General features: G+C 60.5%; 97 protein-coding genes and 3 tRNA genes (1 of these 100 running past the window's edge). 66 read left to right on the top strand and 34 right to left on the bottom strand.

Features of this window, described 5'->3' with window-relative positions; genetic code table 11:
- The 5 genes in view from ACJ8MK_RS16240 to agaF are tightly spaced (at most 14 nt apart) and all read left to right on the top strand, a layout consistent with a single transcriptional unit that may run on beyond the window.
- Positions 1-208, top strand: the 3' end of a protein-coding gene (locus tag ACJ8MK_RS16240) for a D-tagatose-bisphosphate aldolase, class II, non-catalytic subunit (RefSeq protein WP_049212611.1). The gene continues 1,076 nt to the left of window position 1, outside the view; 208 of the gene's 1,284 nt are visible here — the last part of the coding sequence; its start codon lies off the left edge, out of view; the stop codon is at positions 206-208.
- A 1-nt stretch (position 209) separates the two neighbouring features.
- On the top strand, positions 210-686 hold the full coding sequence (gene agaV / locus ACJ8MK_RS16235) for a PTS N-acetylgalactosamine transporter subunit IIB (RefSeq protein WP_019455696.1): 477 nt from the start codon (positions 210-212) through the stop codon (positions 684-686).
- Between the two features lie 14 nt (positions 687-700).
- A complete protein-coding gene (gene agaW, locus ACJ8MK_RS16230; protein ID WP_033635784.1) occupies positions 701-1,480 on the top strand; it encodes a PTS N-acetylgalactosamine transporter subunit IIC in 780 nt (259 codons plus the stop codon).
- Positions 1,470-2,363 (top strand): PTS system mannose/fructose/sorbose family transporter subunit IID, encoded by an 894-nt coding sequence (locus tag ACJ8MK_RS16225; protein ID WP_033649490.1) that lies wholly within the window; start codon positions 1,470-1,472, stop codon positions 2,361-2,363. Before agaW ends, ACJ8MK_RS16225 begins: the two co-directional genes overlap by 11 nt.
- Before the next feature lie 10 nt (positions 2,364-2,373).
- Positions 2,374-2,808: a PTS galactosamine/N-acetylgalactosamine transporter subunit IIA gene (gene agaF, locus ACJ8MK_RS16220; protein WP_033649491.1), complete on the top strand. Its 435-nt coding sequence runs from the start codon at positions 2,374-2,376 to the stop codon at positions 2,806-2,808.
- A gap of 36 nt (positions 2,809-2,844) precedes the next feature.
- On the opposite strand, the gene ACJ8MK_RS16215 is transcribed toward agaF, so the two are convergent.
- Entirely contained in the window at positions 2,845-4,572 is a 1,728-nt protein-coding gene (locus tag ACJ8MK_RS16215) for an ABC transporter ATP-binding protein/permease (protein WP_103774441.1), read from the bottom strand.
- 205 nt (positions 4,573-4,777) lie between these two features.
- Between ACJ8MK_RS16215 and ACJ8MK_RS16210 the strand changes: the two genes are divergently transcribed.
- The gene (locus tag ACJ8MK_RS16210) at positions 4,778-5,485 is read left to right on the top strand and encodes a tetratricopeptide repeat protein (protein WP_442517893.1); all 708 of its coding nucleotides are present in this window, start codon (positions 4,778-4,780) and stop codon (positions 5,483-5,485) included.
- Between the two features lie 32 nt (positions 5,486-5,517).
- On the opposite strand, the gene ACJ8MK_RS16205 is transcribed toward ACJ8MK_RS16210, so the two are convergent.
- Complete coding sequence (locus tag ACJ8MK_RS16205; RefSeq protein ID WP_039567349.1) at positions 5,518-6,165, bottom strand: DsbA family protein; 648 nt, start codon at positions 6,163-6,165, stop codon at positions 5,518-5,520.
- 68 nt (positions 6,166-6,233) lie between these two features.
- Positions 6,234-7,118, bottom strand: a complete 885-nt coding sequence (locus tag ACJ8MK_RS16200) for an MBL fold metallo-hydrolase (RefSeq protein ID WP_033635778.1) — start codon at positions 7,116-7,118, stop codon at positions 6,234-6,236.
- Between the two features lie 108 nt (positions 7,119-7,226).
- Here ACJ8MK_RS16200 and ACJ8MK_RS16195 point away from each other — a divergent pair, with 108 nt between their 5' ends.
- Positions 7,227-8,135: a LysR family transcriptional regulator gene (locus ACJ8MK_RS16195; protein ID WP_015378928.1), complete on the top strand. Its 909-nt coding sequence runs from the start codon at positions 7,227-7,229 to the stop codon at positions 8,133-8,135.
- A 27-nt stretch (positions 8,136-8,162) separates the two neighbouring features.
- Here ACJ8MK_RS16195 and ACJ8MK_RS16190 read toward each other — a convergent pair whose 3' ends face one another.
- On the bottom strand, positions 8,163-9,086 hold the full coding sequence (locus tag ACJ8MK_RS16190) for a LysR family transcriptional regulator (RefSeq protein ID WP_308414300.1): 924 nt from the start codon (positions 9,084-9,086) through the stop codon (positions 8,163-8,165).
- A 133-nt stretch (positions 9,087-9,219) separates the two neighbouring features.
- Between ACJ8MK_RS16190 and lysA the strand changes: the two genes are divergently transcribed.
- On the top strand, positions 9,220-10,482 hold the full coding sequence (lysA, locus tag ACJ8MK_RS16185) for a diaminopimelate decarboxylase (protein WP_033649495.1): 1,263 nt from the start codon (positions 9,220-9,222) through the stop codon (positions 10,480-10,482).
- Between the two features lie 27 nt (positions 10,483-10,509).
- Here lysA and ACJ8MK_RS16180 read toward each other — a convergent pair whose 3' ends face one another.
- The 3 genes from ACJ8MK_RS16180 to galR all read right to left on the bottom strand — a co-directional run bounded on the left by ACJ8MK_RS16180 (position 10,510) and on the right by galR (position 12,342).
- On the bottom strand, positions 10,510-10,812 hold the full coding sequence (locus tag ACJ8MK_RS16180; protein WP_004931828.1) for a helix-turn-helix domain-containing protein: 303 nt from the start codon (positions 10,810-10,812) through the stop codon (positions 10,510-10,512).
- Between the two features lie 5 nt (positions 10,813-10,817).
- Positions 10,818-11,162 carry a type II toxin-antitoxin system RelE/ParE family toxin gene (locus ACJ8MK_RS16175; protein WP_442517892.1) on the bottom strand — a complete coding sequence of 115 codons (345 nt, stop codon included), beginning with the start codon at positions 11,160-11,162 and terminating at the stop codon, positions 10,818-10,820.
- A gap of 160 nt (positions 11,163-11,322) precedes the next feature.
- Positions 11,323-12,342, bottom strand: coding sequence for an HTH-type transcriptional regulator GalR (gene galR, locus ACJ8MK_RS16170; RefSeq protein ID WP_074027299.1), 1,020 nt, complete (start codon positions 12,340-12,342; stop codon positions 11,323-11,325).
- A gap of 220 nt (positions 12,343-12,562) precedes the next feature.
- On the opposite strand from galR, the gene ACJ8MK_RS16165 reads away from it, so the two are divergent.
- The 3 genes from ACJ8MK_RS16165 to lplT all read left to right on the top strand — a co-directional run bounded on the left by ACJ8MK_RS16165 (position 12,563) and on the right by lplT (position 18,507).
- The gene (locus ACJ8MK_RS16165) at positions 12,563-14,821 is read left to right on the top strand and encodes a molybdopterin guanine dinucleotide-containing S/N-oxide reductase (protein WP_060706806.1); all 2,259 of its coding nucleotides are present in this window, start codon (positions 12,563-12,565) and stop codon (positions 14,819-14,821) included.
- A 348-nt stretch (positions 14,822-15,169) separates the two neighbouring features.
- Positions 15,170-17,326 carry a bifunctional acyl-ACP--phospholipid O-acyltransferase/long-chain-fatty-acid--ACP ligase gene (gene aas / locus ACJ8MK_RS16160; protein ID WP_442517891.1) on the top strand — a complete coding sequence of 719 codons (2,157 nt, stop codon included), beginning with the start codon at positions 15,170-15,172 and terminating at the stop codon, positions 17,324-17,326.
- On the top strand, positions 17,323-18,507 hold the full coding sequence (gene lplT / locus ACJ8MK_RS16155; RefSeq protein WP_126191633.1) for a lysophospholipid transporter LplT: 1,185 nt from the start codon (positions 17,323-17,325) through the stop codon (positions 18,505-18,507). The genes aas and lplT overlap by 4 nt, the downstream gene beginning before the upstream one ends.
- A 33-nt stretch (positions 18,508-18,540) precedes the next feature.
- On the opposite strand, the gene ACJ8MK_RS16150 is transcribed toward lplT, so the two are convergent.
- From ACJ8MK_RS16150 to mutH, 4 genes are all read right to left on the bottom strand, one after another.
- Positions 18,541-19,581: an NADP(H)-dependent aldo-keto reductase gene (locus ACJ8MK_RS16150; protein WP_033635767.1), complete on the bottom strand. Its 1,041-nt coding sequence runs from the start codon at positions 19,579-19,581 to the stop codon at positions 18,541-18,543.
- 206 nt (positions 19,582-19,787) lie between these two features.
- Positions 19,788-20,006 (bottom strand): YgdI/YgdR family lipoprotein, encoded by a 219-nt coding sequence (locus ACJ8MK_RS16145; RefSeq protein WP_033635766.1) that lies wholly within the window; start codon positions 20,004-20,006, stop codon positions 19,788-19,790.
- 159 nt (positions 20,007-20,165) lie between these two features.
- Positions 20,166-20,882 (bottom strand): TerC family protein, encoded by a 717-nt coding sequence (locus tag ACJ8MK_RS16140; protein WP_033635765.1) that lies wholly within the window; start codon positions 20,880-20,882, stop codon positions 20,166-20,168.
- A gap of 103 nt (positions 20,883-20,985) precedes the next feature.
- A complete protein-coding gene (gene mutH / locus ACJ8MK_RS16135; protein WP_103830285.1) occupies positions 20,986-21,672 on the bottom strand; it encodes a DNA mismatch repair endonuclease MutH in 687 nt (228 codons plus the stop codon).
- A gap of 696 nt (positions 21,673-22,368) precedes the next feature.
- On the opposite strand from mutH, the gene rppH reads away from it, so the two are divergent.
- From rppH to recD, 12 genes are all read left to right on the top strand, one after another.
- A complete protein-coding gene (gene rppH / locus ACJ8MK_RS16130) occupies positions 22,369-22,896 on the top strand; it encodes an RNA pyrophosphohydrolase (RefSeq protein WP_004931849.1) in 528 nt (175 codons plus the stop codon).
- Positions 22,897-22,908: 12 nt separating this feature from the next.
- A complete protein-coding gene (gene ptsP / locus ACJ8MK_RS16125) occupies positions 22,909-25,155 on the top strand; it encodes a phosphoenolpyruvate--protein phosphotransferase (RefSeq protein ID WP_033654107.1) in 2,247 nt (748 codons plus the stop codon).
- A 222-nt stretch (positions 25,156-25,377) separates the two neighbouring features.
- The gene (lgt, locus tag ACJ8MK_RS16120; RefSeq protein ID WP_033649501.1) at positions 25,378-26,250 is read left to right on the top strand and encodes a prolipoprotein diacylglyceryl transferase; all 873 of its coding nucleotides are present in this window, start codon (positions 25,378-25,380) and stop codon (positions 26,248-26,250) included.
- A 7-nt stretch (positions 26,251-26,257) separates the two neighbouring features.
- On the top strand, positions 26,258-27,052 hold the full coding sequence (thyA, locus tag ACJ8MK_RS16115) for a thymidylate synthase (RefSeq protein WP_016929918.1): 795 nt from the start codon (positions 26,258-26,260) through the stop codon (positions 27,050-27,052).
- 174 nt (positions 27,053-27,226) lie between these two features.
- Positions 27,227-27,730 carry a prepilin peptidase-dependent protein gene (locus ACJ8MK_RS16110; RefSeq protein WP_442517890.1) on the top strand — a complete coding sequence of 168 codons (504 nt, stop codon included), beginning with the start codon at positions 27,227-27,229 and terminating at the stop codon, positions 27,728-27,730.
- Complete coding sequence (locus tag ACJ8MK_RS16105) at positions 27,724-28,302, top strand: prepilin peptidase-dependent protein (protein ID WP_041036506.1); 579 nt, start codon at positions 27,724-27,726, stop codon at positions 28,300-28,302. The genes ACJ8MK_RS16110 and ACJ8MK_RS16105 overlap by 7 nt, the downstream gene beginning before the upstream one ends.
- Entirely contained in the window at positions 28,299-28,745 is a 447-nt protein-coding gene (locus ACJ8MK_RS16100) for a YgdB family protein (protein WP_442517889.1), read from the top strand. The genes ACJ8MK_RS16105 and ACJ8MK_RS16100 overlap by 4 nt, the downstream gene beginning before the upstream one ends.
- Positions 28,735-29,091, top strand: coding sequence for a prepilin-type N-terminal cleavage/methylation domain-containing protein (locus ACJ8MK_RS16095; protein WP_086580382.1), 357 nt, complete (start codon positions 28,735-28,737; stop codon positions 29,089-29,091). Before ACJ8MK_RS16100 ends, ACJ8MK_RS16095 begins: the two co-directional genes overlap by 11 nt.
- A gap of 32 nt (positions 29,092-29,123) precedes the next feature.
- The gene (gene recC / locus ACJ8MK_RS16090; protein WP_442517888.1) at positions 29,124-32,495 is read left to right on the top strand and encodes an exodeoxyribonuclease V subunit gamma; all 3,372 of its coding nucleotides are present in this window, start codon (positions 29,124-29,126) and stop codon (positions 32,493-32,495) included.
- 231 nt (positions 32,496-32,726) lie between these two features.
- Positions 32,727-35,615 (top strand): pitrilysin, encoded by a 2,889-nt coding sequence (ptrA, locus tag ACJ8MK_RS16085; RefSeq protein WP_442517887.1) that lies wholly within the window; start codon positions 32,727-32,729, stop codon positions 35,613-35,615.
- Positions 35,612-39,163: an exodeoxyribonuclease V subunit beta gene (gene recB, locus ACJ8MK_RS16080; RefSeq protein ID WP_442517886.1), complete on the top strand. Its 3,552-nt coding sequence runs from the start codon at positions 35,612-35,614 to the stop codon at positions 39,161-39,163. The genes ptrA and recB overlap by 4 nt, the downstream gene beginning before the upstream one ends.
- A complete protein-coding gene (recD, locus tag ACJ8MK_RS16075; protein WP_103799344.1) occupies positions 39,160-41,010 on the top strand; it encodes an exodeoxyribonuclease V subunit alpha in 1,851 nt (616 codons plus the stop codon). The genes recB and recD overlap by 4 nt, the downstream gene beginning before the upstream one ends.
- A 37-nt stretch (positions 41,011-41,047) precedes the next feature.
- Here the strand turns inward: recD and argA are convergent, their stop codons facing one another.
- Positions 41,048-42,391, bottom strand: a complete 1,344-nt coding sequence (argA, locus tag ACJ8MK_RS16070; protein WP_193169637.1) for an amino-acid N-acetyltransferase — start codon at positions 42,389-42,391, stop codon at positions 41,048-41,050.
- Between the two features lie 221 nt (positions 42,392-42,612).
- On the opposite strand from argA, the gene amiC reads away from it, so the two are divergent.
- Positions 42,613-43,866: an N-acetylmuramoyl-L-alanine amidase AmiC gene (gene amiC, locus ACJ8MK_RS16065; RefSeq protein ID WP_033635752.1), complete on the top strand. Its 1,254-nt coding sequence runs from the start codon at positions 42,613-42,615 to the stop codon at positions 43,864-43,866.
- Positions 43,867-44,130: 264 nt separating this feature from the next.
- Entirely contained in the window at positions 44,131-45,471 is a 1,341-nt protein-coding gene (locus tag ACJ8MK_RS16060; protein WP_165790358.1) for an MFS transporter, read from the top strand.
- 48 nt (positions 45,472-45,519) lie between these two features.
- Here the strand turns inward: ACJ8MK_RS16060 and ACJ8MK_RS16055 are convergent.
- The 3 genes from ACJ8MK_RS16055 to ACJ8MK_RS16045 form a co-directional block, all read right to left on the bottom strand.
- A tRNA-Met gene (locus ACJ8MK_RS16055) sits at positions 45,520-45,596 on the bottom strand.
- A 64-nt stretch (positions 45,597-45,660) separates the two neighbouring features.
- Positions 45,661-45,737, bottom strand: a tRNA-Met gene (locus tag ACJ8MK_RS16050).
- 58 nt (positions 45,738-45,795) lie between these two features.
- Positions 45,796-45,872: transfer RNA gene (locus ACJ8MK_RS16045), tRNA-Met, on the bottom strand.
- Positions 45,873-46,088: 216 nt separating this feature from the next.
- On the opposite strand from ACJ8MK_RS16045, the gene mltA reads away from it, so the two are divergent.
- Together mltA and tcdA are read left to right on the top strand one after the other, a co-directional pair.
- Positions 46,089-47,225 carry a murein transglycosylase A gene (gene mltA, locus ACJ8MK_RS16040; RefSeq protein WP_033635751.1) on the top strand — a complete coding sequence of 379 codons (1,137 nt, stop codon included), beginning with the start codon at positions 46,089-46,091 and terminating at the stop codon, positions 47,223-47,225.
- A gap of 84 nt (positions 47,226-47,309) precedes the next feature.
- A complete protein-coding gene (gene tcdA, locus ACJ8MK_RS16035) occupies positions 47,310-48,116 on the top strand; it encodes a tRNA cyclic N6-threonylcarbamoyladenosine(37) synthase TcdA (protein WP_004931886.1) in 807 nt (268 codons plus the stop codon).
- Here the strand turns inward: tcdA and csdE are convergent.
- Positions 48,107-48,541 (bottom strand): cysteine desulfurase sulfur acceptor subunit CsdE, encoded by a 435-nt coding sequence (csdE, locus tag ACJ8MK_RS16030; protein WP_033649797.1) that lies wholly within the window; start codon positions 48,539-48,541, stop codon positions 48,107-48,109. The genes tcdA and csdE overlap by 10 nt on opposite strands.
- A gap of 19 nt (positions 48,542-48,560) precedes the next feature.
- A complete protein-coding gene (gene csdA / locus ACJ8MK_RS16025) occupies positions 48,561-49,766 on the bottom strand; it encodes a cysteine desulfurase CsdA (protein WP_432504026.1) in 1,206 nt (401 codons plus the stop codon).
- A 196-nt stretch (positions 49,767-49,962) separates the two neighbouring features.
- On the opposite strand from csdA, the gene ACJ8MK_RS16020 reads away from it, so the two are divergent.
- The 4 genes from ACJ8MK_RS16020 (at position 49,963) to rlmM (ending at position 53,034) form a co-directional block, all read left to right on the top strand.
- Positions 49,963-50,187 (top strand): YgdI/YgdR family lipoprotein, encoded by a 225-nt coding sequence (locus tag ACJ8MK_RS16020; protein WP_025304050.1) that lies wholly within the window; start codon positions 49,963-49,965, stop codon positions 50,185-50,187.
- A gap of 386 nt (positions 50,188-50,573) precedes the next feature.
- Positions 50,574-51,491 (top strand): transcriptional regulator GcvA, encoded by a 918-nt coding sequence (locus ACJ8MK_RS16015; RefSeq protein ID WP_025304049.1) that lies wholly within the window; start codon positions 50,574-50,576, stop codon positions 51,489-51,491.
- A 51-nt stretch (positions 51,492-51,542) separates the two neighbouring features.
- Entirely contained in the window at positions 51,543-51,938 is a 396-nt protein-coding gene (locus ACJ8MK_RS16010; protein WP_004931896.1) for a DUF423 domain-containing protein, read from the top strand.
- Positions 51,931-53,034: a 23S rRNA (cytidine(2498)-2'-O)-methyltransferase RlmM gene (rlmM, locus tag ACJ8MK_RS16005; protein ID WP_033635748.1), complete on the top strand. Its 1,104-nt coding sequence runs from the start codon at positions 51,931-51,933 to the stop codon at positions 53,032-53,034. The genes ACJ8MK_RS16010 and rlmM overlap by 8 nt, the downstream gene beginning before the upstream one ends.
- Positions 53,035-53,073: 39 nt before the next feature.
- Here the strand turns inward: rlmM and xni are convergent, their stop codons facing one another.
- From xni to queF, 3 genes are all read right to left on the bottom strand, one after another.
- Positions 53,074-53,832, bottom strand: a complete 759-nt coding sequence (xni, locus tag ACJ8MK_RS16000; RefSeq protein WP_197846804.1) for a flap endonuclease Xni — start codon at positions 53,830-53,832, stop codon at positions 53,074-53,076.
- A 52-nt stretch (positions 53,833-53,884) separates the two neighbouring features.
- Positions 53,885-55,249 carry a nucleotide 5'-monophosphate nucleosidase PpnN gene (gene ppnN, locus ACJ8MK_RS15995; RefSeq protein ID WP_019455737.1) on the bottom strand — a complete coding sequence of 455 codons (1,365 nt, stop codon included), beginning with the start codon at positions 55,247-55,249 and terminating at the stop codon, positions 53,885-53,887.
- Positions 55,250-55,441: 192 nt separating this feature from the next.
- A complete protein-coding gene (gene queF / locus ACJ8MK_RS15990; RefSeq protein WP_033649800.1) occupies positions 55,442-56,287 on the bottom strand; it encodes an NADPH-dependent 7-cyano-7-deazaguanine reductase QueF in 846 nt (281 codons plus the stop codon).
- Between the two features lie 63 nt (positions 56,288-56,350).
- On the opposite strand from queF, the gene syd reads away from it, so the two are divergent.
- A complete protein-coding gene (syd, locus tag ACJ8MK_RS15985) occupies positions 56,351-56,899 on the top strand; it encodes a SecY-interacting protein (RefSeq protein WP_033649801.1) in 549 nt (182 codons plus the stop codon).
- Positions 56,900-57,509: 610 nt separating this feature from the next.
- Here the strand turns inward: syd and ACJ8MK_RS15980 are convergent.
- Complete coding sequence (locus tag ACJ8MK_RS15980; protein WP_041036491.1) at positions 57,510-58,748, bottom strand: MFS transporter; 1,239 nt, start codon at positions 58,746-58,748, stop codon at positions 57,510-57,512.
- 178 nt (positions 58,749-58,926) lie between these two features.
- On the opposite strand from ACJ8MK_RS15980, the gene ACJ8MK_RS15975 reads away from it, so the two are divergent.
- The 5 genes from ACJ8MK_RS15975 (at position 58,927) to ACJ8MK_RS15955 (ending at position 69,090) form a co-directional block, all read left to right on the top strand.
- On the top strand, positions 58,927-59,253 hold the full coding sequence (locus ACJ8MK_RS15975; protein ID WP_033654135.1) for a YqcC family protein: 327 nt from the start codon (positions 58,927-58,929) through the stop codon (positions 59,251-59,253).
- Between the two features lie 146 nt (positions 59,254-59,399).
- Positions 59,400-65,375 carry an alpha-2-macroglobulin family protein gene (locus ACJ8MK_RS15970; RefSeq protein WP_442517885.1) on the top strand — a complete coding sequence of 1,992 codons (5,976 nt, stop codon included), beginning with the start codon at positions 59,400-59,402 and terminating at the stop codon, positions 65,373-65,375.
- 49 nt (positions 65,376-65,424) lie between these two features.
- The gene (gene pbpC / locus ACJ8MK_RS15965) at positions 65,425-67,773 is read left to right on the top strand and encodes a penicillin-binding protein 1C (protein WP_442517884.1); all 2,349 of its coding nucleotides are present in this window, start codon (positions 65,425-65,427) and stop codon (positions 67,771-67,773) included.
- A 60-nt stretch (positions 67,774-67,833) separates the two neighbouring features.
- Positions 67,834-68,604 (top strand): tRNA pseudouridine(65) synthase TruC, encoded by a 771-nt coding sequence (gene truC, locus ACJ8MK_RS15960; RefSeq protein WP_442517883.1) that lies wholly within the window; start codon positions 67,834-67,836, stop codon positions 68,602-68,604.
- A 33-nt stretch (positions 68,605-68,637) separates the two neighbouring features.
- Positions 68,638-69,090 (top strand): flavodoxin, encoded by a 453-nt coding sequence (locus ACJ8MK_RS15955; protein WP_016929894.1) that lies wholly within the window; start codon positions 68,638-68,640, stop codon positions 69,088-69,090.
- Positions 69,091-69,147: 57 nt separating this feature from the next.
- Here the strand turns inward: ACJ8MK_RS15955 and ACJ8MK_RS15950 are convergent, their stop codons facing one another.
- The 4 genes from ACJ8MK_RS15950 to map form a co-directional block, all read right to left on the bottom strand.
- Positions 69,148-69,537, bottom strand: a complete 390-nt coding sequence (locus tag ACJ8MK_RS15950; RefSeq protein WP_004931929.1) for a DUF3461 family protein — start codon at positions 69,535-69,537, stop codon at positions 69,148-69,150.
- 129 nt (positions 69,538-69,666) lie between these two features.
- Positions 69,667-70,491: a 2,3,4,5-tetrahydropyridine-2,6-dicarboxylate N-succinyltransferase gene (dapD, locus tag ACJ8MK_RS15945; RefSeq protein ID WP_004931932.1), complete on the bottom strand. Its 825-nt coding sequence runs from the start codon at positions 70,489-70,491 to the stop codon at positions 69,667-69,669.
- Between the two features lie 42 nt (positions 70,492-70,533).
- Complete coding sequence (glnD, locus tag ACJ8MK_RS15940; protein ID WP_033649826.1) at positions 70,534-73,197, bottom strand: bifunctional uridylyltransferase/uridylyl-removing protein GlnD; 2,664 nt, start codon at positions 73,195-73,197, stop codon at positions 70,534-70,536.
- Between the two features lie 73 nt (positions 73,198-73,270).
- Positions 73,271-74,065: a type I methionyl aminopeptidase gene (map, locus tag ACJ8MK_RS15935; protein ID WP_004931936.1), complete on the bottom strand. Its 795-nt coding sequence runs from the start codon at positions 74,063-74,065 to the stop codon at positions 73,271-73,273.
- Between the two features lie 345 nt (positions 74,066-74,410).
- Here map and rpsB point away from each other — a divergent pair, with 345 nt between their 5' ends.
- The 18 genes from rpsB to ACJ8MK_RS15845 all read left to right on the top strand — a co-directional run bounded on the left by rpsB (position 74,411) and on the right by ACJ8MK_RS15845 (position 96,378).
- Entirely contained in the window at positions 74,411-75,136 is a 726-nt protein-coding gene (gene rpsB, locus ACJ8MK_RS15930) for a 30S ribosomal protein S2 (protein WP_016929891.1), read from the top strand.
- 129 nt (positions 75,137-75,265) lie between these two features.
- Positions 75,266-76,117, top strand: coding sequence for a translation elongation factor Ts (tsf, locus tag ACJ8MK_RS15925; protein WP_033635739.1), 852 nt, complete (start codon positions 75,266-75,268; stop codon positions 76,115-76,117).
- Between the two features lie 148 nt (positions 76,118-76,265).
- Positions 76,266-76,991: a UMP kinase gene (pyrH, locus tag ACJ8MK_RS15920; protein WP_004931940.1), complete on the top strand. Its 726-nt coding sequence runs from the start codon at positions 76,266-76,268 to the stop codon at positions 76,989-76,991.
- Positions 76,992-77,110: 119 nt separating this feature from the next.
- Positions 77,111-77,668 carry a ribosome recycling factor gene (gene frr, locus ACJ8MK_RS15915; RefSeq protein ID WP_004931943.1) on the top strand — a complete coding sequence of 186 codons (558 nt, stop codon included), beginning with the start codon at positions 77,111-77,113 and terminating at the stop codon, positions 77,666-77,668.
- Between the two features lie 157 nt (positions 77,669-77,825).
- On the top strand, positions 77,826-79,022 hold the full coding sequence (gene ispC, locus ACJ8MK_RS15910) for a 1-deoxy-D-xylulose-5-phosphate reductoisomerase (protein ID WP_442517882.1): 1,197 nt from the start codon (positions 77,826-77,828) through the stop codon (positions 79,020-79,022).
- A gap of 277 nt (positions 79,023-79,299) precedes the next feature.
- A complete protein-coding gene (ispU, locus tag ACJ8MK_RS15905; RefSeq protein WP_033635737.1) occupies positions 79,300-80,058 on the top strand; it encodes a (2E,6E)-farnesyl-diphosphate-specific ditrans,polycis-undecaprenyl-diphosphate synthase in 759 nt (252 codons plus the stop codon).
- Between the two features lie 9 nt (positions 80,059-80,067).
- A complete protein-coding gene (gene cdsA / locus ACJ8MK_RS15900) occupies positions 80,068-80,910 on the top strand; it encodes a phosphatidate cytidylyltransferase (protein ID WP_033644875.1) in 843 nt (280 codons plus the stop codon).
- Positions 80,911-80,937: 27 nt separating this feature from the next.
- Positions 80,938-82,293, top strand: coding sequence for a sigma E protease regulator RseP (rseP, locus tag ACJ8MK_RS15895; RefSeq protein ID WP_004931952.1), 1,356 nt, complete (start codon positions 80,938-80,940; stop codon positions 82,291-82,293).
- Positions 82,294-82,328: 35 nt separating this feature from the next.
- Entirely contained in the window at positions 82,329-84,755 is a 2,427-nt protein-coding gene (bamA, locus tag ACJ8MK_RS15890) for an outer membrane protein assembly factor BamA (protein WP_033649807.1), read from the top strand.
- Between the two features lie 156 nt (positions 84,756-84,911).
- Entirely contained in the window at positions 84,912-85,409 is a 498-nt protein-coding gene (gene skp, locus ACJ8MK_RS15885; RefSeq protein ID WP_004931958.1) for a molecular chaperone Skp, read from the top strand.
- A 3-nt stretch (positions 85,410-85,412) separates the two neighbouring features.
- Positions 85,413-86,435 carry a UDP-3-O-(3-hydroxymyristoyl)glucosamine N-acyltransferase gene (lpxD, locus tag ACJ8MK_RS15880; protein WP_033635735.1) on the top strand — a complete coding sequence of 341 codons (1,023 nt, stop codon included), beginning with the start codon at positions 85,413-85,415 and terminating at the stop codon, positions 86,433-86,435.
- 160 nt (positions 86,436-86,595) lie between these two features.
- Complete coding sequence (gene fabZ, locus ACJ8MK_RS15875; protein WP_004931962.1) at positions 86,596-87,051, top strand: 3-hydroxyacyl-ACP dehydratase FabZ; 456 nt, start codon at positions 86,596-86,598, stop codon at positions 87,049-87,051.
- A gap of 3 nt (positions 87,052-87,054) precedes the next feature.
- Positions 87,055-87,843, top strand: a complete 789-nt coding sequence (gene lpxA, locus ACJ8MK_RS15870) for an acyl-ACP--UDP-N-acetylglucosamine O-acyltransferase (protein ID WP_004931964.1) — start codon at positions 87,055-87,057, stop codon at positions 87,841-87,843.
- 3 nt (positions 87,844-87,846) lie between these two features.
- A complete protein-coding gene (lpxB, locus tag ACJ8MK_RS15865; RefSeq protein ID WP_043147951.1) occupies positions 87,847-88,995 on the top strand; it encodes a lipid-A-disaccharide synthase in 1,149 nt (382 codons plus the stop codon).
- Complete coding sequence (gene rnhB, locus ACJ8MK_RS15860; RefSeq protein ID WP_033635733.1) at positions 88,992-89,585, top strand: ribonuclease HII; 594 nt, start codon at positions 88,992-88,994, stop codon at positions 89,583-89,585. The genes lpxB and rnhB overlap by 4 nt, the downstream gene beginning before the upstream one ends.
- 82 nt (positions 89,586-89,667) lie before the next feature.
- On the top strand, positions 89,668-93,156 hold the full coding sequence (gene dnaE / locus ACJ8MK_RS15855; RefSeq protein WP_048321892.1) for a DNA polymerase III subunit alpha: 3,489 nt from the start codon (positions 89,668-89,670) through the stop codon (positions 93,154-93,156).
- A gap of 12 nt (positions 93,157-93,168) precedes the next feature.
- Positions 93,169-94,128, top strand: coding sequence for an acetyl-CoA carboxylase carboxyl transferase subunit alpha (accA, locus tag ACJ8MK_RS15850; RefSeq protein ID WP_004931972.1), 960 nt, complete (start codon positions 93,169-93,171; stop codon positions 94,126-94,128).
- A 111-nt stretch (positions 94,129-94,239) separates the two neighbouring features.
- Positions 94,240-96,378, top strand: coding sequence for a lysine decarboxylase LdcC (locus ACJ8MK_RS15845; RefSeq protein ID WP_039567427.1), 2,139 nt, complete (start codon positions 94,240-94,242; stop codon positions 96,376-96,378).
- A 27-nt stretch (positions 96,379-96,405) separates the two neighbouring features.
- On the opposite strand, the gene ACJ8MK_RS15840 is transcribed toward ACJ8MK_RS15845, so the two are convergent.
- Positions 96,406-96,858 (bottom strand): SgcJ/EcaC family oxidoreductase, encoded by a 453-nt coding sequence (locus ACJ8MK_RS15840; protein ID WP_197774310.1) that lies wholly within the window; start codon positions 96,856-96,858, stop codon positions 96,406-96,408.
- A gap of 227 nt (positions 96,859-97,085) precedes the next feature.
- On the opposite strand from ACJ8MK_RS15840, the gene ACJ8MK_RS15835 reads away from it, so the two are divergent.
- The 7 genes from ACJ8MK_RS15835 (at position 97,086) to ACJ8MK_RS15805 (ending at position 106,287) form a co-directional block, all read left to right on the top strand.
- Positions 97,086-97,475, top strand: a complete 390-nt coding sequence (locus ACJ8MK_RS15835) for a VOC family protein (RefSeq protein WP_033655316.1) — start codon at positions 97,086-97,088, stop codon at positions 97,473-97,475.
- Positions 97,476-97,564: 89 nt separating this feature from the next.
- Positions 97,565-99,118, top strand: coding sequence for a lysine decarboxylation/transport transcriptional activator CadC (gene cadC / locus ACJ8MK_RS15830; RefSeq protein ID WP_060431011.1), 1,554 nt, complete (start codon positions 97,565-97,567; stop codon positions 99,116-99,118).
- Positions 99,119-99,487: 369 nt separating this feature from the next.
- The gene (gene cadB / locus ACJ8MK_RS15825; protein ID WP_033635727.1) at positions 99,488-100,831 is read left to right on the top strand and encodes a cadaverine/lysine antiporter; all 1,344 of its coding nucleotides are present in this window, start codon (positions 99,488-99,490) and stop codon (positions 100,829-100,831) included.
- Between the two features lie 95 nt (positions 100,832-100,926).
- Complete coding sequence (gene cadA / locus ACJ8MK_RS15820; protein WP_043139919.1) at positions 100,927-103,065, top strand: lysine decarboxylase CadA; 2,139 nt, start codon at positions 100,927-100,929, stop codon at positions 103,063-103,065.
- Between the two features lie 68 nt (positions 103,066-103,133).
- Positions 103,134-104,585 carry a dipeptide permease DtpD gene (gene dtpD / locus ACJ8MK_RS15815; RefSeq protein WP_060431468.1) on the top strand — a complete coding sequence of 484 codons (1,452 nt, stop codon included), beginning with the start codon at positions 103,134-103,136 and terminating at the stop codon, positions 104,583-104,585.
- A gap of 56 nt (positions 104,586-104,641) precedes the next feature.
- Positions 104,642-105,973 (top strand): tRNA lysidine(34) synthetase TilS, encoded by a 1,332-nt coding sequence (gene tilS, locus ACJ8MK_RS15810; protein ID WP_442517881.1) that lies wholly within the window; start codon positions 104,642-104,644, stop codon positions 105,971-105,973.
- Positions 105,973-106,287, top strand: a complete 315-nt coding sequence (locus ACJ8MK_RS15805) for a c-type cytochrome (RefSeq protein ID WP_033635721.1) — start codon at positions 105,973-105,975, stop codon at positions 106,285-106,287. The genes tilS and ACJ8MK_RS15805 overlap by 1 nt, the downstream gene beginning before the upstream one ends.
- A 50-nt stretch (positions 106,288-106,337) precedes the next feature.
- Here ACJ8MK_RS15805 and rof read toward each other — a convergent pair whose 3' ends face one another.
- Together rof and ACJ8MK_RS15795 are read right to left on the bottom strand one after the other, a co-directional pair.
- A complete protein-coding gene (gene rof, locus ACJ8MK_RS15800) occupies positions 106,338-106,601 on the bottom strand; it encodes a Rho-binding antiterminator (protein ID WP_004931991.1) in 264 nt (87 codons plus the stop codon).
- Positions 106,588-106,788, bottom strand: coding sequence for a YaeP family protein (locus tag ACJ8MK_RS15795; RefSeq protein ID WP_004931993.1), 201 nt, complete (start codon positions 106,786-106,788; stop codon positions 106,588-106,590). Before ACJ8MK_RS15795 ends, rof begins: the two co-directional genes overlap by 14 nt.
- A 213-nt stretch (positions 106,789-107,001) precedes the next feature.
- Between ACJ8MK_RS15795 and ACJ8MK_RS15790 the strand changes: the two genes are divergently transcribed.
- Genes ACJ8MK_RS15790 through nlpE form a run of 3 tightly spaced genes read left to right on the top strand, consistent with a single transcriptional unit; the run spans position 107,002 to position 108,680 of the window.
- A complete protein-coding gene (locus ACJ8MK_RS15790; protein WP_033655311.1) occupies positions 107,002-107,550 on the top strand; it encodes a YaeQ family protein in 549 nt (182 codons plus the stop codon).
- A gap of 3 nt (positions 107,551-107,553) precedes the next feature.
- Entirely contained in the window at positions 107,554-107,967 is a 414-nt protein-coding gene (gene arfB, locus ACJ8MK_RS15785) for an alternative ribosome rescue aminoacyl-tRNA hydrolase ArfB (protein WP_028127523.1), read from the top strand.
- Between the two features lie 29 nt (positions 107,968-107,996).
- A complete protein-coding gene (gene nlpE / locus ACJ8MK_RS15780; RefSeq protein ID WP_033655310.1) occupies positions 107,997-108,680 on the top strand; it encodes an envelope stress response activation lipoprotein NlpE in 684 nt (227 codons plus the stop codon).
- Between the two features lie 60 nt (positions 108,681-108,740).
- Here the strand turns inward: nlpE and proS are convergent, their stop codons facing one another.
- The 6 genes from proS to metN form a co-directional block, all read right to left on the bottom strand.
- Complete coding sequence (gene proS, locus ACJ8MK_RS15775; RefSeq protein WP_033655309.1) at positions 108,741-110,459, bottom strand: proline--tRNA ligase; 1,719 nt, start codon at positions 110,457-110,459, stop codon at positions 108,741-108,743.
- A 120-nt stretch (positions 110,460-110,579) separates the two neighbouring features.
- Complete coding sequence (gene tsaA, locus ACJ8MK_RS15770; protein ID WP_039569840.1) at positions 110,580-111,287, bottom strand: tRNA (N6-threonylcarbamoyladenosine(37)-N6)-methyltransferase TrmO; 708 nt, start codon at positions 111,285-111,287, stop codon at positions 110,580-110,582.
- Positions 111,284-111,688 (bottom strand): Rcs stress response system protein RcsF, encoded by a 405-nt coding sequence (rcsF, locus tag ACJ8MK_RS15765; RefSeq protein ID WP_025304011.1) that lies wholly within the window; start codon positions 111,686-111,688, stop codon positions 111,284-111,286. Before rcsF ends, tsaA begins: the two co-directional genes overlap by 4 nt.
- A 114-nt stretch (positions 111,689-111,802) precedes the next feature.
- On the bottom strand, positions 111,803-112,618 hold the full coding sequence (locus tag ACJ8MK_RS15760) for a MetQ/NlpA family lipoprotein (RefSeq protein ID WP_004932008.1): 816 nt from the start codon (positions 112,616-112,618) through the stop codon (positions 111,803-111,805).
- Between the two features lie 39 nt (positions 112,619-112,657).
- Positions 112,658-113,311 carry a methionine ABC transporter permease MetI gene (locus ACJ8MK_RS15755; protein WP_004932010.1) on the bottom strand — a complete coding sequence of 218 codons (654 nt, stop codon included), beginning with the start codon at positions 113,309-113,311 and terminating at the stop codon, positions 112,658-112,660.
- Positions 113,304-114,335, bottom strand: a complete 1,032-nt coding sequence (metN, locus tag ACJ8MK_RS15750; RefSeq protein ID WP_004932012.1) for a methionine ABC transporter ATP-binding protein MetN — start codon at positions 114,333-114,335, stop codon at positions 113,304-113,306. The genes ACJ8MK_RS15755 and metN overlap by 8 nt, the downstream gene beginning before the upstream one ends.
- Before the next feature lie 188 nt (positions 114,336-114,523).
- On the opposite strand from metN, the gene gmhB reads away from it, so the two are divergent.
- Positions 114,524-115,087: a D-glycero-beta-D-manno-heptose 1,7-bisphosphate 7-phosphatase gene (gmhB, locus tag ACJ8MK_RS15745; RefSeq protein WP_033635715.1), complete on the top strand. Its 564-nt coding sequence runs from the start codon at positions 114,524-114,526 to the stop codon at positions 115,085-115,087.
- Positions 115,088-115,343 lie beyond the last annotated feature (256 nt).

Here is a 115,343-nt window from a genome sequence, read left to right as displayed (position 1 = left end):
GCCGCAGGTGCAGCAGGCGGTCGACGGGCTGCTGGACAACCTGCGCCGCAGCCCGGCGCCGCTGGCGCTGCTCAGCCAGTACCTGCCGGATCAGGCGCGGGCGCTGAACGCCGGCGAATTGAGCGCCGATCCGCAAGAGTGGGTGCTGCATAAAGTGACGCAGGTGCTCGACGATTACCACGCCGCCTGCTACCCGGAGGGCCGCTGACATGCCGAACATTTTAATGACCCGCATCGACAATCGCCTGGTGCACGGCCAGGTGGGCGTGACCTGGACCAACACCCTCGGCGCCAACCTGGTGGTGGTGGCCAACGACGAGGCCGCCGCCGATCCGGTGCAGCAGAACCTGATGGACATGGTGGTGGCGGAAGGGGTGCAGACCCGCTACTTCACGCTGCAGAAAACCATCGACGTGATCCACAAGGCGGCGGATCGGCAGAAGATTTTTCTGGTGTGCAAAACGCCGCAGGATGTGTTGACGCTGGTGCGCGGTGGGGTGCCGATCCGTTTCGTCAACGTCGGCAACATGCACTTCGCCGAGGGGAAGCGGCAGGTGCACAAAACGGTGTCGCTGGACGACGGCGACGTGGCCGCGTTTCGCGCGTTAGCGGCGCTGGGCGTGGAGTGCGAAGTGCGCCGGGTGCCGGATGAGGCGGGCGAGGCGATCGGCAAATTGCTCTTTTGAGCCAGGGGGAAAGCATGTTGACGGATGCGTTATTGATTGCGTTGTTGGCCGGGCTGGCGGGGGTGGACCTGTTCGACGGCCTGACCCACTTCCATCGGCCGGTGGTGATGGGGCCGCTGGTGGGGCTGATTTTGGGCGATGTCTACACCGGCTTGCTGGTGGGCGGCACGCTGGAGCTGGTGTGGATGGGGATGGTGCCGCTGGCGGGCGCCCAACCGCCGAACGTGGTGATCGGCGGGGTGATCGGCACCGCGTTCGCCATTCTGACCAAGGCCGACCCTAAAGTGGCGATCGGCGTGGCGGTGCCATTCTCGATTGCGGTGCAGGGCTGCATCACGCTGCTGTTTACGCTGTTCTCGCCGATGATGCACCGCTGCGATCGCATGGTGAAAGAGCTGAACTGGCGCGGCGTCGAACGGGTGAACTATCTCGGCATCGGCATCCTGTTCATCTTCTATTTCGTGGTGGCGTTCCTGCCGATTTACTTCGGCGCCGATGCGGCCAGCGCCATGGTGCAGAAGGCGCCGGGTTGGCTGCTGGACGGGCTGGCGGTGGCGGGCGGCATGATGCCGGCGATCGGCTTCTCGCTGCTGATGAAGGTGATGATGAAAAAAACCTACGTGGCCTATTTTATCCTCGGCTTTATCTCGGTCACGTTCCTCAAGCTGCCGATCCTGGCGGTGGCGCTGGGCGCCCTGGCGATCGCCCTGATCGATTTCTTCAACACGCAACGCGGCGCGGCAGAGGCGACGGCCCGGCCCGCTCCGCAGGAGGACGCCGAAGATGGCATTTAACGATTCCGACGATCTGCTGGCGCAAAAGGCCGAGCAACGCATGGCGCAGGCGCTGGCCACCAGCCAGGTGGAGCAGGACGACTATCTGGACAGCCAGCCCGCCGAAGCGCTGACGCGCGGCGACATCAACCGTATGGCCTGGCGTTCGCTGCTGCTGCAGGCGTCGTTCAACTATGAACGTATGCAGGCCGGCGGCTGGCTGTACCAGCTGATCCCCGGACTGCGCAAGATCCACCGCAACCCGCAGGATCTGGCCAACTCGATGAAGATGCACATGGAATTTATCAACGTGCACCCGTTCGACGTCACCTTCCTGTCCGGCCTGGTGCTGGCGATGGAGCAGAACAAGGAGAAGATCTCCACCATTCGCGCGGTGAAAGTGGCGCTGATGGGGCCGCTCGGCGGCATCGGCGACGCGCTGTTTTGGCTGACGCTGCTGCCGATCTGCGCCGGGATAGGCGCTTCGCTGGCATTGGAGGGCAGCCTGTTCGGGCCGATCGTCTTCCTGCTGCTGTTCAACCTGTTCCACTTCGGCCTGCGCTTCGGGCTGGCGCACTACGGCTATCAGGCCGGCACCAGCGCGCTGGCGCTGTTGAAGACCCACACCCGGCGCATTTCTCACGCCGCGTCGATCGTCGGCATGACGGTGATCGGCGCACTGGTGGCCTCGTATGTGCATCTGTCCACGCCGTTGGTGATGCATGCCGGCAAGGCCAGGGTGGCGCTGCAGACAGACGTGCTGGACAAGTTGATGCCCAACTTGTTGCCGCTGTGCTTCACGCTGCTCATTTTCTTCCTGATGAAGCGCGGTTTCTCGCCGGTGAAGCTGATTGGCGTCACCGTAGCGATCGGCGTGGCGGGCAAATTTATCGGCATTTTGTGAGGAGTGGGCTATGCCAGGCATTGTGATTACCGGCCACGGCGGCTTCGCCACCGGGCTGTTGCAGGCGGTGGAGCAGGTGGTGGGGCCGCAGCCGCACTGCGCGGCGGTCGATTTCCCTGAACAGATGAGCACCGCGCAGCTCAACGACGCCTTGCGCTCGGCGCTGGCGGCGGTGGCGCAGCCGGACGGCGTGGTGTTTCTCACCGACATGCTCGGCGGCTCGCCGTTTCGCAGCGCCTGCGAACTGGCGGATGCGCAGGGCGATTGCGAAGTGCTGACCGGCGTCAACATGCAGCTGGCGGCGGAAATGATGCTGGAGCGCGACGGGTTGAGCCTGGATGAGTTTCGCGAGGTGGCGCTGGCGTGCGGCAAACGCGGCCTGACCAGCCTGTGGCATGAGCGCCGCCGGGTGAAATGTGAAGACGTGCCGGCCGACGGCATCTGAACGAACGCCGGGCGCCGCCGCGCCCGGCTCTGCGGGTTATGCCGGCAGCGGGCTTAGCATCAGGCGCGCCGGTTGATCTTCGCTGCGGCTGAAGCGCCAGCAGGTCTGGTGGTACTTCGCCACGCTGTTGCGGTGCGCCACGCTGATCAGCGTCACGTCCGGCAGTTCATCCACCAGCAGGCAGTACATCAACTGTTCGGTTTCGTCGTCCAGCGCGCTGGTGGCTTCGTCGAGGAACAGGATGTTCGGGCGAATCAACAGGGCGCGGGCGAACGCCAGCCGCTGTTGCTCGCCCGGCGACAGGCGGTGGCTCCAGTTGGCGGAGGTATTCAGCCAGCGCTGCAGGTGTTTCAGGCGGCAGTTTTCCAGCACCCGCATCAGCTGCGGATCGCTGTATTCCGACGCCAGGCTCGGGTAGCTCAACGCTTCGCGCAGCGTGCCGATCGGAATGTAGCTGCGCTGCGGCAGGAACAACGTGTTGGCATTGGCCGCTACCCCGATGGCGCCCGCGCCGTAAGGCCAGATACCGGCGATGGCCCGCAGCAGCGTCGACTTGCCGCAGCCGGAAGGGCCGACGATCAGCAGGCGATCGCCGCGTTGCAGCGTCATCTCGGCGCCGGCCAGCAGCGGCTGGCCGTCGGGCAAGTGCAGGCTGAGGTTGCTCAGCGTCAACGGATGGGCGGTCTCTTCCCGCAGCTGAATGCCGCGCGGCTGATGATGAACCTGATCGACGGCGGCGTTGAAGCCGGCCAGACGGTTGACGCAGGCTTTCCAGGTCGCCAAATCGTTAAATGCGTCGATGAACCACGACAGCGCACCCTGTACCTGGCCGAAGGCCGAGGCGATCTGCATCAGGCCGCCCATCTGAATGGCGCCGGAGAAGTAGCGCGGCGCCGCCACCAGCAGGGGAAATACAATGGCGAATTGGCCGTAGAAGTTGGTGGCGATGTTCAGCCGCCGGGTGATGCGCATAATCGCCCACCAGTTGCTGCGAATGGTGTCAAAACGGTCGCCCAGCTGCTGCGCCTCGCGCGGTTCGCCGTGGTACAGCGCGATGGCGTCGTTGTTTTCGCGGATGCGGATCAGGCCGAAACGGAAGTTTGCCTCATACCGTTCCTGGTTGAAGCCCAGCATGACCAGAGGTTTGCCGACCCACCAGATCAGCAGCGATCCCAGCACCGCATACAGCAGCGCGAACCACACCATATAACCGGGCAAGGTGATGGCATGCTGGCCGAGCGCGAAGGTCATTGGCCCGCTGACGTGCCATAGGATGTCGATAAAGGAAAACAGCGTCACCAGGCTGGAGAGCAGCCCGAGCGACAGCGACAGGGTATATTGGGTCAATACGTTGAGATCTTCGGCAATACGCTGATCGGGGTTATCGACGATCTGCTGCTGCTCGGTGTGGTAATACGCCTGGTGCGCCAGCCATTTTTCCATGAACTTTTCCGTCATCCAGCGCCGCCAGCGCATCTGCAGCCCCTGAGTCAGGTAGATCTTGTAGACCGCCAGCACGATGAAGATCAGCGCCAGATAGGTAAAACGCCACAGCTGCGCCTTGAATACCGGGTAGTTCTTGTTCTGCAGCGCATCGTAGAACACCTGATTCCACTGGTTGATCTGCACGCTGATATAGACCAGACCGAGCGACAGGACGACGATGGCGATCAGCATCATCCAGGCGCGCCATCGCTCCTCCGACACCCAAAAGGGTTTGATCAGCTGCCAAACGGCGTGTTTCTGCAAGGGGGTTGCGTTCATAACGGCTCGATAATTGCGGTATTTCGTTCAGCATGGGCTGCGGGCCGGTAACAAACAAACCGCGACTGTAAGCAGTTTTGACCTCGCTAACCGTTTGAAATAAGGCGGCTGAATCGACAGCGGCACGCCGACGGGCGCAATTGCGGCATACACTCCACCGCCGGGCGGTTATACTGGCGCCGAATTTTTGCAGAAAGGATAAACGATGAAGGCTTGGTTTCCCCTGTTGCTGACCTGCGGCGTCTTCGCCGGTGCCCGGGCCTGGGCGCACATTGACGAGCCGGACATCGCCGCCGACTGCCAAAAGGTGGCGAGCTACGCCGAACTGGGAAAAAAGGCCTATCAGCGGCAGGATTACGCCAAAGCTGCCGACATCTTTCGCGATCAGGCGGCCTGGAGCGAGTTTTGCGGCCTGAGCGAGCAGGCCGTCGCCACGGCCTACAACAACGTGGCGCTGTCGCTGATGCGCGCCGGGGAATTGCTCAAGGCACAGGCCTACCTGGCGCTGGCGCCGCACGATGACAAATCGCAGCACAACATGAGCCTGTTGCGCCAACGCCTGGCGCAGCGGCCGCAGCCGCAGGGGCCGGGCGGCGTGTATTGGCAATATGCCGGGCGCGGCGTGTGGAGCGAAGTGGCGGTGAAGCCGCAGGGCGAGCGTTGGCTGATCGATTTTTCCGGCTACGCCATGCCGCAGATGGGGCTGTATTACGGGCCGAACATGGGTGACTTCACCGCCGAGCTGCCAATCGAGCACGGCAAAGCGGTCTACCATCAGCATGACTCGGAAAGCGCGCAGGTCTGCGACGTCACGCTGGAATTTGGCGAGCAAGCGTTGGAGATGCACACACGGGGGGATTGCGGGTTCGGTCACAACGTGCGCGCGGAAGGGCGGTTCGTGCGGGTCGAATGACCCGCCCCGGCAGCCGGGGCGGGAAAGGTAGGTTACGCCAGCGCGGCGGCGCCCAGCAGGTTTTTCCAGGCTTCCACGTTACCCAGATAGTTGCCGGCCGGCAGCAGATGCAGACGGCCTTCGCTGTCCTGCAGCGCAAAGGTCGGGAAGCCCTGGCCTTGCACTTTGGCCAGCAGCGCCCGGCTTTCCGCGATGTGCTGCGCGGTTGGTGCGCCGGTGTTGAAACGCATTTCGGCGATAAACGCCGCCGAAGGCAACCCCAGCTCTTTCGCCAACGCTTCCAGCACCGGCGTATCGGCGATGCGCCGGCCTTCTTGATAGTGCGCCTGCTGAATGCGGTGCAGCATGTCCAGCCCGCGGCCCGCCAGCTTTTCCGCCGCCAGGATGGCGGTGATCGGCGGCTCGGAATCCATCACTGCCGTGGTGTCGCGCAGCAGGCCGTTGAAATAGGCTTCGCCAAAAGGCTGGCCCGTCATCTCGGCGATGCGTTTGTCGTGCGGAATGACGTAGTTGCGCCATTCGTCGGTAATCTGACGGCGGTTGTTGCCGGTCATCATGCCGCCGGCATGCGGCACGATCTTCAGCCCAGGGAGGCTCTGAGCCGCTTTCACCAGCGGCGCGGCGCCGTAGCACCAGCCGCACAGCGGATCGAAAATGTAATGCAGAGTGGTTTCGGTCATCTTTACTCCTCGCCTGGCGCGCGGCAGCTCACCGCGGTGCCAGGGCTGGTTCAATCACGCACGGGCGCTTATTGCGGCCACTTCATCTCGCCTTTCAGCACTTTCGCGCTCAGTTCCAGGCTCGACTCGTCTTTCAGCGTCGGGTAGTGCTTTTTCATCGCCTCAATCAGCGCGGCGGAATCCTTGGCCTTCGGCAGCTCGGCTTCCAGCGTGGTCAGGTATTTCTGGGTAAAGTGCACCGATGCCAGCGTTTGCGCTGCGCCCGGCAGGAAGTGGCCCGGCACCACGACCTGCGGCTTCAGCGCTTCGATGTTTTTCAGCGTCTGCTGCCAGTGCTGGCGCGATTCCACGCTCTGGTTGTCGGCGATCCACGGGTGGATGTTGTCACCGGCGACCGCGACACCGCCCACTACCGCTTTCAGCGCCGGGATCCACACGAAGGTGCGATCGGGGGTCGGGCCGTTCAGGCCTTTCACTTCCACTTTCTGGCCGTCGATGGTGAAGCTGTCGCCCTGCAGCGGCTGCGGCACGATCACGGTTTTCGGCGCGTTGTCTTTCAGGATCGGGCCCCAATAGGCGACTTTACCGTCTTTGGTGGCGTTGATGTCCTTGATAGTGCCTGGCGAAGCGATGATTTTCGCCTCCGGGAAGGCCGCTTTAATCACGTCCAGACCGAAATAGAAATCCGGGTCTGAGTGGCTGATATAAACGGTGGTCAGTTTCTTGCCGGTCGCCTTGATCTTTTTAACCAGCGCTTCGGCGTCGTTACGCTGGAACTGAGCGTCGATCAGCGCCACTTCGTGTTTGCCGCTGATGATTTCGGAAGACACCGGGAACACGCTTTTCTCGCCCGGGTTATACACTTCCATGGTCAGGGTATCGGCCGCGGTGGCGTAGGTGCTGAGGGTGGCGACGCCGGTGAAGGCCAGAGTTAACAGTGATTTCTTAAACATGGGCAGAGGTCCTTAGGTATCGGTTAATGTTGTAATGATGTTAGGTTGCATAAAGCGATAGAAAAACCGGATAATAAGCAATTATTCGTTGCATAAATCGGACTAATCATGGATCGCATTACCGCCGCAGAGGTTTTTGTCACCATCGTCGATCGCGGCAGCATGATCGCCGCTGCGGAAACGCTGGAGATGTCGCGCGCGATGGTGACGCGCTACCTGGCGCAGATGGAGCAATGGGCCGGGGCGCGTTTACTGCACCGCACTACCCGTAAGCTTAGTCTGACCGACGCCGGTGAGCGTACTCTGGAGCGCTGCCGGCAAATGCTGGCGCTGGCGGGGGAGATCGACCTGGTGGAGGAAGGGCAGAGCGACGAGTTGCGCGGCCTGCTGCGCATCACCTGTTCGCAGTCGCTGGGGCAAACGGCGCTGGTGGGGGCGGTCGCTCAGTATCTGAAGCGTCACCCGCAAGTGGCGGTCGATCTGCAGATGAACAACCGGGCGGTGAACCTGGTGGAAGAGCGCATCGATCTGGCGCTGCGCATCACCAACGAGCTGGATCCCAACCTGATCGCCCGCCCGCTGTCCACCTGCGCATCGGTGGTGTGCGCCGCGCCCGCTTATCTGGCGGCGCACGGCACCCCGCGCCAGCCGCAGGATTTGGCGTTGCACAACTGCCTGACTTATTCCTATTTCGGCAAAAGCCTGTGGCATTTTGACGCGCAGGGGGTGAAATCGGCGGTGGCGGTCAGCGGCAACCTGAGCGCCAACGAGTCGGTGGTGCTGATGGCCGGCACGGTGCAGGGCGCGGGCATTTCCATGCAGCCCTATTATTCGGCGGCGCCGCTGCTGGCCAGCGGCGAACTGGTCGAACTGTTGCCGGATTACCGGCCGCAGTCGATGGGCATCTACGGCATCTATACCTCACGCCGCCAGATGCCCGCCACCTTGCGCACCATGCTGGACTTTCTGGTGGAGTGGTTCGCCACCGATCCGCAGTGGCAGGCGACGCTGCGCTGATGCTTCGGCAATATTCCCACGCCGCTTTTAGCGCCTGACGGCGGCGGCCAGCCGGGCGACAAAGGTGGCGGCCTGCTGATGAAGGTGGTCGATAAAGGCCGTCACCAGCGCCGACGAGGGGCGGTGTAGCGGCCGAATAAGGCTGACGGTGAACGGCACGTCGATGCTGAACGGCCGCACGTGCACGCCGTTGCCGGCATAGTCGAGCGCCGTCAGCGGGTTGACGATCGACACCCCCACGCCGGCCCTCACCATGGCGCATACCGATGCCGCGCTGTGCGTTTCCATCACCATGCGGCGCTCGACGCCCTGTTCGCCGAACAACGCATCCAGCAGGTGGCGATAGCTGTCGGTGCTCGACAGGCTGATAAAGTTCTGCCCGGCGAAGTCCTGCGGCGTCAGCCGATCTTTCACCAGCAGCGGGTGGCCCGTCGGCAGCACGCACACTTCGTTCAACGTCATCAGCGTCACCCGCTCGGTGCCCGCCGGCGTCAGGGTGGTTTCCGTCAGCCCGAGATCGTGGCGCTGGGCCGACAGCCACTCTTCCAGCAGCGGCGACTCTTGCGGGATAACGCTGAAGCTGACTTCCGGGTAACGTTCGATAAAGGGCCGGCACACCGCCGGCAGCAGCGATTGGGAAAAAACCGGCAGGCACACGATCGACAGCTGCGCCTGCTGAAACTGGCGGATGCCGGCGGCGGCGTTGACGATGCGATCGAGGCCGTAATAGGAGCGCTGCACCTCTTCGAACAACCGTAGGCCCTGCACGGTAGGGGACAAGCGACCGCGCACCCGGTCGAACAGCTGCAGCCGGATCAGCTTTTCAAAACGCGCCAGCTCGCGGCTGACGGTCGGTTGCGAGGTCTGCAGCAGGGCCGCCGCCTCGGTCAGGTTGCCGGTGGTCATCACCGCCCGAAAGATTTCGATCTGCCGCAAAGAGATGCTGTGCATAGCGAGGGCGCTCGGTTAAGGGGAAAGCCATATCATAAATGAATAGACTACGGCTAAATAGATATTTTCCACCCGATTCAGCGTGCGGCACTATGGCGTTATCTGCCGTCATTTTTGAATTGGGAATATCGCCATGCCACGCCCGTTGCACGACACCTCCACTGCGTTGAACGCCGCTAACCTGTTGGCCTTGCCGCAGCGTTTCGGCTGCCCGGTTTGGGCCTATGATGCGGACATCATCAGCCAGCGCATCGCTCAGCTGCGCCATTTCGACACTATCCGTTTCGCACAGAAGGCCTGTTCGAACATTCATATTTTGCGCTTGATGCGCGAGCAGGGCGTGAAGGTGGATTCGGTGTCGCTGGGCGAGATCGAGCGGGCGCTGCAGGCCGGTTTTCAGCCGGGCGGCGAACCGAGCGAAATCGTGTTTACCGCGGACGTGTTGGATCATGCCACGCTGGCGCGCGTCAGCGAATTGAAGATCCCGGTCAACGCCGGTTCCATCGACATGCTGGATCAGCTCGGCCAGGTTTCCGCAGGGCACCCGGTGTGGCTGCGCATTAACCCGGGTTTTGGCCACGGCCACAGCCAGAAAACCAACACCGGCGGCGAGAACAGCAAGCACGGTATCTGGTATGCCGACCTGCCGCAGGCGGTGGAGAAAATTCGCCGCTACGGCCTGAAGCTGGTCGGCGTGCACATGCACATCGGTTCCGGCGTCGATTACCAGCATCTGGAGCGCGTCTGCGATGCGATGGTGCAGCAGGTGATCGATCTCGGTCATGATATCAGCGCCATTTCCGCCGGAGGTGGCCTGTCTATCCCGTACCAGTACGGCGAAGAGGCGATCGATACCGAACACTATTTCGGGTTGTGGAACCGGGCGCGTGAACGCATCGCCGCGCATCTGGGGCATCCGGTGCAGCTGGAGATCGAACCGGGGCGTTTCCTGATGGCGGAAGCGGGCGTCTTGGTGGCCGAGGTGCGGGCGGTAAAAGACATGGGCAGCCGCCACTTCGTGCTGGTGGACGCCGGTTTTAACGATCTGATGCGCCCGGCAATGTACGGCAGCTATCACCATATTTCGCTGTTGCCGGCCGATGGGCGCGACACCTCGCGGCAAGCGCTGCGCGAGACGGTAATTGCCGGGCCGCTGTGCGAATCCGGCGACGTGTTCACCCAGCAGGCGGGCGGCGGCGTGGAAACCCGCGAACTGCCGCCGGTGCAGATCGGCGATTATCTGGTGTTCCACGACACCGGCGCCTACGGCGCATCGATGTCCTCCAACTACAACAGCCGCCCGCTGTTGCCCGAAGTGCTGTTCGAAAACGGCGAACCGCGGCTGATCCGCCGCCGCCAGACCATCGAAGAGCTGATCGCGCTGGAGCTTATCTGATAAGCGGGCGGGCGCCTTGCGCTCGCTTCACAGCGTCATGCGGCGGTGTTGGCCATTGGGCAATTGCACATCCAGCGACAGCGTGCCGCCCATGGCCTCGATATAGCGTTTGAGCGACGACAGCTTTATTTCGCTGCCGCGCTTTTCCAAATTGGCGACGGAGGGTTGGCTGATGCCGAGCCGCTTCGCCAATTCAACCTGAGAGACCGCCAGCTCTTCCCTCAGCATCGCCAGCCGCAGCTCGAAAATTTCCTGGTCCGCTTTTTGCCTGGCGGCGGCAACGACGGCGGGATCGAGTTTATCGATCAGTTGGGATAAAGGTTTGGCCATCTGCACTACCTCCGGGTTGCCAGATAATGTGAAAACTCCATGGCGGCGATGGGCAACATGCGCTGGTAAAAGCGTTTGTCGCCGGTTTTATCGCCACCGCACAGCAATACCGCTTGCCGCTGTGGGTCAAAGGCGAAAAACACCCTGAAAGGGCGCCCGCGATGTTGAACGCGCAGCTCCTTCAACTGCCGGACCGCGTCGGAAAAATACAGCGTATCGGCATGCGGCCGCGTCAACTGCGGGCCGAACGTCTGCAATTTGAAGATCGCCGCCAGGATGCTTGTTTGCTGGGCGTTGTTCAGCGCTAAAAACCAGTCGTCGAACCGTTCGACGGTCACCATTTGCCACATGACGCGCTCCGAATATAGCGTTTATGCTATATAGTGTAAAGGTTATTGTGCCAACAATATGCACGAACGCTGGGAGCGGAAAAAATCCAAAAGCGGGAAATGCGGCGGGCTGCGCAATCTGAACGCACGGGTGATGGCTCCACCCATGCGGCGGCGCGAATTACGGCTGTTCGTGCGCGTTGTTGAGGGTGGCGACCGAGTGGCGGCGCACCAGCGTCGGGCTGAACATGTTGGTGATTTCCGGCAGCGGTTGACGATTGGCCAAGGCCAGGGCCAGTTCCGCCGCCTGGGTCGCCATCGCCACGATCGGGTAGCGAACGGTGGTCAGGCGCGGCCGCAGGTAGCGCGAAATCAGTACGTCGTCGAAACCGATCAGCGAAATTTGCCCAGGTACGTCGACGCTGTTGTCGCTCAGCACCGAAAGCGCGCCGGCGGCCATCGGATCGTTGTAGCAGGTAACGGCGGAGAAAGAGCGGCCGCGGCCGAGCAATTCGGTCATCGCCTGTTCGCCGCCGATCTCGTCCGGTTCGCCGTAGGCGATCAGCTTTTCATCCACCGTAATGCCGTGCTCCTGCAGCGCGTCGAGATAGCCTTGCAGGCGATCGGTGGCGTCGGAAATCTGGTGGGTGGAGCAGATGATGGCGATGCGCTGATGCCCTTGCTGGATCAGATGACGGGTCGCCAGCCAGGCGCCGTAGCGATCGTCGAGCGCCACGCAGCGCGTTTCAAAACCCGGCAGCGTGCGGTTGATCAGCACCATGCCCGGGATCTGCTGCATCCAGCCGCCAAGTTCCCGATCGCTCAGACTTTTGGCGTGCACCACCAGCGCCTCGCAGCGATGTCGCACCAGCTGTTCAATCGCCTGACGCTCTTTTTCGGCGTCGTGGTAACCGTTGCCAATCAGCAGAAAATTGTGGGTGGCGTAGGCCACCTGCTCGACCGCTTTGACCATCGCCCCGAAGAAGGGGTCGGAAACGTCGGAGACGATCAGGCCCAGCGTTTCGGTGGACTGCTGCGCCAGCGCCCGTGCGTTGGCGTTAGGGTGGTACTGCAGTTGTTCCATGGCGGCCAGCACCGCAGTGCGCGACCCTTCGCTGGCCTTGGGGGAATTGTTTATCACGCGGGATACCGTGGCCACGGAAACACCCGCCAGCCTGGCAACATCCTTTATCGTAGCCATATCAGTCAACACATCCTGGGTAATCGCTTACATCCCCCAGTTTTGCGGAAAAAAACCGGGGCTGCAAGCGGTGTTGTGCGCAACTTGTGGCGGCCGTTGCAGAATCTTTTCGCGGCTGCGCGCATAACCGTCGGCCGCCGAACGATAGCGCAATTTGTACGTTGGCACTGGCGACGGGCTGAGGTAACGTCTGTGCATTCCGATTTGCGCCGAGAACGCCATGTCCATTAAACGCTATCCGCAGCTCGCCCATTGGGGCGCCTATACCGCCGTGGTTGAAGACGGCCGGCTTATCCGCTGTGAACCCTTCGCCGACGATCCCGACCCTTCGCCGTTGCTCGATTCCATCGTACCGATGGTTTACTCCGACAAACGTATCCGCAAGCCGGCGGTGCGCCGCTCGTGGCTGCAAAAGCGCGAGGGCAGCGACCGCACGCTGCGCGGCAGGGAAGATTTCGTCGAAGTGGACTGGGAACTGGCGCTCGATTTGGTGGCGCAGGAGAATCGCCGGGTGCGCGATCGCTACGGCGCCTCCGGGCTGTTTACCGGCTCTTATGGCTGGTCGTCGGCCGGGCGCTTGCATCATGCGCGCTCGCTGGTGCGACGGTTCTATTTCAGCGGCGGCGGCGGGGTCGATCAGCAGGGCAACTACAGCTGGGGCGCGGCGCAGTTTTTCCTGCCGTATGTGATTGGCACTTTCTCGCCGTTGACCGGGCGCGTCACCAGTTGGCCAAGCGTGGTGGAGCATTGCGAGCTGTTTGTGGCGTTTGGCGGGCTGGCGCTGAAAAATGCCCAGGTCTCTTCCGGCGGCGCGGCGGAGCATGCGCTCAAACCCTGGCTGCAAAAGCTGGCGCACAAGGGCACGCCGGTTGTCAACATCAGCCCGATGCGCGACGACTGCCCCGGGTTCGTCAACGCGGAGTGGATCCCGATCCGGCCGAATACCGACGTGGCGCTGATGCTGGCGCTGGCTTACGAAATTCAGCGGCTGGGCGCGCAGGACGAAGCCTTCCTGCACAGCCACTGCGTGGGCTATCAACAGTTGGCGGATTACCTGAACGGCGTGAGCGACGGCGTGGCGAAAACGCCTGCCTGGGCCAGCGCCATTACCGGCATTCCGGCGGCGCGCATCGCTCTGCTGGCGCGGCAGCTGATCGGCGTGCGCAGTTTTATCACCTGTTCCTACTCCGTACAGCGCGCGCACCGCGGCGAGCAACCCTATTGGATGATGATCGCGCTGTCGTCGATGTTGGGCCAGGTGGGCCTGCCGGGCGGCGGCTTCTCGTTCGGCCACGGCTCGATGAACGGCGTCGGCAACCCGCGCGTGGACACCCCCGCGCCGACCATGCCGGTAGGGGAAAACCCGGCCGGGCTGGCGATCCCGGTGGCGCGCATCTGCGACATGCTGCTGCACCCCGGCGAAACCTATCAATTTTGCGGCGAGACGCGGGAGTACCCGGATATCCACTTGGTGCACTGGGCCGGCGGCAACCCGTTCCATCACCATCAGCAGTTGAATCGGCTGGTGGAGGGCTGGCAGAAGCCGGATACGGTGATCGTACAAGATATCTGGTGGACGGCGGCGGCCAAAATGGCGGATATCGTGTTGCCGGTCACCAGTTCGCTGGAGCGCAACGACATCGGCGGCTCCTCGCGCGATCGCTACGTGCTGGCGATGCATCAGGCGATTGCGCCGCAGCATCAGGCGCGCAACGATTTCGATATCTTCGCCGATCTGGCGGAGCGCCTGGGCTATCGCGAGCGCTTTACCGAAAACCGCGGCGAGCGGGCCTGGATCGAAGATATCTATCGGCAATGCGGCGCGGCGCAGCGGCGCGCCGGCGTCGCCTGGCCCGAGTTTGAGGATTTTTGGCGCCGGGGCTATGTCGAACTGCCCGCGCCGGCCAAGGAGTTCGTATTTTTTGACGCGTTCCGCGCCGATCCGCAGGCTAACCCGCTTCAGACGCCCAGCGGCAAGATCGAACTGTTCAGCGAGCGGATCGCCGGTTATCGCTACGAGGATTTCGCTCCGCATCCGCAGTGGCGGCCGCCGGTCGAGTGGCTGGGGGCGCCGCAGGCCAAAACCTGGCCGCTGCATCTGATCTCCATTCAACCGAGCGATCGTCTGCACAGCCAGATGGATCCGGCGCCGCTGGCGCAGGGCAATAAGACCGCCGGGCGCGAAACCCTGTATATGCATCCGGAGGACGCGGCGCAGCGCGGCGTGGCGGACGGCGCCGAAGTGCTGGTCAGCAATGCGCGCGGCAGCTGTTTGGCGGGGGCCTCCCTCACCGACGGCGTGACGCGCGGCGTGGTGCTGATGGCGACCGGCGCCTGGTTCGAGCCGGGTTACGACGCGCAGCGCCGGCCGGTCGAGCAGGCGGGCAACCCGAACGTGCTGACGCTGGATATCGGCACCTCGCCGCTGACGCAGGGGCCGAACGCCATGAGTTGCCTGGTGGAGGTCAGCGCGCGATGAGTGAAGGTTTCACGTCGGGATAACCGGCTCGCCGTCGCGGCTGTATTTATTTTTTCGCCGCTGCGGGAAGGTTTAAGTTTCATTGAGTTATTACAGCAGATCGCGGGAAATTTACAGCTGGTTGCATTTGGAGCAGAACTCTTGCGATTCGCCGGTAGTTTCCTGCACGCCATCTCTCTAGAGTAGGTGATCCCAGAGGTATTGATTGGTGAGAAATCAGCATACTCTGTATGTTGAAGCCATTTTCAATTGCACCAACCTACGCGGATGCGTAGGTTTTTTTTTGCCTGCCATATAGTATTCTTTTCCCTACAACGATTTACGCTTCCATGGCCAAGGGAGAAGGGCATGATCTTTTCACTGCTGCGCGCGCTGTTTCGCCTGCTGTTTCGGGTACGGGTCGAAGGGGACGTTCAGCACTTCGAGCGGCAAAAACTGCTGATTACGCCGAACCACGTCTCTTTCCTCGACGGCGTGTTGCTGGCGCTGTTCCTGCCGATTAAACCGGTGTTTGCGGTTTACGCCAGCATCGGCGAAAGTTGGTTTATGCGCTGGCTGCGGCCCTACATTGATTTCGTCTCGCTCGATCCCACCAAGCCGATGGCCATCAAGCAACTGGTGCGCATGGTCGAGCAGGGGCGGCCGATCGTGGTGTTCCCTGAAGGGCGCATCACCGTGACCGGCGCACTGATGAAAATCTACGACGGCGCGGCGTTTATCGCTGCTAAATCAGGCGCTACCGTGGTGCCGGTGCGGATCGACGGCCCCGAGTTCAGCCCGTTCGGCCGCATGGCCGGGGTGTTCAAGATTCGCTGGTTCCCGCAAATCAGCATCCGCATCTTGCCACCGACCACGCTGCCGATGCCGGAAGCGCCGCGCGCGCGCGAACGCCGGGCGCTGGCGGGCGATCGGCTGATGCAGATCATGATGCGGGCGCGAATGGATACGCGCGAACCGCTGACGCTGTTCCATGCCTTGCTGGCGGCGCAGCACCGCTACGGGCGCCGCAAGCCCTGTATCGAAGACATCGCTTTCAAAGAAGACAGTTACCAGACGCTGATCAAGAAATCGCTGGGTGTCAGCCGCATTCTGCAGCGCTTTACCGCCGAAGGGGAACACGTCGGGCTGCTGTTGCCGAACGCCACCATCACCGCGGCGGCGATCTTCGGCGCTTCGCTGCGTAACCGCATTCCGGCGATGCTCAACTACACCGCCGGCGCTAACGGCCTGAACAGCGCGATGCTCGCCGCCGGCATCAAGACCATCGTCACCTCGCGCCAGTTTCTGGAGAAGGGCAAGCTGACCCACCTGCCGGAGCAGGTGACGCAGGCCAACTGGGTGTATCTGGAAGATCTGAAAGACACCGTTACGCTGGCGGACAAGCTGTGGATTTTGCGGCACTTGCTGCAGCCGCAGCGCGCGGCGTTGCCGCAACGCCCGGAGGACGCGGCGCTGATCCTGTTCACTTCCGGTTCCGAAGGCCACCCCAAGGGCGTGGTGCATTCGCATGCCAGCCTGCTGGCTAACGTAGAACAAATTCGCACCATCGCCGACTTCACGCCGCGCGACCGTTTCATGTCGTCGCTGCCGCTGTTCCACTCGTTCGGCCTGACGGTGGGGCTGCTTACGCCGCTGATCACCGGCAGCCGCATTTTCCTCTACCCCAGCCCGCTGCACTATCGCGTGGTGCCGGAGCTGGTGTATGACCGCAACTGCACGGTGCTGTTTGGCACGGCGACCTTCCTCAACAACTATGCGCGCTTCGCGCATCCGTATGATTTCGCCCGCCTGCGCTACGTGGTGGCCGGCGCGGAGAAACTGGCGGACAGCACCAAACAGATCTACCAGGACAAATACGGCATCCGCATTCTGGAAGGCTATGGCGTGACCGAATGTGCGCCGGTGGTGTCCATTAACGTGCCGTTGGCGACCAAGGTGGGCACCGTCGGCCGCATCATGCCGCAGATGGAGGCGCGCCTGATTGCGGTGCCGGGCATCGATAACGGCGGCCGCCTGCAGCTGAAGGGGCCGAACATCATGAAAGGCTATCTGCGGGTTGAGCGCCCCGGCGAGCTGGAACCGCCGGCGGCGGAAGATGCGAACGGCGTGCTGCAGCCGGGCTGGTACGACACCGGCGATATCGTCAGCCTGGATGAGCAGGGCTATTGCACCATTCGCGGCCGCGTGAAACGCTTCGCCAAGCTGGCGGGCGAGATGGTGTCGCTGGAGAGCGTCGAATTGCTGGCGCAACGGCTGTCGCCGGAAAAAATGCATGCCGCCACGGCCAAAGGCGACAGCAGCAAAGGCGAGGCGCTGGTGCTGTTCACCACCGATTCCGCCATCACTCGTGAAGCATTGCTGCGGGTGGCGCGTGAGCTGGGCAGCCCGGAGCTGGCGGTGCCGCGCGATATTCGCCTGTTGAAAACGCTGCCGGTGCTCGGCAGCGGCAAACCCGATTTCGTCACCCTGCGTCATATGGCCGAACAGCCGGAGAGTGCCCGATGAATCCTTCGACCGAGTCCCCTTTGCTGTCACGCGGCATGATCGCCGTCATCAGCGCGCAGTTCCTCTCGGCGTTCGGCGACAATGCGTTGCTGTTCGCCACGCTGGCGTTGATCAAGCAGCAGCTGTATCCGGACTGGAGCCAGCCGATCCTGCAGATGGCCTTCGTCGCCACCTACATCATCCTGGCGCCGTTTGTCGGCCAGGTGGCCGACAGCTTTGCCAAAGGGCGGGTGATGATGTTCGCCAACGCCTTAAAATTGGCGGGGGCGTTGGTGATCTGTTTTGGGGGAAACCCGTTCCTCGGCTACAGCCTGGTCGGGGTGGGAGCCGCCGCGTATTCGCCGGCCAAATACGGCATTCTGGGCGAGATCACCAGCGGCGAGAAGCTGGTCAAGGCTAACGGCCTGATGGAGGCCTCGACTATCGCCGCCATTCTGACCGGTTCGGTGGCCGGTGGCATTCTGGCGGACTGGCATGTGGTGGCGGCGCTGGCGGTCTGCGCTTTGGTTTACGCGGGGGCGGTGGTCGCCAACCTGTATATTCCGCGCCTCGCGGCGGCGCGCCCGGGGGCTTCCTGGCGCCCGTGGGCCATGACGAACAGCTTCTTTACCGCTTGCGTCACGTTATGGCGCGATGGGCAGACGCGTTTTTCCTTGATCGGCACCAGCCTGTTCTGGGGGGCCGGCGTGACGCTGCGTTTTCTGCTGGTGCTGTGGGTGCCGGTAGCGCTCGGCATCGCCGATAACGCCACGCCGACGCTGCTGAACGCCATGGTAGCCGTCGGTATCGTGGTGGGGGCCGGCGCCGCCGCACGCTTTGTCACGCTGAAGACGGTGAAGCGCTGCATGCCGGCCGGGATCCTGATCGGCGTTGCGGTCGCGGTATTCGCGCTGCAAACCACCATGCTCAATGCCTATGTCTTGTTGGCGATCATCGGCATGCTGGGGGGCTTTTTCGTGGTGCCGCTCAATGCGTTGCTGCAGGAGCGGGGCAAGCATTCGGTCGGCGCCGGCAATGCGATCGCGGTGCAAAACCTGGGTGAAAACGCCGCCATGTTGCTGATGCTGGCGCTGTATTCGCTGGTGGTGAAGCTGGGCGTGCCGGTGGTGGGCGTCGGCGTAGGGTTTGGCGTGGTGTTTGCGCTGGCGATTAGCGCGCTATGGTGGTCGCAGCGGCGGTGAAACGGGGCGCAGCCAGGCTGCGCCCTTGCTGTATTAAGGCGCCGGAATGGTAAACCGGGTATGGATTTCTTCGAGCGCCTGCAGCACGTCTTCATCCAATACCACATCGAGGCTGTCGATGTTGATTTTCAACTGATCCACCGTGGTGGCGCCCAGCAGGGTGCTGGCGACAAACGGCTGTTGACGCACGAAGGCCAACGCCATCTGCGAAGGATCCAGCCCGTGTTTTTTGGCCAGCGCCACGTACTCGGCGATCGCCAGCTGGGTTTGCTGCCCTGAATAACGGTTGAAGCGGGTGAACAGCGTATTGCGCGCACCGGCCGGTTTTGCGCCATTGAGGTATTTACCGCTCAGGGTACCGAACGCCAGGCTGGAATAGGCCAGCAGTTCCACCCCTTCGTGCTGGCTGATCTCGGCCAGGCCAATCTCAAAGCTGCGGTTCAGCAGGCTGTACGGGTTTTGAATCGACACGATGCGCGGCAGCTCGTGTTTCTCCGCCAGCTGCAGGTAGCGCATCACGCCCCAGGGCGTTTCATTGGAAACCCCGATATAGCGGATCTTGCCGGCGCGCACCTGCTCGGTCAGCGCCTCCAGCGTTTCCAGCAGCGTGACCGTGGCTTTGTCGTCGGTGTATTGATAGTTGAGTTTGCCAAAACAGTTGGTGGCGCGCTGCGGCCAGTGCAATTGGTAGAGATCGAGATAATCGGTATTCAGCCGCTTGAGGCTGGCGTCCAGCGCGGCGCGGATGTTTTTGCGATCGAGCGCCTGCTGCGGGCGAATGCTGCTGTCGGTGCCGCGCACCGGGCCCGAGACTTTGCTGGCCAGGACGATTTTTTCGCGATTGCCGCGCGCCTTGAGCCAGCTGCCGATATAGCTTTCGGTCAGGCCCTGGGTTTCCGGACGGGGCGGCACCGGGTACAATTCGGCGGTGTCTATCAGGTTCACGCCTGCGGCCAATGCATAGTCCAGTTGCGCATGGGCGTCGGCTTCGCTGTTCTGTTCGCCAAAGGTCATGGTGCCCAGTCCCAGCACGCTCACTTCTAAAGAACTGTGGGGAATACGGTGGTATTGCATTAACGGCCTTCCTTTCTTGTTAGTGCTTACGGGCCGCGCGGCCCGGTGAAACAGGAGCCCAATGTCAGAAGACGGCGCAGAGTCCGTCGGGCGGCGATGTCGCCTTTCCTGACTATAACCAAGCGGTGAAGATGGGGGAAGCGGATTCCGTGCGGACGCGAATGGGGGCTACCGCGCTTGAACGGGCGATAGCCGGCGGGCGGTGATTAGCGTTCGATAACCTGAGAAACTTGATCGCCGTTGATCTGGCGCTGGTTGCCTTTCTCGTCTTTATAGCTGATGAGGCCGGTATCTTCATCGATCTCCGGTTTGCCTTGCGTCAGGATCATGTTGCCGTCTTTGGTCGCCATCACGTAGTCGCTGGAACACCCCGCCAGGCCAGCCACCATCACCAGCGCAGACACTGCCATTACCCACTTTTTCATCCTGCGGATCCTCGATTATGCAGAAAATAATGTTCTTTCAAGATTAGCAAACTCTCGGCGAAGCGCGTCTCAGATAAGTCTTTATCTGATAAGAAAAAGTGAAATGAGAGGTCAACGAAGTGATGAAAGCCGCCAATGGCGGCTTTCATATAGATAGCGTTATTCCGGCGCGCGATTTTTTTTGCTGCGCATCAGATTGAGCGCTTCTACCGACATCGAGAAGAACATGGCGAAGTAGATGTAGCCTTTTGGCACGTGCACCTGGAAGCTTTCCAGCATCAGCGTGAAGCCCACCAGGATCAGGAACGCCAGCGCCAGCATTTTCACCGACGGATGGCGGTTGACGAATTCGCCGATCGGTCGGGCAGCGAACATCATCACGCCGACGGCGATCACCACTGCCGCCATCATGATGAACAGATGGTCGGAAAGGCCCACGGCGGTAATCACCGAATCCAGGCTGAAGATAATATCCAACAGCATGATCTGCACGATCGCGCCGAAGAAGCTGTGCACCTTGGTGTGGTGCTCTTCTTCCGACCCTTCGATGGTTTCGTGGATCTCTTTACTGGCTTTCCAGATCAGGAACAGCCCGCCCAGAAGCAGGATCAGATCGCGAGCGGATACGCTGTGCTCCATCACGGTAAACAGCGGATGGGTCAGGCGGATCACCCAGGCGATGGAAGCCAGCAGCGCCAGGCGCATAAGCATAGCGGCGGCCAGCCCGATCCGGCGAGCTTTGTTCTGTTGCGCTTTGGGCAGCTTGGCCACCACCAGCGACAGAAAAATGATGTTATCAATACCCAGTACGATCTCAAGAATGGTTAGCGTGCCTAACGCTAACCAGGCATTGGGATCCATAATCCATTCGAACATTGCTCGACACACCTTATTAATACTTAATAAATGCAAAGCGTGAATTATACGCGTTTATCATGGCGCTGATAGGGGCAGCTAAACCAGAGTTAAACGAAATCGCTTAGATTGAGAAATGTCTTGCCAGCAGCGCGCCGGTAAAACTCTTTTTCAGATAGAAGCCGCGCGGCAGCGTCATGATCGGTTGCCCTTGTTCGCCGATGGCTTCGGTGAGCGCCTTGCTGTTAGCCGCTTTGGGGCGCAGCTGCAGCACTTCGCCGTGGCGTGCCGTGATGCGCTCTACGTGGCCGAGCACGATCAGATCCATCAATTCTTCCCAGTCGCGGCGCAGCATGTCGTCTTCTGCCGCGCTTGGGCTCCACAGCAGCGGCGAACCGACGCGGCGTTCGGCCAGCGGGATCTGGCGTTCGCCTTCTACCGGTATCCACAACACGCGCGCCAGCTTGTAGCGAACGTGGCTGTTGGCCCAGGTGACGCCGCTGTTGCCGGTGAGCGGAGCGACGCAGACAAAAGTGGTTTCCAGCGGTTTGCCGGCGGCGTCGACAGGAATGGTTTTCAGCTCGATGCCCAGCTCGGGAAAGTCCTGCTCCGGTTTGCTGCCGGCCATGGCGCCGAGATACAGCTCCAGCAGCATGCCTACCCAACCTTTATCGCGTTTCAGATCCTTGGGGATCGGCAACTGCGCGCGAGCGGCCAGTTCGCCAAAGCTGGCGCCGGCCAGCGCCTGAGCGCGCTCGAACAGCTGCCGTTCATTTTCCGGCGGGGGCGGCAAAGGGGATAAAAACGCCATAAATCAAGCCTGTCTAATTTGGTTGAAAAACGTACTGCAATTATGCACGGTGAGCGATAACCGCCATCGCTTGGGGAAAAGAATAATAGTAGCATGATTTTACATGACTTTTTTCCTTTCTTGGCGTGGTGGACAATGCACTGGCGGGGCTTGTTCACCTGAAGCCACCGACAATAAACAGGATCTTACACCTATTTATCCACAGATTTTTGGGATAACCCAAATTTTTGCCGATCACTGGTTCAATTTACAGCCTTGACTCGGGCGGTTTTTTACGAATTTGTCCGTTTTGTGCGTAACTTGCCCGGATAATCTGTGGATAAAAACGACGTTGGTGGATCTTTCGCCAGGGTAAGATCCTTACCGTGCACAGATCACATTTTTGCCCTGTATATAACGATGCGTTAATACATAATTGTATGTTTTTAAAATAAATATGCGTTTTTAGTGTTGAGGGGGGATTTTGGGGGTTAAGAGTTTTACCGGCTTATTCCTCGAGTTCTGCACACACCTATCCACAGAAAAAGTGAATAAAACCGGTCTGAAAGGCTAGGGTATGTTTATAACTTTGCCTATATCTGTGAGTTATCCCAATGTTATTCGGCCCGCAGCGCCGTAAAGCAGTGGTTTACCGCCTGTAGCTTGTGTGAAACAATCAGGACATCTATGCGAATTTAAGCTTATCGAGGTAGTCCGGTGATCGATGATGATGGCTACCGCCCGAATGTTGGTATCGTAATCTGTAATCGTCAGGGGCAGGTCTTATGGGCCCGCCGTTACGGTCAGCACTCCTGGCAGTTTCCCCAAGGTGGGATTAACCCTGGCGAAACTGCGGAGCAGGCGATGTACCGTGAGCTGTTCGAAGAAGTGGGGCTGAGTAAAAAGGATGTGCGCATCCTGGCTTCGACCCGCAACTGGTTGCGCTATAAATTGCCGAAACGTTTGGTGCGTTGGGACACAAAGCCGGTTTGTATCGGCCAAAAGCAAAAATGGTTTTTGTTGCAGCTACTGTGCAATGACGCTGATATCAATATGCAGCGCAGCAGCACGCCGGAGTTCGACGGTTGGCGCTGGGTGAGCTTCTGGTATCCGGTACGCCAGGTGGTGTCGTTCAAACGCGACGTCTACCGCCGGGTGATGAAAGAATTCGCCGTGACCGTGATGCCGATGCAAGAGCAGGCGGCGCCGCGGCAGGCTCCTGCTTATCGCCGAAAGAGAGGTTAAGTTAAGCCGACTATGCTCACGCGCTTGCGAGAAATTGTAGAGAAGGTGGCTGCGGCGGCCAGTCTGACGGATGCGTTGGATCTGCTGGTCAATGAAACCTGTCTGGCGATGGACACCGAAGTGTGTTCCATCTATCTGGCGGACAACGATCGCCGCTGCTACTACCTGATGGCCACGCGCGGGCTGAAAAAGCCGCGCGGGCGCACTATCGCATTGGCGTTTGACGAGGGCGTCGTCGGGTTGGTCGGCCGCAGAGCCGAGCCTATCAACCTGGCCGATGCCCAAAGCCACCCCAGCTTCAAATACGTTCCGCAGGTGAAAGAGGATCGTTTCCGATCCTTCCTCGGGGTGCCGATCATTCATCGGCGCCAGCTGCTGGGCGTGCTGGTGGTGCAGCAGCGAGAGCTGCGCCAGTTCGACGAAAGCGAAGAGTCTTTCATGGTCACCCTGGCCACGCAGATGGCCGGGATCCTGTCACAGTCGCAGCTCAACGCCATTTTCGGCCAGTATCGCCAAACGCGCGTGCGCGCGCTGGCGGCCTCACCCGGCGTGGCGGTGGCGGAAGGGTGGCAGGACAGCAGCCAGCCTTCACTCGATCAGGTTTACCGCGCGTCGACGCTGGACACCGCCAGCGAGCGCGAGCGCCTGACGCTGGCGCTGGAAGAGGCCGGCGCGGAATTTCGCCGCTTCAGCAAGCGTTTTGCCGCCAGTTCGCAAAAAGAGAGCGCGGCGATCTTCGATCTTTATTCTCACCTGTTAAACGACGCCCGCCTCAAGCGCGAACTGTTCGCCGAAATCGACAACGGTTCGGTGGCGGAGTGGGCGGTGAAACAGGTGATAGAAACCTTTGCCGAGCAGTTTGCCAAACTGCAGGACACCTACATGCGCGAGCGCGGCAGCGACCTGCGCGCGCTGGGCCAGCGCCTGCTGTTCCACCTCGACGACACCACTCAGGGCGCCACCCAGTGGCCGGCGCGTTTTGTGCTGGTGGCGGATGAGCTGACCGCGACATTGCTGGCCGAAGTGCCGCAGGATCGCCTGGTCGGCGTGGTGGTGCGCGACGGTGCCGCCAACTCGCATGCGGCGATTCTGGTGCGGGCGATGGGGGTGCCGACGGTGATGGGCGCCGACATCCAGCCTTCTCTGCTCAGCCAGCGGCTGCTGATCGTCGACGGTTATCGCGGTGAACTGCTGGTCGATCCTGAACCGGTGCTGGTGCAGGAATATCAACGGCTGATCAGCGAAGAGCTGGAACTGAGCAAGCTGGCGGAAGACGACGTCGAGCAGCCGGCGCAGTTGAAAAGCGGCGAGCGCATTCAGGTGATGCTGAATGCCGGCCTCAGCCCGGAACATGAACAGCTGTTGGGCGGCCGGGTAGATGGCGTGGGGTTATACCGCACCGAAATCCCGTTCATGTTGCAAAGCGGCTTCCCCTCCGAAGAGGAACAGGTCGCGCAGTACCAGGGCATGCTGCAGCTTTACCCGAGCAAGCCGGTCACGCTGCGCACTCTGGATATCGGCGCCGACAAGCAGCTGCCTTATATGCCGATCAGCGAAGAGAACCCCTGTCTGGGCTGGCGCGGCATCCGCATCACCCTGGATCAGCCGGAGATCTTTTTGATTCAGGTGCGCGCCATGCTGCGTGCCAACGCCGGTACCGGCAATCTGGGCATTTTGTTGCCGATGGTCACCAGCCTGGAAGAGGTCGATGAGGCCAAACGCCTGATTGACCGCGCCGGGCGCGAGGTGGAAGAGGTGCTTGGCTATGCGATCCCGAAACCGAAAATCGGCGTGATGCTGGAAGTGCCGTCGATGATTTTCCTGATCCCGCATCTGGCCGGGCGCGTTGATTTCATCTCGGTCGGCACCAACGATTTGACCCAGTACCTGTTGGCGGTGGATCGCAACAATACCCGAGTCGCCTCGCTGTATGACAGTTTGCACCCCGCGATGCTGCAGGTGCTGAAACTGATCGCCGAGCAGGGGAACGCGGCCGGGTTGCAGCTTAGTCTCTGCGGTGAGCTGGCCGGCGATCCCATGGGCGCGCTGTTGCTGGTGGGCATGGGCTATCGCAATCTGAGCATGAACGGCCGCAGCGTGGCGCGCATCAAATACCTGCTGCGGCATATCGACCTTGCCGACGCCGAAATGTTGGCGCAGCGGGTGTTGAACACCCAGATGACCACCGAAGTGCGCCATTTGGTGGCGGCGTTTATGGAGCGGCGCGGCATGGGCGGATTGATCCGCGGGGGCCGGTAGCCGCCGCGCGTTGTGATTTTTTTACAGAACTTTTCCCGGCCTGCCGGACCGGACCGCGCTAAGCCTATGTTATGATGCGCAACCTCAGTGCGGCGCAGGCTCGTCGCCTTGCACACCGCAGCGGCCAATGCTGCTGCTTGCAAGACGCGGGACAATCTCCGCCGCCGCTTGGCACCTGCCGCCCCCGCATGGGGAAAAATAACAGACATGTTGTGGTGATAGATGAGCAATAGCTATCTGGCGTTTCCTAAATTTGATCCGGTCATTTTCTCCATTGGCCCGGTTTCTCTGCATTGGTACGGCCTGATGTACCTGGTCGGCTTCGTTTTTGCCATGTGGCTGGCGGTGCGCCGTGCCAACAAGCCGGGCAGCGGCTGGACCAAAGACGAAGTTGAAAACCTGCTCTACGCCGGTTTCCTGGGCGTATTCGTCGGCGGCCGCGTAGGCTATGTGCTGTTCTATAACCTGCCGCTGTTCCTGGATAACCCGCTCTATCTGTTCAAGGTCTGGGATGGCGGCATGTCGTTCCACGGCGGCTTGATGGGGGTGATTCTGGTGATGTTCTGGTTCGCTCGCCGCACCAAACGCACCTTCTTCCAGGTTTCCGATTTTATCGCGCCATTGATCCCATTCGGCCTGGGCGCCGGCCGCCTCGGCAACTTCATCAACGGTGAACTGTGGGGCCGCGTGACCACCGATACCCCTTGGGCGATGCTGTTCCCAAGTTCGCGCAGCGAAGACGTGGCCCTCGCCGCCGCCGATCCTTCCTTGCTGCCGTTATTGAATCAGTACGGCGTACTGCCGCGCCACCCATCGCAGCTGTATGAACTGCTGCTGGAAGGCGTGGTGCTGTTTATCATTCTGAACCTGTTTATTCGCAAGCCGCGGCCGATGGGCGCCGTCTCGGGCCTGTTCCTGATCGGTTATGGCGCATTCCGCATCATCGTTGAAGCATTCCGCCAGCCGGATGCCCAGCTCGGCCTGTTCGACGGCGTGATCAGCATGGGGCAGATCCTGTCCATCCCGATGGTGGTGGCCGGTATTATTATGATGATTTGGGCGTACCGTCGTCGCCCGCAGCAACAAATGTCGTGAGGGACAAATGAAACAGTATCTGGATTTGATGAACAAGGTGCTCGCCGAGGGCACCCCTAAAGCCGACCGTACCGGCACTGGCACGCTGTCGATTTTCGGCCATCAGATGCGTTTCAACTTGCAGGAAGGTTTCCCGTTGGTGACCACCAAGAAATGTCATCTTCGTTCGATCATTCATGAGCTGTTGTGGTTCCTGAACGGCGATACCAACATCGCCTACCTGCGTGACAACAAGGTCACCATTTGGGACGAGTGGGCTGATGAAAACGGCGATCTCGGCCCGGTGTACGGCAAACAGTGGCGCGCCTGGGGCGCGGCGGACGGCCGTCAGATCGATCAGCTGAGCAACGTGCTCCAACAGCTGAAGCAGGATCCGGATTCGCGCCGCATCATCGTTTCCGCCTGGAACGTCGGCGAGCTGGATCAGATGGCGTTGGCGCCGTGCCACGCGTTCTTCCAGTTCTACGTCGCGGACGGCAAGCTCTCTTGCCAGCTGTACCAGCGTTCCTGCGACGTGTTCCTCGGCCTGCCGTTCAACATCGCCAGCTACGCGCTGCTGGTGCATATGATGGCGCAGCAGTGCGATCTGGAAGTGGGCGATTTCGTCTGGACCGGCGGCGATACCCACCTGTACAGCAACCACATGGAACAGACTCAGCTGCAGCTAACGCGTGAACCGCGTCCGTTGCCGAAACTGGTGATCAAACGCAAGCCGGCTTCGCTGTTCGATTACCGTTTCGAAGACTTCGAGATCGAAGGTTACGATCCGCACCCGGCCATCAAGGCGCCGGTCGCGATCTAACCTTAACCGCATCACACCAGGGGGGCAGAGATTGCACCCCTTTTTTTATCCGCATTGCGCACCGCGCCGCATTTTTTTGTCGTCCTCTGCCGTCGTAAATAAAACATTGCGCAGCTTGCCGCAGCGATTACGCATGCGGCTTTACCGCATTGTGGCGATCCTTACACTGGCGGCATGAAAGACAATGCTCTCTCGAACATCGATGATCGCCAGCGTGGCATGACGCTGATTGAGCTGTTGGCGGCGATATTGATCGCCGGCATGCTCACCGGCTGGGGCGTCGGGCAATGGCGTTATCATCAGCAAGCGCTGCGGCTGGAACACACGGCTCAGCAGCTGCTGGCGTTTTTGCTGCGATTGCAGGCGGACGCCAACTGGCGTAACCGCGCGACGCTGCTGTGGTTCAAGAACGGCACGCCCTGGTGTCTGGGCGGTGGCGTGCCGCCGACGGATTGCGCTTCCGCCGAAGGCGCCGTTTTCTCGCCGTTTTATCGTGACGTCGCTTTGAGCGGCTACACCGGCAAAGAGATTGGGTTTTACGGTTTGCGCAATACTGCGCAGGCGGGGCACATCCTTCTCAGCAACGACGCAGGCAGCCTGCGGCTGGTGCTGTCCGCCCGTGGGCGGCTGCGTTTGTGCAGCGAAGGGCAGCGGGTCAGAGGCATTGCGCTATGTTGACTTTAGAACGCGGTTTTACCTTGCCGGAGGTGATGTTGGCGTTGGTCTTCGGCAGCGTGATCGCGCTCGGCGCGGCGAAAACCTATCCGTTGTTGCGCCAGCAAAGCGTGGTCGTCAGCCAGCACTTTCGGCTGGAGTCAACGCTGCGGCAACTGGCGTTCGGCATTGAGAAAGATCTGCGCCGCGCCGGTTTTTGCGCCGGGCAGTGCGCCGGCCGTCCGTTGCTGATCGGTCAGGCATCGGGAGAAGCGGCGGGCAGTTGCGTTATCGTTGCCTACGACATCGCTCGCAGCGGGCAATGGCTCGCTTCGGGCGAGGATGCGGGCTATTTCGGTTACCGGCTGCGCAATGGCGGCTTGGAAGGGCAGCGCGGCGTGAGCCAATGCGATGGCGGTGGCTGGGAGCGGTTGCTCGATTATGACGAAGTGCGCATTGAGCGGTTTCATGTGGCGATCGAGCGGGGCGATCACGGCGCGACCTTGGCTCGCCTGACGCTGGCGGGGCGCTCCGCCAGCGATACGCGTATCAGGCGCAGCCTGAGTGCGAGCGTCGAAATGGCGGCGCTGCCATGAATTGGCGAACCCAGCGGGGCAGTAGCACTCTGGCGGCGGTGATGTTGCTGTTGGCGCTGGGGCTGATGTTGCTTAACGCTCAGCATCGGCAGTTGGATAACGCGCTGTTACTGGCCGCCGATCAGCAGCGTTACCTTCAGGCTTATAATCAGGCCGCTTCGGCGCTGAGTTGGGGCATGAGCCAGCGCTGGCCACGCGCCGAGCTGAGTGCGGCGGCCTGGTTATGCAGGCAGCGCGCGGAACTGACGGCCTGCGCCCGGCTGTCTGCCAGAGCGGGCGTTGTGACGATACGCGGCCTTGGTGAGATGCGCGGCGGTGAACCGCTTTGGCTGTATCAGTGGGGCACCTTTAACGGCGCAGAGACCGCTGGCAAGGTGCAAGCTCAGCCGGGCGGTCGGCTGGATTTTTGCCCAGAGAAAAGGCTGACCGACTGTGACGGCTAACGCTCGGCCAGGGCGGCTATCCCGCAACGGCTTCAGCCTGCCGGAAGTGTTGGTGGCGGCCTTGCTGTTCTCGGTGTCGCTGCTTGGCTTGTTACAGTATCATCAGGTGCTGTTGCAGTCGTTTCAGCGCCAGTGGCACTACCGGCAAGCCTGGGCGCTGGCGCATCAGCAGCTAGAAGCGTTCGCCGTCACCGGGCGGCTCGAGGCCGAATCGCCGCCGGAAGGTTGGCGACGCGAGACGGCGCTTGACGATGCGGAGAATGATTGCCGCCGATTGACGGTTAGAGTCCAAACGCCGCAGCGGCAGTGGGCGACGCTGAGCCGCTGGTATTGCACCCGCTTTTAAGCCGGTATGTCTTTTGTTTTAAAGGAGCCTTGATGTTCACGGTTTATCATTCCAATCAGCTGGATTTGTTGAAAACGCTGACCAGCGCGCTGATAGCCAGAGATCCGTTGGCCGATCCTTTTCAACCGGAAGTGGTGCTGGTGCAGAGCCCCGGTATGGCGCAATGGCTGCAGATGCAGTTGGCGGAACAGTTCGGCATCGCCGCCAATATTGCGTTTCCGCTGCCGGCGACCTTTATTTGGGACATGTTCACCCGGGTGTTGCCGGATATCCCGAAAGAGAGCGCCTTCAGCAAGGACGCCATGACCTGGAAGCTGATGTGGTTGCTGCCGGAGATGCTGACTCAGCCGGCGTTTGCGCCACTGCAGCACTATCTGACCGATGACGGTGACAAGCGCAAGATTCACCAGTTGGCCGGCCGGGTCGCCGACCTGTTCGACCAATATTTGGTTTATCGCCCGCAGTGGCTGGAGAGCTGGCAGCGCGGTGAGCGCATCGACGGCCTGGCGGAGGCTCAGCAATGGCAGGCGCCGCTCTGGGCGCGGCTGGTGGAGTACACGCGCGAGCTGGGGCAGCCGGAATGGCACCGCGCCAATCTGTACAGCCGATTTATCCACGCGCTGGAGCAGGCAAAAACCTGCCCGCCCGGTTTGCCGCCGCGGGTGTTTATCTGCGGTATCTCGGCGTTGCCGCCGGTCTATCTGGAGGCGCTGCAGGCGCTGGGGCGGCATATCGATATCCACCTGATGTTCACCAACCCCTGTCGCTACTATTGGGGCGATATTCAGGATTACGCTTTCCTGGCCCGCTTGCAGAGCCGCAAGCGCCGTCACTACCATCAGGCACGCGAGCACGGGCTGTTCCGCCAGCCGGATGACGCGGCGCGCCTGTTTGACGCCGAAGGCCAGCAGCAGCTCAGCAACCCGCTGCTGGCCTCTTGGGGCAAGCTGGGGCGCGATCACCTCTATCTGCTGTCGCAGATGGAAGGGGCGCAAGAGGTTGACGCCTTTGTCGATATCCCGGCCGATACCATGCTGCACGCCGTTCAGCGCGACATGCTGGAGCTGGAAGACCATGCGGTGATCGGTATTACCGCGGAAACGCTGGAAAGCAGCTTCAGCAAACGTCCGCTAGATGAGAACGACCGATCCCTCAGCCTGCATGCCTGCCACAGCCCGCAGCGGGAAGTGGAGGTGCTGCACGATCAACTGCTGACCATGCTGGCGCAGGATCCGTCGTTGACGCCGCGCGACATCATCGTGATGGTCGCGGATATCGACAGCTACACGCCTTATATTCAGGCAGTGTTCGGCAATGCCCCTGCCGAGCGCTACCTGCCGTTCGCCATTTCCGACCGTAAAGCGCGCCAGGCGCATCCTGCGCTGCAGGCGTTCATTTCACTGCTCGATCTGCCGCAAAGCCGTTTTACCTCGGAACAGGTGCTGGCGCTGCTTGAGGTGCCGGCCCTGGCCGCCCGTTTCGCCATTGGCGAAGAGGGGCTGAGCCTGCTGCGCCATTGGGTCGGTGAATCCGGCGTGCGCTGGGGCCTGGACGACGATAACGTGCGCGAACTGGATCTGCCCGCTACCGGCCAACATACCTGGCGCTTTGGCATCACGCGCATGTTGCTTGGCTACGCGATGGACAGCAATGCCGGCGATTGGCAGGGCATTTTGCCTTACGACGAATCGAGCGGATTGGTCGCCGAACTGGCGGGGCAGCTGGCAGACCTGCTGGCGCAGCTCAGCCACTGGCGGCAAATCTTGAGCGAAGCGCGCCCGCTCGAGGCGTGGCTGCCGCTCTGCCGGCAACTGCTGGATGCTTTCTTCGCTGCGGACAGCGACACCGAGGTGGTGCTGGCGCTGATCGAACAGCAGTGGCAGCAGGCCATTAATTTTGGCCTGGCGGCGCGCTATCCCGATGAGGTGCCGTTGACCATTCTGCGGGACGATCTGGCGGCGCGTCTCGATCAGGAGCGCATCAGCCAGCGCTTCCTCGCCGGGCAAATCAACTTCTGTACGCTGATGCCTATGCGTTCCATTCCGTTCAAGGTGGTGTGCCTGCTGGGCATGAACGACGGCGTGTATCCGCGCACGCTGCCGCCGCTGGGTTTCGATCTGATGGCGCAGCAGGTCAAACGCGGCGACCGCAGCCGACGCGATGACGACCGTTATCTGTTCCTGGAAGCGATTTTGTCCGCGCAACAGCGGCTGTATATCAGTTTCATCGGCCGTTCCATTCAGGACAACAGCCCGCGCTACCCTTCGGTACTGGTCACCGAGCTGCTGGAGTACCTGGAACAAAGCTATTGCCTGCCGGGAGATGAAGAGCTTAGCGCAGACGACAGCGCCCGGCGGGTTGGTGAGCACTTGCTGAAGTGGCACGCGCGCATGCCGTTCGCCGCCGAGAACTTCTTGCCGGGCTCGGAGGAGCAAAGCTATGCCGCCGAGTGGCTGCCCGCCGCCGATGGGCGCGGTGCGGCGCATCCGGCGTTCAACCAGCCGCTGCCCGCCGAAGCGCTGCAGCAAATATCGCTGGATGAACTGCTGCGGTTTTACCGCCATCCGATTCGCGCGTTTTTCCAACTGCGGCTGGGCGTCAGTTTTATCCTGGAAGAGACCGAGCTGCCCGACGAAGAACCCTTCACGCTGGATAACCTCAGCCGCTACCAGTTCAACAGCCAACTGCTGAATACGCTGATCGACGGTGACGATCCCGAACGGCTGTTCCAGCGGGTGCGCGCCGCCGGCGGCTTGCCCTATGGCGCCTTCGGCGAAATTTATTGGCAAAAGCAGCAGGAAGAGATGAGCGAACTGGCCGAGCAGGTGCGTGCGGAACGCGCAGAGAGCCATAGCCTGGAGCTGGATATCGATATCGCCGGCGTGCGCCTCAGCGGCTGGCTGCATCAGGTGCAGGGTGACGGCCTGTTGCGCTGGCGGCCCGCGACGCTGTCGGCGGTGGATGGCATATTGCTGTGGCTGGAGCACCTGGTGTACTGCTGCGCCGGCGGCACCGGCGAGAGCCGCATGTATGGCCGCAAGAACTCCGCCTGGCGCTTTGCCGCGCTGGCGCCTGAAGAGGCACAGGCGCAGCTGGCGGAACTGCTGACTGGCTATCAGCGCGGTCTGAGTCAGCCGCTGCTGTTGCTGAACAAGAGCGGCTGGGCGTGGCTGAGTCAGTGCTATCTGCCGGAAACGCAGCAAATCGACTGGGAGGAAGAAGCGCAAATCAAGGCGCGCGCCAAATTGCTGCAAGCCTGGCAGGGCGATCAGCGCATTCCCGGAGAAGGGGAAGATCCCTACGTGCAGCGAGTGTTTCGCCAATTGGATAATGAATACTTAGCGCAAATACTGGCCGAAACAGAGCGTTATCTGCTGCCGGTGGCGCGGCATAACCTGGGGTAACAATCCCCCGGTGGTGCTGTGCGGCGGTAGGTGGTAAAAATAACGAAGGTTATATTCAACCATTGGGGTCATTCCCGGTCTTACATAACGTACAGGCATATACCCGCCGAGTTCGGGTCGCCATATTGGCGAAGAACCCGGTGAGTACAGATTTGGTTATGTGGTTTTGATGAACGTCGCCACCGTCAGGGAGTGGGCGCAGCGACGTCAGAATAGGGGTTTATTTTGGATATGCGCAGACAGTTGGCCCGTATCACCGGGCTGGTATTATTGGCTATGTGTTGGGCGCCGTTGAGTTGGGCCGCGCAAGGATGGCAACCGCTGGCGGAGAAGATCAACAAAAGCGAACACGATCCGCGTCAGTATGAGGCGATCAAATTGACTAACGGCATGACGGTGTTGCTGGTGTCAGATGCCCAGGCGCCGAAATCGCTGGCGGCGCTGGCATTGCCGGTCGGCTCGCTCGAAGATCCGAACAGCCAACTGGGTTTGGCGCACTATCTGGAACATATGGTGCTGATGGGCTCCAAGCGCTATCCAGAGCCGGAAAACCTGTCCGAGTTCCTGAAAAAGCATGGCGGCAGCCACAACGCCAGCACGGCTTCTTATCGCACCGCCTTCTATCTGGAAGTGGAAAATGACGCGCTGGAGCCGGCGGTCGATCGCATGGCCGACGCCATTGCCGAGCCGCTGCTGGATCCGGGCAATGCCGACCGTGAGCGCAACGCGGTTAACGCCGAGTTGACGATGGCGCGTTCGCGCGACGGTATGCGTATGGCGCAGGTGGGCGCGGAAACCCTTAACCCGGCGCACCCGAGCGCGCGCTTCTCCGGCGGCAATCTCGATACGCTGAAAGACAAGCCGGACAGCAAGCTGCACGATGAGCTGACCGGCTTCTATAAGCGCTACTATTCCGCCAATTTGATGATGGGCGTTTTGTACGGCAATCAGCCGCTGCCGCAGCTGGCTGATATTGCGGCGAAAACCTTTGGCCGCGTGCCGAATCACGACGCCACCGTGCCGCCGATCACCGTGCCGGCCGTGACGCCGGAACAGCAGGGCATCATCATTCACTATGTGCCGGCACAGCCGCGCAAGCAGCTGAAGGTCGAGTTTCGCATCGATAACAACAGCGCCGCGTTTCGCAGCAAAACCGATACCTACATCAGCTACCTGATCGGCAACCGCAGTAAAAACACCCTGTCTGACTGGCTGCAGAAGCAGGGGCTGGCGGACGCCATCAATGCCGGCGCCGATCCGATGGTGGATCGCAACGGCGGCGTCTTCGCCATCAGTGTCTCCCTGACCGATAAAGGCCTGGCCAAGCGCGACGAGGTCGTCGCCGCCATTTTCAACTACCTGAAAATGCTGCGCAGCGAAGGCATCAAGCAGAGCTACTTCGACGAAATCTCGCATGTTCTGAATCTGGATTTCCGTTATCCGTCGATCACGCGCGACATGGACTACATCGAATGGCTGGTGGACACCATGCTGCGCGTGCCGGTTGAACATGCGCTGGACGCGCCTTACCTAGCCGATCGCTATGATCCTAAGGCGATCGCCGAACGCCTGGACGCCATGACGCCGCAAAACGCCCGCATCTGGTTCGTCAGTCCGGATGAGCCGCACAACAAGACAGCCTATTTCGTCAATGCGCCTTACCAGGTCGACAAAATCACGCCGCAGCGCTTTACGCAGTGGCAGCAGTTGGGGAGTGGGATTTCCTTGTCGTTACCGACGCTCAATCCGTACATCCCGGATGACTTTACCCTGACCAAGCCGTCGCACGAGTTCAAAAAGCCGGAAATGGTGGTGGATAACCCCGGTTTGCGCGTGCTGTACATGCCGAGCCGTTACTTCGCCGATGAGCCGAAGGCCGACGTCACCGTCGCTTTCCGCAACGCCAAGACCATGGATTCCGCGCGCAACCAGGTGCTGTTCTCGCTGACGGATTATCTGGCCGGCCTCGCGCTGGATCAGCTGAGCTATCAGGCATCGGTTGGCGGGTTGAGCTTCTCGACCTCGCCGAACAACGGCCTGATGTTTAACGCCAACGGCTTTACCCAGCGCCTGCCGCAGTTGCTGACGGCGCTGATCGAGGGCTATTCCAACTTCACGCCGACGGAAGATCAACTGGCGCAGGCCAAGTCCTGGTATCTGGAGCAGTTGGACGCCGCCGAGAAGGGCAAGGCGTTTGAATTGGCCATTCAGCCGGTGCAGATGGTTTCCCGCGTGCCGTATTCCGAACGCAGCGAACGCCGCGAAGTGCTGAAGACGCTGACGCTGAAAGACGTGCTGGCCTATCGCGACAGCCTGCTGGCCGAGGCTACGCCGGAGCTGCTGGTGGTGGGCAACATGAGCAAGCAGCAGGTCGACACGCTGGCGTCGACGCTGAAACATCGCCTGGGCTGTACCGGCATCGAATGGTGGCACGGCGAAGACGTGGTGGTGGACAAAAATCATCTGGCCAACCTGCAACAGGTGGGCAGCAGCACCGATTCGGCGCTGGCGGCGGTCTATGTGCCGACCGGCTACGACGAAGTGACCGGCATGGCCTACAGCTCGCTGCTGGGGCAGATCATTCAGCCGTGGTTCTACAGCCAGCTGCGCACTCAGGAGCAATTGGGGTATGCGGTCTTCGCCTTCCCGATGTCGGTGGGGCGCCAGTGGGGCGTAGGCTTCCTGCTGCAGAGCAACAGCAAACAACCGGCCTACCTGTACCAGCGCTATCAGGATTTCTATCCGAAAACCGAGAAACGCTTGCGCGACATGAGCGAAGCGGACTTTGAGCAGTACAAACAGGCGCTGATCAATGAACTGAAGCAGCGGCCGCAAACGTTGAGTGAGGAAGCCAGCCGGTTCGCCAACGATTTCGATCGCGGCAATTTCGCCTTCGATACTCGTCAGAAGCTGATCGCGCAGGTGCAACAGCTGACGCCGGCCAAACTGGCGGATTATTTCCACCAGGCGGTGATCCAGCCACAGGGGCTGGCTGTGCTGTCGCAGGTGAGCGGCAGCGGGCAAGACAAGGCGGATTACGCGGCGCCTAAGGGCTGGGTCACCTATCCGAACGCGTCTGCATTGCAGCAGATCCTGCCGCGCAAAGTGGCGACGCCATGACGGAAACTGTCCCGCAGAGGCTGGAGCCGCTGACGCTGCCGCTGTTCGGCGAACGCCTGATCGAGGCGTCGGCGGGCACCGGCAAAACCTTTACCATCGGCGCGCTGTATCTGCGTTTGCTGCTGGGGCTGGGCGGTGAAGCGGCGTTTCCTCGCCCGCTGACGGTTGAAGAAATCCTGGTGGTGACCTTTACCGAGGCCGCCACCGAGGAGCTGCGCGGGCGTATCCGCGACAATATCCACGGGCTGCGCATCGCCTGCGTGCGGGGCGTCAGCGCCAACCCGCTGTTTTCGACGCTGATGGCTGAAATTGACGACTTGACCGACGCCGCCTCGCAGCTGCTGGCGGCGGAGCGGCAGATGGATGAAGCGGCGATCTACACCATTCACGGCTTTTGCCAACGAATGCTGACGCACAACGCCTTCGAATCCGGCATGCTGTTTGAACAAACGCTGGTGCAGGACGAGTTGCCGCTGCGGCGGCAGGCCTGTGCTGATTTCTGGCGTCGCCACTGCTATCCGTTGCCGCTGGGCGTGGCGCGTGCGGTCAGCCAGGAGTGGAGCGGCCCGGAAGCGTTGCTGGCCGACCTTTCCGGTTACCTGCACGGTGAGGCGCCGGCGCTGCGCCGGCCGCCGAAGGACGAAGAAACCGTCCTGATGCGCCACGAGCAGATCGTCGCGCGCATCGATGCCATCAAGGCGCAATGGCGTGCGGCGGCGGGCGATCTGGAGGCGTTGATCGCCCAGTCCGGCGTCGATAAACGCAGTTACAGCAGTAAACACCTGCCGAACTGGCTGAACAAGGTCGGCGAATGGAGCGGGCAGGAGACTCAGGACTACCAGTTGCCGAAGGAACTGGATAAATTTCGCCAGTCGGTGCTGCTGGAGAAGACCAAGAAAGGCGAGCCGCCGAGGCATGCGCTGTTCACGGCGATCGACGAGCTGTTCGATGAACCCTTGACGCTGCGCGACCTGATCATGGCGCGCGCGCTCAGCGAGATCCGCACTTCCATTCAACAGGAAAAGCGCCAGCGCGCCGAGCTGGGGTTTGACGACCTGCTTAGCCGTTTGGACGGCGCCTTGCAAAGCGGCGGCGGCGAACAGCTGGCGCAGGCGATCCGCCAGCGTTACCCGGTGGCGATGATCGATGAATTCCAGGACACCGATCCGCAGCAATACCGCATTTTCCAAAAACTTTACGTCGGCCGGCCCGATTGCGGCCTGCTGTTGATCGGCGATCCCAAGCAGGCGATTTACGCCTTCCGCGGCGCCGACATCTTTACCTACATGCGTGCGCGTTCAGAGGTGAGCGCCCACTATACGCTGGAGACCAACTGGCGCTCGTCGCCGTCGATGGTCGCCAGCGTTAATCACCTGTTTTCTCAGGTAGAAAAACCTTTCCTGTTCGGCCAAATCCCCTTTATCGAGGTCAGCGCGGCGGAAAAGAACCAAGGGCTGGCGTTTGACCTGCACGGCAAGCCGCAACCGGCGATGCAGTTCTGGCTGCAGCAGGGGGAAGGCGCCGGTGTAAGTGATTACCAACAGCTGATGGCGCGCCTGTGCGCCACGCAAATTCGCGACTGGCTCAGCGCCGGGCAGCAGGGCCAGGCGTGGCTGCAGGGCGGCAAGGAGCCAAGGCCGGTGCAAGCCTCCGATATCACGGTGCTGGTGCGCAGCCGCAATGAGGCGGCGTTGGTGCGCGATGCGCTGAGCGCGCTGTCCATTCCGTCGGTCTACCTGTCCAACCGCGACAGCGTGTTCGACACCCCGGAGGCCAAAGACCTGCTGTGGTTGCTGCAGGCGGTGTTGGCGCCGGAGCAGGAGCGCACGCTGCGCAGCGCCATGGCCACCGGGCTGATGGGGCTGGACGCGCCGACGCTGGACGGCCTGAGCCGTGATGAGCGTGCCTGGGACGAGCTGGTTAACGAATTCGATGATTACCGCACGCTCTGGCTGCGCCGCGGCGTGTTGCCGATGCTGAGCGAGGTGATGAAAGCGCGCCAGCTGGCGGAGAACCTGCTGGCCAGCGCCGGTGGCGAGCGTCGTTTGACCGACGTGCTGCATCTGGGGGAGTTGTTGCAAGAGGCGGCGGCGCAGCTCGACAGCGAACATGCGCTGGTGCGCTGGCTGGCGCAGCAGATCGCCCAGCCTAATCGCCAGTCCGATAATCAGCAACTGCGGCTGGAGAGCGACCGGCATCTGGTGCAGGTGATCACGATTCATAAATCCAAGGGGCTGGAGTTCGATCTGGTGTGGCTGCCGTTCGTCGGCAATTTCCGCCAGCAGCAGCAGGCGCTGTATCACGATCGCCATAGCTTCCAGGCGTTGCTGGATCTCGACGCCAATGAAGAGAGCCAGGCCTGGGCGGAGGAAGAGCGGTTGGCAGAAGACCTGCGCCTGTTGTACGTGGCGCTGACCCGCTCGGTGTACCACTGCAGCATCGGCATCGCGCCGCTGTTCCAGGGCACGCGCAAGAAACAGGGCGATACCGATCTGCACCGCAGCGCATTGGGTTATCTGGTGCAGGGCGGGCAGGCCGGCGACGCCGCGTATCTGCAGGAGCGACTGCAGCAATTGGCGGGCGGCGGCATCGCGCTGTCGCTGGTGGAACCGCCGGACGAGGCGCCCTGGCAGCCCCAGGCATCGCTGGCCGCTACGCTGGCGGCGAAAAGCTTTACCCGACGGATCCAGGATTTTTGGCGGGTGACCAGCTATACCGGTTTGCAACAGCACGGTTCGAGCCTGATGCAGGATCTGCTGCCGCGTCTGGATGTCGACGCCGCGGGCGAGCGGGGTGAGGAGAGTGAGCCAGCGCTCACACCGCATACCTTCCCGCGCGGCGCAACGCCCGGCACCTTCCTGCACAGCCTGTTTGAAACGCTGGACTTCACCCAGCCGCTGGACGAACAGTGGCTGCTGGAACAGCTGCAACAGCAAGGCTTCGCTGAGCACTGGCAGCCGATTCTGCTGGCGTGGATGCAGGTGTTGCTCAATACGCCGCTCGCCGCCAGCGGCGTGACGCTGGCGGCGCTGACGCCGCAGCACAAGCAGGCCGAGCTGCAGTTCTATTTGCCGATTAACCGGTTGTTGCAGGCGAAGGCGCTCGATGCCCTGGTGAAGCGTTACGATCCGCTTTCCGCCCGCTGCCCGGCGCTGGATTTTCATCAGGTGCAGGGCATGCTGAAAGGCTTTATCGACCTGGTGTTCTGCTGGCAGGGCAAATACTACCTGCTGGACTACAAGTCCAACTGGCTGGGGGAAGACAGTAGCGCCTATACCCGGCCGGCGATGGAGCAGGCGATGGCGGAGCATCGTTACGATCTGCAATACCAGCTGTATACGCTGGCGCTGCATCGTTATCTGCGTCATCGGTTGCCGGATTACGATTATCGGCGCCATTTTGGCGGGGTGATTTATCTGTTCCTGCGCGGCGTGGATGCGGCGCACCCGGGCAACGGCATTTTCACCTGTCTCCCCGAGCTTGAGCTGGTGGAGGGGATGGATCGCTTGTTCAGCGGCGAAGCTGCGGCGACGGAGGAAGGATCATGATCGCACTGCTGGAGCAGGCGGTGGCGCTTGGCGTGCTGCGCCCGCTGGACGTGCAGTTCGCCCGCGTGGTGGCGAGCGAAGACGAGCCCGATATTTTGCTGGCAGCCGCCTGCCTGAGCGCAGAGGCGGGGGCCGGTCACGTCTGCCTGATGCTGGAGCAGCTGCAGGCGGACACGCTGTTTGAAGGGCGCCAGCCGGCGTTGGCGCTGGCGGTGTGGGAGGCGGCCGGGCGACCGGATAGCGCGCGTTGGCAGCAGCGTTTGGCGGCCAGCGCGGCGGTTGGGGACGGCAGCGGCGCTACGCCGCTGGTGCTGCGCGGGCCGCGCCTGTATCTGCAGCGCATGTGGCAAAACGAAGGCGAAGTGGCGGCGTTTATCGGCGGCGAAGGCGAGTCGCTGGCGGTGCCGGAGGCTGAGCTGCGCACCATTCTCGACCGCTTATTCGGCGCCGCGAGCGACGAGCCCGACTGGCAGAAAATTGCCGCCGCGGTGGCCGCCACGCGGCGCATTGCGGTCATTTCCGGCGGGCCGGGCACCGGTAAAACCACCACCGTCGCCAAACTGTTGGCGGCGCTGGTGCAGCTGGATGAAAGCGCGCGCTTGCGCATTCAGCTGGCGGCGCCGACCGGCAAGGCGGCGGCGCGCCTGACGGAGTCGCTTGGCAGCGCCAGCCGCCAGCTGGCGTTGACCCCGGCGCAGCAGGCGCTGTTCCCGACGGAGGCGGCGACGTTGCACCGTCTGTTGGGGGCGCAACCGAACAGTCAGCGCATGCGTTATCACCGTGGCAACCGGCTGCATTTGGATGTGCTGGTGGTGGATGAGGCCTCGATGGTCGATCTGCCGATGATGGCGCGCCTGATTGCCGCGTTGCCCGATCGGGCGCGGGTGATTTTCCTCGGCGATCGCGATCAGCTGGCTTCGGTGGAGGCCGGCGCGGTGCTGGGCGATATTTGCCGTTTTGCCGAGCAGGGATACAGCGATGCGCGCGCCGCTGAGCTGAGCCGCCTGACCGGTTGTTCGCTCACGGGGCAGCAGGCCGACGCGGAAGCGGCGGTGCGCGACAGCCTGTGCCTGCTACGCAAGAGCTATCGCTTCGACGCCCGTTCCGGCATCGGTCAGCTGGCGTTGGCGGTTAACGCCGGAGCGGGGGATCGCGCGCTGGCGGCATTAAAGGGCAGTTTCGGTGATGTTGCGGGCTATGCGCTGGCGACGAGCGAAGAGTATCAGGCGCTGTTGGATGCCTGCGTGGCGGGCTACCGCGACTATTTGCGGCTGACCGCAGAAGGGGCGGACGCGGCGACGGTGCTGGCGGCCTTTGGCCGTTTCCAGGTGCTGTGCGCGCTGCGTGAAGGGCCGTTCGGCGTCGCCGGCCTGAACGAGCGCATTGAGCTCGGGCTGCAGCGCGCCGGTTTAATTGACCGCAAGCCGGGCGTGCTTGGCCGCTGGTACCGGGGGCGGCCGGTGATGATCGGCCGCAACGACAGCGCGCTGGGGCTGTTCAATGGGGATATCGGCATTACGCTGCCGGATGAGCACGGCGATCTGCGCGTGCATTTCCAACTGCCCGACGGCAGCATCAAGTCGGTACAGCCAAGCCGTTTGCCGGCGCATGAAACCGCTTATGCGATGACGGTGCACAAATCTCAGGGATCGGAGTTTGACCATACGGTGCTGGTGTTGCCGAATCACTTTCTGCCGGTGCTGACGCGTGAGCTGGTCTATACCGCGATCACTCGCGCGCGTAAGCTGCTTTCGCTGTACGCTACGGAGGCGGTGCTGCTGCGGGCCATTCGCACGCCGACCCAGCGCCGCAGCGGATTGGCTGAACGGCTGCAGGCGACGGAATAAGCGCTGAGGGGCGCGGCAACGGCCGCGCCCGCAGGGATTACAGATCCGCCAGCAGAATTTTGGAGCGGCGCTGGTAGTTGTACAACGCCTGTTTCTGCATCGGCAGCACGTCGACCTCCGCCGGGGTAAAGCCACGCTCCTGGAACCAGTGGATGCTGCGGGTGGTCAGCACGAACAGCTTCTTCAGCCCCATCTGCCGCGCCTGATTTTCTACCCGCTGCAGCAGCATCTCGCCGCGCGATGAGCTGCGGTAATCGGGGTGTACCGCCACACAGGCCATCTCACCGATTTTTTCCTCCAAGAACGGGTACAGCGCCGCGCAGGCGATGGTCAGGTTGTCGCGTTCGATAATGGTGAACTTGTCGATTTCCATCTCCAGCTGTTCACGCGAACGGCGCACCAGAATACCCTGCTGCTCGAGTGGCCGAATCAGCTCCAGGATGCCGCCGATGTCGTTGATCGTCGCCCGACGCACCTGTTCGGCACTCTCCATCACGATTTGGGTGCCGATGCCGTCGCGCGAGAACAGCTCCTGCACCAGCGCGCCGTCCTCTTGATAGCTGATCAGGTGGCTGCGGCGCACGCCGCTGCGGCAGCCTTTCACCGCGCCGCGCAGGAAGCGCACGGTGCCGGAATGGTAATCGCCGCCTTCTTCCAGCTCTTCAAGGCGCTTTTGCGCGTCGTTGGGGAACAGCTCGGAAAGGATGTTGCCTTCCGCATCGGTTACGCCCTGCGAGGAGCAGAAGCCGATCATTTTTTCCGCTTTCAGCTTGATTGCCAGCTGGGTGGCCACTTCTTCCGAGGTCAGGTTGAAGCTCTCGCCGGTAACGGAAACCGCGACCGGGCCGATCAGCACGATGGCGTTGCTGCCGAGCTGGCGGTGGATCGCGTCTTCATCGATGCGGCGAATGCGGCCGCTGTGACAGTAGTCGATACCGTCATCGATGCCCAGCGGTTGCGCGATGATGAAGTTGCCGCTGACCACGTTGATATGCGCGCCCTGCAGCGGCGTATTGTTGAGGCTCATCGACAGCCGGGCGGTGATGTCGAGCTGCAACAAACCGGCGGCTTGCTTGACCAGTTCGAGCGTATGGGCGTCGGTCACGCGCGTGTGCTTGTGGTAGATCGGCTCAAAGTTATGCTGCGCCAGGTTAGCGTCGATCTGCGGCCGCGCGCCGTAAACCACCACCAGGCGAATGCCCAGACTATGCAGCAGCCCGATATCGTTGACGATGTTGGAGAAATTCTCGTGTTCGATGGCTTCCCCGCCGAGCATGATGACAAACGTTTTGCCGCGGTGGGCGTTGATATAGGGGACTGAGTGACGGAATCCTTGCACCAGCTCTGTACTACGTTCCTTCACGACAAACCTCTTTTGCATATTTATACGGTATTTTTGTATTTTTATTCTTTTATGGCGCCGATGGCAAGCGAGAAATCATCATGAAGAGTGCGCTAAGGGCGCTAAATCGTTAATAAATTGAAAAACCATAAAAAGATTTTCTGATGACAGGGCTGGAATGATTGGTTAAAGTTTTCGGCATCCCCATTTTATTGATGTTTTTTTCATCTGTTGTAAACAGCTATTACTGCCGGAGCCGCATGCCAAACTCTAATCACAATCTGGGCCGCCGTCGTTTATTACAGGGCGTTGCCGCCAGCTGGTTGCTGAGTGTGAGTCGCACGGGCTTCGCCGCGTCATCGCACGTGATCGCCGTGCGCGTCTGGCCATCCTCCACCTATACCCGCGTCACGCTGGAATCCAACGTCGAGCTGAAATACAAGCAGTTTGCCCTGACCAATCCCGATCGCGTGGTGGTGGATATCGAAGGCGTCCACCTCAACAGCGTGCTGAAAGGCATCGCCGGGCAGGTGCGCGCCGACGATCCGTATCTCAAGCAGGCGCGCGTCGGCCAGTTCGATCAGAATACCGTGCGGCTGGTGCTGGAGCTCAAGCAGAGCGTTAGCCCGCATATTTTCACGCTGGCGCCGGTGCCGGAGTATCGCAATCGCCTGGTGATGGATCTCTATCCGACCAAGGGCAGCAGCGGCGGCGAGGAGTATGATCCGCTGCTGGCGTTACTGGAAGATTACAACAAGGGCGATCTGGAGCGCACGCTGCCGCCGGAAGCGCCGCAGGCCGGCAAGGCGGGGCGCGATCGGCCGATCGTCATCATGCTGGATCCCGGCCACGGCGGCGAAGATCCCGGCGCTATCGGCAAGTACAAGACGCGCGAGAAAGACATTGTGTTGCAGATTGCCCGCAAGCTGAGCGCCATGATCAAGCGCGAGCCGAACATGAAAGTATTCATGACGCGCAACGAAGACGTGTTTATCCCGCTCAAGGTGCGCGTCGCCAAGGCGCGCAAGCAGCGCGCGGATTTGTTCGTTTCGATTCACGCCGACGCCTTCACCAGCCGCGCCGCGCGCGGTTCGTCGGTGTTCGCGCTGTCCACCAAGGGCGCCACCAGCTCGGCGGCCAAGTTCCTGGCGCAGACGCAGAACGCCTCGGACCAAATCGGCGGCGTCAGCAAGAGCGGCGACCGTTATCTCGACCACACCATGTTCGATCTGATCCAGACCGCGACCATCAACGACAGCCTGAAGTTCGGCAAGGAAGTGTTGAATCGGATGGGGAAAATCAACCGGCTGCACAAGAATCGCGTCGATCAGGCCGGTTTTGCGGTGTTAAAGGCGCCGGATATCCCGTCGATCCTGGTGGAGACGGCGTTTATCAGCAATATCGAAGAGGAGCGCAAGCTGCGCACCAGCCATTTCCAGCAGCAGGTGGCGGAGTCGATTCTGGCGGGCATCAAGGCTTATTTCGCCAACGGCGGCGCGCTGGCGAGCCGATAAACGCCCTCATCATTTTCTCACATGGCAACCTCCCGCTCGGGGGGAGGGATGTTGCCGCTTGAAATCCACCGCTGCGTATTTGCCCCCTCAACCCCCAGACTCTCACCCTGAGACTGCTCCTGCAAGAGAAAATCGGACCGACAACAAGATTGCGTGAACGGCAGATTGACAGTTAATAAAATTTATATTTTTATAAAAAATAAATTTTATGGCGATATGTCGTAAACGCCCCGACTCGTTTTTGCTGAACTGATGGGAGGCTCCGTGCCGCTAGAGACCCTGGAAGGAAAAAACGGTATTCAAACGATGATCGACCACGTGGGCACGCGCGGCCGCCAGATTCGTTTGCTGGTTTTGTGCGCGCTTTGCCTGATGTGCGACGGCTTTGATATTCAGGCCATGGGGTATGCCGGGCCGGCGATTCGGGAAGAGTGGGGGCTGGAAACCGCACGGCTCGGCCCGGTGTTCAGCGCCGGTCTGGCAGGCATCGCCATCGGCGCCTTCATGTTGGGCTGGCTTGCCGATCGGATCGGCCGCAGGCCCGCCATTTTATTGGCGACGTTGGTTTTTGGCGCGTTTACGCTCTGTTCGGCTTTTGCGCAGAATGTCGATCAACTGTTAGCGCTGCGCTTTGTGGCGGGCATCGCGTTGGGGGGCGTGATGCCGAACTGTATTGCGCTGGTTGTTGAATACAGCCCGAGCCGTCAGCGCGCGACCTATATCACCGCAATCACCTGCTTTTTTGCGATCGGCGGCGGGCTTGGCGGCATTGCAGCCGCCACGCTGATCCCGCCCTTTGGCTGGCGTGCCGTCTTTCTGCTCGGCGGCCTGTTGCCGATGTTGTTGGCGCTGGCTATGTGGTTCTATTTGCCCGAGTCCGCACAATGGTTGTTGAAATGCGGAGGGAAGGAGAGGGCGGTTCGCGCGCTGTTGCAGCAGATGTTCCCGTCACAGCGAGTGCGGGAGGTCGATCTCTCGGTCAGCCAGGCAGAAGCAACACCGGACAAGGCGAGCGTGCTGGATCTGTTTCGGGAGCGGCGGACGACGTTTACGCTGCTGTTGTGGCTGGTGAATTTTATGAACCTTATCGATCTGTACTTTCTGGCCAACTGGCTGCCCACCTTAATGCGGGACGCCGGCCTGACGTTGGAGACGGCGAATCTGGCTACCGGAACGTTACAGTTTGGTGGGGTGCTGGGTACGCTGGCCTTGGGGCGTCTGATCGACAAGTTTGGCGCCTACAGCGTGCTTATCACCGGTTTTTCCGTTGCCACGGTGTCGATAGCGGCGATCGGTGTTGATCCGAGCAATCTACTGCTGCTTTTCAGCGCCATTTTTATTACAGGTATTTTTGTTGTCGGCGGTATGCCGGGGGTGAACACGTTGGCGGCGGGCGGTTACCCGACCTTCTTGCGTTCAACCGGGCTGGGGTGGGGGTTGGGCATTGGTCGGGGGGCGTCGATGCTTGGCCCGCTCCTGGGAGCGGCATTGATCGCCCGACATTGGCTGGCGTCAGACCTGTTGTTGCTGGCGGCGGTGCCGGCGATGATATCGGCTATGGCGATAGCACTAATGTGGTGGAAAAACGTAAAAAATGATGACTGAGGTAAAACAGAGAGTGAAATACGAGAATTGATCGAGGATGACCGAAATTGGTTGCGGGGGCCGGATTTGAACCGACGACCTTCGGGTTATGAGCCCGACGAGCTACCAGGCTGCTCCACCCCGCGTCCGTCTTGGTGCTGTATTACTACGAACCACCGTGCATGTTATGCCGCTGGTACGACATTCGGTTGGTTGCGGGGGCCGGATTTGAACCGACGACCTTCGGGTTATGAGCCCGACGAGCTACCAGGCTGCTCCACCCCGCGTCCGTGTAATACTTTGTTATCGAAGCCAAACGCAAAATACCGCCGCTGCGGCATCGGTTGGTTGCGGGGGCCGGATTTGAACCGACGACCTTCGGGTTATGAGCCCGACGAGCTACCAGGCTGCTCCACCCCGCGTCCGATGGATGCGCACTATACTCTCCATGCGTTTTGTTGCAAACCCTTTTTGCATTTTATTGGCCTAAACCCGTTTTTCTGCTGAATTTGCCCGCAATTTGCCTTCTTTTTCATCACCATCCTCCGTGCGGCTTTTTTTATTTGCAGCGATTCCTTTATCAATGAGCGTTTGTTATCGTTCAGCCGGTAGATCATATCAGTTTGAGAGTGTGCGCGATGAAAGGACGTTGGGGCAAATACCTGCTGGGCGGGTTGATGGTGGCGGTGTTGGCGGGCTGTTCGTCCAAGCCGACCGATCGGGGTCAGCAATATAAAGACGGCCGTCTGGATCAGTCGCTGGAGCTGGTCAATCAGCCCAACGCCAAAGGTTCGCCGGTCAACGCCAAGGATTATTCGGATCAGCTGATGGAGATCAAGTACGCGTCGCCTTCGCTGTTCAACCGCAACAACGGCACCTATCAGGCGGTACAAAATTGGATGGCGTCCGGCGCTGACACGCGCATGCTGAGCCAGTACGGCCTCAGCGCTTACCAGATGGAAGGCGTCGACAATTACGGCAACGTGCAGTTTACCGGCTACTACACGCCGGTGGTGCAGGCGCGCTATACCCAACAGGGCGAGTTCCGCTATCCGCTGTACCGCATGCCGCCGAAGGGCAGGGGCCGCTTGCCGGATCGCGCGGGCATCTATTCCGGCGCGCTCGACGATCGCTATATCATCGCTTACACCAACTCGCTGATGGACAACTTCATGATGGAAGTCCAGGGCAGCGGCTATGTCGACTACGGCAACGGCCAGCCGCTGGTGTTCTTCGGCTACGGCGGCAAGAACGGCCACGCCTATCGCAGCATCGGCAAGGTGCTGATCGATCGCGGTGAAGTGGCCAAGGCGGACATGTCGATGCAGGCGATCCGTCAGTGGGCGGATACCCACAGCGCCGCAGAGGTGCGTGAGCTGCTGGAGCAAAACCCATCGTTCGTGTTCTTCCGCCCGGAAGCTTTTGCGCCGGTGAGAGGTGCCAGCGCGGTGCCGCTGATCGCCAAAGCCTCGGTGGCTTCCGACCGTTCGCTGATCCCGGCGGGCACCACGCTGCTGGCCGAAGTGCCGCTGCTGGACAACAAGGGTAAATTCACGGGAAAATACGAGATGCGTCTGATGGTCGCGCTCGACGTGGGCGGCGCCATCAAGGGCCAGCATTTTGACATGTATCAGGGTATCGGGCCGGAAGCCGGCCACTCGGCGGGGTACTACAACCACTACGGCCGCGTCTGGGTGCTGAAGAACAACGGCGGCGGTCAGCTGTTCAGCGCCAATCAGTCAAACGGCGGCGGTTCGTTGCTGGCCACCCGCTAAACGCATACGGCGTGAAAAGAGTGACCCGCAAGGGCCGGATTTTCCGGCCCTTATCATTTGCATTACGAAGGTAATTAAAGCGTTATGAGCACAGCTTATTCGGAAGCCTATCTGCAGCGTTTCGGCGGCACGGCGCGGTTGTACGGCCAGCAGGCGCTGGCGGTGTTCGCGCAGGCGCACGTCTGCGTGATCGGCATCGGCGGCGTGGGTTCCTGGGCGGCTGAGGCGCTGGCGCGCACCGGCATCGGCGCCATCACCCTGATCGACATGGATGATGTTTGCGTCACCAATACCAACCGCCAGATCCACGCGTTGCGCCAACACGTCGGGCAATCGAAAACCGAGGTGATGGCGGAGCGTATCCTGGCGATTAACCCGGAATGCCGGGTGACCTGCATCGACGATTTCATCACCCCGGACAACGTCGCCGAGCTGCTGGACCATAACTTCAGCTACGTCATCGACGCGATCGACAGCGTGCGGCCGAAGGCGGCGTTGCTGTCATACTGCCGCCGCTTCAAGATCCCGGTGGTGACCACCGGCGGCGCCGGCGGGCAGATTGACCCGACCAAGATCGAAGTGGCCGATCTGGCGAAAACCATCCAGGATCCGCTGGCCGCCAAGCTGCGCGAGCGGCTGAAGCACGATTTCAACGTGGTGAAAAACGGTAAGGGCAAGCTGGGCATCGACTGCGTCTTCTCCAGCGAGCCGCTGGTTTATCCGCAGCCGGACGGTTCGGTGTGCGCTTCACGCAGCACGGCGGAAGGGCCGAAAAGAATGGACTGCAGCGCGGGATTCGGCGCGGCGACCATGGTCACCGCTACTTTCGGCTTCGTCGCCGTGTCGCACGCGCTGAAAAAGATGGTGGCGAAGGCGGCGCGTCAGGCGTAACGGGCGGCGATCGCCTTGACGGCGGCGGCCAACGCTGCCAGGCCGCCGGCGCGGGTGGCGCTCAGCTGGGCGCGCAGCGCTAACCGGTCGAACAGTGCCAGCGGATCCAATGCGGCGATCTGCTGCGGCGTTTTCCCTTCCACTTCGGTCAGCAGCACCGCCAGCAGGCCGCGCACGATGCGGCCTTCGCTGTCGCCATAGAAGTGCAGCGTGCCGTCTTCCAGCAACTGGTGCCCCAACCAGACGCGGTTTTCACAGCCGCTCAACGCCATTTCTTCACTGCGCAGGGCCTCCGGCAGCGGCGGCAGCCGTTTCGCGAGCATAATCAGCTGGCGGTAGCGATCTTCCCACTGTTTCAGCGTGCTGAAGGTGGCGATCAACGCCTCGGCGGTGACCTCTCGGCCAAAAGGATGGGGGGCGAGCATAGCGTCTCCGGGAATCAAGTCAGTCGGCCAGCAGATCGAGGGCGTGAGTCAACGCGCTGACCAGCGTATCGACGTCCTGTTGCGTATTGTAGGGGGCGAACGACGCGCGCAGCGTGCCGCTGACGCCCAACGCCGCCATCAGCGGCTGCGCGCAGTGTTGGCCGGCGCGCAGCGCAATGCCTTGCTCCGCCAGCAGGGTGACGATGTCGCTGTGGTGTACGCCGGCGATGTCGAACGCCAGCAGGCTGGAGCCGGAGCTGCGGAAGCTGCGAAAGCCCGGCAACTGTGCCAGCCGCTGTTCCGCCTGGTCCGCCAGCTCGCGGCTGTAGCGCTCCGCCGCCGCCATGTCCTGCTCGCTGAGCCAGGTGAGCGCCGCGGCCAACCCCAGCACGCCGGCGATATTTGGCGTGCCGGCTTCGAAGCGATGCGGCGGCTTTTGCGGGGCAAAGCCGTCGAACGATGCCTGGGTCAGCATCTTGCCGCCGCCTTGCCAGGGTGCCATCTGCGCCAGCAGCTCGGCTTTGCCGTACAGCGCGCCGATGCCAGTCGGGCCATACAGCTTGTGGCCGGAAAAGGCGTAGAAGTCGATGTCGAGCAGCCGTACGTCGGCCGGGCCGTGAACCACGCCCTGTGCGCCGTCGATCATCACGCGTGCGCCGGCGGCATGCGCCATCGCGATCGCCGGCGCCAGATCCGGGCAGCCGCCGGTGACGTTGGACATTTGCCCCAGCGCCAACAGGTGGGTTTTGTCGTTGAGCAGGGTGGGCAGCTGCGTCAAATCCGGCAACCGATCGGCGCCGATCGGCAGTTTCACCACCCGCGCGCCGGTTTGTTCCGCCACCATCAGCCAGGGGATCAGGTTGGCGTGGTGTTCCGCTTCGCTCACCAGGATTTCATCGCCCGGCTGCAGACGCGGACGCAGGTAGCTCTGCGCCACCAGGTTGATCGCTTCGGTGGTGCCGCGCGTCCAGACGATGTCGTCGGCCGACGGCGCATTGATCAGCTGCGCCACCTGGCCGCGCGCCTGCTCGAAGCGGGCGGTCAGATCCTGCGCCGCCCGATGCTGGCTGCGGTGCACGGTGGCGGCGTCATCGCGATAAAATTGCTGCGTGGCGTCGATCACCGCCTGCGGTTTTAACGCGGTGGCGGCGCTGTCCAGATAGATGCCGTCCTGCGCGAGCGCGGGAAACTGTTGGCGAAAAAGGCTGGGGTTAAAAGGCGTCATACCCTGATTGTCACTGGCTTGAGTCGATGGGTGATCCTGTCCTATTTTGCCGCCGGAGACAAGCGATCCTGCCTATTAGGACTTATCGCCTGGCAAAATTGGGAAAGTTTGTTATGCTATTAAATGTGCGCTTATTAATCGCATCTATACACATAAAAGGTATTTATCAGCATTTAAAACTAAAAAGGAGTCCTCAATGAAGAAAACAGCCGCAGTTCTCTCTGCCCTGATGCTTACGTTCACCCTGGCCGCCTGTTCCAGCAACTACGTGATGCATACCAATGACGGACGCACCATTGTCGCTGACGGCAAGCCTAAAGTGGACAACGATACCGGCATGATCAGCTATAAAGACGCCAACGGCGTCGAGCAGCAGATCAACCGCGCCGATGTGAAAGAGATGGTTGAAAGCAACCAGTAACCGTCAGGCAAAAAAAAAGCACCGCAAGTTTTGCGGTGCTGTATAAAATCACTATGGACAGACAGGGTAAATGTACAGGAAGTGAAAAAACAGTAGCCTAGCTACCATGTCCGGAATCGCCGGACAATTTGCAAACACAACATCACAACCACAAGCCAAAAGTTCATCGGCGTCCTCGACACCCACTCCCTTTTCGTTCCGGCCCGGGAAGTGCCGCCACTATAGGTATTTGCTGGCGCATCCTCAACGGACAAATTATAATGGCTCGGATTAAAAAAACTAATGGCAATACGCCGTTAGCGTTTACCGATGGCTTGCCACACAAAGCCGCCCGATTTTCGGCGCCGAATCATTCGGATTAATGTTACACAAAAGTAGCTAATTTAATGTCTAAACGCTTACCTCCCCTCAATGCGCTGCGCGTGTTCGATGCGGCCGCTCGCCACCTGAGTTTCACCAAGGCGGCGGAAGAGTTGTTCGTGACCCAGGCCGCGGTGAGCCACCAGATCAAGTCGCTGGAGGACTTCCTCGGGCTGAAGCTGTTTCGCCGGCGTAACCGCTCGCTGCTGCTGACCGAAGAGGGGCAAAGTTACTACCTCGATATCAAGGAGATCTTCTCTTCGATCAACGAGGCGACGCGCAAGCTGCAGGCGCGCAGCGCCAAGGGGGCATTGACCGTCAGTTTGCCGCCGAGCTTCGCCATTCAGTGGCTGGTGCCGCGCCTGTCCGGCTTTAACTCAGCTTATCCGGGGATCGACGTGCGCATCCAGGCGGTGGATCGCGAAGAAGACAAGCTGGCGGACGACGTCGACGTGGCGATTTTCTACGGCCGCGGCAACTGGCCGGGGCTGCGCGCCGAGCGCCTGTATGCGGAATATCTGCTGCCGGTGTGTTCGCCGAGCCTGCTGACCGGCGATCATCCGCTGAAAACCGCAGAGGATCTGGCTTATCATACGCTGCTGCATGACGTTTCACGCCGCGACTGGCTGGCCTATACGCGCCAGCTGGGGTTGCAGCACATCAATGTGCAGCAGGGGCCGATCTTCAGCCATAGCGCGATGGTGGTGCAGGCGGCGGTGCACGGCCAGGGCGTGGCGCTGGTGAACAATGTGATGGCGCAAACCGAGATCGAAGCCGGTCGCCTGGTGTGCCCGTTCAACGATGTGCTGGTCAGTAAAAACGCTTTTTATCTGGTATGTCATGACAGCCAGGCAGAACTGGGTAAAATAGCCGCCTTCCGGCAGTGGATCCTGGCGCGCGCCGCCAGCGAACAAGAGAAGTTCCGCTTCCGCTACGAACAATAAGACCGGCCGCCGCCTTGCCGCGGCCGGTGATTTTAAATGGGATAAATCACGATGAGCAGCCGTTCCATGCTGGTTTTCGCCGCTATCAGCGGCTTTGTGTTTGTCGCGTTGGGCGCATTCGGCGCGCATGTATTAAGCGGCACGCTCGGCGCCAACGAAATGGCCTGGATCCGCACCGGGCTGGAGTATCAGGGGTTCCACACCCTGGCCATCCTGGCGCTGGCGGTCGCGATGCAGCGCCGCGTGAGCCTGTGGTTTTACTGGAGCGGAGCGCTGTTGGCGTTCGGCACCGTGTTGTTCAGCGGCAGCCTCTATTGCCTGGCGCTGTCGCACCTGAAGGTCTGGGTATACATCACGCCGGTTGGCGGCGTGTGCTTCCTGATCGGCTGGATATTGATGTTGATTGGCGCTTTGCGTCTGAGGAAAAAGGCCGAGCGCCATGAATAAGATTGCGTTGTACTGCCGCCCTGGCTTTGAAAAAGAGTGTGCGGCGGAGATCACCGACAAAGCCGCCCAGCGGGAGATTTTCGGTTTTGCGCGGGTAAAAGAGCACAGCGGTTACGTGCTGTTCGAATGCTATCAGCCGGACGATGCCGATCGCCTGGCGCGGGAAATTCCGTTCCGCGAACTGATTTTCGCCCGCCAGATGATCGTGGTGGGTGAGCTGCTGCGCGATCTGCCGCCGGAAGATCGGGTATCGCCGATCGTCGGCATGCTGATCGGCGTGGTTGACCGCGGCGGCGAGCTGCGGGTGGAAGTGCCGGACACCAACGAAAGCAAAGAGCTGATGAAGTTCTGCCGCAAGCTGACGGTGCCGCTGCGCGCCGCGATGCGCGAGCAGAAGGTGCTGATGGCGCGCGAGAACCCCACTCGCCCGGTGGTGCACGTGTTCTTCATCGCGCCGGGCTGCTGCTACGTCGGTTACTCCTACAGCAACAACAACTCGCCGTTCTACATGGGCATTCCGCGTCTGCGCTTCCCGGCCGATGCGCCGAGCCGTTCGACGCTGAAGCTGGAAGAAGCGTTCCACGTGTTCATCCCCGCCGACGAGTGGGACGAACGCCTGGCCAGCGGCATGCACGCGGTCGATCTGGGGGCCTGCCCGGGCGGCTGGACCTATCAGTTGGTGAAACGCAGCATGATGGTGCATTCGGTGGATAACGGCCCGATGGCGCCGAGCCTGATGGAAACCGGCCAGGTGACGCACCACCGCGCCGACGGCTTCAAGTTCGAGCCGAACAGCAGCAAGATCTACTGGCTGGTGTGCGACATGGTGGAGAAGCCGGCGAAGGTAACCAGCCTGATGATCCAGTGGTTGGTGAAAGGCTGGTGCCGCGAAGCGATTTTTAACCTCAAGCTGCCGATGAAAAAGCGCTACGAGGAAGTGTCGCAGAACCTGATGAGCATCCGCGAAGCGCTGGGTGCTGCCGGCGTCAGCGTCGAAGTGCATGCCAAGCAGCTGTATCACGACCGCGAAGAGATCACCGTACACGTGCGCCGCATGTGGTCGGCGGTGCCAGGGCGTCGCGACGAGCGCGATTAATCGCGTTAAGCCTGATGAAGGGCGCTGCTTGCAGCGCCCTTATGGTATCGGCAGGCGCAGCTGCTGCAGGTTGCCGTCCAGCGACAGATCGGTGCGCAGCGTGGCGACTTGTTTGCTGACGTAGGCCAGCTCGCGGTGTTGCTCCAGCTTGCCGCGCCATTTCTCCGGCACCTGTTCCAGCTGCTGATAGAGCCCGTCCAGGCTGCCCGACTGCTGCAACAGCAGCACGGCGGTTTTCGGCCCGATACCGGCCACGCCGGGGATCTTGCTGCTGCCGATCCCCGCCAGCCCCCAATAGTCCGGCAGCTGCTGCGGCTGCACGCCGAATTCCTGTTGCACGAAAGGCATATCCAGCCAGCGTTTCTGGAAGTAATCGCGGATCTGCACGTTCGGCGCCAAAAGCTGGCAGTAGCCTTTGTCGGTGGAGACGATGGTCACCTGGTGGCCGCCGCCGGCGACCTTCGCCGCCAGCGTGGCCGCCAGATCGTCCGCCTCGTTGCCGGGAGAATGCCAGCTGGCGACGCCCAGTTCGGCGAAGGCCTCGCGCAGCTGCGGCATCTCCTGCTGCAGGTTTTCCGGCATCGGCGAACGCCCGGCCTTGTAGTCCGGCAGAATTTGGTGACGCCAGCTGTCGCGGCGATCGTCCTCGTCGAAGACCGCCACCGCGTGGGTCGGGCGGCTGTGCTGGATCAACTGCTGCAGCGCGTGGCGGCAGGCGTTGACACAAGGGGAACCCTGCACGGCGTGAATGCGGCGGATGAGGTTCAGGGCGTCGACAATCAGTAGGTGTATCATCATGGGCGGCAAGGTCAAAAAACGGGGCGGCCGTTACGCCGCCCGGGATTGAGGGTCAGGCGACGATTTCGTAGCAGGGCACATAGGCGCTGCCCGGCAGCTTCATGCGGTGCTGGGCGACAAAGCCCTGCAGCAGGCTGTCCATCTGTTTCATCATCTGCGGCTCGCCGTGCAGCTTGTACGGGCCGAACTGCTCGATGGCGTGGATGCCGTTTTCCTTCACGTTGCCGGCCACGATGCCGGAGAACGCGCGGCGTAGCGCGGCGGCCAATTGCTCCGGCGGCTGGTTCGGATACAGGTTGAGGTTCGCCATGTTCTCGTGGGTCGGCTCGAACGGCAGCTGCAGATCCGGCGCGATGCGGATCGACCAGTTGAAGCTGTAGGCGTCGCCGGTGTTGCGGCGGTTTTCCTTCACCAGCGGCATGGCTTTCTTCATCTGCCGCGCCACTTCCGCCGGATCGTCGATGATGATGGTGTAGTGACGGCGCGCGGCATCGCCCAGCGTGTTCATGATGAACTCGTCCAGCACGCGGAAGTAATCGGCGCTCTCTTTCGGCCCGGTCAGGATCAGCGGCAGCACCTGTTCGCTGTTCTCCGGGTTCATCAGAATACCCAGCAGGTACAGCAGCTCTTCGGCGGTGCCGACGCCGCCCGGGAAGATGATGATGCCGTGCGCGATGCGCACGAAGGCTTCCAGGCGCTTTTCGATGTCCGGCATGATCACCAGCTCGTTCACCAGCGGGTTTGGCGGCTCGGCGGCGATGATCGACGGCTCGGTCATGCCGATGAAGCGGCTGTTGCGGTAACGCTGCTGCGCGTGACCGACCGCCGCGCCTTTCATCGGCGCTTCCATCGCGCCCGGCCCGCAGCCGGTGCAGATGTTCAGCTCGCGCAGGCCCAGCTGGCTGCCGACCTTGCGCGCGTACAGGTATTCGTTCTCGTTGATCGAGTGGCCGCCCCAGCACACCACCATATTGGGATCTTCATCCAGATGCAGCGTGCGTGCATTGCGCAGGATCGAGAATACCAGGTTGGTGATATGGGCCGAGTTTTCCAGGTTCAGGTGCTGGAAACGGCCGGCGCTGGCGATTTGGCCGTGTACGAACAGGATGTCGCGCAGTACGGCGAACAGGTTGGCCTGCAGCGAGCGGATGATGCGGCCGTCGACGAACGCCTCCTCCGGCGGATTGACCAGCTCCAGCTTCACCCCGCGTTCGCGGCGCAGCACGTTGATGTCGAAGGTTTCATAGCGTGACAGCAGCTGCTTGCTGTTGTCGGTTTGGCTGCCGGAGTTCAACACGGCCAGCGAACAGTTGCGGAACAGGCGGTACAGGTCGCTGCTGGCGGTACGCTTCAGCATGTCTACTTCCAGCTGCGACAATAAATCCATAGAGCCAAGCGGGCTGATGTGTGTAATCAAGGTAACTCCTTTGCACCCGGTGCGGGGCGGTAGTAATCCATACGCAGCAAAACAGCATCTCGTTATGGTTGGCGTGCTGCGGCGCAGCGGGCGCTCCGACCGGCCGCAGCCTCGTTTTAACCTTACCGCCGTCCCTGCGCTTTTACCAACATAAACCGCTCGTTAGCTCAGTTGTTGAGCAATGTTTCGCACTTATTGGCGCGCCAGGCGGCCGCGTTCGGGAGCGAATTCGACGTTGCTGCGCCACGGGTTGATATCCAGCCCGCCGCGGCGGGTGTAGCGGGCGTAAACCGTCAGGCTTTGCGGCCGGCAGTAGCGCATCAAATCGTTAAAGATGCGCTCGACGCACTGCTCGTGGAATTCGTTGTGGTGGCGGAAGGAGACCAGATAGCGCAGTAGCGCTTCGCGATCGATCTTGCCGCCGCGGTAGCTTATCTGCACCGAGCCCCAGTCTGGTTGATGGGTGATCAGGCAGTTGGACTTCAGCAGGTGGCTGACCAATTGCTCTTCCACCACCTCTTCACCGGCGGCGTTCAGCAGGTAGTCGGCGTTGAACTCATAATTGTCGATGCGGATATCCTGCTGATCGATGCAGTCGCCGGCCAGGCGGGCGATCGGCGTGCCTTCCAACTGCTCGACGCTGAACAGGGTGACGCTCACCTCGCCCTGGGCGCAGGCGGACAGATCGCGCTGCAGCGTGCTGCGCACCGTTTCCCAATCGGCGAACGGGGTTTGGTTGAAGCTGTTGAGATACAGCTTGAAGCTTTTCGATTCGATCAGGTTCAGGCTGTCGGCGTTGAGGCTGATTTCACCGACCGCCACCTGCGGCAGCCCGTTGGCGTTCAGCCAGGAGAGCTCGTACAGCGTCCAGATGTCCGCACCGTGGAAGGGGAGGTTATCGGGGTACAGCCCCAGCGGCTCGCGGTTCATGCTGCGCGGCACCGCCTGCAGCAGCGAGGCGTCGTAGCGATCGCGGTAGGCGGTGGGTTTGCCCAGCGTCAGCCCCGACAGGGCCTGGTGGTCTTGATATGAGGACATCTGCTGTCACCTTGGTCAGAGATAGGTACAATGGCCGTCAGTTTAACGTATGCGGGAAAGAATATGGACCATGATGTATCGCACGCTCTGCGTGAATTCACTCAACGCTATGTCGAGTTGTGGCAGCAAGAGCGCGGCCACGCGCCGGCCAGCCAGGCGCTGTACGGCGTGCCGTCGCCCTGCATCGTGGAGAACCGCGAGGACGAAGTGTTGTGGTTGCCACAGCCTTTCGAACCGGCGGCGACGTTGGAAAAGGTAGAAGCCGCGCTGGAGCTGCGTTTGCAGCCGGACGCGCACCGTTTCTACACGCAGCAATACGCCGGCGACATGAGCGCGCAGTTCGGCGAGCATCGTCTGAGCCTGCTGCAGGTCTGGAGCGAAGAGGATTTTATCCGCCTGCAGGAGAACCTGATCGGCCATCTGGTGACGCAAAAGCGCCTCAAGCTGCCGCCAACGCTGTTCCTGGCGACCACCGAATCCGAGATGACGATGGTGTCGTTGTGCAACGTCAGCGGCAACGTGGTGCTGGAACAGTTCGGCAGCGATAAGCGTACCCTGCTGGCGGCGACGCTGGGGAATTTCCTCGATGCGCTGCGCCCGGTGCTGGACTGAATGGCGACGGATTCGCCGTCACCCGTGTGCGAGATCTCTCACACGGGCTGTGAGAGATCGCTCTTAATTTTTCCCGCCTTTCTCCAGGCGATGAGATTATTGTTATCCAGATCAATTGGTTAGAATTTCTTTAGGATAACTCTTAGGCTTAATTTAGTGTGAGACACCTCCCAAACCCTTGTGATTCCGGGGAATTTAAGCGATCTTATCGTTACCGGAACGGAACCGGCGGAGCAGGAAAGCATCAGGATGATGCAGCTTCAGGAAGAAGAAAGGGATGCGCTCAGGCAAGAGCGAAGGATGGCGTCAGGAGATGCCCAGGATGTTTCAGGATAGAAACCAGGGACACCTCCAGGACGGAGATTGAGAGCCGGCACAGGACTGTCGGCGGGTCAGGAAGGCTGAGGAACCGCGTCAGGACGATGCTGCAGGATGATGCAAGGACCACTTGGTCAGGATGGCCGCAGGAAAAGTTTTCAAGGATTGAGCAGGGAGCACGCTGTGTAGCGGGATGGCTATAAAACGAACCGGGGGCACTGTTAACGCAGTGCCCCCAACTTTTTGTTCCATTCCGCCGCGCGTGCGGCTCTGCCTTAATCCCTCTTCAGCGTTAACCAATCGCGCCCAGCGTATCGCCTGCGCCCTGTTTTTTCGGCAGCAGGAACAGCGTGGCGTAGATATCTAGCAGGTAAATCGCCGCCAGCAGGCTGATGGCCGCGGTAAACGACACCTGCGTCACCAGCGCACCGATTACCAATGGCCCCAGGCCGCCGACGCCGCGCCCGAGATTGAACAGGATGTTCTGCGCGGTGGCGCGCGCCTGCACCGGGTAGGTATCGGAAATTAACGCGCCGTAGCCGCCTATCATGCCGTTGACGAACATGCCCATCACGGCGCCGGCGAACAGCATCAGCGTCGGGTCGCTCAACTGGGCGTAACCGATCACCATCACCACGGCGCCGACCTGATACAGCACGAAGATCTTCCAGCGGGGAAAGCGGTCGGCCAGCACGCCAAACAGCCAGATGCCGAACGTCATGCCGACCACCGTCACCGCCGTCCACAGGCCTGACTTGGTGAGCGAGAAGCCGAAGTTTTTCGCCAGGTAAGTCGGCATCCAGATCATCAGGCCGTAGTAGCCGAAGTTCTGTACCGAACAGAGAATGAAGATGCCGATGCTGGCCTTGCTGGTGGTGCGATCCTTAAACAGCAGGCGCAAACGCTGCAGGAAGGAGAGCGATTGCCCAGCGTCTTTCTGCCGTACGAATTCCTCCGGTTCGCCCAGAGTGCGGCGGATCAGGAATGACGCCAGCGCCGGCAGCAGGCCGACCAAAAACATGCCGCGCCAGCCGATGTGTTCCAGCAGCAGCGGCGTCAGGAAGGCGGCCGCCAGCACGCCCAACTGCCAGCCCATGCCGACGTAAGCCGAAGCGCGGTTGCGCTTCTCCGCCGGCCAGGCTTCGGCGATCAGCGCCATGCCGATGCCGAATTCGCCGCCCAGCCCGATGCCCGCCAGGGTGCGATAGGCCAGCAGATCCCAATATCCTTGCGCCACGGCGCACAGGCCGGTGAACAGGGAAAACATCAGGATGGTGATCGTGAGCACCCGGATTCGGCCGAAGCGATCGCTGAGGTGGCCGAAGATCACGCCGCCCAGCACCGCGCCGATCAGCGTCCAGGTGACCAGCGAACCGGCGGCCGATGAGGTTAATCCTAATTCGCTGCTGATGGCCGGCAGCATAAAGCCGAGGATCAGCAGGTCAAACCCGTCCATGGCGTAACCGGTGACCGAAGCCAGCATGGCCTTACCGGGCGTCGCGTGGTTTTTTTTCTCTGTTATTACGGACATGAATCTTTATCTGTGTGGTGAATTCGGTGGGCCTATTGTGCCGCGCGGCGGCGGACGCCACCAGATAAAAACGGCGGGCTGTCTCAGACGCGCCGAATTTGGGCTATAAAAATGCTATGCTTTGCCGCCTTTCAGCCAGCGCGCTGAATACCATGATGAAAAGAGATCGGGAATGCAGATGAGTATACATAACCAGGTGCGCCGCAGTTTGCAGGCGATTGAACAATCCATGCGCGATCTGGCGCTGTGGCAGGCCGCGCCGCCTGATCATGAGGCCTTCTCCAGCACCGAGCCGTTCTGCATCGACAGCATGTCGGCCGAAGCCTGGCTGCAGTGGGTGTTCTTGCCGCGCATGTATGCGTTGCTGGACGCCGAAGCGCCGCTGCCGACGCGCTTCGCCATTACGCCTTATTTCGAAGAGGCGTTGAAAGATCGTGAACCGAGCAGCCTGCCGCTGCTGGTGCTGCTGCAACAGCTGGATTTGATGTTGAATAAAGCGCCGTAATTCGCCGGCGGTGCGCAGATTTTTGCCGCCCGGCAGTGTAGAGTACTCGCGCGGATGCCGGGCAGGAGAGCCGAAGGCGTCTTTCGGCTCGGTTGAACCGCGGCGGTTGACCGGGGGCTGCATTAGGATGATGAGGTGCTGCAATAATGGATTTATTAAGGTTTATCCTGCGTTTGCCTTTTACCCTGGTTAAGGGCGTTTGCCGCCTGCTGGGCGGGATTTTGTCGCTGTTGGGGCGGTTGCTGAGACCGCTGGTCGGCAACCTCAGCTGGCGTGTGCCGGCCTGGTGGGCTGCGCTGCCGCGCGGTTTTTTGCGGCTCGAAAGCGGCGTGGATAAACACCCGAAAGCGATTGGTCTAGGCCTGCTGCTGTTGGCTGGCGCCGCAGGCGGCGCGTTTTACGGCTGGCACTGGTGGCAAAACCGGCCCCAGCCCATCGAACCGGCGCCGATGGCGGTTCAGGAGATCAGCGCCGAGTTGGCCAACCCCGAGCCGATAGACTACGCCGCCGCCCGGCAGGCGCCGCAAACGGTGAGCCTGACCTTCAGCGGCTCGGCCGCGGCAATAAGCGCGGTGGGTAAAACCGTGAGCGCCGGCATCATCCTCAAACCGGCTGCGGAAGGGCAGTGGGCGTGGCGCAATGAGTCGACGCTGGTGTTCACGCCGAAAAAACCGCTGCCGATGGGCGCGAAATATGACGTAACCCTCGAGCCCGCCACCTTGCTGGCGCCGCAGGTCAAGCTCGCCAAAACCCGCTATGCCTTCACCGTGCCCGCGTTCGATTACCGCCTGGGGCAGGCCGAGTATTACCGCGATCCGCAAGATGCGCAGAAACGCAGCGCGATTTTCAATTTGCAGTTCAATGCGCCGGTCGACGTCGCCAGCTTTGAAAAACAGATTTCGCTGGGATTGAAGGAGGGCAGCGCTTCCTCCGAGAAAAAGCTGAACTTCTCCCTGGTCTATGACGAGAAAAAACTGAACGCCTGGGTGCATTCCGAGCCGCTGCAGGCGCTGGATCAGGGCGGCGCAGTGCATCTGACCGTCGGCAAGGGCGTTAAATCGACGGCGGCCGGCAATGCGGTCGAAGAGGCGAAAAGCAACTGGGTCAAAGTACCGACGCTGTACAGCCTGGCGCTGAGCGACGCCAGCGCCCAGGTGGTGGATACCGACGGCGGCCAAGGGCAGCGTGCGCTGGTGGTCGGCTTCAGCGATGCGGTGAAGGATAAAGAGCTGGCGCGGGCCACCAAAGCCTGGCTGCTGCCGCAGCACGATCCGAGCGATGCCGAGACCGCCAACGATGCTGAAGATTTCTATCAATGGACGGTCGACAGCGTCGGCAAAAACGTGCTGGCGCAGGCGACGCCACTGCCATTGACGCTTAACGAGGCGGAAGAGGCCTACCAGCCGCAGTTCAGCTTCCGTTTCGAAGCCCCGGCGCACCGCTTCGTGCTGATCGAGATAGACAACCAGCTGGTCTCCGTCGGCGGTTACAAAATGCCGAAGAAGGTTTACCGGGTGGTCGAAGTGCCGGAGTTCCCGAAATCGCTGCAGTTCATGTCCGCAGGCTCGCTGCTGTCGGTCAACGGCGACAAACAGATCAGCGTGGCGGCGCGCAACGTGGCGGGCCTGCGGCTGGACATCAAGCGGGTGATCCCGAGCCAGCTGCAGCACATCGTCTCCTTCAAAAGCCGGGAATACTCGTCCACGGAATTCAACCGGCTCAACGACGAGTATTTCACCGAGCATTTCAAATACCAGACGGCGCTCAACAACGAGCGGCCGGGGGAAGTGAACTATCAGGGCATCGATCTTTCCCGCTATCTCTCCACCAACGCCAGTTCCCATCGCGGAGTATTCCTGCTGACGCTGTCCGAATGGCAGCCGAACCGGAAACCGGCGGCGGAAGAGGCGGGCGCCGAGCCAGAACAGGAACCGGACGAGAATACCGGGGAAGATCAGCCCGACGTCGGCGATTCGCGCTTTGTGGTGGTGACCGATCTGGGCATCGTCGCCAAGAGCTCGCAGGATAAGACGCGCGACGTCTTTGTGCAGTCGATTCAAAGCGGCGCGCCGGTCAGCGGCGCCAACGTGTCGGTGGTGGCCAAAAATGGCGTGACGCTGCTCAGCCAAATCACCGGAGCCGACGGCCACGTGCGTTTCCCGGCGCTCGACGTGTACACCAACGAGCGCCAGCCGGTGATGTTCCTGGTGGAAAAGGAGGGGGATGTCTCCTTCCTGCCGACCGGCAGCTATAACGATCGCGGGCTGGACTTCTCGCGCTTCGACGTCGCCGGTGAACAAACGCCGACCGATCCGCGCACGCTCAGCAGTTACCTGTTCTCCGATCGCGGCGTTTATCGGCCGGGGGATACCTTTAACATCGGCCTGATCACCCGCGCCGCCGACTGGGGCGTTGGCCTGGCCGGCGTGCCGGTGCGCGCCGAAATCCGCGATCCGCGCGACAAGCTGATGACCACCGTGCCGCTGACGCTGGGCGCCAGCGGTTTCAATGAGCTGAGCTATACCACCGATGAAAACTCGCCTACCGGCGAGTGGAACGTCTATCTGTATCTGATCGGCAAAAACAACGATACCTCCACGCTGCTCGGCCATACCGCGGTCAATGTGAAGGAGTTCGAACCGGATCAGCTGAAAGTGAAGCTGGCGCTGACGCCGAACCGCCAGCAAGGCTGGGTCAAACCGTCCGAGCTGAAGGCCAGCATCGATGTGCAGAACCTGTTCGGCACCCCGGCGCAGGATCGCCGCGTGAGCACCAGGCTGACGCTGCGGCCGATGTATCCGAGCTTCGATCGCTTCCCGGATTATGCGTTCTATGAAAATCGGCAAAACAGCGACGGGTTCGAAACCGAGCTGGAAGATCGCACCACCGATGAGCACGGCGCGGCCGATATCCCGCTCGATCTGAAATCCTACGCCGACGCCACTTATCAGCTGCAGCTGCTGTCGGAGGCGTTCGTCGCCGGCGGCGGGCGCTCGGTGGCGGCGACCGCCCGCACGCTGGTTTCGCCTTACGATTACCTGATCGGGGTGAAGGCGGACGGCGATCTGGGCTACATCAACCGCGACGCGGAGCGGCATCTGAACGTGATCGCCATCGATCCGGACCTGAAACAGATCGCCCTGCCGAACCTGAAGCAGGTATTGATCGAGCAGAAATACATTTCGGTGCTGACCAAACAGGATTCGGGCGTTTACAAATACCAGTCGAAGATGAAGGAAGTGCAGCTGTCGGAACAGCCGCTGGCGCTGAGCGGGCAGGGCGCGGATCTGCGGCTGGCGACCGATAAGCCGGGCGACTTCGTGCTGGTGATTGAAGATGCGCAGGGCAAGACGCTCAACCGCGTCGCCTACAGCGTGGCCGGCAACGCCAACCTGAGCCGTTCGCTGGATCGCAACGCCGAACTGAAGCTGAAACTGAACCAGGCGGAATACCAGCCGGGCGAAGAGATCGAGGTGGCGATCAACGCGCCTTATACCGGCAGCGGCTTGATCACCATCGAGAAGGACAGGGTTTACGCCTGGCAGTGGTTCCACACCGACACCACCAGCTCGGTGCAGAAGATCCGCGTGCCGGCCGGCATGGAGGGCAACGGCTACATCAACGTGCAGTTCGTGCGCGACATCAACTCCAGCGAAATCTTCATGAGCCCGCTGAGCTATGGCGTGATGCCGTTCAAGATCAGCACCAAGGCGCGGCAAAACAGCCTCGAGGTGACGGCGCCGGAGGTCATCAAGCCGGGTGAAAACCTGACGATGACGGTCAAGACCGACGCGCCGCAGCAGGTGGCGCTGTTCGCCGTCGATGAGGGCATTCTGCAGGTGGCGCGCTACCGCCTGAAGGATCCGCTGGAGTTCTTCTTCAGCAAGCGCGAACTGAACGTGAGCAGCTCGCAGATCCTCGATCTGATCCTGCCGGAGTTCAGCAAGCTGATGGCGCTGACCGCGGCGCCGGGCGGCGATGCGGGCGAGGGGCTGGATCTCAACCTCAACCCGTTCAAGCGCAAGCGCGACAAGCCGGTGGCCTATTGGTCCGGCATTACCGAGGTCAGCGGCGAGAAGCAGTTCGTCTACCCGGTGCCGGACTACTTCAACGGCAAGATCCGCGTGATGGCGATTTCGGTGACCCCGGAGAAAATCGGCAAGGCGCAAACCGCCGCCACGGTGCGCGACAATTTCATCATGACGCCGAACGTGCCGGCGATGGTGGCGCCGGGTGACGAGTTCGACGTCAGCGTGGGCGTCAGCAACAACCTCGAAGGGCTGAACGGCCAGTCGGTGGCCATCAACGTTCTGTTGACGCCGCCGCCGCAGTTGGAGGTGGTGGGCAGCGCGACGCAAAGCCTGACGCTGGCGGAAAAACGCGAAGGCGTGATCGCTTTCCGCCTGCGCGCCAAATCCGCGTTGGGCGATGCGCCGCTGGTGTTCGACGCCCGTTACGGCGATCAGGCCAGCCGCCGCACCGTCAGCACCTCGGTGCGGCCGGCGGCGCCGTACCGCACCCAGTCGGTGATGGGGCGTATGAGCGGCAGCAGCCAGAACGTCGATGGCCTGCGCCAGATGTTCGACGCTTTCGCGCAGCGCCGGGCGGCGGTGTCGAATTCGCCGCTGGTGCTGACCAGCGGGCTGGCACAATACCTGGCGGATTACCCGTATTACTGTTCCGAGCAGATCGTCAGCCGCTCCATTCCGCTGATGCTGCAGAGCCGCCACCCAGAGATGAAAAGCAGCCTGAGCCAGGCGGAAGTCAGCAAGCAGCTGCGCAACCTGCTTGGCGTGCTGCGCGCGCGCCAGAACGACAGCGGGGCGATCGGCGCCTGGCGTTCGTCGCCGGATGCCGATCCTTTCGTCACGCCTTACGTAGTGCAATATCTGCTCAAAGCCAAAGCGGCGGGCTACGCCCTGCCGGAAGGCATGCTGGACGAGGCCAACGGCGCGTTGCGCGAGCTGGCGGCCAGCGGATTCGACGATCTGTATCTGCTGCGCCTGCGCAGCTGGGCGGTTTACCTGCTGACGCTGCAGGGCGAAGTGACCACCAACTCGCTGGCGGCGGTGCAGGATACGCTGCAAAAACGCTATGGCGAAGGGTGGAAAACCGATCTGAGCGCGCTGTATCTGGCTTCTTCCTACCGCCTGTTGAAGATGGACGACGAAGCCGCCGCGTTGCTGCAACCGAGCTGGCAGCAACTGAGCAAGGCGTATGACAGCGCCTGGTGGACGCAGAATTATTTCGATCCGCTGGTGCAGGATGCGACGCGGCTGTATCTGATTACCCGTCACTTCCCGGAGAAGGTGGCGTCGATCCCGCCGCAGGTGCTGGAGAATATGGTCAAGGCGCTGAAAGAAGAGCGTTACACCACCTACTCTTCCGCGATGAGCATTCTGGCACTGGAAAGCTATTCGGCCCAGGTGGCGGCGCAATCCGCCAACGCGGATGCCTTGGGCATTGTGCAGGTAGGCAAAAGCGGCGGTGAGCCGCAGCGTATCAGTGAGCTGCAGGGGTTGTTCGTGCAGGGGCAGTTCAACGCCGATGCTACCGCGGTGCGCTTCACCAACGGCGGCAATGCGCCGGCCTGGTATGTGGTGACGCAGGCCGGTTACGATCTGAATGCGCCGCAAAAAGCGCTGTCGCGTGGGATTGAGATCGTTCGCGATTACACCGACGAACAGGGCAAACCGGTGACGCAGGTGACGTTGGGGCAGAAGATCAACGTCCATCTGAAGGTGCGCGCCAACTCGAAAGAGGGGCAAAGCAACCTGGCGATCGTCGATCTGCTCCCGGGCGGGTTCGAAGTGGTGCAGCAGACGCCGCCGGAACCGGCCGACGCCGGTGAGGAGAGCGAAGACCGCGGCGGTTGGCAGTCGCCGCTGGCCGCTACCGGCTCCACCTGGGCGCCGGATTACAGCGATATCCGTGAAGATCGGGTGATTATCTACGGCAGCGCCGGCACCGAGGTGCAGGAGTTCGTCTATCAGATCAAGGCCACCAATACCGGCAGCTTTATTGTTCCACCGGCCTACGGCGAAGCCATGTATGACCGAGAAGTACAGGCCATGTCGGCCGGCGGCGGCAAGCTGGTGGTGGTGCCGGCGGGCAACGACTAGGCCGGATCCGTCGCCAGGCCAGCGTCTGGCGCCGGGGCGGTGATAACGTATGAAGATCCTGACCGGGCGCGTGCTGCAAAACGGCTTGATGGCGGCGTTTTTACTGGCGCTGCTGCTCACCGCGATTCGGCTGTGGCCGCATCCGCCCCTGTGGCAGGGGCTGCCGCAGTCTTCCGTCTATTACGACAGGCAGGGCGCGCTGCTGCGCATCACCCTGGCCAACGACGACCGCTACCGGCTGTGGACGCCGCTGGAGCAGGTGTCGCCGTTGGCGGTGCGCGGGCTGCTGCTGCACGAAGACCGCTGGTTCTACTACAACCCCGGTTTTAACCCCGTCAGCCTGATGCGCGGCTTCTGGCGCAGCTATGTCGCCGGCGGCAAAATGCAGGGCGGATCGACCATCAGCATGCAACTGGCGCGCATGCGCTGGCATCTCAACACCCGCACGCCGGGCGGCAAGCTGCTACAGGTGCTGCGTGCGGTGCAGCTGGAACTGAGCTACTCCAAGCGCGATATCCTGGAAGCCTACCTGAATTACGCCCCTTACGGCCGCAACATCGAAAGCATCGGCGCCGCCAGCCTGATCTATTTCGCCAAGTCGCCGAAGGATTTGACCCTGCCGGAGGCGCTGACGCTGGCGGTGCTGCCGCAGTCGCCCAGCTACCGTCTGGAGCCGAAAACCGGCGTGCTCGGCGCCGCGTTGACCCAGGCGCGCAACCGTCTGTTCCAGCGCTGGCAGCGGGTTTACCCCACCGACGCCAGCCAGCAAACGCTGTTCCGCCTGCCGCTGGCGCTGCGCCAGCCCGAACAAGTGCCCTATATCGCGCCGCACTTTATCGAACAGCTGCGCCAGCAGACGCAGCAACTGGTGCAGCGCGATACCCGCGTCGACACCACGCTGGACGCCGGGTTGCAGCGGCTGGTTGAGCGGCAGGTCAATGCCTTTATCGCCCGCAACCGCAGCCGCGGCATCCAAAACGCCGCGGTGCTGCTGGTGGACAGCCGCGATATGGGGGTGCGCGCGCTGGTGGGATCGGCGGATTATTACAATCGGCCGATCCAGGGGCAGGTGAACGGCACCAACGCCAAGCGCTCGCCGGGTTCGACGCTCAAACCGTTCATCTACGCGCTGGGCATGGAGCAGGGCGTGCTGCATCCGATGACCATCCTGAAGGACGTGCCTTCGTCGTTCGGCGCCTATGCGCCGGAAAATTTCGACCGGCGCTTTCTCGGCCCGGTGACCGCCACCGACGCGCTGAATTTCAGCCGCAACATCCCGGCGGTGTATGTTGCCTCGCAGCTGCGCCAGCCGACCTTTTATCAGTTTTTGCGCCTGACCGGCGTCGCCAATATGGCCAACGAAAGCCACTACGGGCTGTCGCTGGTGCTGGGCGGCGGCGAGGTGACGGCGCAGGAATTGGCGAAGCTGTATGCGCTGCTGGCGAACCGCGGCGAGCTGCGGCCGCTTCGTATGCAGCTGAAAGAGGCCGAATCGACGCCGGTGCGGCTGCTGAGCGAGGAGGCCAGTTTCATCACGCTGGATATGCTGCGTCAGCACCGGCGGCCGGGCGATACGCTGGCGCAGCGTTCTTCTTCGCTGCCGGTGTACTGGAAGACCGGCACTTCCTGGGGCTTTCGCGACGCCTGGAGCGTCGGGATTTTCGGCCCTTACGTGCTGGTGGTGTGGGAAGGCAACTTCGACGGGCGCGGCAACAATGCGTTGGTCGGCGCCGAGGCGGCCGCGCCGCTGTTCTTCAACATCATCGACAGCGTCAATGCCAGCTACCCTGGCCTGCGGGAACCGAAGCACCCGTTCCCCCAACGGCTGCGGCGGGTGGATATTTGCCTCGCCAGCGGCGATCTGCCGACGCCGTGGTGCCAGCAGAAGGGCAAGACCTGGTTCATTCCCGGCAAGTCGCCGATCAAGGTCGACAGCGTCTATCGGCCGGTGGTGCTGGATATTCACAGCGGCGAGGTCGTTTGCCCGCCGTATGACGCGGCGCAGACCCGCACCGAAATCTTTGAGTTCTGGCCTTCCGATCTGGCCAACGTGTTCGCCCAGGCCGGGCTGCCGAAACGGACGCCGCCGGTCAACCGCTGCAAGGACAACGGCATCGCCGTCGGCGGCAACGCGCCGCGCATCACTTCGCCGCTGAAAAACACCACCTATACCCTGCGCCAGTCGCAGCAGGGGCGAGATAAAATCGCCTTCAACGCGGTGACGGACGCCGACAGCAAGACGGTGTACTGGTTCGTCGATGATATCTATCTCGGCAGCAGCGCCAGCAAAAAGCCGATCGATTGGCGGCCGATCGACAACGGGCGCTACCGCATTCGGGCGGTGGACGATCGCGGCCGTGCCGATACGCGGCTGGTGACCATCGAATGGGTGAACTAGCGCTGAGCCGCACGCCTGTTATACTCGCGCCCGAAACGGCTATTTACCTGGGAAAGCGATGTGATTGAGATTTTGTATCAGGATGAACACCTGGTGGCGGTGAACAAGCCGTCGGGCTGGTTGGTGCACCGCAGTTGGCTGGATCGTCATGAGACCCGCTTTATGATGCAGACGGTGCGCGATCAGCTCGAGCAGCACGTCTTTACCGTGCACCGTCTCGATCGCCCGACTTCCGGCGTGCTGCTGATGGCGCTCTCCAGCGAGGTGGCGCGTCTGCTGTCGCAGCAGTTCGAGCAGCATCAGGTGCAGAAAACCTACCATGCGGTGGTGCGCGGCTACGTGCAGGAAGGGGCGACCCTCGACTATCCGCTGACGGCGGAGCTGGACAAAATCGCCGATAAACATGCCGATGCCGATAAAGGGCCGCAGCCGGCGGTGACGCACTACCGGCCGCTGGCGCAGGTAGAGATGCCGGTGGCCGTCGGCCGCTACGACAGCGCGCGCTACAGCCTGGTGGAGCTGCAGCCGGAAACCGGCCGCAAGCACCAGCTGCGGCGCCACATGGCGCATCTTCGCCATCCGATCATCGGCGACAGCAAGCATGGCGATCTGCGGCAGAACCGCGGCATGGCGCAGCATTTCGGCTGCCCGCGTCTGATGCTGCACGCCAGCCATCTGCAGCTGACGCACCCGGTGACCGGTGAGCCGCTGCGGGTGACGGCGCGCTGGGACGAAGACTGGCAAGGGGTGATGGCGCAGTTCGGCTGGGCGGGAGTATTCCCTGAACTTGCCGGGGTTGAGTTTAGCGCGGCTAACGGTCAGGATAGCTGACAATTTTTAAAGGTAATGAAGGGAGTAGGAGCCATGGCTCAGGTTGGTATCTTCGTGGGAACGGTCTACGGCAATTCGCTGCTGGTGGCGGAAGAGGCGCAAAACATCCTCAGCGAACAGGGCCATGAGGTCAAACTGTTCGAAGAGGGCACGCTGGAGGCCTGGCAGTATTATCGTCAGCACTACGCGCTGGTGATTACCTCCACCACCGGGCAGGGCGATCTGCCGGACAGCATCGCGCCGCTGTTCCACGCCATTCGCGATCAGGTCGGCTACCAGCCGGAGCTGCGCTATGGGCTGATCGCCCTCGGCGACAGCAGCTATGACAACTTCTGCGGCGCCGGGCGCGCGTTTGACGCGCTGCTGCAGGAGCAGGGCGCTACCCGCGTTGGCGAAGTGCTGGAGATCGATGCGATGGAACAGCCGGAGCCGGAAGTGGCCGCCTGCCCGTGGGTCGAGCAGTGGGGCACGCTGCTGCAATCGTAAAGTAAAAAGGCGCCGCGAAAGGGCGCCTTGGCGATGATGCGGGTCAACCGATCCGCATTACTTGCCGCGGGTGAGTTTTTCCAGATCGGCTTCGATCTCGGCAATCTTGTGCGACACCACGCCTTCGAGATGGCGCAGGTCGTCGAGGATTTTACGCTTCAGATCCACTTCCACCTGATCGCGTTGGCACAGCTGATCCAGTTCGTCGATCACGTAACGCAGGTTCGGGTTGATCTCGTGAATTTCCTTGTAGCCCTGGCCGGCGTTGTCCGCCACCACGGTTTTACGCTGGCGCGGGTACTTGAACTTCACGCTTTTAGCGAAGAACTCGCCCTTGTCCTTGCGGAAATAGATCTTGAGGATGTCGTTGTTGGCCTCTTGACGCAGGCTATAGCGATCGACGTCTTCCGGTTGATTGATGCCCAAACTCTTCAAGTTATCGTACATACTGCGCCCTCTTTAGATGTGATCGTTATATTCCACGACTGCGATTATGGCGGAAAGCGAGGTCTGCGACTGTGACTGCCAGCGAAACGCAGACAAAAAAATAGCGGGTGAATCACCCGCTATTTCAATTTAGTCGATAGTGCGCAATAACTCATTAATGCCGACTTTACCGCGCGTTTTGGCGTCGACTTTCTTGACGATCACCGCGCAGTACAGGCTGTAGGAACCGTCTTTCGACGGCAGGTTGCCGGAAACCACCACCGAACCCGCCGGCACGCGGCCGTAATGGATTTCGCCGGTCTCGCGGTCATAAATGCGGGTGCTCTGGCCGAGGTATACGCCCATCGAAATCACCGAGCCTTCTTCCACGATCACGCCTTCCACCACTTCGGAGCGCGCGCCGATGAAGCAGTTGTCTTCGATGATGGTCGGGTTGGCCTGCAGCGGCTCCAGCACGCCGCCGATGCCGACGCCGCCGGACAGGTGAACGTTTTTGCCGATCTGAGCGCAAGAGCCGACGGTGGCCCAGGTGTCGACCATGGTGCCTTCGTCGACGTAGGCGCCGATGTTAACGTAAGACGGCATCAGCACGGTGTTGCGCGCGATGAACGCGCCCTGGCGCACGGTGGCCGGCGGCACGACGCGGAAACCTTCCTTCTGGAAGCGCGCTTCATCGTAGTCGGCGAACTTCATCGGCACCTTGTCGTAGTAGCGGGTTTCCGCGCCGTCCATCACCTTGTTGTCGTTGATGCGGAAAGAGAGCAGCACGGCTTTCTTCAGCCACTGATGGGTGACCCATTGACCGTCGATCTTCTCGGCGACGCGCAGGGCGCCGCTGTCCAGCAGGCCGATCACCTGGTTTACCGCTTCGCGCGTTACGGTGTCTACGTTCGCCGGGGTGATGTCCGCACGGCGCTCGAAGGCGCTTTCAATAACGTTCTGTAATTGCTGCATGCTGTTCTCTTTCCTGATGTTGTCGGTAAAAAGTTACTTGTATCACATTTTATCGTTTGGGGTGAGGGCCTCTGTCAACCGTTGCTCCAACTTTCTGCGCGTTTCCTGGTCGAGCGCGCGCCGCTCGCCGTCGGCCAGGATAAACAAGTCCTCGACCCGCTCGCCGATGGTGGAAATGCGCGCGCCGTGCAGCGACAGCCCCAGGTCTGCGAACACTTCGCCCACCCGCGCCAGCAGGCCGGGCTGGTCGAGTGCGGTCAGCTCTAGGTAGCTGCGGCGATCGGTATGGGTCGGCAGGAAAGTGACCTCGGTCGGCACGCTGAAGTGACGCAGCTTGGAAGAGGGCCGGCGCACGCGCGGCGGCTGATACTCCCGCTGGGTGATGGCCTGCAGCAGCGCCTGACGGATCGCCGCGTGGCGATCCTGCGCCAGCGGGCTGCCGTCCGGCTCCAGCACGATAAAGGTGTCCATTGCCATACCGTCGCGATTGGTGAAGATCTGCGCGTCGTGCACGCTCAGATTGCGGCGATCCATCTCCCCGGCGACGGCGGCGAACAGATAAGGGCGGTCCGGGCTCCAGATGAAGATCTCGGTGCCGCCGCGCGTCGCCTGGCGGCTGACCAGCACCAGCGGCTGGGTGGAATCGTGGGCCAGCAGGTGGCGGGCGTGCCAGGCCAGCTGATTCGGCGAGTGGCGCAGGAAATAGTCGGCGCGGCAGCGGCTCCAGATGCGGTGCAGCGCCTCTTCGTCGATGTTGTCCATGCGCAGCAGCGCCAGCGCCTGCAGGCGGTGATGGCGCACGCGTTCGCGCAGATCCGGGCTGTTTTGCATGCCGCGGCGCAGCTGCTTCTCGGTGGCGAAATACAGCTCGCGCAGCAGGCTCTGTTTCCAGCTGTTCCACAGGGTTTCGTTGGTGGCGCAGATGTCGGCCACCGTCAGGCATACCAGGTAACGCAGGCGGGTTTCGCTCTGCACTTCGCTGCTGAACTGCTGGATCACCGTCGGATCCTGGATATCGCGGCGCTGCGCGGTGACCGACATCAGCAGGTGGCAGCGCACCAGCCAGGCCACCAGCTGGGTTTCACGCGAGTTGAGGCCGTGAAGTTCGGCGAACTCTACCACGTCTTCCGCGCCGAGGATCGAGTGGTCGCCGCCGCGCCCTTTGGCGATATCGTGGAACAACGCCGCCAGCAGCAGCAGTTCCGGGTGCGGCAGGCGCGGATACAGCTCCACGCACAGCGGATGGCGCGGCCGAGTCTGGTCGTCGGCGAAACTCTCCAGCTTCTGCAGCACGCGGATGGTGTGTTCATCGACGGTATAGGCGTGGAACAGGTCGAACTGCATCTGCCCGACGATCTTTCCCCACTGCGGCATATAGGCCCACAGCACGCTGTGACGGTGCATCGGCACCAGCGCGCGCGACACCGCTCCGGGATGGCGCAGGATGGCCATAAACAGATCGCGCGCTTCCGGAATGGTGCACAGCGGCTGCTTCAGGTGGCGGCGCGCGTGACGCAGTTGGCGCACGGTGGTGGAATAAATGCCCTTGATCTCGCGGTTGCGCACCATCAGGTAGAACATGCGCATGATGGCCTGCGGCTCGCGGATAAACAGCGTTTCGTCGCGCAGGTCGATCAGATCGCCGCGCAGCTGGAAATCGTCGTTCAGCGGGCGCGGCTTCTCGGTGGCGTCCAGCGCCAGAATGGCCTCGTCGAACAGCTGCAGCAGCATGTGGTTCAGTTCGCTGACGCGCCGCGTCATGCGGTAGAAGTCTTTCATCATGCGCTCGACCGGCTCGTTGCCTTCGCCTTCATAGCGCAGCAGCTGCGCCACGCTGAGCTGGCGATCGAACAACAGGCGGTTGTCGTAACGCGGCAGCACCAGGTGCAGCGCGAAGCGGATGCGCCACAGGAAGCTCTGGCACTCGTTCAGCTCGTTGCGCTCGGCCTGGGTGAGGAAACCGAAGCCGACCATTTCGTCCAGCGAAGTGGCGCCGAAGTGGCGCCGCGCCACCCACAGCAGCGTGTGAATATCGCGCAGGCCGCCGGGGCTGCTTTTGATATCCGGCTCCAGGTTATAGCTGGTGCCGTGGTAGCGCTGATGGCGCTCCTGCTGCTCGTTGATCTTGGCGTGGAAAAACTGCGGCGAAGGCCAGAAGCCGTCGCTGAAGATATGTTTTTGCATCTGCAGGAACAGCGCGACGTCGCCGCAGATCATACGCGATTCGATCAGGTTGGTGGCCACGGTCAGATCCGCCAACCCTTCCAGCAGGCACTCTTCCAGAGTGCGCACGCTATGGCCCACTTCCAGCTTGAGATCCCACAGCAGGGTGATGAATTCGCCGACCCGCTGCGACTGCTGTTCCGTCAGCCGGCGCTGGCTGAGTACCAGCACGTCGATGTCCGACAGCGGGTGCAGTTCGCCGCGGCCGTAGCCGCCGACCGCCACCAGCGCCGTTTCCGGGATATCTTCGAAGCCGTAGAACGTCCACAGCCGGCGCAGCAGGCGATCGATAAAGTCGCTGCGCGCCGCCACCAGGCTTTCGGCGCTGGAGCCGGCGTCGAACGCCGCCGCCAGCCACAGCTGGAACTGCTCCAGCCGCTGTTTCAGCATCGGGCAGGTGAGCTCTTCGTCGCCGTAGGTGCTGGGGGAGGCTGGCGGCATCGGCACGGCCGGGGCCGCCTGTTGAAGGAGATTGTCAGACATAGTGCGCAGCCCATAAAAAAGGCCGGCAAAAGCCGGCCTGGTGATATTCTGCACGCGGCGTGCGCCGCGGTGCTTACATCTCGTGCGTAATGATGTTGGGGATGGTGTCATCCTTGCGCAACGTCATTATCTCGCAGCCGTTATCAGTGACCACAATAGTATGCTCATACTGCGCCGACAAGCTGCGATCTTTGGTTTTTACCGTCCAGCCGTCTTTCATGGTGCGGATGCGGTAGTCGCCGGCGTTGACCATCGGTTCGATGGTGAAGGCCATGCCCGCCTGCAGCACCACGCCGCCATCGTCGGCATCATAGTGCAGCACCTGCGGCTCTTCGTGGAACACTTCGCCGATGCCGTGGCCGCAGTACTCGCGCACCACGGAGAATTTCTCGGCCTCGACGAATTGCTGGATAGCCTTGCCCAGGGTGCGCAGGCGGATGCCCGGCTTGACCATCTTCAGCGCCAGATACAGGCTTTCCTGAGTGACGCGGCACAAGCGCTCGCCCAGAATGGTTGGTTTGCCGACGATGAACATCTTCGAGGTGTCGCCGTGGAAGCCATCTTTAATCACGGTCACGTCGATATTGACGATGTCGCCGTCTTTCAGCGTTTTGTCGTCGCTCGGGATGCCGTGGCACACCACTTCGTTCACCGAGATGCACACGGATTTCGGGAAGCCGTGATAGCCGAGGCAGGCGGAAATAGCCTGCTGCTCGTTGGTGATGTACTCGTGACAGATACGGTCCAGCTCGCCGGTGGTCACGCCAGGTTTGACGTGCGGCTCGATGATTTCCAGCACTTCGGCGGCCAGGCGGCCGGCCACGCGCATTTTTTGGATGTCATCAGGTGTTTTAATTGAGATTGCCATGAAATTCGTCCGCAGGTGTCGTTATCGTCGACAATAAGAAGCAGTGACTTATGGTATCAGCCCGGCCGGGGGCTGCCAAATTTCATTTCCCGATGCCCGGCGCAAAGCAACAAAAGTTGGTGTCGGCGGCGGGTTTATGGTATAAAGCGCGCCGGCGATCCGCGACTTGGTTCTTGTGACCTGGCAGGAATTGGCCGAAAATACTTTAACTGCACTCATTTTGTGTAAATAACACACACGTATCGGCACATCCGCCGGGGTGCCCTGAGGTGACTTGTCGCCGCCAGGGTCGGCGTTATGGGATACGTGGAGGCATAACCCCAATTAATCTATAGAGGTTTAATCATGGCAACTGTTTCCATGCGCGACATGCTCAAGGCTGGTGTTCACTTCGGTCACCAGACCCGTTACTGGAACCCGAAAATGAAGCCTTTCATCTTCGGCGCTCGTAACAAGGTTCACATCATCAACCTGGAGCAGACCGTACCAATGTTCAACGCCGCTCTGGCTGAACTGAGCAAGATCTCTTCCCGTAAAGGCAAGATCCTGTTCGTAGGTACCAAGCGCGCAGCAAGCGAAGCGGTAAAAGACGCTGCTAACAGCTGTGACCAGTTCTTCGTGAACCACCGCTGGTTGGGTGGCATGCTGACTAACTGGAAAACCGTTCGTCAGTCCATCAAGCGTTTGAAAGATCTGGAAATCCAGTCTCAAGACGGCACCCTGGACAAGCTGACCAAGAAAGAAGCGCTGATGCGCACTCGTGAACTGGCCAAGCTGGAAAACTCCCTGGGCGGTATCAAAGATATGGGCGGTCTGCCAGACGCACTGTTCGTTATCGATGCCGATCACGAGCACATCGCGATCAAAGAAGCCAACAACCTGGGTATCCCGGTATTCTCTATCGTTGATACCAACTCCAACCCAGACGGCGTTGACTTCATCATCCCTGGTAACGACGACGCAATCCGTGCAGTAAACCTGTACCTGACTGCTGTTGCTGCCGCTGTGCGTGAAGGTCGTTCTCAAGATCTGGCCGTTCAGGCGGAAGAAGGCTTCGTAGAAGCTGAATAATAAGGCAAGCTCGTCACTGAGCCCTTATTAACCAGGTATTGACATATGTTGGTTAGGGGGGCCTGTTAAGGCCCCCTTTGCTTATCTGAATGAGAACTGTCTCCACGCGAGATAACCGAGGAAAAATAAATGGCTGATATTACCGCTGCCCTGGTAAAAGAACTGCGCGAGCGTACCGGCGCTGGCATGATGGATTGCAAGAAGGCGCTGGTTGAATCCAACGGCGACATCGAACTGGCAATCGAAAACATGCGTAAGTCCGGTGCGATCAAAGCCGCTAAAAAAGCAGGCAACGTAGCTGCTGACGGCGTGATCAAAACCAAGATCGAAGGCAACTACGGCATCATTCTGGAAGTTAACTGCCAGACTGACTTCGTAGCGAAAGACGCCGGCTTCCAGGCGTTCGCCGACAAAGTGCTGGATGCGGCCATGGCCGGCAAAATCACTGACGTTGACGTGCTGAAAGCACAGTTCGAAGAAGAGCGCGTAGCGCTGGTGGCAAAAATCGGCGAAAACATCAACATTCGTCGCGTTGCTTCCCTGGAAGGCGAAGTGCTGGGCAGCTACCTGCACGGCGCGCGTATCGGCGTTCTGGTTGCGGCTAAAGGCGCTGACGAAGAGCTGGTTAAGCAAATCGCAATGCACATTGCGGCAAGCAAGCCAGAGTTCGTGAAGCCGGAAGACGTGTCTGCTGAAGTGGTAGAAAAAGAGTACCAGGTTCAGCTGGACATCGCCATGCAGTCCGGCAAGCCGAAAGAAATCGCAGAGAAAATGGTTGAAGGCCGCATGAAGAAATTCACCGGCGAAGTTTCTCTGACCGGTCAGCCTTTCGTTATGGATCCGAGCAAATCCGTTGCTCAGGTGCTGAAAGAGCACAACGCTGACGTGACCAACTTCATTCGCTTCGAAGTGGGCGAAGGCATCGAGAAAGTCGAGACCGACTTCGCTGCTGAAGTTGCCGCGATGAGCAAACAGTCTTAATGACTGTCGATGGAACCGCCGTCTGGCGGTTCCATACTATCCAGCCAGAATTACACCGGTGGCAGGCCCTGCAGCGTGATGCTCACCTCAGGCGCGTTTCATCGGCTGAAATCCCCAATACTAATACTGCTTCTTAGGACAGAACACCATGGCAACCAATGCAAAACCCGTATATCAGCGTATTCTGCTTAAACTGAGTGGCGAAGCCCTGCAAGGTGCAGAAGGTTTTGGTATCGACGCCAGCGTTTTGGATCGCATGGCTCAGGAAGTGAAAGAGCTGGTCGAACTGGGAATTCAGGTCGGTGTAGTTATTGGCGGCGGGAACCTGTTCCGCGGCGCGGGCCTGGCGCAAGCCGGCATGAACCGCGTAGTGGGCGACCACATGGGAATGCTGGCTACCGTGATGAACGGCCTGGCTATGCGTGATGCACTGCACCGTGCCTATGTGAACGCCCGCCTGATGTCGGCGATCCCGCTGAACGGCGTGTGTGACAATTACAGCTGGGCAGAGGCGATCAGCCTGCTGCGCAACAACCGCGTGGTGATCTTCTCCGCCGGTACCGGCAACCCGTTCTTCACCACCGATTCCGCCGCTTGCCTGCGCGGCATCGAGATCGAAGCGGACGTGGTGCTGAAAGCCACCAAAGTGGATGGCGTATACTCCGCCGATCCGGTGAAAAACCCGGATGCGACGCTGTATGAACAATTAACCTATCAGGACGTGCTGGAGCGCGAGCTGAAAGTGATGGATCTGGCGGCGTTTACGCTGGCCCGCGATCACGGTCTGCCGATCCGCGTGTTCAACATGAACAAGCCTGGCGCGCTGCGCCGCGTGGTGATGGGTGAGAACGAAGGTACGCTGATCAGCAAATAAGGCTGTTCACACCCCTTTTTCGGTGCGCGTGACGCCATGCGCCGCGCGCTCTCCGAGTACGATTACGGGCTATACTTGAGTATCGCCTGCCAAGTAACCAGCTTCCAAGGGTTTGCAACGTGACTAATGAAATCAGAAAAGATGCTGATTCACGCATGGAAAAAAGCGTAGAAGCATTCAAAAACCAAATCAGCAAGATCCGCACCGGCCGCGCTTCTCCAAGCATTCTGGACGGCATCATGGTGGAATACTACGGCGCCGCTACGCCGCTGCGCCAGCTGGCCAACGTGACCGTGGAAGACTCCCGCACGCTGAAAATCAACGTGTTCGACCGCAGCCTGAGCCAGGCCGTTGAGAAAGCGATCATGAGCTCCGATCTGGGCCTCAACCCGTCTTCCGCCGGTTCTGACATTCGCGTTCCGCTGCCTCCGCTGACCGAAGAACGTCGTAAGGATCTGATCAAGATCGTGCGCGGCGAAGCCGAGCAGGGCCGCGTAGCGGTGCGTAACGTGCGTCGCGACGCCAACGACAAGGTCAAGGCGCTGCTGAAAGACAAAGAGATCAGCGAAGACGAAGAACGTCGTTCACAAGACGAGATTCAGAAAATGACCGACGCTTACATCAAGCTGGTCGACGCCGCGCTGGCGGAGAAAGAAAAAGAGCTGATGGATTTCTAATCAGCATCGCGCAGAAAAAAAGCGTCGCCTGGGCGGCGCTTTGTTTTTTGTGGCGCAGATCCCGTTTCATCGTACTGAAAGATCATGGACAAGCGGTGTCCAAGGTTCCACACTGGAACACCTCCGATCTCATCAGACAGTTATTCAGAGTGAACTCATGAAGCAACTGACCATTCTTGGCTCGACCGGCTCGGTAGGGACCAGCACCCTGGCCGTGGTCAGGGCAAATCCCGACCTTTTTGCGATCAAAGCGCTGGTGGCCGGCCGCAACGTCGCGGTCATGGCGCAGCAATGCATGGAATTTCGGCCCGCCTTCGCCGCGATGGCGGATGAAAGCGCCGCGCGCGAGCTGCGCGCCATTCTGGCGGAAAACGGCGTCGCTACCGAGGTATTGGCCGGGGAGCAAGCGGCCTGCGAACTGGCGGCGTTGGACGACGTCGATCAAGTGACGGCGGCCATCGTCGGCGCCGCGGGGCTGTTGCCGACGCTGGCGGCGATCCGCGCAGGCAAGCAGGTGCTGCTGGCCAACAAAGAGTCGCTGGTCACCTGCGGCCGTCTGTTTATGGATGCGGTACGGCAAAGCCAGGCGCAGTTGCTGCCGCTCGACAGCGAGCACAACGCGATTTTTCAGAGTTTGCCTGAGAGCATTCAGCGTCAGTTGGGATACTCTTCCCTGGACAGTCATGGTGTTTCGCGCATCGTGCTTACCGGCTCCGGCGGCCCGTTCCGCACCACGCCGCTGGAGCAGTTCGTCGCGATGACCCCGGATCAAGCCTGCGCCCACCCGAACTGGTCGATGGGGCGCAAGATCTCGGTGGATTCCGCCACCATGATGAACAAAGGTCTGGAATACATTGAGGCCCGCTGGCTGTTTAACGCCTCGGCCGAGCAAATGGAAGTGATCCTGCATCCGCAGTCGGTGATTCACTCGATGGTGCGCTATGCCGACGGCAGCGTGCTGGCGCAGCTGGGTACGCCGGATATGCGCACGCCGATCGCCCACGCGATGGCGTATCCGCAGCGCGTGAACTCCGGCGTGGAGGCGCTGGACTTCTGTCGCATCGGTTCGTTGACCTTCGCCGAACCGGAGCGCGAGCGTTATCCTTGCCTGTATTTGGCGATTGAAGCGTTCGATGCCGGCCAGGCGGCGACCACTGCGCTGAACGCGGCCAACGAAATCGCCGTGGCGGCATTTTTGCAGCAGCAGATTCGCTTCACCGACATTGCGGCGGTCAACCGCCAGGTGGTGGAGCGCCTCGCGCTGCAGGAACCGACCAGCATCGAAGCGGTCTTAGACATTGACCGCCAGGCGCGCGCCGCCGCCGAGGAGCGCGTTCGCGCGTTGCGCGGTTGAGGACGGCGATTATCCGATTTTGCTCGTAATTCACGCGTGCCGCAGCGGGGCCGTTTGTTCATGCCCCGCTGAGGTGGTATAGTCTGCGCCACCTGTCAGCGGTTATACCGTTGAATTATGGCCTGATTGGCGCCTTGTGCGCCAATGGCGGCCCGGCTGCGCCGGGCATCGCGAGGGCTGGCTGAAAGCCGTGTCGGGCACACGGCTTTTTTTGCGCGTAAGGGCCTGATGTTCCGGAAAGGCAGTTATATTTCTATTGAGGAAATAAGTACGAGTTATGTCGTCCGCAAACCAACAAGAGGCTAATCCATCTTCCCCGGGGCCGCGCCATGTCGCCATTATCATGGACGGTAACGGACGCTGGGCCAAACGTCAGGGCAAGTTACGTGTCTTCGGTCATAAAGCAGGGGTGAAATCGGTTCGCCGCGCGGTCAGTTTTGCCGCCAGCCACCATTTAGATGCGCTCACGCTTTATGCCTTCAGCAGCGAAAACTGGAACCGTCCGGTGCAGGAAGTCTCCGCCCTGATGGAGCTTTTTGTCCGTGCTCTGGATAGTGAAGTAAAAAGCCTGCATAAACATAACGTCAGGCTGCGGGTGATCGGCGATATCAGCCGCTTCAGCTCGCGTTTGCAGGAGCGGATCCGCCGCTCTGAAGCACTGACGGAAAATAACGATGGCCTGACGCTCAATATCGCTGCCAACTACGGTGGCCGTTGGGATATCATTCAGGGAGTAAGGGAACTGGCCGAACGGGTACGGGTGGGGGAGTTGCACCCGGATCAGATCAGCGAGGAATTATTGAACGAGCGGGTTTGCATGAGCGACCTGGCGCCGGTGGATCTGGTTATCCGCACCGGTGGCGAGCATCGCATCAGTAACTTCCTGCTGTGGCAAATCGCCTATGCTGAACTTTACTTTACTGATGTGCTCTGGCCTGATTTCGATGAACTTGTCTTTGAAGGTGCGCTGAATGCATTTGCACAACGTGAGCGCCGCTTCGGGGGAACAACACCTATCGGCGCCGATGCGTCCTAGGGAGAACTTTTGCTGAAGTATCGCCTCATAACTGCTCTGATTTTAATCCCGATCGTTATCGCGGCGCTGTTCCTGTTGCCGCCGCTGGCCTTTGCTCTGGTAACGCTCGTCGTGTGCATGTTAGCAGCCTGGGAGTGGGGCCAACTGGCCGGTTTTACCTCCCGTTCGCAGCGCATCTGGCTGGCGATACTGTGCGGTTTTCTGCTGGCGCTGATGATGCTCAGCGTTCCCGCTTACCATCAATCCGTGCCGCAGATAAGCGGCTCGCTGTGGCTGTCGCTGGCCTGGTGGCTGGCGGCGCTGCTGCTGGTGCTGTTCTACCCCGGCTCGGCCGCCATCTGGCGCAATTCGCGCCCGCTGCGCCTGCTGTTCGGCCTGCTGACCATCGTGCCGTTCTTCTGGGGCATGCTGGCGCTGCGCCAGTTCGGCTACGAGCAAAACCCGTTTACCGGCGCCTGGTGGCTGCTGTACGTGATGCTGCTGGTGTGGGGCGCGGATTCCGGCGCCTATATGTTCGGCAAGCTGTTCGGCAAGCATAAGCTGGCGCCGAAGGTCTCTCCGGGTAAAACCTGGGAAGGGCTGATTGGCGGGCTGCTGACGTCGGCGGTCATTTCCTGGCTGTTCGGCCGCTACGCGCCGCTGAACGTGGTGCCGACCACGCTGTTGGCCTGTTCGGTGATCGCCGCGCTGGCTTCGGTGCTGGGCGATTTGACCGAAAGCATGTTCAAACGCGAAGCGGGCATCAAGGACAGCGGTCACTTGATCCCCGGTCACGGCGGCATACTGGATCGTATCGACAGCCTGACCGCGGCGGTGCCGGTGTTTGCCTGCCTGATGCTGTTGGTGTTTTAATCCGTCGATGACGGAAAGTGAGGGATGATGGTCAGCGTGCTTTGGAACCTGGTGGCGTTTCTGATTGCGCTCGGTATTTTGATCACCGTGCACGAGTTCGGACACTTTTGGGTTGCCCGCCGTTGCGGCGTGCGCGTTGAACGCTTCTCCATCGGCTTCGGCCGGGCGCTGTGGCGCCGCACCGATCGCCAGGGCACCGAGTACGTCATCGCCTTGATTCCGCTCGGCGGCTACGTGAAGATGCTGGACGAGCGCGTGGAGTCGGTGGCGCCGGAAATGCGCCATCAGGCCTTCAACAACAAAACCGTCTGGCAGCGCGCGGCCATCATCAGCGCCGGCCCCATCGCCAACTTCCTGTTTGCTATCCTTGCCTATTGGCTGGTGTTCATCATCGGCGTGCCGAGTTTCCGTCCGGTGATCGGCGAAATCGCGCCGCAATCCATCGCCGCCAAGGCCGAAATTTCGTCTGGCATGGAACTAAAGTCGGTTGACGGTATCGAAACGCCTGATTGGGAGTCAGTTCGTCTGGCGCTGGTGGCGAAGATTGGCGATGCGCAAACCGAAGTCGGCGTCGCGCCGTTCGGCTCTTCGCAGGTGGTGACCAAAACCCTGGATTTGCGCCAGTGGAACTTTGAACCGGACAAGCAGGATCCCGTTGTCGCGCTGGGCATTATGCCGCGCGGCCCGCAGATAGAATCCGTGTTGGCGGAAGTGCAGCCTAACTCGGCGGCGCAAAAGGCGGGTTTACAAGCGGGGGACAGGATCGTTAAAGTCGATGGTCAGCCGTTGGGTCGTTGGCAGACGCTGGTGAAGCGTATCCACGATGGCCCGGGGCAACCGCTGGCTTTGGAGATTGAAAGAAACGGCGCCCCCTTGTCTTTGACGCTGATACCGGATACAAAGCCGGTGGGAAAAGACAAATCGGTGGGGTTTGCAGGCATCATTCCAAAGGTGTTGCCGCTGCCGGACGAGTATAAAACGATTCGCCAGTATGGACCGTTCCCGGCGCTGTATCAGGCCGGCGACAAGACCTGGCAGCTGATGCGGCTGACGGTCAACATGCTGGGCAAATTAATAACCGGTGATGTAAAGCTGAACAACCTGAGTGGCCCGATCTCGATTGCACAGGGAGCAGGGGCGTCAGCCGGAGTCGGGTTCGTGTATTATCTGATGTTCCTGGCGTTGATTAGCGTCAACCTGGGTATCATCAACCTGTTCCCATTACCGGTGTTAGATGGTGGGCATCTCCTCTTCCTGGCGATAGAAAAGCTGAAGGGTGGGCCGGTTTCCGAGCGAGTACAGGACTACAGCTACCGCATAGGTTCGATCGTGCTGGTGTTGTTGATGGGTCTTGCACTTTTCAATGATTTTTCCCGCCTCTAGGGGCGGGGATAGGTTAGGAAGAACGCATAACAACGATGGCGATGAAAAAGTTGCTCATAGCGTCGCTGCTGTTTGGCAGCGCCACCGTATACGGTGCAGACGGGTTCGTAGTGAAAGATATTCATTTCGAAGGCCTGCAGCGAGTCGCCGTCGGTGCGGCGTTACTCAACATGCCGGTTCGCGTCGGCGATACCGTCACTGACGATGACATCAGTAATACCATCCGTGCCTTGTTTGCCACCGGCAACTTCGAGGACGTGCGCGTACTGCGCGATGGTAATACCTTGATCGTGCAGGTGAAGGAACGTCCTACCATCGCCAGCATCACTTTCTCCGGCAACAAGTCGGTGAAGGATGACATGCTCAAGCAGAACCTGGAAGCCTCCGGCGTCCGGGTGGGCGAGGCGCTCGACCGCACCACGATCTCCAGCATTGAAAAAGGGCTGGAAGACTTCTACTACAGCGTCGGTAAATACAGCGCCTCGGTGAAAGCCGTAGTCACGCCGCTGCCGCGCAACCGTGTCGACCTGAAACTGGTGTTCACGGAAGGGGTCTCCGCCAAGATTCAACAAATCAACATCGTCGGCAACCATGCCTTCACCAACGACGAACTGATCTCGCGCTTCCAGCTGCGTGACGAAGTGCCGTGGTGGAACCTGGTCGGCGATCGCAAATACCAGAAGCAGAAACTGGCGGGCGATCTCGAAACCCTGCGCAGCTTCTATCTGGATCGCGGCTATGCCCGCTTCAACATCGATTCTACCCAGGTGAGCCTGACGCCGGATAAAAAAGGCATCTACATCACCATCAACATCACCGAAGGCGATCAGTACAAGCTTTCCGATGTTGTCGTGAACGGCAACCTGGCCGGCCACTCGGCGGAAGTCGCTCAGATCACCAAAATCGAGCCGGGCGAGCTGTACAACGGCAGCAAGGTGACCAAAATGGAAGACAACATCAAAACGATGTTGGGCCGTTATGGTTACGCTTACCCGCGCGTCGGCACTCAGCCTGAGATCAACGACGCGGATAAAACCGTCAAACTGCACGTCAACGTCGACGCGGGCAACCGCTTCTACGTGCGTCGCATCAAGTTCGAAGGCAACGATACCAGCAAGGATTCCGTACTGCGTCGCGAAATGCGCCAGATGGAAGGCGCCTGGCTTGGCAACGAGCAGGTCGAGCAGGGTAAGGAGCGTCTGAACCGTCTGGGCTACTTCGAAACGGTTGACGTGGAAACCCAGCGCGTGCCGGGCACCGCCGATCAGGTCGACGTCACCTACAAGGTGAAAGAGCGCAACACCGGTACCTTCAACTTCGGCGTCGGTTACGGCACCGAGAGCGGCGTCAGCTTCCAGGCGGGCGTGCAGCAGGATAACTGGTTGGGTACCGGCTACTCGGTGGGCATCAGCGGCACCAAGAACGACTACCAGACCTATACGGAACTGTCGGTCACCAACCCGTACTTCACCGTTGACGGTGTGAGCCTGGGCGGCCGCATCTTCTACAACGACTTTAAGGCGGATGACGCGGATCTGTCGGACTATACCAACAAGAGTTACGGTATCGACGGCACGCTGGGCTTCCCGATCAACGAAAACAACTCGTTGCGTACCGGCCTGGGCTACGTCCACAACGGCCTGTCGAACATGCAGCCGCAGATCGCCATGTGGCGTTACCTCGACTCGATGGGCGTGGATGCGAACAAGACCGATCGCGCCAGCTACTCGACGGACGACTTTACGCTGAACCTGGGTTGGACCTACAACAACCTGGACCGCGGCTACTTCCCGACGTCGGGTAACCGCACCACGTTGAACGGCAAGGTCACCATTCCGGGCTCGGACAACGAATACTACAAGGTGACGCTGGACAGCGTACAGTACGTGCCGATCAACGACGATCGCACCTGGGTGCTGTTGGGCCGTGGCCGTCTGGGTTACGCGGATGGCTTGGGCGGCAAGGAAATGCCGTTCTACGAGAACTTCTACGCCGGTGGTTCGAGCACCGTGCGTGGCTTCCAGTCCAACACCATTGGTCCGAAGGCGGTGTACTACAATTCCAACTCGTACCAGTGTCAGTTCAACGCCGGCAGCACGACCACGCGTCAGAACATCTGTAGCTCGGATGACGCGGTGGGCGGTAACGCCATGGCGGTCGCCAGCCTGGAGCTGATCACCCCGACGCCGTTCATCAGCGAGAAATACGCCAACTCGGTGCGGACGTCGCTGTTCATCGATGCCGGTACCGTGTGGGATACCAAGTGGAAGAATACCGACGAAACGCTGATGTACGGCGTGCCGGACTACAGCAAGGCCAGCAATATTCGTTCTTCCGCCGGTATCGCGCTGCAGTGGATGTCGCCGCTGGGGCCGTTGGTGTTCTCTTACGCCAACCCGATCAAGAAATACGAAGGCGACAAGTCCGAACAGTTCCAGTTTAACATCGGTAAGACCTGGTAACGGGTCTCGCCTCTGGGCATAAAAGTTATTAAGAATCGCAATGGCCAGGCGCCCGCCGGCAGAGGGAGATGATTCTCATTGTTTGGTGGGATAAGTCTGGCAAATTGTGTACTTCAGTGTCATATGACACAAATGGGTGATGGTAAGGAGTTTATAGTGAAAAAGTGGTTGTGTGCCGCAGGCCTCGGTTTAGCAATGGCTGCTTCAGCTGGCGTTCAGGCAGCAGATAAGATCGCTGTCGTTAACGTCTCCAGCATTTTCCAACAGCTGCCGGCCCGCGAAGCGGTCGCTAAACAGCTGGAAAACGAGTTTAAAGGCCGTGCAAGCGAACTCCAGAACATGGAACGTAGCCTGCAGACCAAAATGCAACGTCTGCAGCGTGACGGCGCTACCATGAAAGCCAGCGATCGCAGCAAGTTGGAAAAAGACGTGATGGCGCAGCGCGAGCAGTTCTCTCAGAAAGCCCAGGCTTTCGAGCAGGACAACCGTCGTCGCCAGATGGAAGAGCGTAACAAGATCCTGAGCCGCATTCAGGACGCTGTGAAATCTGTCGCCAGCAAAGGCGGTTATGACGTGGTGATCGACGCCAACGCCGTTGCCTATGCAGACTCTTCCAAAGATATCACTGCTGACGTGCTGAAACAGGTTAAATAACACATGCTTTCAATTCGACTGGCTGATTTAGCGCAGCAGTTGGATGCACAATTGCACGGTGATGGCGATCTCGTCATCACCGGCATTGCTTCTATGCATTCGGCACAGCCTGGCCAAATCACGTTTTTGTCAAACAGCCGCTATCAAGAGCAGCTGTCTTCCTGCCAGGCAAGCGCCGTGGTGCTTACCGAAGCGGATTTACCACACTGCCGTACTGCGGCGCTGGTGGTTAAAAACCCTTACCTGACCTACGCGCGCATGGCGCAGCTGATGGACACCACGCCGGCGCCGGCGCAGGATATTGCGCCAAGCGCGGTTGTCTCGCCTGAAGCGCAACTGGGGCAGAACGTCGCCATTGGGGCGAACGCGGTGATTGAGTCGGGTGCGGTGCTTGGCGATAACGTGGTTATCGGCCCGGGCTGCTTCATCGGCAAACACGCACGCATCGGCGCGGGAACGCGTCTGTGGGCGAACGTCACGATTTATCATGCGGTTGAAATCGGCCAGCGCTGCCTGATCCAGTCCGGCACCGTGATCGGCGCGGACGGTTTCGGCTATGCCAATGAGCGCGGCGAGTGGATCAAAATCCCTCAGTTGGGCACGGTGATTATCGGCGATCGCGTCGAAATCGGCGCCTGCACCACCATCGACCGCGGCGCTTTGGATAACACCCAAATCGGGAATGGTGTTATCATCGACAACCAATGCCAGATTGCACATAACGTCGTGATTGGCGACAATACCGCCGTCGCCGGCGGTGTGATCATGGCCGGTAGCCTGAAAATCGGCCGCTACTGCCAGATCGGCGGTGCCAGCGTGATCAACGGTCACATGGAAATTGCCGACAAGGTTGTTGTTACCGGAATGGGAATGGTTATGCGACCAATCACCGAACCTGGGGTATACTCTTCGGGCATTCCGTTGCAGCCTAACAAGGTTTGGCGTAAAACCGCTGCGTTGGTGATGAATATCGATGAGATCAGCAAACGCTTGAAAGCTGTCGAACGTAAAGTCGGAAAAGACTAATCATTGCCGCCCGCCTTCGCGGGTACAAAACGAAACGCGTTGGTCGTGAGACCAAAAGCGCAAAGAGATGTTAATTTGCGGCCTGCATGATGATCTCCTTTTGGGGTCAGCGCAGGCCGTGTTGTTGATGCCATCAGTTTTTAGAGACAGGAAGAGTATTTTGACTACTGACACTCATACTCTGGATATTGCAGAAATTTTGGATCTGCTTCCTCACCGTTACCCGTTCTTGCTGGTCGACCGCGTCCTCGAGTTTGAAGAGCACAAATATCTGCGTGCGGTGAAGAACGTATCGGTGAACGAACCGTTTTTCCAGGGCCACTTCCCTGGCAAACCGATTTTCCCAGGCGTATTGATTCTGGAAGCCATGGCGCAGGCCACCGGTATCCTGGCGTTTAAAAGCGTCGGCAAACTGGAACCGGGCGAGCTGTATTACTTCGCCGGTATCGACGAAGCACGCTTCAAACGCCCTGTGGTGCCAGGCGATCAGATGGTCATGGAAGTCACCTTCGAGAAAACTCGCCGCGGCCTGACTCGCTTCAAAGGCGTGGCGACCGTTGACGGTAAAATTGTCTGCGAAGCAACCATGATGTGTGCCCGCAGCCGGGAGGCTTAATCCGTGATTGACCAAACCGCCTTTATCCATCCTAGCGCGATAGTCGAAGAAGGCGCCGTGATCGGCGCCAACGTGCATATCGGCCCTTTCTGCTACGTCGGCTCCCAGGTGGAAATCGGCGCCGGCACGGTGCTGAAATCCCACGTGGTGGTGAACGGCATTACCAAGATTGGCTGCGATAACCAGATTTATCAGTTCGCTTCCATCGGTGAAGTGAACCAGGATCTGAAATACGCGGGCGAACCGACGCGCGTTGAAGTGGGCGATCGCAACCGCATCCGCGAAAGCGTGACCATTCACCGCGGCACCGCGCAGGGCACCGGCCTGACCAAAGTGGGCAATGACAACCTGCTGATGGTCAACGTGCACGTCGCCCACGACTGCGTGGTCGGCAACGCTTGCGTGCTGGCCAACAACGCCACGCTGGCGGGGCATGTGGAAATCGACGATCACGCCATCATCGGCGGCATGACGGCGATCCACCAGTTCTGCATTATCGGCGCGCATGTGATGGTAGGCGGTTGTTCCGGCGTCGCTCAGGACGTGCCTCCCTTCGTCATCGCTCAGGGTAACCACGCGACGCCGTTCGGCGTCAACGCGGTCGGCCTGAAGCGTCGCGGTTTTGACAAGGATGAAATGCAGGCGATCCGCAACGCCTACAAGATCCTGTATCGCAGCGAGAAAACGCTGGATGAAGCGAAAGCGGAAATCGAAGCCCTGGCCAAAGAACAGCCGGTGGTGCAGCAATACCTCGATTTCTTTACCCGTTCCACCCGCGGTATTATTCGCTGAGTTATGTCGAATCGTCCATTGACTATCGGATTGGTCGCCGGAGAAACCTCCGGTGACATTCTCGGCGCCGGTTTGATCCGCGCGCTCAAGGCGCAGATCCCCGACGCGCGTTTTGTTGGCGTCGCCGGCCCGCTGATGCAGGCCGAAGGCTGTGAAGCCTGGTACGAAATGGAAGAGCTGGCGGTAATGGGCGTGGTGGAAGTGCTCGAGCGTTTGCCACGCCTGTTGAAGATCCGCAAGGATCTTACCCGCCGCTTCGGCGAGCTGCGGCCGGACGTGTTTGTCGGCATCGACGCGCCAGACTTCAACATCACGCTGGAAGGCCGCCTCAAGCAGCGCGGCATCCGTACCATTCACTACGTCAGCCCTTCCGTGTGGGCCTGGCGGCAAAAGCGCGTTTTCAAAATTGGCAAAGCCACCGATCTGGTGCTGGCCTTTCTCCCTTTCGAAAAAGCGTTTTACGATCGTTTCAACGTGCCCTGCCGGTTTATCGGCCACACCATGGCGGACGCCATGCCGTTGCAGCCCGATCGGCTGGCGGCGCGCGCTCAGCTTGGCATCGATCCGCAGGCGCGCTGCCTGGCGTTGCTGCCGGGCAGCCGCGGCGCCGAAGTCGAGATGCTGAGCGCCGACTTCCTCAAGACCGCGCAGCTGCTGCGCACCCGTTATCCCGAGCTGGAAGTGGTGGTGCCGCTGGTCAACGCCAAACGGCGTGAGCAGTTTGAGCGCATCAAGGCGGAAGTGGCGCCGGATCTGACCGTACACATGCTGAACGGTCAGGGGCGCGAGGCGATGATCGCCAGCGACGCGGCGCTGCTGGCATCCGGCACAGCGGCGCTGGAGTGCATGCTGGCCAAGTGCCCGATGGTGGTGGGCTATCGCATGAAGCCGTTCACTTTCTGGCTGGCGCAGAAGCTGGTGAAAACGCCTTACGTTTCGCTGCCGAATCTGCTGGCGGGGCGCGAGATCGTTACCGAGCTGCTGCAGCATGACTGCGTGCCGGACAAACTGGCCGCCGCCGTGATGCCGCTGCTGGAAGAGAGCCCGCAAACCGAAGCGCTGAAACAGACTTTCCTTACCTTGCACCAAAGCATCCGTTGCGGTGCGGACGAACAGGCCGCTCAGGCTGTGTTGGAGCTGGCGAAAGCATGATTGAACCCTTTATCTATCCCGCTGCCACGCTGATTGCCGGCGTGGACGAAGTGGGCCGCGGGCCGTTGGTCGGCGCGGTGGTCACCGCCGCCGTGATCCTCGATCCGGCGCAGCCGATCGTCGGGCTGGCGGATTCCAAGAAACTCAGTGAAAAACGCCGCCTGGCGCTGTATGACGAAATCGTCGCCAAGGCGCTCTCCTGGAGCCTGGGGCGCGCCGAGCCGGCTGAAATCGACCAGCTGAACATTTTGCACGCCACCATGCTGGCGATGCAGCGCGCGGTGGCCGGGTTGCATATCGCGCCGGACATGGTTTTAATCGACGGTAACCGTTGCCCGAACCTGCCGATGCGTTCGCAGGCGGTGGTGAAGGGCGACAGCCGCGTGGCGGAGATCAGCGCGGCGTCCATTCTGGCGAAGGTCACGCGCGATCGTGAAATGGCCGCGCTGGACAGCGAGTTCCCGGACTACGGTTTCGCGCAGCATAAGGGTTACCCGACCGCCTTCCACCTGGAGCGGCTGGCCGCGCTGGGCGCCACCGAGCATCACCGCCGCAGCTTCGCGCCGGTGAAAAGGGCGCTGGCGCTGTAGCCTGCGGGCCTGGTTGACCAGGCCCGACGATAGCATTAACCCGGGTTCAGCCTGCTGAGCCCCTTCAATCAGGTATCTGGAGATGGCCGAACCTCGTTTTATTCACCTGCGCGTCCACAGTGACTATTCCATGATTGATGGATTGGCCAAGACGGCGCCGCTGGTGAAAAGAGCCGCCGCGTTAGCCATGCCTGCTCTGGCAATCACCGATTTCACCAACCTGTGCGGATTGGTGAAGTTCTACGGCAGCGCGCACGGCGCCGGGATCAAACCGATCATCGGCGCGGATTTCCATGTGCAAAGCGAAGAGCTGGGCGACGAGCTGGCTCAGCTGACGGTGCTGGCCAGCAACAACGAAGGCTACCAGAACCTGACGCTGCTGATTTCCCGCGCCTATCAGCGCGGCTACGGCGCCGCCGGCCCGATCATCGATCGCGACTGGCTGATTGAACATCGCGAAGGGCTGATTCTGCTCTCCGGCGCGCGTCAGGGCGACGTCGGCAAGTTTCTGCTGCGCGGCAACCAGGCGCAGGTGGATCAGTGTCTGGACTTCTACCAGCAGCACTTCCCGGACTGTTACTACCTGGAACTGATTCGCACCGGCCGCCCGGACGAAGAGAACTACCTGCATGCGGCAGTGGCGCTCGCCACCGAGCGCGGTTTGCCGGTGGTGGCCACCAACGACGTGCGCTTCCTGGTGGAAGATGACTTCGACGCCCATGAAATTCGCGTCGCCATCCACGACGGCTTTACGCTGGACGATCCCAAGCGGCCGCGCAACTACAGCCCGCAGCAATACATGCGCAGCGAAGACGAGATGTGCGAGCTGTTCGCCGACATCCCCGAAGCGCTGCTGAACAGCGTCGAGATCGCCAAGCGCTGCAACGTCACCATTCGCCTCGGCGAATACTTCCTGCCGCAGTTCCCGACCGGCGACATGAGCACCGAGGACTTCCTGGTACTCAAATCGAAAGAGGGGCTGGAAGAGCGTCTCGAGTTCCTGTTCCCCGATCCTGAAGTGCGCGCGCAGCGCCGCCCGGAATACGACGAGCGTCTGGACGTCGAGCTGAAGGTGATCAACCAGATGGGGTTCCCCGGCTACTTCCTGATCGTGATGGAGTTTATCCAGTGGTCGAAGGACAACAACGTGCCGGTGGGCCCGGGGCGCGGTTCCGGCGCCGGTTCGCTGGTGGCCTATGCGTTGAAAATCACCGACCTCGATCCGCTGGAGTTCGACCTGCTGTTCGAACGTTTCCTGAACCCGGAACGTGTCTCGATGCCCGACTTCGACGTCGACTTCTGCATGGAGAAGCGCGATCAGGTAATTGAGCACGTGGCGGAGATGTACGGCCGCGAAGCGGTATCGCAGATCATCACCTTCGGCACCATGGCGGCGAAAGCGGTTATCCGCGACGTGGGCCGCGTGCTGGGGCACCCGTACGGCTTCGTCGATCGCATCTCCAAGCTGGTGCCGCCGGATCCGGGCATGACGCTGGAAAAAGCCTTCGCTGCCGAACCGCAGCTGCCGGAAATTTACGAGGCAGACGAAGAGGTCAAGGCGCTGATCGACATGGCGCGCAAGCTGGAAGGGGTGACGCGTAACGCCGGTAAACACGCCGGGGGCGTGGTGATAGCGCCGACCAAAATCACCGACTTCGCGCCGCTGTACTGCGACGCCGAAGGGCAGCACCCGGTGACCCAGTTCGATAAGAACGACGTGGAATACGCCGGGCTGGTGAAGTTCGACTTCCTCGGTCTGCGCACCCTGACCATCATCGACTGGGCGCTGGAGATGATCAACGCCCGGCGCGCCAAGACCGGGCTGGAGCCGATCGACATCGCCGCCATTCCGCTCGACGACAAGAAAAGCTTCGACATGCTGCAGCGCTCGGAAACCACGGCGGTGTTCCAGCTTGAATCGCGCGGCATGAAAGACCTGATCAAACGTCTGAAGCCCGACTGCTTCGAAGACATGATCGCACTGGTGGCGCTGTTCCGTCCGGGGCCGCTGCAGTCGGGGATGGTGGATAACTTCATCGACCGCAAGCACGGCCGCGAAGAGATCTCCTACCCGGACATCCAGTGGCAGCACGAGTCGCTCAAGCCGGTGCTGGAACCCACCTATGGCATCATCCTGTATCAGGAACAGGTGATGCAGATTGCCCAGGTGCTGGCGGGCTATACGCTGGGCGGCGCGGACATGCTGCGCCGTGCGATGGGTAAAAAGAACCCGGTCGAGATGGCCAAGCAGCGCGGCGGCTTTGAAGATGGCGCCAAAGCGCGCGGCATCGACGGCGAACTGTCGGTGAAAATCTTCGACCTGGTGGAGAAATTCGCCGGATACGGCTTCAACAAATCGCACTCCGCCGCCTATGCGCTGGTGTCGTATCAGACGCTGTGGCTGAAAGCGCACTACCCGGCCGAGTTTATGGCGGCGGTGATGACCGCCGATATGGACAACACCGATAAGGTGGTGGGGCTGGTGGACGAATGCTGGCGCATGGGGCTGAAGATCCTGCCGCCGGACATCAACAGCGGCCTGTATCACTTCCACGTCAACGACGACGGCGAGATCGTTTACGGCATCGGCGCCATCAAGGGCGTGGGGGAAGGGCCGATCGAAGCCATCATCGAGGCGCGCAACAGCGGCGAGCAGGGTTACTTCAAAGACCTGTTCGATCTCTGCGCGCGCTCAGACATCAAGAAACTGAACCGCCGCATTCTGGAAAAACTGATCATGTCCGGCGCGTTCGATCGCCTCGGGCCGCACCGCGCCGCGCTGATGAATTCCCTCGGCGACGCGTTGAAAGCGGCGGATCAGCATGCGAAAGCCGAAGCGATCGGCCAGGTGGATATGTTTGGCGTGCTGGCGGAAGCGCCGGAGCAGGTGGAGCAATCCTACGCCAATATCGCGCCCTGGCCGGAGCAGGTGGTGCTGGACGGTGAACGGGAGACGCTGGGGCTGTACCTGACCGGCCACCCGATCACCCAGTACCTGAAGGAGATCGAACGTTACGCCGGTGGCCAGCGTTTGAAAGACATGCACCCGACGGATCGGGGCAAAATGACCACCGCCGTCGGGCTGGTGGTCGCCGCGCGGGTGATGGTGACCAAGCGCGGCAACCGCATCGGCATCTGTACATTGGATGACCGTTCGGGCCGCCTGGAAGTGATGTTATTCACCGAAGCGTTAGAAAAATACCAGCATTTGTTGGAAAAAGACCGTATCCTTATCGCCAGTGGACAGGTCAGCTTTGATGACTTTAGCGGCGGGCTTAAAATGATGGCCCGCGAGGTAATGGACATCAGTGAAGCCCGGGAAAAATACGCTCGCGGGCTTGCTATCTCGCTGACTGACAGGCAAATTGATGACCAGCTTTTGAACCGTCTCCGTCAGTCGTTGGAACCCCATCGCTCGGGGACGATTCCAGTGCATCTCTACTATCAACGGGAAGATGCGCGAGCCAAGCTGCGTTTTGGCGCAACCTGGCGCGTGACGCCCACCGACCGCTTGTTGATCGACTTGCGGACGTTGGTAGGCAATGAGCAGGTGGACTTGGAATTTGACTAAAATAGGAATGCTATGAGTCTGAATTTTCTTGATTTTGAACAGCCGATTGCAGAGCTGGAAGCGAAAATTGACTCGCTGACTGCAGTCAGCCGTCAAGACGAAAAATTAGATATTAATCTGGACGAAGAGGTTCAGCGCCTGCGTGAAAAGAGCGTTGAGCTGACGCGCAAGATTTTTGCCGATCTTGGGGCCTGGCAGATTGCCCAATTGGCACGCCACCCGCGCCGTCCTTATACCCTGGATTATATCAAACACATCTTTACCGACTTCGAAGAGTTGGCGGGCGATCGCGCTTACGCCGACGACAAAGCGATCGTCGGCGGTATTGCGCGCCTGGATGGCCGCCCGGTGATGATCATCGGGCACCAGAAAGGCCGTGAAACCAAAGAGAAGATCCGCCGCAACTTCGGCATGCCGGCGCCGGAAGGCTACCGCAAGGCGCTGCGCCTGATGGAAATGGCCGCGCGCTTCAAGATGCCGATCATCACCTTTATCGATACCCCGGGCGCTTATCCGGGCGTGGGCGCGGAAGAGCGCGGCCAGTCCGAAGCCATCGCGCGCAACCTGCGTGAGATGTCGCGCCTGAACGTGCCGGTCATCTGCACCGTCATCGGCGAAGGCGGCTCCGGCGGCGCGCTGGCGATCGGCGTGGGCGATAAGGTGAACATGCTGCAGTACAGCACCTACTCGGTGATTTCGCCGGAAGGCTGCGCCTCCATCCTGTGGAAGAGCGCCGATAAGGCGCCGCTGGCCGCAGAAGCGATGGGCATCACCGCGCCGCGTCTGAAAGAGCTGAAGCTGATCGACTCGGTGATCCCGGAGCCGCTGGGTTCCGCGCACCGCGACGTGCCGGCAATGGCCGCCGCGCTGAAAGCGCAGCTGCTGGCCGATCTGAAAGATCTGGACGGCCTGAACGACGAAGAGTTGCTCAACCGCCGCTACCAGCGTCTGATGAACTACGGCTACTGCTGAGTTCTGTTCTTCGCTGCAAGAAACCGCCCCCGGGCGGTTTTTTTTTGGCTACACACCACCGGATTTTCGTGGTGTTATAGAGACTTGGCCGTTAACTGACAGGAGCTGCCGATGAATATCATCGCCATCATGGGCCCGACGGGCGTCTACTACAAAGATGAGCCGATCCGCGAGCTCCACGCGGCGCTGGCCGCCATGGGATTCCAGCTGGTGTACCCCAAAAACAGCGGTGACCTGCTGAAGTTGATCGAAGCCAACGCCCGCATCTGCGGGGTGATCTTCGACTGGGACGACTACAGCCTGGAACTGTGCAGCGAAATCAACGAGCTGAATGAATACCTGCCGCTGTACGCCTTTATCAATACCCATTCCACCTTCGATGTCAGCCTGCATGAAATGCGCATGGTGCTCTATTTCTTCGAGTATGGCCTGAATGCGGCGGACGATATCGCGCAGCGCATCCAGCAGTACACCGCGGAATACATCGATACCATTACGCCGCCGCTGACCAAGGCGCTGTTCAACTATGTGCGCGAAGGGAAGTACACCTTCTGCACGCCGGGCCACATGGCCGGCACCGCGTTTCAAAAAAGCCCGGTGGGCTGCCTGTTCTATGACTTTTTCGGCGCCAATACCCTGAAGGCCGACATCTCGATTTCGGTTACCGAGCTCGGTTCGCTGCTGGATCACACCGGGCCGCACCTGGAGGCCGAAGAGTATATCGCGCGAACCTTCAACGCCGAGCAGAGCTATCTGGTCACCAACGGCACCTCCACCGCCAACAAGATCGTCGGCATGTATTCGGCGCCGGCCGGCAGCACCGTGCTGATCGACCGCAACTGCCACAAATCGCTGTGCCACCTGCTGATGATGAGCGATATCGTGCCGATCTATCTGCGCCCGCTGCGCAACGCCTACGGCATCCTCGGCGGCATTCCGCAGCGCGAGTTCACCCGCGAAAGCATCGCCGCCCGGGTGCAGGAGACCGAGAACGCCACCTGGCCGGTGCATGCGGTGATCACCAATTCCACCTATGACGGCCTGCTGTACAACACCGACTACATCAAGCAGACGCTGGAGGTGCCATCGATCCACTTTGACTCCGCCTGGGTGCCTTACACCAACTTCCATCCGATTTACGACGGCAAGAGCGGCATGAGCGGCGAGCGGGTGCCCGGTAAGGTTTTCTACGAGACCCAGTCGACGCACAAGCTGCTGGCGGCCTTCTCGCAGGCCTCGATGATTCATATCAAGGGCGACTACGACGAGAGCACCTTCAACGAAGCCTACATGATGCACACCACCACCTCGCCGCACTACGGCATCGTGGCGTCGATGGAGACCGCAGCCGCCATGCTGCGCGGCAACCCGGGGCGCCGCTTGATCAACCGCTCGGTGGAGCGCGCGCTGCATTTTCGCCGTGAAGTGCAGCGACTGCGCGAGGAGAGCGACAGTTGGTTCTTCGACATTTGGCAGCCGGAAGAGATCGATGAGGCGCAATGCTGGCCACTGGATCCGGACGACAACTGGCACGGTTTCGGCCAGACCGATCGCGATCACATGTACCTCGATCCGATCAAGGTGACGATCCTGACGCCGGGCATGAACGAGCTGGGCGCGCTGGAGGAGGAAGGGATCCCGGCGGCGCTGGTGGCGAAGTACCTCGACGAGCGCGGCATCGTGGTGGAGAAGACCGGGCCGTACAACCTGCTGTTCCTGTTCAGCATCGGCATCGACAAAACCAAGGCGATGAGCCTGCTGCGCGGCCTGACCGACTTCAAGCGCGCCTACGATCTCAATCTGCGGGTGAAGAACATGCTGCCGGATCTGTACGCCGAGGATCCGGATTTCTATCGCAACATGCGCATTCAGGATCTGGCCGCCGGCATTCATCGCCTGATCTGCCAGCACGATCTGCCGCGCCTGATGCAGCGGGCGTTCGACGTGCTGCCGGAAATGAAGCTGACGCCGCACCAGATGTTCCAGGAGCAGGTGCGGGGCAACGTGGAAACCTGTGAGCTGGATCAGCTGGTGGGCAAGGTGGCGGCCAATATGATCCTGCCGTATCCGCCGGGCGTGCCGCTGGTGATGCCGGGGGAAATGATCACCGAAGAGAGCCGGGCGGTACTCGATTTTCTGCTGATGTTGTGCTCGATCGGCGAACGTTACCCCGGTTTTGAAACCGACATCCACGGCGCCAGACTGACGGAGGACGGGCGCTATCTGGTGAAGGTGTTGAAGCCTTCCTGATATCGGGCGTAGCGCGGTTTCCGGCGGTCAGCTTTCCGGCATGACGGAGGAGTGATGAGTGGAGATTTTCCACTCGTCACCGTCCCAGGCATAGGTAAAGGTATAACGCGCCGATACCGTCGATTTGTCTGCGAACGTAAAGGCATAGATACCGGTATCTATCGCGGTGTTGCAGCCAAGGCGTATGGTGCGGCTTTTAATGTTGCCCACCGGTCTTTTCGCCAGAAAATGTCTGAAGTAATCCACCCGTTCGGCATCCGTCAGCCGCATCTTGTTGGAAAGCGTGGGGAGCAACACCGCATCGTCCAGATAAGTATTCGCGACTTTTCGCGCTTCTCCACTCTGTAAAGCGGTATTCCACCGCTCGAACAACCCCTCGATTTGGAGCCGGTCTGTTTTTACGCAAACGGGCGCCGTCGTTGCCCAAACCGAAGTGGAAATACACATTAACGAACCGATGACGCCGGGGCGCATTTTCATACCTGTTCCTTTATTCAGGTGAGTTTTGTTGCCGTCATGGCGTGAATAGGCGGCAAATAAATTCAATACTAATATAATTTCGTATTGTAATTATCAAAAATAATTTGAATGTTACGGCGGGATTGTATGAGAGCGCAAATGGGGGAGAACAGCAGATAAGATTGACCATTGACGGCATCACCGCCGCCGGATACCTTGCCTCATCAGACCGAACAGGAGAGGCCGCCATGCTGGCGTTACGTCAGGTACACCATATCGCGATCATTGGCGCGGATTACGCCGCCAGCAAGCGTTTTTACTGCGACATTCTCGGATTCACCCTGCTGAGCGAGGTCTACCGCGAGGAGCGCGACTCCTGGAAAGCGGATCTGGCGCTCAACGGGCAATACGCCATCGAGCTGTTTTCTTTCCCTTCGCCGCCGGCTCGCGTCAGCCGCCCGGAGGCCTGCGGCCTGCGCCATTTGGCGTTCAGCGTTGACGACATTGACCAGGCCATCGCCCATCTGCAGGCGGCCGGCGTCGCCTGCGAACCGGTACGCGTCGATCCTTACACCCAATCCCGCTTTACCTTTTTCAGCGATCCCGATGGTTTACCGTTAGAATTATACGAGAGTTAACGGCTTAATCGCCTCCCGGCGGCCACAGCCGGGGGCGGTTATGCTATGATCGCGCCCTTGCCCTACATGCCTACAGAGTTATTTCCGCCATGCAAGAGCCTGCTTTTCGCGTCGGGGAGTGGCTGGTTACCCCTGCCGACAACACCATCAGCCGCGACGGACGCCTAAAAACGCTGGAACCGCGCCTGATCGACATGCTGTGCTATTTCGCCCGCCATCCGGACGTGGTGCTGAGCCGCGACGAGCTGATCGACAACGTCTGGAAGCGCAATATCGTCACCAACCACGTGGTGACCCAATGTATTTCGGAGCTGCGCAAATACCTGAAAGACGGCGACAGCGACAGCCCGGAATACATTATCACCGTGCCCAAGCGCGGATATAAGCTGGCGACGTCGGTGATCTGGTGTGAAGAGGGGGAGACGCAACCCGCTCCCGCACCGGCGCCGCAGATCGCGGTGATCATGCATGAACCGGAAGACGGCAGCGAGGAAGACGAGACGCCGTATGTGCCGCCGCGCCGGGCAAGCGCGCCGGTTGCCGCGCCCGGCGAAAAGAAGCCGCGCTTTTATCGCCGCTCGACCTTCTGGGTGTGGCTGGCGTTTCTGGCGGCGCTCAGCGTCTGCGTGGCTTTTGTCGGCATCGCCACGCTGTCGCAGCGCGTGCCGGTATCGACCATGCCGGTGCTGCTCAACCCGCGCGATATCGATATTCGCATCCAGGGCGGCGAGAGCTGCAGCAACTGGATGCCGCAGCTCTCCTATGTGGTGGGCGTCAGCGAGCTGATCACCGATTCGCTGAACACCTACTCGACCTTCCTGGTGCACGACCAGACCAACTACAACTATTCCGGCCCCAGCAACTCGGGCAAGTCGCTGTATATCGAGTTTGTCAATCAGCGCCACTACCGCGCCCAGCAGTGTTTCCTGTCCGTGCGGCTGGTGGATAACGCCGACAGCTCAGTCATGCTGGACAAGCGTTACTTCATTACCGCCGATAACCAGCTGAAGATCCAGACTGACTTCCTCTCCAGCCTGTCCGCAGCGCTGAAGCAGCCCTGGCCGCCACAGCTGGAGCAGCGTCTGGCGCAGCTGCTGCCCGACAACGGGCCGCTGCTGCAGCGCTTCTACCAGGCGCATCAGTTGCTGATCCACGGCGACGCCGATTCGTTGACCCGCGCCAGCGCCCAGCTGAGCGAGTTGATTAAAAGCGCGCCGGACTTCCACTACCTGCTGGCGGAAAAAGCGCTGGTGGATCTGCTGCGCAATTCTTATCAACCGTTCGACAGCCAGGCCTTGGCGCAACTGCGCGCCGATATCAGTCATTTGGCGACCATCCCCGAACTGAAAAACACGCCAATCATGCAGCAAGTTCTGGCGGTAGATGCATTGACGCAGGGGCGCATTGACGAGGCGCACCGGGCGATCGATCTGGGGATTGAATTGCAAATGTCGTGGCTGAATTATGTGTTGCTGGGGAAAGTGTATGAAATGCAGGGGCAGAACCATTTGGCGGCGGATTCTTATATTACCGCATTCAATCTTCGCCCCGGCGAGGACACTTTGCATTGGATCACCAATGGCGTATTCCAGACGTCATTGACCAACGTGGTGCCTTATTTAAATAACTATCAGCGCCAATAATTAACCGCTATCACGCCGCCATTATTCTCCGGGGATCATGGCGGCGTTATTTATTGGTGAAGTCATGTTGCATGAATGTATTATTTTGCTGCACGATATTATTTCTTTTTTACCGTTTGTTATTCGTTTTTAACCTTTCCATCCTGTTGTTTTAAAATGATGTTTATCTTTTCTTTAGCTTACCTTTTTATCTTGATGTGTTAATGAAAAACCTCAGGTTATCATTTGTATGATCATGAGCGTAATCTCACTTTATCTTTAGGACTTTATTCCCCCCGATGGTTAGCATCCTGACTATCAAGCCGGCTCATTAAAATCTTTCATTTATGGGTGTGGCTTATAAGAAACGTAAATCAGGAGAAACTGACCATGGCTTCACCCAAGAAAATAGGGCTTATTGCCTGCACCGGCGTCGTCGCCGGTAATATGATGGGGAGCGGGATTGCCTTATTGCCCGCCAACCTGGCGAGTCTCGGATCTATCGCCATTTGGGGATGGGTGATCTCGATTATCGGGGCGATGTCGCTGGCCTATGTGTATGCCCGCCTCGCCACCAAAAACCCGCAGCAGGGCGGCCCTATCGCTTATGCGGGTGAAATTTCCCCGGCCTTCGGTTTCCAGACCGGCGTGCTTTATTACCATGCCAACTGGATCGGTAACCTGGCCATCGGCATTACCGCCGTTTCTTATCTCTCCACCTTCTTCCCGGCGCTGAATAACCCGGTACCTGCCGGCATCGCCTGTATCGCCATCGTGTGGATCTTCACCTTCGTCAACATGCTGGGCGGAACCTGGGTCAGCCGTTTGACCACCCTGGGCCTGGTGCTGGTGCTGATCCCGGTGATCGTGACTGCCACCCTCGGCTGGCACTGGTTTGACGCCGCCACCTACCAGGCTAACTGGAATACCTCTGGCACCACCGACAGCCATGCGGTGATCAAAAGTATCCTGCTGTGCCTGTGGGCGTTTATCGGCGTGGAATCCGCAGCGGTCAGCACCGGCATGGTGAAAAACCCGAAACGCACCGTGCCGCTGGCGACCATGCTCGGCACCGGCCTAGCGGGCATTATCTACATCGCCGCCACTCAGGTGATCAGCGGTATGTTCCCGGCGTCTGAAATGGCCGCCAGCGGCGCGCCGTTCGCCATCAGCGCCTCGGCGATTATGGGCAACTGGGCCGCACCGATGGTTTCCGCCTTCACTGCTTTCGCCTGCCTGACGTCGCTCGGTTCGTGGATGATGCTGGTCGGCCAGGCCGGGGTACGCGCCGCCAACGACGGCAACTTCCCGAAAGTGTACGGCGAGCTGGATAAAAACGGCATTCCGAAGAAAGGCCTGCTGCTGGCCGGCTGCAAAATGACCGCGCTGATGGTGCTGATCACCCTGATGAGCTCCGCCGGCGGCAAAGCGTCCGACCTGTTCGGCGAACTGACCGGCATCGCGGTGCTGCTGACCATGCTGCCTTACTTCTACTCCTGCGTAGACCTGATCCGCTTCGAAGGGGTCAACGTGCGCAACCTGCTGAGCCTGATCGCTTCGGTGTGCGGCTGCGGCTTCTGCTTCATCGCGCTGATGGGCGCCAACTCATTCGAACTGTCCGGCACCTTTATCATCAGCCTGATTATCCTGATGTTCTACGCCCGGAAAATGAATACCCGCCAGGCTGCCAACGCCGCGGCGGTCGATGAAAACACCACGGCCAAAGCGCACTGATTCGCGTCCGCTGACCGACTGAATTTACCCAGCCCCTTTCTTTCCGACCTGTCAGCCGCGACGGGAAGGGGCTTGCTTTGCCAGGAGAAATGCATATGAACGTTATCGCCATCATGAATCACATGGGTGTCTACTTCAAAGAAGAGCCTATCCGTGAACTGCATCAGGCGCTGGAAAGTCTGGATTTCCGCATCGTTTACCCTAACGATCGCGAAGACCTGCTGAAACTGATCGAGAACAACGCCCGCTTGTGCGGGGTGATCTTCGACTGGGACAAATACAACCTGGAGCTGTGCGAAGAGATCAGCCAGCTGAACGAATACATGCCACTGTATGCGTTCGCCAACACCTATTCGACGCTGGACGTCAGCCTGAACGATCTGCGCATGCAGGTGCGCTTCTTCGAATATGCGCTCGGCGCGGCAACCGACATCGCCGCCAAGATCAAACAGAACACCGACGAGTATATCGACACCATCCTGCCGCCGTTGACCAAGGCGCTGTTCAAATACGTGCGCGAAGGCAAATACACCTTCTGTACGCCGGGCCACATGGGCGGCACCGCATTCCAGAAAAGCCCGGTGGGCAGCCTGTTCTACGATTTCTTCGGCCCGAACACCATGAAGTCGGATATCTCGATTTCGGTGTCCGAACTGGGATCGCTGCTGGATCACTCCGGCCCGCACAAAGAGGCGGAAGAGTACATTTCCCGCGTGTTCAACGCCGAACGCAGCTACATGGTCACCAACGGCACCTCCACCGCCAACAAGATCGTCGGCATGTATTCGGCGCCGGCGGGCAGCACGGTGCTGATTGACCGTAACTGCCACAAGTCACTGACTCACCTGATGATGATGAGCGACATCACGCCGATCTACTTCCGCCCGACCCGCAACGCCTACGGCATCCTCGGCGGCATTCCGCAGAGCGAGTTCCAGCGCGCCACCATCGCCAAACGCGTGAAGGAGACCCCGAACGCCACCTGGCCGGTGCATGCGGTGATCACCAACTCCACCTATGACGGCCTGCTGTACAACACCGACTTTATCAAGAACACCCTGGACGTGAAGTCTATCCACTTCGATTCCGCCTGGGTGCCTTACACCAACTTCCACCCGATCTATAAAGGCAAGTGCGGCATGAGCGGCGGCCGCGTGGAGGGCAAGGTGATCTATGAAACCCAGTCCACCCACAAGCTGCTGGCGGCCTTCTCGCAGGCTTCGATGATTCACGTGAAGGGCGACATCAACGAAGAAACCTTCAACGAAGCCTACATGATGCACACCACCACCTCGCCGCACTACGGCATCGTGGCGTCGACCGAAACCGCCGCGGCGATGATGAAAGGCAACGCCGGCAAGCGCCTGATCAACGGCTCCATCGAACGCGCGATCAAGTTCCGCAAAGAGATCAAACGCCTGAAAGTCGAGTCCGACGGCTGGTTCTTCGACGTCTGGCAGCCGGAGCATATCGATGAGCCGGAATGCTGGCCGCTGCGCTCCGACAGCGCCTGGCACGGTTTCAAGAACATCGACAATGAACACATGTACCTCGATCCGATCAAGGTCACCATTCTGACGCCGGGGATGAGCAAGGAAGGCGAGATGCAGCCGTTCGGCATCCCGGCCAGCATCGTGGCGAAATACCTCGACGAACGCGGCATCATCGTCGAGAAAACCGGGCCGTACAACCTGCTGTTCCTGTTCAGCATCGGCATCGACAAAACCAAGGCGCTCAGCCTGCTGCGCGCGATGACCGACTTCAAACGCTCGTTCGATCTGAACCTGCGGGTGAAAAACATGCTGCCTTCGCTGTATCACGAAGCGCCTGATTTCTATGAAAACATGCGCATTCAGGATCTGGCGCAGAACATTCACCGCCTGGTGGAGCAGCACAACCTGCCGGACCTGATGTATCGCGCGTTCGAAGTGCTGCCAACCATGGTGATGAACCCGTACCAGGCGTTCCAGAAAGAGCTGCACGGCGAAGTGGAAGAAGTCTATCTGGAAGAGATGGTCGGCAAGGTCAACGCCAATATGATCCTCCCATACCCACCGGGCGTGCCGCTGGTGATGCCGGGCGAAATGCTGACCGAGGAGAGCCGGCCGGTGCTGGAGTTCCTGCAGATGCTGTGCGAAATCGGCGCGCATTATCCGGGCTTTGAAACCGACATTCACGGCGCCTATCGTCAGGCGGACGGACGTTATCGGGTGAAAGTGCTGAAGGCGAAATAACCGCAGCCAATAACAGGGGAGGCGCTCGCGCTTCCCCTTTGCCGTTCACCGACTGATGGGAGACCTCCATGAAAACACCCTCACAGCCGCGCGCAATCTACTATGTCGTAGCCATACAAATTTGGGAATATTTCAGCTTTTACGGCATGCGTGCGTTACTGATTCTCTATCTGACCCACCAACTCGGCTATACCGACAGCCACGCCATCGATCTCTACAGCGCTTACGCTTCGTTAGTTTACGTCACTCCTATTTTGGGCGGCTGGCTCGCCGACCGCCTGCTGGGCAATCGCGTCGCAGTGATCGCCGGCGCGGCGCTGATGACGCTGGGGCATATTGTGCTCGGCCTGAGCGCGGTCTCCGCCCAGTCGCTCTATCTGGCGCTGGCGATCATCATCTGCGGCTACGGCCTGTTCAAATCCAATATCAGCTGCCTGCTGGGCGAACTGTATCCGGCGCACGACTCGCGCCGCGAAGGGGGCTTCTCGCTGCTGTACGCCGCCGGCAACGTCGGTTCCATTTTGGCGCCGATCGCCTGCGGGTTGGCGGCCGAGCGCTATGGCTGGCACGTCGGCTTTGCGTTGGCCGGGATCGGCATGTTCGCCGGCCTGGCGATCTTCCTGCTCGGCGGGCGCCACTTCCGCCATACCCGCGGCGTGAATGCACCGCTGATGCGCGCCAAAAGCCTGGGTTTGCCGCACTGGGGTTGGCTGTTGGCGGCGCTGCTGGCATCGCCGCTGTTCTTCACGCTGCTGTTTGTGCACGACTGGGCCGGCTATTTGCTCGGGCTGGTGTGCGTGGCGGCGGTGGTGCTGGTGGCACGCATTATGCTGCGTGCGGACGCCGGCCAGCGCCGGGGGCTGTGGCAGATTGTTGTGCTGATGCTGCTGGGCACGCTGTTCTGGGCTTTCGCCCAGCAGGGCGGCAGCTCCATCAGCCTGTTTATCGATCACTTCGTCGATCGGCGCTGGTTCGGCTGGACGGTGCCGACCGCGCTGTTCCAGTCGGTTAATGCCTGCGCGGTGATGCTGGGCGGCGTGGCGCTGGCATGGCTGGCGAACGGCGACGGTACGGGCGATCGCACGCTGCGCATTTGGTGCAAGTTCGCCTTCGGTCTGCTGTTGATCGGCGTCGGCTTTACGCTGATGGCACTCAATACGCGGCTGCACGGGCCGGGATCGATGGGGCTGATGATCGCCGGCCTGGCGGTGATGGGCTTCGCCGAACTGTTTATCGATCCGGTGGCGATGGCGCAGATCACCCGGCTGAATATCCCCGGCGCCACCGGCGTGCTGACCGGCATCTATATGCTGGCGACCGGCTCGATCGCCAACTATCTGGCGGGCATTATCGCCAATCAGACCGCCGAGGATCACATCGAGGGGGCGGCGATGCAGGCGTATGGCCGCATTTTCGCCCAGATTGGCTGGGGAGCGGCCGGATGCGCGCTGGCGGTGATCGCGGTGCTGGGCGGTTGGTGGCTGCTGACGCGGCGCCAGGCACGGACGGTTAATGCTTGATTGATGACGGTAGGCGGGGTTAACGTGCAGCTATGTAGAAGTGACAAAGCCTACCGATGAATACTGATCAATTAACGACGCAGGTGGCAGACCAGTTGGGCGCGCAGCAGCGGCTGCTGGTGGCGTTCAGCGGCGGCCTGGATTCCAGCGTACTGCTGCATGTGCTGGCGACGTTGCGCCGCCGGCGTCCGGGAATGCAACTGCGCGCGCTGCATGTGCATCACGGCCTGAGCGCCTTCGCCGACCGCTGGGTTGAGCATTGCCGCAGCCGCTGCGCCGACTGGCAGATCCCGCTGACGGTGACGCACGTGCAGGTGGACGCCCGCCAGGGCGGCATCGAAGCGGCGGCGCGCGCGGCGCGCTATGCCGCCTTCAGCGCCGCGCTAACGGAGGGCGAAGCGCTGCTCACCGCCCAACACCTCGACGATCAAAGCGAAACCTTCCTGCTGGCGCTCAAGCGCGGCAGCGGGCCGGCGGGGCTGTCGGCGATGGCGGCGCGCGCGGCGTTGGGCGAGCACCTGCTGTTGCGGCCGCTGTTGGGTTGCTCACGCCAGACGCTGGAAAGCTACGCGCAACGCCACGCCTTAACCTGGATAGATGACGACAGCAATCAGGACACGCGCTTCGATCGCAATTTCCTGCGCTTGCAGGTGTTGCCGCAGCTCAACCAGCGCTGGCCGCACTTCGCCTCGGCGGTGGCGCGCAGCGCCGGCCTGTGCGCCGAGCAGGAGCAGCTGCTGGACGAACTGCTGGCGGAACCGTTGCAAAGCCTGTTGGCGGCGGATCGCTCATTGGCGATCGACGGCCTGACGGACTGTTCGCCGGTGCGGCGCTTCGCCTTGCTGCGGCGCTGGATCGCGTTGTTTAACGTCACCATGCCGGCGCGTGAGCAGCTTCAGCGCCTGTGGGAGGAGGTGGCGCTCAGCCGGGAGGATGCCGAACCGCAGCTGCAGCTCGGCGCCTATCAGATTCGCCGTTTCCGCGGCCGGTTGCACCTGTTGCCGCCGCTGGCGGCGCTGCGCGATGTACATCTGCCCTGGCAGCCTGATCAGCCGCTGGCGCTGCCGGACGGGCTGGGGCGGCTTGTCGCCGGTGAGGGCGAGCTGGCGCTGCGCGCGCCGCAGCCGTCGCAGCGGATCAGCATTCGTTTCGGCGGCGTGCAGGGCGCGGTGCGCATCGTGGGGCGCGCCCATTCGCGGCCGATAAAAAAATTGTGGCAGGAGCTGGGGATCCCGCCCTGGCAGCGTGAACGCATCCCGTTGATTTATTATGATGAGCAGCTGATCGCCGCGCTGGGCGTATTCGTCTGTGAGGCGGGGCAGGTGCCGGAAGGCGAACGTCCGTGGCGGCTGCGCTGGGAAAAAAATCATAATCGCGAGGAGCAATAATGAAGTTTGTGGGGATCACGCTGTTGGCCGCCGGCCTGTTCAGCCTGCCGGCGTTGGCGGCGGGGGATGCGGCGGCCGGCCAGGCGAAAGCCGCCGCCTGTGCTGCGTGTCACGGCGCGCAGGGCAAGGTGACGGTGCCGATGTACCCGAATCTGGCCGGGCAGAATGCCATGTACCTGCAGCACGCGCTGCAGGCGTACAAGAAAGGGGAGCGCAACGGCGGCCAGGCCGAGGTGATGAAGGCCTACGTGTCGGGGCTGTCGGATGACGATATCGCCGATCTGGCGGCCTTTTACGCCAGCCTGAAGCCGTAAATGACGAGGGCAGCCGTTGGGCTGCCCTGTTGGGATGGGGTTACCGCTGCTCAGTCCGACAGACTGACGACCACGGTACCGATTTCCGGATGACTGAAACTGCTGATATGGTCCAGACGCAGGTCGCGCTGTTGGCCATTCTGTTCGATGGTCAGATACTCAACGCGTTTCTTTTGCAGCAGGTCGATCGCCTTGGCCTCGATCACTTCTCCGTCGCGTAACTCCAGCTTCAGAATAAGTTTATGCTGACAGGCGAGTTCCAGGTTGTCGTAGTCATCGCAATTGATGGGTTGGTACTCATCATTCATCAACATAGTCGCTCACCAATAAGTTAGCGGCGGCAAAGGCCGCCTGTTCCCTAACGGAGGACGGTAGCGCATCGTTCGCTGCGACATCGTCCAATGCCTTTAACGCACAAGCCAGCGCATCGGGCACGTAGCCAAGATCTCCACTGCCAATCTCGGCGTAAGTACGGCGTACTAACTCACAGTATTGTTGCACAGTTTCCTCCCTTAAGAACCTCTGCATCATCAAGACTACTATCGCGATGAGGCGCAGGCTCTTGGAGTTTTATCCTATCCCAGACGACTATAGCACAGCTGTTATGGAGTTATCAGCACCCCGGCATGCCTTTCGCACTGCCGCGGCCGGGCCGCGCTGGCGGCGTTCGGCCCTGATCAAGTACACTGTCGCCGGATAATAACGAGGTCACCCATGGCGCTGAAAGCAACCATTTATAAAGCCGCGGTCAATATCGCTGATATGGATCGTCACTTCTACCACGACGCCGCATTGACGCTGGCGCAACACCCGTCCGAAAACGAGCAGCGCATGATGCTGCGCCTGTTGGCCTGGATCTGCCATGCCGACGAGCGGCTGGTGTTCACCAAAGGGCTGAGCGCCGACGACGAGCCGGAGATCTGGCAGCGCAACGACCACAATGGGCTGGAAATGTGGATCGAGATGGGGTTGCCCGACGAAAAACGCATCCGCAAGGCCTGCAACCAGTCGCCGCGCGTGGTGCTGTACGCTTACGGCGAGCGCGCCGCACACGTGTGGTGGCAGGGAATGCAGGGCAAGGTGGCCGGCTACAAGAACCTGAGCGTGCGTTTCCTCGACGACGAACAGCTGGCGCGCCTGACGGCGCTGGCCAGCCGCACCATGACGCTGCAGGCGACGTTGCAGGAGGGAACTATTTGGCTGTCCGATGCTCAGAATAGTCTGGAAATCCAGTTTGCCGAGTGGCAGCAGGCACAGGTGTAACCGGTGCTGGAACTGTCAAGAAACGTCGCCATACCGGATAATGAGCTGGAATTGACGGCGATCCGCGCGCAGGGCGCGGGCGGCCAGCACGTGAACAAAACCTCAACGGCGATCCATTTGCGCTTTGACATCCGGGCATCCAGCCTGCCAGAGTATTATAAGGAACGGCTGCTGGCGCTGAATCATCATCTTATTACCGCTGATGGCGTGGTGATTATCAAGGCGCAAGAGTATCGCAGTCAGGAATTGAATCGCGAAGCGGCGTTGGCCAGGCTGGCCGCGCTGATTCGGCAGGCGATGGTGGTGGAAAAAACGCGCAAGGCGACCAAGCCCACAAAAGGGGCCAAACTGCGTCGCCTGGAAGGCAAGGCGCGTAAAGGCGCCACCAAGGCGCTGCGTGGCAAGGTTCGCACTTAGGAATACATGAACACAGTAGGAGAATAACTGTGAAAAAAATTACGGTAGCCCTGTTCCTCGCGGCAGGCGCACTCTCGTTGTTGGGATGCAACAATCATTATCAGCCGAAGGAACAACCGCTGCAGCCAATGCCGCAGAGCTATCAAGGGGTGTTGCCTTGCGCCGATTGCGGCGGTCTGGAGACGGCGCTGTTCCTGGATGAGGACGGCACCTTCGTGCTGCAGGAAACCTATCGCGGCACCAAAGACGGCGATCAGACCTTTGCCGACTACGGCAAATGGGCGCGCACCGCGGATAAGCTGGTGCTGACCGACAGCAACGGCGAGAAACGCTATTTCCGCCCGGTGGGCAAGAGCCTGGAAATGCTGGATCGCAGCGGCGTGCCGATCGAGTCCAAGCTGAATTACCGTCTGGATCCGGTTGAGAAGCCGTTGCCTAAAACGCCGATGACGCTGAAAGGCAGCTACACCTATATGGCGGACGCGGCGGTCTTCAAGGACTGCGCTACCGGCAAAACCTTCCCGGTGGACAACAATATCGCGCTGGAGCAAGGTTACGCCAAAGCATACAAGACCGCCGGCGAGCCGGTATTCCTGACGTTCAGCGCGCACTTCAGCGTGCAGCCGTCGATGGAGGAAGGTCTGACCGAGAAGGCGCTGGTGCCGGACGGCAAAATCGTGTTTGACCGCAGCAAGAACTGCAGCAGCAAATAAGCGATTTCGGATATAAAAAAACCCGCCTAGGCGGGTTTTTTACTTTCTGGCATTCGTCGTTTAGCGTTTGATCTGGCCCAGCAGGAAATCAACGATTTCGCCGGTTTTGATCATTTGCTTCTCGCCGACGCGGCGGTTCTTGTACTCGATCTCTTCGTTGTCGAGATTGCGGTCGCCGATAACGATAGAGTGCGGCACGCCGATCAGCTCCATATCCGCGAACATCACGCCCGGGCGCTCTTTGCGGTCATCGAGGATCACGTCGATGCCGTGGGAGCGCAGGGTGTTGTACAGCTCTTCGGCCAGCGCCTGCACGCGGAACGACTTGTGCATGTTCATCGGCAGGATAGCGACCTGGAACGGCGCGATGGCGTCCGGCCAGATGATGCCGCGTTCGTCGTGGTTCTGCTCAATGGCGGCGGCCACGACGCGCGTAACCCCGATGCCGTAGCAACCCATGGTCAGCACCTGGTTGCGGCCGTCTTCGCCCTGCACGGTCGCTTTCATCGCTTCCGAGTACTTGGTGCCGAGCTGGAAGATATGGCCCACTTCGATGCCGCGTTTGATCAGCAGCGTGCCCTGACCGTCCGGGCTGGCGTCGCCGTCCACCACGTTACGGATATCGGCCACCTGCGGCAGCGGCAGATCGCGCTCCCAGTTGATGCCGAAGTAGTGTTTGCCGTCGACGTTGGCGCCGGCGCCAAAGTCGCTCATCGCCGCCACGCTGCGGTCGGCTACCACCGGCATCGGCAGGTTGACCGGGCCGAGTGAACCCGGGCCGGCGCCGACGATGGCGCGAATTTCTTCTTCAGTGGCGAAGGTCAGCGGCGTGGCAACCTGCGCCAGCTTCTCGGCCTTGACTTCGTTCAGCTCGTGATCGCCGCGCACCAGCAGGGCAACCAGCTTGTGGCCGCTCTCTTCGGTGGCGCGCACCATCAGCGTCTTCACGGTTTTTTCCACCGGCAGCTGGAACTGATCGACCAGCTCAACGATGGTTTTGGCGTTCGGCGTATCCACCAGACGCAATTCTTCGCCGGCCGCCGCGCGTGGAGCCGCCGGCGCGACTGCTTCTGCCAGCTCGATGTTGGCGGCGAAGTCGGAACCGGTGGAGAACACAATATCGTCTTCACCGCTGTCTGCCAGCACCTGGAATTCGTGCGAGGCGCTGCCGCCGATCGAGCCGGTATCGGCCTGCACCGGGCGGAAATCCAGGCCCATGCGGCTGAAGATTTTGCTGTACGCTTCGTACATCGCGTCGTAAGTCTCTTGCAGAGACTCCTGCGAGGTATGGAAGGAGTAGGCATCCTTCATCAGGAACTCACGGGAACGCATTACACCGAAACGCGGGCGCACTTCATCACGGAACTTGGTCTGGATCTGGAAGAAGTTCAGCGGCAGCTGTTTGTACGAGCTGATCTCGTTGCGGATCAGATCGGTGATCACTTCTTCATGCGTCGGGCCCAGCACGAACGGACGATCGCCGCGGTCGACGAAGCGCAGCAGCTCGGGGCCGTATTGCTCCCAACGGCCGCTTTCCTGCCACAGATCGGCAGGCTGAACCACCGGCATGGACACTTCGATCGCGTTAGCATTGTTCATTTCTTCGCGAACGATGTTTTCAACCTTTTTCAGAACGCGCAGGCCGGTCGGCAGCCAGGTGTAAAGACCGGAGGCCAGCTTGCGGATCATCCCGGCGCGCAGCATCAGCTGGTGGCTGATCACTTCGGCGTCGGCAGGTGTCTCCTTCAATGTGGAGAGCAGATATTGGCTAGTACGCATGGTGTTTTGGTTCCGTTAGAACTGCAAATTGCATCGGGCTGCCAGAGTGGCGGCCAAAAGTGACAAAAGTGGTTTAGTTTACCAGCGCGAGCGGGTCGCCAAAAGAGAGGCGGCGGAATTTTAACGCGGGTCGAGCGCCAACACTTCGGTATGACCGTCCACGACGCGCCAGCGCACGTTGAAATCCAGCAGCCAGACGGCGTAATCCCGTTCGACGTCCTCTCCTTTACGATAGGCGGGACGGGGATCTTGCGCCAGCACCTGGCTGATAAAACGCCTTAATTGCGGATAACGCGCCTGATGTTGCTGCAGCTGCTGCTCGGCCTGAGGCGCGAAACGCACCGGCATATCGCCGGCGGGCGCGGCCTGGGCAAAACCGGCGCGGGCCTGCGGTTGGCTCTCGGCGAACGGCAGATACGGCTTGATGTCCACCACCGGGGTGCCGTCGACCAGATCGAGGCTGCCCAGCTCCAGCGCCACTTCGCCGTTTTTCACCCGCACGCCTTTTAGCTCAATGAGGGACATGCCGAGCGGGTTGGGGCGGAAAGTGGAGCGGGTGGCGAATACGCCCATGCGGGCATTGCCGCCTAAACGCGGCGGGCGCACCGTCGGCCGCCAGCCGCCTTCCAGGGTTTGATGGAAAATGAACATCACCCACAGATGGCTGAAATCGCTGAGGCCGCGTACCGCCTCCGCCTGGTTGTAAGGTGGCAGCAGCAGCAGTTCGCCGCCACCGTCTTCGACCAGCCCCGGCTGGCGGGGAACGGCGAATTTTTCTTTATACGGCGAGCGGATCACGCCGATCTGCTCGAAAACGAATTCGGTCATTTGGACGAGACGTTAAGCGCCGAGCCCTGGCAGACGGCCTGCTGGTAACAACCGGCGACACCGCTGACAATCTGGCAGTCGTGCAGCAGCACGGCGTTGGCCTTCATGTAAGACGCGCGGATCTGCATGCGTTTACGGGCGGTAGCCAGATTCGGTGGGGAGTCTTGTACGGTGGTTTGGCACGATTCGCCGGACACTTCACCCAGATCGCGGAATGGCTTGCCCACGAGCTCTTCTGCACTTTTGTACAGTTTTACCGGAGCGGGGCGGGCGGCCGGCGTGGTCTTGGCCGGAGCGGTAGTGGTCGGCTTGCTGGTGCTGTTTGTTGAGGACGGCGCGATACGTTGCGATGAACATCCGGCCAGCGCGAGCGCTAACAAACAGAGAGGTAAAACACGCATTGAGATTCCTCTGCCTTAATGAAAGTGGCGCTATTGAAGCAATCTATGGCGGAAATAACAAGACGGGCCTTGGCCCGTCTTGCAATTATAGGAATAAAATTGGCGAATAAGCGCTTACCAGCCTTTCACCGCACCGCCGTTGAAGATTTTGTTGGCGGCGGCGTCCACTTCGTCAGACTGATAGGCCTGCACGAATTTCTTCACGTTTTCCGCATCTTTGTTATCTTCGCGCGCAACCAGCAGGTTGACGTAAGGCGAGTCTTTATCTTCCACGAACAGGCCGTCTTTCGCCGGCGTCAGACCGATCTGGCTGGCGTAGGTGGTGTTGATCACCGCCAGCGCGATCTGCTGATCGTCCAGAGAACGCGGCAGCTGAGGCGCTTCCAGCTCAACCAGCTTCAGGTTTTTCGGGTTCTCGGTCACGTCCAGCACGGTCGGCAGCAGGCCAACGCCGTCTTTCAGTTTGATCAGGCCGACTTTCTGCAGCAGCAGCAGCGAACGGCCCAGGTTGGTCGGATCGTTAGGCAGTGCGATCTGAGAACCCTCTTTCAGCTCGTCCAGCGATTTGATTTTCTTGGAGTAACCGGCGATCGGGTAAACAAAGGTGTTGCCGACCGGCACCAGCTTGTAGCCGCGATCTTTGATCTGCTGGTCCAGGTATGGCTTGTGCTGGAAGGCATTCAGATCGATATCGCCTTTGCTCAGCGCTTCGTTAGGCAGCACGTAGTCGTTGAAAGTGACCAGTTCAACGTCCAGACCGTATTTCTCTTTCGCCACTTTCTGAGCGACTTCAGCTACTTGCTGTTCAGCGCCGACGATCACGCCGACCTTGATGTGGTTTGGATTTTTTTCATCCTGGCCGCAGCCCGCCAGAGCCAGAGTACCGATCAGTGCGCCAATTGCCGCGATGGATTTAAATTTTAACGACATATCCCTTCCTCATTAGACTCGCATTAACATGCTGTGAAACTATTTATGGGTAACGGCTTTGACGATGCGATCGCCGCAGAACTGGATCAGATAAACCAAAACTACCAGTAATACTAATACGGTATTCATCACTGTGGCGTTATAACCGATATAACCGTATTGGTAACCGATTTGGCCCAGACCGCCGGCGCCGACCGCGCCGCCCATGGCGGAGTAGCCCACCAGGGTGATCAGCGTGATGGTTGCAGCGTTGACCAGGCCCGGCAGGGCTTCCGGCAGCAACACTTTCTTGATGATCTGCATCGGCGTGGCGCCCATGGCGCGCGCCGCTTCCACCAGACCGGACGGGATCTCCAGCAGGGCGTTTTCCACCATGCGCGCGATGAACGGCGCGGCGCCCACGGTCAACGGCACGATGGCCGCCTGCAGACCGATAGAGGTGCCGACGATCATGCGGGTAAATGGAATCATCCAAACCAGCAGGATAATGAACGGGATAGAACGGAAGATGTTCACCAGCCCGGACAGGATTTTATACAGCGAGTTGTTGGCGATGATCTGCCCCGGGCGGGTGACATACAACAGCACGCCTACCGGCAGGCCGAGCACGAAACCGAAGAAGCCGGAGACAAAGGTCATCATGACGGTTTCCCACACGCCACGCGCCATCAACCACATCATTGCCTCAGACATAACCCAGAACCTCTACTTTTACCTGATTTTCCTGCAGGAACTTAATCGTCGCCAGCGCGTCTTCGTCGCTGCCGTGCAACTCCGCCAGCATCACGCCGAATTTCACGCCGCCGGCATAATCCATCTGGGCGCTGATAATGTTGTTGTTCACGTTGAAGCGGCGAGCGGCTTCAGACAGCAGCGGCGCATCGACCGACTGGCCGGTGAACTCCAGGCGCAGCAGCGGTTGGCGGTCGCCCTGACGCTCCGGCGACAGGCGCGCGGCGTAGTCGTCCGGGATATCCAGATGCAATGTGGACTGAATGAACTGCTGGGCCAGCGGGGTTTTCGGGTGCGAGAACACTTCGCTGACGCTGTCTTTTTCGATCAGTTGCCCCTGGCTGATGACCGCGACCTGGTCGCAGATGCGTTTCACCACGTCCATTTCATGGGTGATCAGCAGAATGGTCAGGCCCAGCCGGCGGTTGATGTCTTTCAGCAGTTCCAGGATGGAACGGGTGGTGGCCGGATCCAACGCGCTGGTGGCTTCATCGCACAGCAGCACTTTAGGATTGCTGGCCAGCGCGCGGGCGATCGCCACGCGCTGTTTCTGGCCGCCGGACAGATTGGCCGGGTAGGCGTCGTGCTTGTCCGCCAGGCCGACCAGCTCCAGCAGTTCGGTCACGCGCTTTTTGATCTCGGCGCGCGGCGTATTGTCCAGCTCCAGCGGCAGCGCCACGTTGCCGAACACCGTGCGGGAAGAGAGCAGGTTGAAGTGCTGGAAGATCATGCCGATTTGGCGACGGGCGCGCGTCAGTTCGCTTTCCGACAGCGAGGTCAGATCCTGACCATCGACCAGCACCTGGCCGGACGTTGGGCGCTCCAGCATGTTGGCGCAGCGAATCAGCGTGCTTTTACCGGCGCCGGAGGAACCGATGACGCCATAGATTTGCCCGGCAGGGACGTGAAGGGTCACGTCAGAGAGCGCGGTAATGGTGCGCGAACCCTGCTGGAACACTTTAGTGATGTTAGAAAGTTTAATCATATTCTTCTTATTTTAGCGTGGTTGCCCGTGGCTAGATAAAAGTAAACCTCGGCGTGGAACCAAGGTATGGATCAGATGTTAAGGCGTCTAGACGTCCAAGTCAACGACCTGCGACGTTCTCCGGCGTTCTCAGCGTGGGGTAAAACATGCGATACTGTCAGCGTATACAGGCCCTCAGGAGCAAAGCGGTGACACAAAGCGTTCCAGCAATTTTTCTCGATCGTGACGGTACGATTAACGTTGACCATGGCTATGTCCATGAAATCGACAACTTCCACTTTATTGACGGCGTGATTGACGCCTGTCGCGAACTCAAAAAGATGGGCTTCGCGCTGGTAATGGTGACCAACCAGTCCGGCATTGCGCGCGGCAAATTCAGCGAAGACCAATTCATGTACCTGACCGAGTGGATGGACTGGTCGCTGGCCGATCGCGACGTTGACTTCGACGGCATCTATTTCTGCCCGCACCATCCGGAGGCGGTAGTAGAAGAGTATCGTCAGGTGTGTGACTGCCGTAAACCGCAGCCGGGCATGCTGCTGCAAGCACAGCAGGAATTGAACATCGATATGGCCGCTTCTTATATGGTGGGCGATAAACCGGAAGATATGCAGGCGGCGATCGCGGCCGGCGTCGGCACCAAGGTGCTGGTGCGTACCGGCAAGCCGGTGACGGAGCAGGGCGAAAAGCTGGCCGATTGGGTGCTAAATAGCCTGGCGGACCTGCCTGAAGCCATCAAAAAGCGGGTTTAATAGGCGTTACGAATGAATAGTGAGCGGTCAGATAAAAAATGCATATTATCGCTTGTCATTCTGAACCGGCTCCCTATAATGCGCCTCCATCGACACGGAACATGTGAACAACTTCACAGAGTGTCCGGGGGTCGCAAAGAAAAAATCCTGAAAATTAGGGTTGACTCTGAAAGAGGAAAGCGTAATATACGCCACCTCGAGTTAGCAAGCGAAAGCGCCTAACTCACTGCTCTTTAACAATTTATCAGACAATCTG

It is taken from the genome of Serratia sp. CY38905 (assembly GCF_052168875.1).
Taxonomy (GTDB): domain Bacteria; phylum Pseudomonadota; class Gammaproteobacteria; order Enterobacterales; family Enterobacteriaceae; genus Serratia; species Serratia sarumanii.
This window is presented reverse-complemented; position numbering and strand designations above follow the sequence as displayed.

Bases quoted from the DNA above. Each gene is read 5' to 3' on its own strand.
- ACJ8MK_RS16010 (WP_004931896.1), top strand. From the start codon at position 51,543: ATGAGCAGCCGTTCCATGCTGGTTTTCGCCGCTATCAGCGGCTTTGTG.
- bamA (WP_033649807.1), top strand. From the start codon at position 82,329: ATGGCGATGAAAAAGTTGCTCATAGCGTCGCTGCTGTTTGGCAGCGCC.
- map (WP_004931936.1), bottom strand. From the start codon at position 74,065: ATGGCAATCTCAATTAAAACACCTGATGACATCCAAAAAATGCGCGTG.
- lgt (WP_033649501.1), top strand. From the start codon at position 25,378: ATGAGCAATAGCTATCTGGCGTTTCCTAAATTTGATCCGGTCATTTTC.
- amiC (WP_033635752.1), top strand. From the start codon at position 42,613: ATGCCAAACTCTAATCACAATCTGGGCCGCCGTCGTTTATTACAGGGC.
- ispU (WP_033635737.1), top strand. From the start codon at position 79,300: ATGTCGTCCGCAAACCAACAAGAGGCTAATCCATCTTCCCCGGGGCCG.
- rof (WP_004931991.1), bottom strand. From the start codon at position 106,601: ATGTTGATGAATGATGAGTACCAACCCATCAATTGCGATGACTACGAC.
- ACJ8MK_RS16195 (WP_015378928.1), top strand. From the start codon at position 7,227: ATGGATCGCATTACCGCCGCAGAGGTTTTTGTCACCATCGTCGATCGC.
- ACJ8MK_RS16105 (WP_041036506.1), top strand. From the start codon at position 27,724: ATGTTGACTTTAGAACGCGGTTTTACCTTGCCGGAGGTGATGTTGGCG.
- ACJ8MK_RS15805 (WP_033635721.1), top strand. From the start codon at position 105,973: ATGAAGTTTGTGGGGATCACGCTGTTGGCCGCCGGCCTGTTCAGCCTG.
- ACJ8MK_RS16110 (WP_442517890.1), top strand. From the start codon at position 27,227: ATGAAAGACAATGCTCTCTCGAACATCGATGATCGCCAGCGTGGCATG.
- ACJ8MK_RS15975 (WP_033654135.1), top strand. From the start codon at position 58,927: ATGAGTATACATAACCAGGTGCGCCGCAGTTTGCAGGCGATTGAACAA.
- recB (WP_442517886.1), top strand. From the start codon at position 35,612: ATGACGGAAACTGTCCCGCAGAGGCTGGAGCCGCTGACGCTGCCGCTG.
- csdE (WP_033649797.1), bottom strand. From the start codon at position 48,541: ATGCTCGCCCCCCATCCTTTTGGCCGAGAGGTCACCGCCGAGGCGTTG.
- ACJ8MK_RS15845 (WP_039567427.1), top strand. From the start codon at position 94,240: ATGAATATCATCGCCATCATGGGCCCGACGGGCGTCTACTACAAAGAT.
- tsf (WP_033635739.1), top strand. From the start codon at position 75,266: ATGGCTGATATTACCGCTGCCCTGGTAAAAGAACTGCGCGAGCGTACC.
- agaW (WP_033635784.1), top strand. From the start codon at position 701: ATGTTGACGGATGCGTTATTGATTGCGTTGTTGGCCGGGCTGGCGGGG.
- aas (WP_442517891.1), top strand. From the start codon at position 15,170: ATGATCTTTTCACTGCTGCGCGCGCTGTTTCGCCTGCTGTTTCGGGTA.
- ACJ8MK_RS16180 (WP_004931828.1), bottom strand. From the start codon at position 10,812: ATGGCCAAACCTTTATCCCAACTGATCGATAAACTCGATCCCGCCGTC.
- tsaA (WP_039569840.1), bottom strand. From the start codon at position 111,287: ATGACCGAATTCGTTTTCGAGCAGATCGGCGTGATCCGCTCGCCGTAT.
- lplT (WP_126191633.1), top strand. From the start codon at position 17,323: ATGAATCCTTCGACCGAGTCCCCTTTGCTGTCACGCGGCATGATCGCC.
- ACJ8MK_RS16140 (WP_033635765.1), bottom strand. From the start codon at position 20,882: ATGTTCGAATGGATTATGGATCCCAATGCCTGGTTAGCGTTAGGCACG.
- rcsF (WP_025304011.1), bottom strand. From the start codon at position 111,688: ATGCGTGTTTTACCTCTCTGTTTGTTAGCGCTCGCGCTGGCCGGATGT.
- ACJ8MK_RS15970 (WP_442517885.1), top strand. From the start codon at position 59,400: ATGGATTTATTAAGGTTTATCCTGCGTTTGCCTTTTACCCTGGTTAAG.
- ptsP (WP_033654107.1), top strand. From the start codon at position 22,909: ATGCTCACGCGCTTGCGAGAAATTGTAGAGAAGGTGGCTGCGGCGGCC.
- ACJ8MK_RS16225 (WP_033649490.1), top strand. From the start codon at position 1,470: ATGGCATTTAACGATTCCGACGATCTGCTGGCGCAAAAGGCCGAGCAA.
- ACJ8MK_RS16215 (WP_103774441.1), bottom strand. From the start codon at position 4,572: ATGAACGCAACCCCCTTGCAGAAACACGCCGTTTGGCAGCTGATCAAA.
- xni (WP_197846804.1), bottom strand. From the start codon at position 53,832: ATGATGATACACCTACTGATTGTCGACGCCCTGAACCTCATCCGCCGC.
- galR (WP_074027299.1), bottom strand. From the start codon at position 12,342: ATGGCTACGATAAAGGATGTTGCCAGGCTGGCGGGTGTTTCCGTGGCC.
- ptrA (WP_442517887.1), top strand. From the start codon at position 32,727: ATGCGCAGACAGTTGGCCCGTATCACCGGGCTGGTATTATTGGCTATG.
- pbpC (WP_442517884.1), top strand. From the start codon at position 65,425: ATGAAGATCCTGACCGGGCGCGTGCTGCAAAACGGCTTGATGGCGGCG.
- recC (WP_442517888.1), top strand. From the start codon at position 29,124: ATGTTCACGGTTTATCATTCCAATCAGCTGGATTTGTTGAAAACGCTG.
- ACJ8MK_RS15980 (WP_041036491.1), bottom strand. From the start codon at position 58,748: ATGTCCGTAATAACAGAGAAAAAAAACCACGCGACGCCCGGTAAGGCC.
- pyrH (WP_004931940.1), top strand. From the start codon at position 76,266: ATGGCAACCAATGCAAAACCCGTATATCAGCGTATTCTGCTTAAACTG.
- tilS (WP_442517881.1), top strand. From the start codon at position 104,642: ATGAATACTGATCAATTAACGACGCAGGTGGCAGACCAGTTGGGCGCG.
- dapD (WP_004931932.1), bottom strand. From the start codon at position 70,491: ATGCAGCAATTACAGAACGTTATTGAAAGCGCCTTCGAGCGCCGTGCG.
- ACJ8MK_RS15955 (WP_016929894.1), top strand. From the start codon at position 68,638: ATGGCTCAGGTTGGTATCTTCGTGGGAACGGTCTACGGCAATTCGCTG.
- rnhB (WP_033635733.1), top strand. From the start codon at position 88,992: ATGATTGAACCCTTTATCTATCCCGCTGCCACGCTGATTGCCGGCGTG.
- lysA (WP_033649495.1), top strand. From the start codon at position 9,220: ATGCCACGCCCGTTGCACGACACCTCCACTGCGTTGAACGCCGCTAAC.
- cadC (WP_060431011.1), top strand. From the start codon at position 97,565: ATGCAAGAGCCTGCTTTTCGCGTCGGGGAGTGGCTGGTTACCCCTGCC.
- ACJ8MK_RS16165 (WP_060706806.1), top strand. From the start codon at position 12,563: ATGTCCATTAAACGCTATCCGCAGCTCGCCCATTGGGGCGCCTATACC.
- mutH (WP_103830285.1), bottom strand. From the start codon at position 21,672: ATGGCGTTTTTATCCCCTTTGCCGCCCCCGCCGGAAAATGAACGGCAG.
- argA (WP_193169637.1), bottom strand. From the start codon at position 42,391: ATGCAAAAGAGGTTTGTCGTGAAGGAACGTAGTACAGAGCTGGTGCAA.
- ACJ8MK_RS16200 (WP_033635778.1), bottom strand. From the start codon at position 7,118: ATGTTTAAGAAATCACTGTTAACTCTGGCCTTCACCGGCGTCGCCACC.
- dnaE (WP_048321892.1), top strand. From the start codon at position 89,668: ATGGCCGAACCTCGTTTTATTCACCTGCGCGTCCACAGTGACTATTCC.
- ACJ8MK_RS16015 (WP_025304049.1), top strand. From the start codon at position 50,574: ATGTCTAAACGCTTACCTCCCCTCAATGCGCTGCGCGTGTTCGATGCG.
- lpxB (WP_043147951.1), top strand. From the start codon at position 87,847: ATGTCGAATCGTCCATTGACTATCGGATTGGTCGCCGGAGAAACCTCC.
- cadB (WP_033635727.1), top strand. From the start codon at position 99,488: ATGGCTTCACCCAAGAAAATAGGGCTTATTGCCTGCACCGGCGTCGTC.
- agaF (WP_033649491.1), top strand. From the start codon at position 2,374: ATGCCAGGCATTGTGATTACCGGCCACGGCGGCTTCGCCACCGGGCTG.
- metN (WP_004932012.1), bottom strand. From the start codon at position 114,335: ATGATTAAACTTTCTAACATCACTAAAGTGTTCCAGCAGGGTTCGCGC.
- ACJ8MK_RS15760 (WP_004932008.1), bottom strand. From the start codon at position 112,618: ATGTCGTTAAAATTTAAATCCATCGCGGCAATTGGCGCACTGATCGGT.
- ACJ8MK_RS16190 (WP_308414300.1), bottom strand. From the start codon at position 9,086: ATGCACAGCATCTCTTTGCGGCAGATCGAAATCTTTCGGGCGGTGATG.
- ACJ8MK_RS16175 (WP_442517892.1), bottom strand. From the start codon at position 11,162: ATGTGGCAAATGGTGACCGTCGAACGGTTCGACGACTGGTTTTTAGCG.
- cadA (WP_043139919.1), top strand. From the start codon at position 100,927: ATGAACGTTATCGCCATCATGAATCACATGGGTGTCTACTTCAAAGAA.
- rpsB (WP_016929891.1), top strand. From the start codon at position 74,411: ATGGCAACTGTTTCCATGCGCGACATGCTCAAGGCTGGTGTTCACTTC.
- tcdA (WP_004931886.1), top strand. From the start codon at position 47,310: ATGAGCACAGCTTATTCGGAAGCCTATCTGCAGCGTTTCGGCGGCACG.
- dtpD (WP_060431468.1), top strand. From the start codon at position 103,134: ATGAAAACACCCTCACAGCCGCGCGCAATCTACTATGTCGTAGCCATA.
- proS (WP_033655309.1), bottom strand. From the start codon at position 110,459: ATGCGTACTAGCCAATATCTGCTCTCCACATTGAAGGAGACACCTGCC.
- rlmM (WP_033635748.1), top strand. From the start codon at position 51,931: ATGAATAAGATTGCGTTGTACTGCCGCCCTGGCTTTGAAAAAGAGTGT.
- mltA (WP_033635751.1), top strand. From the start codon at position 46,089: ATGAAAGGACGTTGGGGCAAATACCTGCTGGGCGGGTTGATGGTGGCG.
- ACJ8MK_RS15840 (WP_197774310.1), bottom strand. From the start codon at position 96,858: ATGAAAATGCGCCCCGGCGTCATCGGTTCGTTAATGTGTATTTCCACT.
- ACJ8MK_RS16020 (WP_025304050.1), top strand. From the start codon at position 49,963: ATGAAGAAAACAGCCGCAGTTCTCTCTGCCCTGATGCTTACGTTCACC.
- csdA (WP_432504026.1), bottom strand. From the start codon at position 49,766: ATGACGCCTTTTAACCCCAGCCTTTTTCGCCAACAGTTTCCCGCGCTC.
- ispC (WP_442517882.1), top strand. From the start codon at position 77,826: ATGAAGCAACTGACCATTCTTGGCTCGACCGGCTCGGTAGGGACCAGC.
- thyA (WP_016929918.1), top strand. From the start codon at position 26,258: ATGAAACAGTATCTGGATTTGATGAACAAGGTGCTCGCCGAGGGCACC.
- ACJ8MK_RS16205 (WP_039567349.1), bottom strand. From the start codon at position 6,165: ATGACCGAAACCACTCTGCATTACATTTTCGATCCGCTGTGCGGCTGG.
- ACJ8MK_RS16210 (WP_442517893.1), top strand. From the start codon at position 4,778: ATGAAGGCTTGGTTTCCCCTGTTGCTGACCTGCGGCGTCTTCGCCGGT.
- ACJ8MK_RS15950 (WP_004931929.1), bottom strand. From the start codon at position 69,537: ATGTACGATAACTTGAAGAGTTTGGGCATCAATCAACCGGAAGACGTC.
- glnD (WP_033649826.1), bottom strand. From the start codon at position 73,197: ATGTCTGACAATCTCCTTCAACAGGCGGCCCCGGCCGTGCCGATGCCG.
- lpxD (WP_033635735.1), top strand. From the start codon at position 85,413: ATGCTTTCAATTCGACTGGCTGATTTAGCGCAGCAGTTGGATGCACAA.
- recD (WP_103799344.1), top strand. From the start codon at position 39,160: ATGATCGCACTGCTGGAGCAGGCGGTGGCGCTTGGCGTGCTGCGCCCG.
- queF (WP_033649800.1), bottom strand. From the start codon at position 56,287: ATGTCCTCATATCAAGACCACCAGGCCCTGTCGGGGCTGACGCTGGGC.
- ACJ8MK_RS15790 (WP_033655311.1), top strand. From the start codon at position 107,002: ATGGCGCTGAAAGCAACCATTTATAAAGCCGCGGTCAATATCGCTGAT.
- ACJ8MK_RS16145 (WP_033635766.1), bottom strand. From the start codon at position 20,006: ATGAAAAAGTGGGTAATGGCAGTGTCTGCGCTGGTGATGGTGGCTGGC.
- ACJ8MK_RS15755 (WP_004932010.1), bottom strand. From the start codon at position 113,311: ATGTCTGAGGCAATGATGTGGTTGATGGCGCGTGGCGTGTGGGAAACC.
- ACJ8MK_RS15835 (WP_033655316.1), top strand. From the start codon at position 97,086: ATGCTGGCGTTACGTCAGGTACACCATATCGCGATCATTGGCGCGGAT.
- ACJ8MK_RS16100 (WP_442517889.1), top strand. From the start codon at position 28,299: ATGAATTGGCGAACCCAGCGGGGCAGTAGCACTCTGGCGGCGGTGATG.
- accA (WP_004931972.1), top strand. From the start codon at position 93,169: ATGAGTCTGAATTTTCTTGATTTTGAACAGCCGATTGCAGAGCTGGAA.
- rseP (WP_004931952.1), top strand. From the start codon at position 80,938: ATGGTCAGCGTGCTTTGGAACCTGGTGGCGTTTCTGATTGCGCTCGGT.
- syd (WP_033649801.1), top strand. From the start codon at position 56,351: ATGGACCATGATGTATCGCACGCTCTGCGTGAATTCACTCAACGCTAT.
- agaV (WP_019455696.1), top strand. From the start codon at position 210: ATGCCGAACATTTTAATGACCCGCATCGACAATCGCCTGGTGCACGGC.
- ACJ8MK_RS16150 (WP_033635767.1), bottom strand. From the start codon at position 19,581: ATGCAATACCACCGTATTCCCCACAGTTCTTTAGAAGTGAGCGTGCTG.